At 68.4% G+C, this 115,343-nt stretch carries 104 protein-coding genes and 1 tRNA gene (1 of these 105 cut by a window edge); 56 read left to right on the top strand and 49 right to left on the bottom strand.

From position 1 onward, the window contains the following. The 5 genes from IT779_RS10255 to IT779_RS10235 form a co-directional block, all read left to right on the top strand. Positions 1-155, top strand: the 3' portion of a protein-coding gene (locus IT779_RS10255; protein ID WP_196148990.1) for a hypothetical protein. The gene continues 583 nt to the left of window position 1, outside the view; only the last 155 of its 738 coding nucleotides appear in the window; its start codon lies beyond the left edge, outside the window; the stop codon is at positions 153-155. Continuing rightward, positions 152-919, top strand: coding sequence for a hypothetical protein (locus tag IT779_RS10250; protein ID WP_196148989.1), 768 nt, complete (start codon positions 152-154; stop codon positions 917-919). The genes IT779_RS10255 and IT779_RS10250 overlap by 4 nt, the downstream gene beginning before the upstream one ends. Positions 920-1,379: 460 nt before the next feature. Next, the gene (locus IT779_RS10245) at positions 1,380-1,583 is read left to right on the top strand and encodes a helix-turn-helix transcriptional regulator (protein ID WP_196148988.1); all 204 of its coding nucleotides are present in this window, start codon (positions 1,380-1,382) and stop codon (positions 1,581-1,583) included. Continuing rightward, positions 1,580-1,804, top strand: a complete 225-nt coding sequence (locus tag IT779_RS38470; protein WP_196148987.1) for a helix-turn-helix transcriptional regulator — start codon at positions 1,580-1,582, stop codon at positions 1,802-1,804. The genes IT779_RS10245 and IT779_RS38470 overlap by 4 nt, the downstream gene beginning before the upstream one ends. Then, positions 1,804-3,135 carry a site-specific integrase gene (locus tag IT779_RS10235; protein WP_196148986.1) on the top strand — a complete coding sequence of 444 codons (1,332 nt, stop codon included), beginning with the start codon at positions 1,804-1,806 and terminating at the stop codon, positions 3,133-3,135. The genes IT779_RS38470 and IT779_RS10235 overlap by 1 nt, the downstream gene beginning before the upstream one ends. 42 nt (positions 3,136-3,177) lie before the next feature. Here IT779_RS10235 and IT779_RS10230 read toward each other — a convergent pair. After that, positions 3,178-3,251: transfer RNA gene (locus tag IT779_RS10230), tRNA-Pro, on the bottom strand. A 471-nt stretch (positions 3,252-3,722) separates the two neighbouring features. On the opposite strand from IT779_RS10230, the gene IT779_RS10225 reads away from it, so the two are divergent. The 3 genes from IT779_RS10225 to IT779_RS10215 are packed head-to-tail and all read left to right on the top strand — an operon-like array spanning position 3,723 to position 6,855. After that, on the top strand, positions 3,723-5,426 hold the full coding sequence (locus tag IT779_RS10225; protein WP_196148985.1) for an acyl-CoA synthetase: 1,704 nt from the start codon (positions 3,723-3,725) through the stop codon (positions 5,424-5,426). A gap of 51 nt (positions 5,427-5,477) precedes the next feature. Then, entirely contained in the window at positions 5,478-6,233 is a 756-nt protein-coding gene (locus IT779_RS10220; RefSeq protein ID WP_196148984.1) for an enoyl-CoA hydratase/isomerase family protein, read from the top strand. A 13-nt stretch (positions 6,234-6,246) separates the two neighbouring features. Further along, the gene (locus tag IT779_RS10215; protein WP_196148983.1) at positions 6,247-6,855 is read left to right on the top strand and encodes a TetR/AcrR family transcriptional regulator; all 609 of its coding nucleotides are present in this window, start codon (positions 6,247-6,249) and stop codon (positions 6,853-6,855) included. 292 nt (positions 6,856-7,147) lie between these two features. Here IT779_RS10215 and IT779_RS10210 read toward each other — a convergent pair whose 3' ends face one another. The 3 genes from IT779_RS10210 to IT779_RS10200 form a co-directional block, all read right to left on the bottom strand. After that, positions 7,148-8,200 carry an NADPH:quinone oxidoreductase family protein gene (locus IT779_RS10210; protein ID WP_196148982.1) on the bottom strand — a complete coding sequence of 351 codons (1,053 nt, stop codon included), beginning with the start codon at positions 8,198-8,200 and terminating at the stop codon, positions 7,148-7,150. 96 nt (positions 8,201-8,296) lie between these two features. Beyond that, on the bottom strand, positions 8,297-9,052 hold the full coding sequence (locus IT779_RS10205; protein WP_196148981.1) for an enoyl-CoA hydratase-related protein: 756 nt from the start codon (positions 9,050-9,052) through the stop codon (positions 8,297-8,299). Further along, positions 9,049-9,558 carry a PPOX class F420-dependent oxidoreductase gene (locus IT779_RS10200; protein ID WP_196148980.1) on the bottom strand — a complete coding sequence of 170 codons (510 nt, stop codon included), beginning with the start codon at positions 9,556-9,558 and terminating at the stop codon, positions 9,049-9,051. Before IT779_RS10200 ends, IT779_RS10205 begins: the two co-directional genes overlap by 4 nt. Before the next feature lie 644 nt (positions 9,559-10,202). Here IT779_RS10200 and IT779_RS10195 point away from each other — a divergent pair. Continuing rightward, positions 10,203-11,384, top strand: coding sequence for a DUF4185 domain-containing protein (locus tag IT779_RS10195; RefSeq protein ID WP_196148979.1), 1,182 nt, complete (start codon positions 10,203-10,205; stop codon positions 11,382-11,384). Positions 11,385-11,514: 130 nt separating this feature from the next. Here the strand turns inward: IT779_RS10195 and IT779_RS10190 are convergent, their stop codons facing one another. Next, a complete protein-coding gene (locus tag IT779_RS10190) occupies positions 11,515-12,363 on the bottom strand; it encodes an LLM class flavin-dependent oxidoreductase (RefSeq protein ID WP_196148978.1) in 849 nt (282 codons plus the stop codon). A gap of 275 nt (positions 12,364-12,638) precedes the next feature. After that, positions 12,639-13,220, bottom strand: a complete 582-nt coding sequence (locus IT779_RS10185) for a TetR/AcrR family transcriptional regulator (RefSeq protein ID WP_196148977.1) — start codon at positions 13,218-13,220, stop codon at positions 12,639-12,641. Positions 13,221-13,303: 83 nt separating this feature from the next. Between IT779_RS10185 and IT779_RS10180 the strand changes: the two genes are divergently transcribed. Continuing rightward, the gene (locus IT779_RS10180; protein ID WP_196148976.1) at positions 13,304-14,311 is read left to right on the top strand and encodes an aldo/keto reductase; all 1,008 of its coding nucleotides are present in this window, start codon (positions 13,304-13,306) and stop codon (positions 14,309-14,311) included. 30 nt (positions 14,312-14,341) lie between these two features. Here IT779_RS10180 and asnB read toward each other — a convergent pair whose 3' ends face one another. The 3 genes from asnB to IT779_RS10165 all read right to left on the bottom strand — a co-directional run bounded on the left by asnB (position 14,342) and on the right by IT779_RS10165 (position 18,882). Continuing rightward, a complete protein-coding gene (gene asnB / locus IT779_RS10175; RefSeq protein WP_196148975.1) occupies positions 14,342-16,186 on the bottom strand; it encodes an asparagine synthase (glutamine-hydrolyzing) in 1,845 nt (614 codons plus the stop codon). A 498-nt stretch (positions 16,187-16,684) separates the two neighbouring features. Then, positions 16,685-17,461, bottom strand: coding sequence for a FadR/GntR family transcriptional regulator (locus IT779_RS10170; RefSeq protein ID WP_332838734.1), 777 nt, complete (start codon positions 17,459-17,461; stop codon positions 16,685-16,687). A 191-nt stretch (positions 17,462-17,652) separates the two neighbouring features. Further along, complete coding sequence (locus tag IT779_RS10165; protein WP_196148974.1) at positions 17,653-18,882, bottom strand: cytochrome P450; 1,230 nt, start codon at positions 18,880-18,882, stop codon at positions 17,653-17,655. Between the two features lie 230 nt (positions 18,883-19,112). Between IT779_RS10165 and IT779_RS10160 the strand changes: the two genes are divergently transcribed. The 14 genes from IT779_RS10160 (at position 19,113) to IT779_RS10095 (ending at position 34,018) form a co-directional block, all read left to right on the top strand. Further along, positions 19,113-20,228 carry an ABC transporter substrate-binding protein gene (locus tag IT779_RS10160; protein WP_196148973.1) on the top strand — a complete coding sequence of 372 codons (1,116 nt, stop codon included), beginning with the start codon at positions 19,113-19,115 and terminating at the stop codon, positions 20,226-20,228. After that, positions 20,225-21,277, top strand: a complete 1,053-nt coding sequence (locus tag IT779_RS10155) for a dihydrodipicolinate synthase (protein WP_196148972.1) — start codon at positions 20,225-20,227, stop codon at positions 21,275-21,277. Before IT779_RS10160 ends, IT779_RS10155 begins: the two co-directional genes overlap by 4 nt. Before the next feature lie 13 nt (positions 21,278-21,290). Beyond that, positions 21,291-22,073 carry an SDR family NAD(P)-dependent oxidoreductase gene (locus IT779_RS10150; RefSeq protein WP_196148971.1) on the top strand — a complete coding sequence of 261 codons (783 nt, stop codon included), beginning with the start codon at positions 21,291-21,293 and terminating at the stop codon, positions 22,071-22,073. A gap of 87 nt (positions 22,074-22,160) precedes the next feature. Next, on the top strand, positions 22,161-23,360 hold the full coding sequence (locus IT779_RS10145) for a cytochrome P450 (RefSeq protein ID WP_196148970.1): 1,200 nt from the start codon (positions 22,161-22,163) through the stop codon (positions 23,358-23,360). Between the two features lie 396 nt (positions 23,361-23,756). Beyond that, positions 23,757-24,521, top strand: coding sequence for an MlaE family ABC transporter permease (locus IT779_RS10140; protein WP_196148969.1), 765 nt, complete (start codon positions 23,757-23,759; stop codon positions 24,519-24,521). Position 24,522: 1 nt separating this feature from the next. Further along, a complete protein-coding gene (locus IT779_RS10135) occupies positions 24,523-25,374 on the top strand; it encodes an MlaE family ABC transporter permease (RefSeq protein ID WP_196148968.1) in 852 nt (283 codons plus the stop codon). 33 nt (positions 25,375-25,407) lie between these two features. Then, positions 25,408-26,577, top strand: a complete 1,170-nt coding sequence (locus IT779_RS10130; RefSeq protein ID WP_196148967.1) for an MCE family protein — start codon at positions 25,408-25,410, stop codon at positions 26,575-26,577. After that, positions 26,574-27,608 (top strand): MCE family protein, encoded by a 1,035-nt coding sequence (locus IT779_RS10125; RefSeq protein ID WP_196149168.1) that lies wholly within the window; start codon positions 26,574-26,576, stop codon positions 27,606-27,608. The genes IT779_RS10130 and IT779_RS10125 overlap by 4 nt, the downstream gene beginning before the upstream one ends. Next, positions 27,601-28,662: an MCE family protein gene (locus IT779_RS10120; protein ID WP_196148966.1), complete on the top strand. Its 1,062-nt coding sequence runs from the start codon at positions 27,601-27,603 to the stop codon at positions 28,660-28,662. The genes IT779_RS10125 and IT779_RS10120 overlap by 8 nt, the downstream gene beginning before the upstream one ends. Continuing rightward, the gene (locus tag IT779_RS10115; RefSeq protein ID WP_196148965.1) at positions 28,659-29,915 is read left to right on the top strand and encodes an MCE family protein; all 1,257 of its coding nucleotides are present in this window, start codon (positions 28,659-28,661) and stop codon (positions 29,913-29,915) included. The genes IT779_RS10120 and IT779_RS10115 overlap by 4 nt, the downstream gene beginning before the upstream one ends. Then, entirely contained in the window at positions 29,912-31,165 is a 1,254-nt protein-coding gene (locus IT779_RS10110; RefSeq protein ID WP_196148964.1) for an MCE family protein, read from the top strand. The genes IT779_RS10115 and IT779_RS10110 overlap by 4 nt, the downstream gene beginning before the upstream one ends. After that, positions 31,162-32,574, top strand: coding sequence for an MCE family protein (locus IT779_RS10105; RefSeq protein ID WP_196148963.1), 1,413 nt, complete (start codon positions 31,162-31,164; stop codon positions 32,572-32,574). The genes IT779_RS10110 and IT779_RS10105 overlap by 4 nt, the downstream gene beginning before the upstream one ends. Continuing rightward, complete coding sequence (locus IT779_RS37125) at positions 32,571-33,533, top strand: hypothetical protein (RefSeq protein WP_198428340.1); 963 nt, start codon at positions 32,571-32,573, stop codon at positions 33,531-33,533. The genes IT779_RS10105 and IT779_RS37125 overlap by 4 nt, the downstream gene beginning before the upstream one ends. Next, the gene (locus IT779_RS10095; protein ID WP_196148962.1) at positions 33,530-34,018 is read left to right on the top strand and encodes a h domain protein; all 489 of its coding nucleotides are present in this window, start codon (positions 33,530-33,532) and stop codon (positions 34,016-34,018) included. Before IT779_RS37125 ends, IT779_RS10095 begins: the two co-directional genes overlap by 4 nt. A 24-nt stretch (positions 34,019-34,042) precedes the next feature. Here IT779_RS10095 and IT779_RS10090 read toward each other — a convergent pair whose 3' ends face one another. From IT779_RS10090 to IT779_RS38465, 3 genes are all read right to left on the bottom strand, one after another. Next, positions 34,043-35,311: a hypothetical protein gene (locus IT779_RS10090; protein ID WP_196148961.1), complete on the bottom strand. Its 1,269-nt coding sequence runs from the start codon at positions 35,309-35,311 to the stop codon at positions 34,043-34,045. After that, positions 35,308-36,501 carry a coiled-coil domain-containing protein gene (locus tag IT779_RS10085; protein WP_196148960.1) on the bottom strand — a complete coding sequence of 398 codons (1,194 nt, stop codon included), beginning with the start codon at positions 36,499-36,501 and terminating at the stop codon, positions 35,308-35,310. The genes IT779_RS10090 and IT779_RS10085 overlap by 4 nt, the downstream gene beginning before the upstream one ends. Positions 36,502-36,680: 179 nt before the next feature. After that, positions 36,681-37,265 (bottom strand): TetR/AcrR family transcriptional regulator, encoded by a 585-nt coding sequence (locus tag IT779_RS38465; protein WP_196148959.1) that lies wholly within the window; start codon positions 37,263-37,265, stop codon positions 36,681-36,683. A 124-nt stretch (positions 37,266-37,389) separates the two neighbouring features. On the opposite strand from IT779_RS38465, the gene IT779_RS10075 reads away from it, so the two are divergent. Next, complete coding sequence (locus tag IT779_RS10075) at positions 37,390-37,818, top strand: VOC family protein (protein WP_196148958.1); 429 nt, start codon at positions 37,390-37,392, stop codon at positions 37,816-37,818. A gap of 146 nt (positions 37,819-37,964) precedes the next feature. Here the strand turns inward: IT779_RS10075 and IT779_RS10070 are convergent, their stop codons facing one another. Further along, positions 37,965-38,363 (bottom strand): winged helix-turn-helix transcriptional regulator, encoded by a 399-nt coding sequence (locus tag IT779_RS10070; protein ID WP_196148957.1) that lies wholly within the window; start codon positions 38,361-38,363, stop codon positions 37,965-37,967. Positions 38,364-38,427: 64 nt separating this feature from the next. Here IT779_RS10070 and IT779_RS10065 point away from each other — a divergent pair, with 64 nt between their 5' ends. The 4 genes from IT779_RS10065 (at position 38,428) to IT779_RS10050 (ending at position 42,840) form a co-directional block, all read left to right on the top strand. After that, the gene (locus tag IT779_RS10065) at positions 38,428-39,267 is read left to right on the top strand and encodes an SDR family oxidoreductase (protein ID WP_196148956.1); all 840 of its coding nucleotides are present in this window, start codon (positions 38,428-38,430) and stop codon (positions 39,265-39,267) included. 457 nt (positions 39,268-39,724) lie between these two features. Beyond that, on the top strand, positions 39,725-39,883 hold the full coding sequence (locus IT779_RS10060; protein ID WP_196148955.1) for a hypothetical protein: 159 nt from the start codon (positions 39,725-39,727) through the stop codon (positions 39,881-39,883). Between the two features lie 10 nt (positions 39,884-39,893). Next, positions 39,894-41,198, top strand: coding sequence for a hypothetical protein (locus IT779_RS10055; protein WP_196148954.1), 1,305 nt, complete (start codon positions 39,894-39,896; stop codon positions 41,196-41,198). 1 nt (position 41,199) lies between these two features. After that, a complete protein-coding gene (locus IT779_RS10050) occupies positions 41,200-42,840 on the top strand; it encodes a Dyp-type peroxidase (protein WP_196148953.1) in 1,641 nt (546 codons plus the stop codon). A 25-nt stretch (positions 42,841-42,865) separates the two neighbouring features. On the opposite strand, the gene IT779_RS10045 is transcribed toward IT779_RS10050, so the two are convergent. Further along, complete coding sequence (locus IT779_RS10045) at positions 42,866-43,681, bottom strand: SDR family NAD(P)-dependent oxidoreductase (RefSeq protein ID WP_196148952.1); 816 nt, start codon at positions 43,679-43,681, stop codon at positions 42,866-42,868. A 280-nt stretch (positions 43,682-43,961) separates the two neighbouring features. Between IT779_RS10045 and IT779_RS10040 the strand changes: the two genes are divergently transcribed. From IT779_RS10040 to IT779_RS09995, 10 genes are all read left to right on the top strand, one after another. Continuing rightward, a complete protein-coding gene (locus IT779_RS10040; protein WP_196148951.1) occupies positions 43,962-46,943 on the top strand; it encodes a toll/interleukin-1 receptor domain-containing protein in 2,982 nt (993 codons plus the stop codon). 18 nt (positions 46,944-46,961) lie between these two features. Further along, positions 46,962-47,519 (top strand): hypothetical protein, encoded by a 558-nt coding sequence (locus IT779_RS10035; protein WP_196148950.1) that lies wholly within the window; start codon positions 46,962-46,964, stop codon positions 47,517-47,519. Between the two features lie 16 nt (positions 47,520-47,535). After that, complete coding sequence (locus IT779_RS10030; protein ID WP_196148949.1) at positions 47,536-48,069, top strand: RipA family octameric membrane protein; 534 nt, start codon at positions 47,536-47,538, stop codon at positions 48,067-48,069. 457 nt (positions 48,070-48,526) lie between these two features. Further along, entirely contained in the window at positions 48,527-48,805 is a 279-nt protein-coding gene (locus IT779_RS38735; protein ID WP_196148948.1) for a hypothetical protein, read from the top strand. After that, positions 48,702-49,991, top strand: coding sequence for an FxsB family cyclophane-forming radical SAM/SPASM peptide maturase (locus IT779_RS10020; RefSeq protein WP_332838747.1), 1,290 nt, complete (start codon positions 48,702-48,704; stop codon positions 49,989-49,991). Before IT779_RS38735 ends, IT779_RS10020 begins: the two co-directional genes overlap by 104 nt. 5 nt (positions 49,992-49,996) lie before the next feature. Then, complete coding sequence (locus IT779_RS10015) at positions 49,997-52,804, top strand: aKG-HExxH-type peptide beta-hydroxylase (protein WP_196148946.1); 2,808 nt, start codon at positions 49,997-49,999, stop codon at positions 52,802-52,804. A gap of 70 nt (positions 52,805-52,874) precedes the next feature. Then, complete coding sequence (locus IT779_RS10010; RefSeq protein ID WP_196148945.1) at positions 52,875-53,450, top strand: TetR/AcrR family transcriptional regulator; 576 nt, start codon at positions 52,875-52,877, stop codon at positions 53,448-53,450. Positions 53,451-53,533: 83 nt separating this feature from the next. Further along, positions 53,534-54,013, top strand: coding sequence for an SRPBCC domain-containing protein (locus IT779_RS10005; RefSeq protein ID WP_196148944.1), 480 nt, complete (start codon positions 53,534-53,536; stop codon positions 54,011-54,013). Further along, a complete protein-coding gene (locus tag IT779_RS10000) occupies positions 54,010-55,080 on the top strand; it encodes a saccharopine dehydrogenase family protein (RefSeq protein ID WP_196148943.1) in 1,071 nt (356 codons plus the stop codon). Before IT779_RS10005 ends, IT779_RS10000 begins: the two co-directional genes overlap by 4 nt. 121 nt (positions 55,081-55,201) lie before the next feature. After that, positions 55,202-55,618: a hypothetical protein gene (locus tag IT779_RS09995; RefSeq protein WP_196148942.1), complete on the top strand. Its 417-nt coding sequence runs from the start codon at positions 55,202-55,204 to the stop codon at positions 55,616-55,618. Positions 55,619-55,682: 64 nt separating this feature from the next. On the opposite strand, the gene IT779_RS09990 is transcribed toward IT779_RS09995, so the two are convergent. From IT779_RS09990 to IT779_RS09975, 4 genes are all read right to left on the bottom strand, one after another. Then, positions 55,683-56,114: a pyridoxamine 5'-phosphate oxidase family protein gene (locus IT779_RS09990; protein WP_196148941.1), complete on the bottom strand. Its 432-nt coding sequence runs from the start codon at positions 56,112-56,114 to the stop codon at positions 55,683-55,685. A gap of 131 nt (positions 56,115-56,245) precedes the next feature. Next, a complete protein-coding gene (locus tag IT779_RS09985) occupies positions 56,246-56,776 on the bottom strand; it encodes a hypothetical protein (protein ID WP_196148940.1) in 531 nt (176 codons plus the stop codon). Next, positions 56,773-57,651: an AAA family ATPase gene (locus tag IT779_RS09980; RefSeq protein WP_196148939.1), complete on the bottom strand. Its 879-nt coding sequence runs from the start codon at positions 57,649-57,651 to the stop codon at positions 56,773-56,775. Before IT779_RS09980 ends, IT779_RS09985 begins: the two co-directional genes overlap by 4 nt. Beyond that, positions 57,648-58,073, bottom strand: coding sequence for a hypothetical protein (locus IT779_RS09975; protein ID WP_196148938.1), 426 nt, complete (start codon positions 58,071-58,073; stop codon positions 57,648-57,650). Before IT779_RS09975 ends, IT779_RS09980 begins: the two co-directional genes overlap by 4 nt. Before the next feature lie 465 nt (positions 58,074-58,538). Here IT779_RS09975 and IT779_RS09970 point away from each other — a divergent pair, with 465 nt between their 5' ends. Then, complete coding sequence (locus IT779_RS09970) at positions 58,539-59,375, top strand: oxidoreductase (RefSeq protein ID WP_196148937.1); 837 nt, start codon at positions 58,539-58,541, stop codon at positions 59,373-59,375. A 97-nt stretch (positions 59,376-59,472) separates the two neighbouring features. Continuing rightward, entirely contained in the window at positions 59,473-60,495 is a 1,023-nt protein-coding gene (locus IT779_RS09965) for an AraC family transcriptional regulator (RefSeq protein ID WP_196148936.1), read from the top strand. Positions 60,496-60,509: 14 nt separating this feature from the next. On the opposite strand, the gene IT779_RS09960 is transcribed toward IT779_RS09965, so the two are convergent. From IT779_RS09960 to IT779_RS09910, 11 genes are read right to left on the bottom strand one after another with little or no spacing between them, the layout of a single operon-like run. Continuing rightward, positions 60,510-61,160, bottom strand: a complete 651-nt coding sequence (locus IT779_RS09960; RefSeq protein ID WP_196148935.1) for a hypothetical protein — start codon at positions 61,158-61,160, stop codon at positions 60,510-60,512. Between the two features lie 31 nt (positions 61,161-61,191). Next, complete coding sequence (locus tag IT779_RS09955) at positions 61,192-62,469, bottom strand: MlaD family protein (protein ID WP_196148934.1); 1,278 nt, start codon at positions 62,467-62,469, stop codon at positions 61,192-61,194. After that, on the bottom strand, positions 62,466-63,629 hold the full coding sequence (locus IT779_RS09950; protein ID WP_196148933.1) for an MlaD family protein: 1,164 nt from the start codon (positions 63,627-63,629) through the stop codon (positions 62,466-62,468). Before IT779_RS09950 ends, IT779_RS09955 begins: the two co-directional genes overlap by 4 nt. Beyond that, positions 63,626-64,738, bottom strand: coding sequence for an MCE family protein (locus IT779_RS09945; protein ID WP_232541586.1), 1,113 nt, complete (start codon positions 64,736-64,738; stop codon positions 63,626-63,628). The genes IT779_RS09950 and IT779_RS09945 overlap by 4 nt, the downstream gene beginning before the upstream one ends. Further along, entirely contained in the window at positions 64,735-65,778 is a 1,044-nt protein-coding gene (locus IT779_RS09940; protein WP_196148932.1) for an MCE family protein, read from the bottom strand. Before IT779_RS09940 ends, IT779_RS09945 begins: the two co-directional genes overlap by 4 nt. 8 nt (positions 65,779-65,786) lie before the next feature. After that, entirely contained in the window at positions 65,787-66,824 is a 1,038-nt protein-coding gene (locus IT779_RS09935; protein WP_196148931.1) for an MCE family protein, read from the bottom strand. Further along, positions 66,821-68,065: an MlaD family protein gene (locus IT779_RS09930; protein WP_196148930.1), complete on the bottom strand. Its 1,245-nt coding sequence runs from the start codon at positions 68,063-68,065 to the stop codon at positions 66,821-66,823. Before IT779_RS09930 ends, IT779_RS09935 begins: the two co-directional genes overlap by 4 nt. Before the next feature lie 4 nt (positions 68,066-68,069). Further along, on the bottom strand, positions 68,070-68,933 hold the full coding sequence (locus IT779_RS09925; protein ID WP_196148929.1) for an ABC transporter permease: 864 nt from the start codon (positions 68,931-68,933) through the stop codon (positions 68,070-68,072). After that, complete coding sequence (locus tag IT779_RS09920) at positions 68,933-69,808, bottom strand: MlaE family ABC transporter permease (RefSeq protein WP_408637742.1); 876 nt, start codon at positions 69,806-69,808, stop codon at positions 68,933-68,935. The genes IT779_RS09925 and IT779_RS09920 overlap by 1 nt, the downstream gene beginning before the upstream one ends. Then, a complete protein-coding gene (locus IT779_RS09915; RefSeq protein ID WP_196148927.1) occupies positions 69,805-71,079 on the bottom strand; it encodes a cytochrome P450 in 1,275 nt (424 codons plus the stop codon). Before IT779_RS09915 ends, IT779_RS09920 begins: the two co-directional genes overlap by 4 nt. Before the next feature lie 38 nt (positions 71,080-71,117). Next, positions 71,118-71,954, bottom strand: coding sequence for a mycofactocin-coupled SDR family oxidoreductase (locus IT779_RS09910; RefSeq protein ID WP_196148926.1), 837 nt, complete (start codon positions 71,952-71,954; stop codon positions 71,118-71,120). Between the two features lie 261 nt (positions 71,955-72,215). On the opposite strand from IT779_RS09910, the gene IT779_RS09905 reads away from it, so the two are divergent. From IT779_RS09905 to IT779_RS09885, 5 genes are all read left to right on the top strand, one after another. Beyond that, a complete protein-coding gene (locus IT779_RS09905; RefSeq protein ID WP_196149165.1) occupies positions 72,216-73,427 on the top strand; it encodes a CaiB/BaiF CoA transferase family protein in 1,212 nt (403 codons plus the stop codon). A gap of 88 nt (positions 73,428-73,515) precedes the next feature. Next, positions 73,516-74,718: a thiolase family protein gene (locus IT779_RS09900; RefSeq protein ID WP_196148925.1), complete on the top strand. Its 1,203-nt coding sequence runs from the start codon at positions 73,516-73,518 to the stop codon at positions 74,716-74,718. 13 nt (positions 74,719-74,731) lie between these two features. Next, complete coding sequence (locus IT779_RS09895; RefSeq protein ID WP_232541585.1) at positions 74,732-76,249, top strand: aldehyde dehydrogenase family protein; 1,518 nt, start codon at positions 74,732-74,734, stop codon at positions 76,247-76,249. 28 nt (positions 76,250-76,277) lie between these two features. Continuing rightward, positions 76,278-76,733 carry a nitroreductase family deazaflavin-dependent oxidoreductase gene (locus tag IT779_RS09890; protein WP_196148924.1) on the top strand — a complete coding sequence of 152 codons (456 nt, stop codon included), beginning with the start codon at positions 76,278-76,280 and terminating at the stop codon, positions 76,731-76,733. A gap of 97 nt (positions 76,734-76,830) precedes the next feature. Further along, entirely contained in the window at positions 76,831-77,244 is a 414-nt protein-coding gene (locus tag IT779_RS09885; protein WP_408637741.1) for a cupin domain-containing protein, read from the top strand. A gap of 2 nt (positions 77,245-77,246) precedes the next feature. On the opposite strand, the gene IT779_RS09880 is transcribed toward IT779_RS09885, so the two are convergent. The 10 genes from IT779_RS09880 to IT779_RS09835 all read right to left on the bottom strand — a co-directional run bounded on the left by IT779_RS09880 (position 77,247) and on the right by IT779_RS09835 (position 92,572). Further along, positions 77,247-77,648, bottom strand: coding sequence for a DUF4231 domain-containing protein (locus tag IT779_RS09880; RefSeq protein ID WP_196148923.1), 402 nt, complete (start codon positions 77,646-77,648; stop codon positions 77,247-77,249). Further along, positions 77,645-78,130: a lecithin retinol acyltransferase family protein gene (locus tag IT779_RS09875; protein ID WP_196148922.1), complete on the bottom strand. Its 486-nt coding sequence runs from the start codon at positions 78,128-78,130 to the stop codon at positions 77,645-77,647. Before IT779_RS09875 ends, IT779_RS09880 begins: the two co-directional genes overlap by 4 nt. Before the next feature lie 150 nt (positions 78,131-78,280). Continuing rightward, complete coding sequence (locus IT779_RS09870) at positions 78,281-79,483, bottom strand: SEFIR domain-containing protein (protein ID WP_196148921.1); 1,203 nt, start codon at positions 79,481-79,483, stop codon at positions 78,281-78,283. 485 nt (positions 79,484-79,968) lie between these two features. Beyond that, the gene (locus tag IT779_RS09865; protein ID WP_196148920.1) at positions 79,969-83,271 is read right to left on the bottom strand and encodes a CHAT domain-containing protein; all 3,303 of its coding nucleotides are present in this window, start codon (positions 83,269-83,271) and stop codon (positions 79,969-79,971) included. Between the two features lie 102 nt (positions 83,272-83,373). Beyond that, positions 83,374-83,871, bottom strand: coding sequence for a hypothetical protein (locus IT779_RS09860; RefSeq protein WP_196148919.1), 498 nt, complete (start codon positions 83,869-83,871; stop codon positions 83,374-83,376). Beyond that, positions 83,868-84,371, bottom strand: a complete 504-nt coding sequence (locus IT779_RS09855) for a hypothetical protein (protein WP_196148918.1) — start codon at positions 84,369-84,371, stop codon at positions 83,868-83,870. Before IT779_RS09855 ends, IT779_RS09860 begins: the two co-directional genes overlap by 4 nt. After that, positions 84,368-85,342, bottom strand: coding sequence for a Mov34/MPN/PAD-1 family protein (locus tag IT779_RS09850; RefSeq protein ID WP_196148917.1), 975 nt, complete (start codon positions 85,340-85,342; stop codon positions 84,368-84,370). Before IT779_RS09850 ends, IT779_RS09855 begins: the two co-directional genes overlap by 4 nt. Further along, positions 85,339-86,595 carry a HesA/MoeB/ThiF family protein gene (locus IT779_RS09845; RefSeq protein ID WP_196148916.1) on the bottom strand — a complete coding sequence of 419 codons (1,257 nt, stop codon included), beginning with the start codon at positions 86,593-86,595 and terminating at the stop codon, positions 85,339-85,341. The genes IT779_RS09850 and IT779_RS09845 overlap by 4 nt, the downstream gene beginning before the upstream one ends. Continuing rightward, the gene (locus tag IT779_RS09840) at positions 86,592-86,777 is read right to left on the bottom strand and encodes a hypothetical protein (protein ID WP_196148915.1); all 186 of its coding nucleotides are present in this window, start codon (positions 86,775-86,777) and stop codon (positions 86,592-86,594) included. The genes IT779_RS09845 and IT779_RS09840 overlap by 4 nt, the downstream gene beginning before the upstream one ends. A gap of 182 nt (positions 86,778-86,959) precedes the next feature. Next, a complete protein-coding gene (locus tag IT779_RS09835) occupies positions 86,960-92,572 on the bottom strand; it encodes an NB-ARC domain-containing protein (RefSeq protein WP_196148914.1) in 5,613 nt (1,870 codons plus the stop codon). A 275-nt stretch (positions 92,573-92,847) separates the two neighbouring features. On the opposite strand from IT779_RS09835, the gene IT779_RS09830 reads away from it, so the two are divergent. Genes IT779_RS09830 through IT779_RS09805 form a run of 6 tightly spaced genes read left to right on the top strand, consistent with a single transcriptional unit; the run spans position 92,848 to position 101,535 of the window. Continuing rightward, a complete protein-coding gene (locus tag IT779_RS09830) occupies positions 92,848-95,211 on the top strand; it encodes a dynamin family protein (protein ID WP_196148913.1) in 2,364 nt (787 codons plus the stop codon). Further along, the gene (locus IT779_RS09825) at positions 95,208-96,254 is read left to right on the top strand and encodes a hypothetical protein (RefSeq protein WP_196148912.1); all 1,047 of its coding nucleotides are present in this window, start codon (positions 95,208-95,210) and stop codon (positions 96,252-96,254) included. The genes IT779_RS09830 and IT779_RS09825 overlap by 4 nt, the downstream gene beginning before the upstream one ends. Then, positions 96,241-97,287 carry a hypothetical protein gene (locus tag IT779_RS09820; RefSeq protein WP_196148911.1) on the top strand — a complete coding sequence of 349 codons (1,047 nt, stop codon included), beginning with the start codon at positions 96,241-96,243 and terminating at the stop codon, positions 97,285-97,287. Before IT779_RS09825 ends, IT779_RS09820 begins: the two co-directional genes overlap by 14 nt. Beyond that, the gene (locus IT779_RS09815) at positions 97,287-98,258 is read left to right on the top strand and encodes a hypothetical protein (protein WP_196148910.1); all 972 of its coding nucleotides are present in this window, start codon (positions 97,287-97,289) and stop codon (positions 98,256-98,258) included. Before IT779_RS09820 ends, IT779_RS09815 begins: the two co-directional genes overlap by 1 nt. Beyond that, the gene (locus IT779_RS09810) at positions 98,255-100,180 is read left to right on the top strand and encodes a hypothetical protein (RefSeq protein WP_196148909.1); all 1,926 of its coding nucleotides are present in this window, start codon (positions 98,255-98,257) and stop codon (positions 100,178-100,180) included. Before IT779_RS09815 ends, IT779_RS09810 begins: the two co-directional genes overlap by 4 nt. Continuing rightward, positions 100,177-101,535 (top strand): hypothetical protein, encoded by a 1,359-nt coding sequence (locus IT779_RS09805; RefSeq protein ID WP_196148908.1) that lies wholly within the window; start codon positions 100,177-100,179, stop codon positions 101,533-101,535. The genes IT779_RS09810 and IT779_RS09805 overlap by 4 nt, the downstream gene beginning before the upstream one ends. On the opposite strand, the gene IT779_RS09800 is transcribed toward IT779_RS09805, so the two are convergent. Next, positions 101,504-103,069, bottom strand: coding sequence for an MFS transporter (locus IT779_RS09800; protein ID WP_198428339.1), 1,566 nt, complete (start codon positions 103,067-103,069; stop codon positions 101,504-101,506). The two genes, IT779_RS09805 and IT779_RS09800, sit on opposite strands and share 32 nt — an antisense overlap. Positions 103,070-103,196: 127 nt before the next feature. Between IT779_RS09800 and IT779_RS09795 the strand changes: the two genes are divergently transcribed. Beyond that, positions 103,197-103,688, top strand: a complete 492-nt coding sequence (locus IT779_RS09795) for a MarR family winged helix-turn-helix transcriptional regulator (protein WP_196148906.1) — start codon at positions 103,197-103,199, stop codon at positions 103,686-103,688. Positions 103,689-103,700: 12 nt separating this feature from the next. Here IT779_RS09795 and IT779_RS09790 read toward each other — a convergent pair whose 3' ends face one another. Both IT779_RS09790 and IT779_RS09785 read right to left on the bottom strand, forming a co-directional pair. Beyond that, positions 103,701-104,366: a DUF305 domain-containing protein gene (locus IT779_RS09790; protein WP_196148905.1), complete on the bottom strand. Its 666-nt coding sequence runs from the start codon at positions 104,364-104,366 to the stop codon at positions 103,701-103,703. Beyond that, positions 104,363-105,937 carry an LVIVD repeat-containing protein gene (locus tag IT779_RS09785; protein WP_196148904.1) on the bottom strand — a complete coding sequence of 525 codons (1,575 nt, stop codon included), beginning with the start codon at positions 105,935-105,937 and terminating at the stop codon, positions 104,363-104,365. The genes IT779_RS09790 and IT779_RS09785 overlap by 4 nt, the downstream gene beginning before the upstream one ends. A 427-nt stretch (positions 105,938-106,364) precedes the next feature. On the opposite strand from IT779_RS09785, the gene IT779_RS09780 reads away from it, so the two are divergent. Beyond that, positions 106,365-106,925, top strand: coding sequence for a helix-turn-helix domain-containing protein (locus tag IT779_RS09780; RefSeq protein ID WP_332838733.1), 561 nt, complete (start codon positions 106,365-106,367; stop codon positions 106,923-106,925). 17 nt (positions 106,926-106,942) lie between these two features. On the opposite strand, the gene IT779_RS09775 is transcribed toward IT779_RS09780, so the two are convergent. From IT779_RS09775 to IT779_RS09750, 6 genes are all read right to left on the bottom strand, one after another. Beyond that, positions 106,943-107,323 (bottom strand): hypothetical protein, encoded by a 381-nt coding sequence (locus IT779_RS09775; protein ID WP_196148903.1) that lies wholly within the window; start codon positions 107,321-107,323, stop codon positions 106,943-106,945. Positions 107,324-107,562: 239 nt separating this feature from the next. Further along, entirely contained in the window at positions 107,563-108,225 is a 663-nt protein-coding gene (locus tag IT779_RS09770) for a TetR/AcrR family transcriptional regulator (protein ID WP_196148902.1), read from the bottom strand. Positions 108,226-108,385: 160 nt separating this feature from the next. Then, positions 108,386-109,246, bottom strand: coding sequence for an acyl-CoA thioesterase (locus IT779_RS09765; RefSeq protein WP_196148901.1), 861 nt, complete (start codon positions 109,244-109,246; stop codon positions 108,386-108,388). A gap of 33 nt (positions 109,247-109,279) precedes the next feature. Then, positions 109,280-109,789 carry a twin-arginine translocation pathway signal gene (locus IT779_RS09760; protein ID WP_196148900.1) on the bottom strand — a complete coding sequence of 170 codons (510 nt, stop codon included), beginning with the start codon at positions 109,787-109,789 and terminating at the stop codon, positions 109,280-109,282. Beyond that, the gene (locus IT779_RS39045) at positions 109,786-110,964 is read right to left on the bottom strand and encodes a hypothetical protein (RefSeq protein WP_196148899.1); all 1,179 of its coding nucleotides are present in this window, start codon (positions 110,962-110,964) and stop codon (positions 109,786-109,788) included. Before IT779_RS39045 ends, IT779_RS09760 begins: the two co-directional genes overlap by 4 nt. Positions 110,965-111,269: 305 nt before the next feature. Then, complete coding sequence (locus IT779_RS09750) at positions 111,270-112,247, bottom strand: enoyl-CoA hydratase/isomerase family protein (RefSeq protein WP_196148898.1); 978 nt, start codon at positions 112,245-112,247, stop codon at positions 111,270-111,272. Between the two features lie 207 nt (positions 112,248-112,454). Here IT779_RS09750 and IT779_RS09745 point away from each other — a divergent pair, with 207 nt between their 5' ends. Together IT779_RS09745 and IT779_RS09740 are read left to right on the top strand one after the other, a co-directional pair. Beyond that, entirely contained in the window at positions 112,455-113,969 is a 1,515-nt protein-coding gene (locus IT779_RS09745; RefSeq protein WP_196148897.1) for a class I adenylate-forming enzyme family protein, read from the top strand. Positions 113,970-113,993: 24 nt separating this feature from the next. Further along, positions 113,994-114,293 (top strand): hypothetical protein, encoded by a 300-nt coding sequence (locus IT779_RS09740; protein WP_196148896.1) that lies wholly within the window; start codon positions 113,994-113,996, stop codon positions 114,291-114,293. Between the two features lie 79 nt (positions 114,294-114,372). On the opposite strand, the gene IT779_RS09735 is transcribed toward IT779_RS09740, so the two are convergent. Then, complete coding sequence (locus IT779_RS09735) at positions 114,373-115,197, bottom strand: acyl-CoA thioesterase (RefSeq protein ID WP_196148895.1); 825 nt, start codon at positions 115,195-115,197, stop codon at positions 114,373-114,375. Positions 115,198-115,343 lie beyond the last annotated feature (146 nt).

The following is a 115,343-nucleotide window of genomic DNA, read 5'->3' as shown; positions in this document are numbered from 1 at the left end:
GTTGGTGGGGCGCGGACCAGGACCGAAGCGGCCCGGAGTCGCGGATGCGGGAATTGATGAGCTGGGTGCCTTCCTCGGAGTCGCGGTCAGCGCTGGGGGATCACTGGTACAGCAATGCCTTGGCGGTTGTCCGTGATGAGGGGTTGGAGCGGTGAGCGTTCGTCTGACTCCTCGGGACTTCACGGCGTTGGCGGTGCTGTCCGAGCATTACGGGGCGCCGCTGGATTTGGTGGCCGAGATGCATGGGGTGAGTAGGCGTTCGGCGTATCGGATGGCTCAGCGGTGGCGTGAAGCGGTGATGATCGGGCCGTTGTTGCAGCCGGTGCCCGGTCCGGCGTGGGTGGTCCCGACCGCCACGACCGCCGAGGGGTTCCTCGGGTTCACCGCTCGGCATTGGGTGCCTACGCCGAAGATGCTCGATCACGTGACCACGGTGTTGCGGGTTCGGTTGGCGCTTGTCGGGTTGGATTCCGAGCGATGGATTTCGGAGCGGACGCTACGTCACGAAGTCGGCCCGACCAAGCTCGGGACCGCGCGTCCGCACATCCACGACGGCCGCTATATCGACGCGGAGGGCCGCTGGTGGGCGGTGGAAGTCGAGTTGTCTCCGAAGACCGCGCACGCCACGGCAAGGGCGTCGGTCGCGGCGGCCCACCGCGCGGCCTCGGTCGCCGGGTGTCACGGGCTGGTCTACTACTGCCGAGGCGAGCGGGTGAAAGACATCATCCGGGAAGCCGCCAAGGGGCTGGACCTGTCCGGTACGGTCGCCCGTCTCGATGATCTGGACAGACTGCTGGCGAACCCGCTCGTTGGTCCGCAGGCGCAGCCACCGCTACGGCTGGTCGTCGGCGGACCCCCGGCAGCAAACCAGCGGACCGCGCGGAAAAACGACCGTGGACAGCCGCGCGACAAGCCCTAGACAGCTGTGCGCCCGACTGGACAGCACCGTCCAGCGGCCTGCCGATCGGGCGCCCACCGGAGTCCTATCCGGGCATCGGATTCACCGCCTGGCGACAGCGCGGCCACACCGCCGAACCGCTCGGGCGACAGCAGGCGACACCACGGTGGACACCAGCGACAGCGCGGTAGACACCAGGCGACAAGCCTGGACACCGCGCCTGAACAGGCGAAATGAATTTCTCTGTGACGGGTATCGCGTCTTATACGCCGTCGCCGCAGCAAAGTCTAGAAGGCGACACCGACTAGACACCTGGCGACAGGACTAGACGCCGGGGTGGACACCAGGCGACAGGACTAGACACCCCCTGTCGCCTGGCGACGGTCACCCAGCGACACCCTGCGACACCCTGTCGCCCTCTCTTGTATCGATCGCGCCGACTCCGCGGCGCATACTTCACTAGAACCGAGGACTGTTAACGATGAGCAATACCGAGAATTTCTTGCAAGCCGCCGACCTGGAGCAGCTGACGGGCATCCCCGCCGCGACGTGGCGGTACTGGGCGCACAAGGGCACCGGTCCGGCGAGCTTCAAGCTCGGGCGCCGACGCGTCTACCGTGAGAGCGTCATTCACGCCTGGATCGCCGAGCAGGAGGCCCAGAGCGGCAAGGCGGGCCAGCTGTGAGCGCCGAGGAGTTCGTTCCGGAATTCGAGCCGTCGCGGTGGTACACCACCGAGGAAGTAGCCGCGGCTTTGAAGGTCGACGCGTCGAGCCTGCGTCGATGGCGGACCGCGCGCCCGCCCCAGGGACCGGCGTTCGTGTCCTTCTCCGAACGCTGCATCCGCTACAGCGGCGCCGACGTGCTCGCGTTCATCGCCAGCCGCCGAATAGATCCGGCCGCGTGATGAACGAACGCGTGGACCTGATCCCACTCGGCGCCAAGGTCACCGGCTATGTCGAGCAGCGCGGGAAAGCGGGCCAGTACCGTGCTCGGGTGCGTTGGACCGATCCGGCGACCAAAGAGCGCGAGTCGAAATCGGAGTCCTTCGCCAGCGAGGAGGAAGCGCGAGACTGGATCGACCGCATCCGGAAAGCTGCGGAACGCGGCGTCGACCCGAAAACCGCTTCCGCAACACTCGCCGAATACGGTGCAGCACATTGGGATTCCGCGATGCGTGGTGTGGAGCCGAAAACACTGGACCCGTATCGGGCCGGGTGGAGGCTGCGCGTGGTGCCGACGTTGGGCCACCTGCCGGTCACGATGCTGACCACCGGTCTCGCCGACCGCGCGGTGACGAAGTGGATCACGCAGGGGTGCGGACCCTCGACCATCAAGAACACCTTGGCCGTTCTCGCGCGGGTGCTCGAGCAGGCGGTACGAGACGAGGTGATCGACCGCAATCGGGTCAAGGTGAAAGGCTGGCAGCGGGAGTTCGGCCGAGACGAGGACGGGATAGACGACCCGCGCGCGTTGGCGCTGCCGGACTGGGCCACCCTCGAAACGCTCGCCGCGGAACTGGTCGCCGCGTCGGCCGGGGAGTATCAGGGTTGGGGTGACGCGGTGATGTTCGAAGCCTGCACCGCGACCCGCATCGGTGAAGTGTCGGGATGCCGCGTCCGCGACATCGACACCGACCTGTGGCTGTGGACGCTGCGGCGCCAGACCACGCCAGGGCCGGGAGGGATGCTCGATAAACGCACGAAAGGCAAACGGGCACGGACTGTTCCGCTCATCGCCGAAATCCGGCCGATCGTCCTCGGGCGGATCAACGCCGCGCGCGCCCGCGTCAACCGCGCGATGCCCGACGTCACGGCCGAGGAGCGCGAACAGGCGTTGCAGGACGCACGGCTGTTCGTTGGCCCGCGCGGCGGACGACTCGCTTCCGGAGTCCTGCGCGACGCGACGCACTGGGACGACGTAGTCGCCCGGTTGGGGTACGAGCATCTGCGCCGTCACGATCTACGCCACACCGGACTCACCTGGTTCGCCGACGCGGGCGTTCCGCTGCATCGCCTCCAGCAGATCGCCGGACACACCGATCCGCGGATCACCCAGCGGTATCTACACCCCGACATCAAGGGCCTGCAGAACGATGGACAGCTGCTGTCGCGGTTCCTCGCGGCACCGAACAGCGGGCCGCAGATCCCCGAAGAACTGGCCCGCATCGGACCGGACCAACGACCGAAAACCGCCAGTGGCCCCAGATTGGCCCCAAAACTCCGGGTGGTCGAATAACACGAATCCCCTCCGACGCTGGTCGGAGGGGATTTCTGTCTGTCGGGCTGACAGGATTTGAACCTGCGACCACTTGACCCCCAGTCAAGTGCGCTACCAAACTGCGCCACAGCCCGTTTGCGGCCCGCTCGGCGGGTGCTTGACGAGATTACCCCACGACCCCCCTCTGGAACCAAATCGGGAGTTCCGGTTCGTTGGCCGATCGGTCGTGATGCGTCCGTTTCGTCTCACGAGGTCCGATCGATCGTCGGCTGTTGGATCGCGTCCGAGCATCGCTGGGTGATTGGGGACCAGTTGTCGAACTGCTTCGATTGGTGGACCTTCCGCGTCCGGCTGTCTTGGCGCACTTGCCTTCCGTGTAGTACGGCGAAGGTGTGGTCGGCGGCGAAATCTCCAGGTTCACGGCTCGATATCGATGTCCTCGGCGTGGCAGCCGGACATCCCCTGCGGTCGTTCGACCGCTGGTATCGGACGGGTAGACGCTCTTGCTTTCTGTTCGGAAAGGAAGTTATTGTCAAGCATCCCGTATTGCTTACAGTTCGCCTGTTCAGGCTCGTGCTGGTCCTGCCAGGATCAAGGAGGATCCCATGTCCCACTCGGTGTGTGAGTCCGCGTCGTCGCAACCGCCGGTGCCGGGGTTCACGCTGGTCGAGGCTGCTGCGGCCACCGCGTCGGCGGTCCCGGACCGGGAGTTGATCATCCAGGGTGACCGGCGGGTGACCTACGCGCAGATCGCGGATCGGTCCCGGCGACTGGCCGCGTACCTGCGCACGCGGGGGCTCGGCGCCCATGTCGAGCGCTCGGAGTTGGCGGGGCACGAGGTCGGGCAGGATCTGCTCGGTATCTATGCCTACAACGGCAACGAGTACCTCGAGGGCATACTCGGCGGCCTCGCGGCGCGTGTGGCGCCGTTCAACATCAACTATCGCTATGTCGAGAACGAATTGCGGTACCTGTTGGCCGACGCGGGCGCGACCGCTCTGCTCTACCATTCGGCGTTCGCGCCGCGGGTGGCGCGGGTGTCGCGCGAGTTGCCGCAGCTGCGGGTGTTGATCCAGATCGCGGACGATTCGGGTAACGAATTGCTGCCGGGCGCGGTCGATTACGAGGATGCCATCGCCTCGGTGTCCGGGGCGGAGGATCTGCCCGAGCCGTCGGCGGACGACCTGCTCGTGCTCTATACCGGCGGAACCACCGGTATGCCCAAAGCCGTGTTGTGGCGTCAGCACGATGTTTTCATGGCGGCCTGCGGTGGACGCAACGCGATCAGCGGGCAGGAGGTGGCGCTGTCCTATGAATCTCTCGGGGCGCGGTCGGCGTCGTATCCGGGTGTGAAGATCATGATTCTGCCGCCGCTCATCCACGGCGCGGCGCAGTGGGCGACGCTGTCGGCGTTGAGTTTGGGGCAGACGGTCGTGTTCTCCGGGGTCATCGATCACCTCGACGCCGACGATGTGGTGCGCACCATCGAGCGCGAGCGGGTGGCGGTGTTGGTGGTCGTCGGTGACGCGATGGCGCGTCCGCTGCTGGACGCGATCGCCGCAACGAGGGCGGACGTGTCGTCGTTGGTGACTCTCGCGTCCGGTGGGGCGACGATGAGTCCGCAGGTCAAACAGCGGTGGATCGAGGCGGTGCCGGGGCTGATCGTGCTCGACGCCGTCGCGTCCTCGGAGACCGGGGTGGTGTTGAATCACATGTCGACAGCGGCGGCGGTGTCGACCGGAACGTTCACCGCGGGGCCGACGACCGCGGTCGTGGCGGAAGATCTCGGGGGCGTGCTCGCCGCGGGGCACGACGGGATCGGTTGGCTCGCGGTGCGCGGCAACACGCCGCTGGGCTACAAGGGGGACGCGGCCAAGACCGCGGCGACGTTCCCGGTGATCGACGGCACGCGGTACGCGGTGCCCGGTGATCGCGCGCGCCTGCTCGCCGACGGTACCGTCGAGTTGCTGGGGCGGGACGCGGTCACCATCAACTCCGGTGGGGAGAAGATCTTCGCCGAGGAGGTCGAACTCGCCATCTCGTCCCATCCGGCGGTGTCGGATGTCCTTGTGGTCGGTCGTCCGAGCGATCGGTGGGGGCAGGAGGTCGTCGCGATCGTCGAGCTCGTGGAACCGGATGCGGTTCGTGCCGCCGATCTGCTCGCACACGCGGCGGAATCGATTGCCGGATACAAACTTCCGAAAGCGGTGGTGATCTGCTCCGAGATCGTGCGCAGCCCGGCGGGTAAGGCCGACTACCGCTGGGCGCGTGCACAGGCCGTCGCGGACTCTCGAACCGAACTGCGATGACGGGGGAAGTGGGGGGCAGGTCGAATCGAACAGCAGGAGAAGGCAACACAGATGACAGTCCAGATCAGCGATACCGGCAAGATCCGCACGCTGGCGCTCAATCGCCCGGAAAGGCTGAACGCCTTCGATATTCGACTCGTCGCCGATCTCGGCGTGGCACTTCGAAATTCGGCCGAGGATGCGGATGTCTCCGTCGTCGTGCTCACGGGGACAGGGCGGGCGTTCAGTTCCGGGGCCGACCTGAAGGAGGTCGCCGAGCGCGTCGCCCATCCGGTGTCACCTCGCGAGGCGAAGAGTGCGGCATTCGTCGAACTCATCGACACGCTGGCCGAATTCCCGAAGCCGCTGATCATGGCGGTCAACGGCCTCGGTGTCGGATTCGGCATGACGATTCTCGGTTTCGCCGACCTGGTGTTCATGTCGAGCGAAGCCCGTTTGAAGTGCCCTTTCACCGCCATCGGGGCGCCGCCGGAAGCCGCGTCCAGCTATCTGCTCCCCATGCTGCTCGGGAGGCAGAACGCGGCTTGGGCGTTGTTGTCCTCGGAATGGATCTCCGCCGCGGAGGCACGCGAGATCGGCCTGGTCTGGAAGGTCTGCGAACCGGCCGACCTGCTCGCGACAGCCCACAGGCACGCCGAGATCCTGGCCGACAAACCTCAGCAGATCCTCGGCACCGTCAAACGCCTGTTGAACGCACCCCATCGCGAGCAGATCGCCGCGGCCGCCGCCCGCGAGAACCAAGCCATGGCCGAGCTGCTCGGGACCGGCGCCAATGCCGAAGCTCTGACAGCCTTCCTGCGGCGTTGAGCCGAGCAGACCGATGAAACAGACAACTCCGCGGCGGTCTCAGCGGGAACGTCGAGCCGAGAGCGAGCAGAAGCTCCTGGCGGCCACCGCGCAGTTGATCGTCGAACGCGGCATGTCGGAGTTGTCGCTGACGGCGATCGGACAGCGCGCGGGTTGCAGCCATGCTCTGGTCAACCATCTGTTCGGCACCAAAGCGGCGATGATCGAACGGCTCAACGACACCGTCGACGAGATGTACAGAGCTCACATACCGGCCGCGATCGAAGGCAAGGTCGGGGTCGACGCGATCGTCGCGCTCGCCGAGGCGTATCTCACCCTGGTGACGAGTGACGATCCGATGGCCCGCGTCCACGTCGTATTGTGGGCGCAGGCGGTTGCCGGGGCGGCCGATATCCGCGATTCCCGCATCGAATGGGACCGGCATTTCCGGCAAGGAATGAGCGAGGTCATCGCGCGCGCGACGGGCAGGTCGAGCGTCGACAGCTACTGTCGGTCGAGCGCGCTGGTGATCGTCGGCCTACTTCGCGGCGTCGCCATGCAGCACCTTCTAGACCCCGATATCGGCTCGCCCGCAACGGCTTTCGATCGCGTTCGGGACGCGATCCGGGGAATAGTGGGGTGACACCGCGCCTGCTCGGATCCACGGCCTGCGCTCGGGTCGACCCGACGATACCGGGTAGGGCGATGTGCCGCGCGCGCCGTCGGCGAGCGGTGATTCCGCGATCGCTCGCCCGATTCCGCCTGCGGCGCAGGTGACCACCGCCACGCGCCCCGACTCCGATCGGTCACCGGAACTCGCACGCGCGGAGACGGTTCCGCTGTTCGTCGTCACCGCTGCCTGATGAACAGGCGTTGGACCACCTGCGCGGTCGTCACGAGATGGGTTTGCAGGCAGTCGGATACCGCCGCGGCTTTCATCGGCTCCGGCTGTTCTCGACCGTGACGACGACTTTGCCGATCGCGCGTCGCTCGTGGACGACGCGCATCGCGTCCGCGGTTCGCTCCAACGGGAATCGAGCGCCGACCAGGGGACGCACGGAACCTTCCTCGTACCACCGGGACAACTGCGCGAAGTCCGCGGCGCCCGCTTCGGGATCCTTGATCACCGAAGCCCCGAAGGCGACGCCGATCAACGAAATGCTCTTGAGAATCGTCTGATTGAGTCGGACGACCGGGATGCCGCCACCGGCGAAGCCGATCACCAGATAGCGTCCGTCCCACGCCAGACAGCGCAGCGGTTCCCGGATGTCCTCGCCGCCGACGGGGTCGAACACCAGGTCCACGCCGCGTCCGCCGGTCGCGTCCCGCACCGATTCCGACAGCGAACTCGTCGTCCGGTGGTCGATGACGACATCGGCGCCGAGTTCGCGCGCCGCGGCGCATTTCGCCTCGCCGCCCGCGACCGCGACGACCGTCGCCCCCGCGGCCTTCGCGATCTGCACCGCCGCCGAACCGCAACCGCCGGTCGCGCCGAGCACCAGCACCGATTCGCCTGCGCGCAGTCCGCCGCGGCGCACCAGTCCGTGATAAGAGGTGCCGTAGGTCATCAGGAATGCCGAGCCCTCGTCGAACGACATGGCTTCGGGGATGCGATATACGGGCATCGCGTTCGAGACGACGACATCGGAGGCGAACGCGCCGAAACCGTTGAGCGCCAGGACTCGATCGCCGCCCCGGAAGCCGGTCACCGCCGCGCCGATCTCGGTCACGATCCCGGCGGACTCGCTGCCGGGCACGAACGGGAGATCGGGGCGGAAGTGATACTGGCCGCGCACCATCAGACAGTCGGGAAAGTTCACCGACGCGGCGCGCACCGAGATCCGGATATCGCGGTCGCCGACCGGCGGCACCGGCCAGTCGGCGATCTCGATGCCGTCCTCTCCGGTGAGCTCGACACATACCGCCGCCCGAGTCGTGCGGTCCGCACCGAGCTCCTCGGCTCGGTGCGCGCTGTCGATACCTGCCACGTCGGCGACCTTAACACGCAACTTGGACAGTCATATGTACATTTGTCCAAACAATTGTTCATAGCGTGCGGGTGTTGCCGGATATCGTTCTCTCCGCTACTTTCCGGTCCACCGCGCTCGACGTTTCTCGAAAAACGCGGCGATGCCTTCGATGAGATCCTGTGAACGCAGCAGGGCGGCGTGTATGTCATCGGATAAACGCCAGAGCTGGGTCTCGTCGGCGGTGATCGCCGCGTTGGCGACCCGCAGTGATCCGCGTACGGCCAGCGGGGCGTTCTCGCAGATCTTCTCGGCGAGATCGATCGCGGCGGTGAGCGCTTCTCCCGGTTCTGTGAGTCGGTTCACCAAGCCGAGGCGTTCGGCGCGCGGCGCATCGAGTTCACCCGCCGTCAGCAACATCTCACGTGCCACATTGGGCGGCAGGTGGCGAGTGATCCGGAAGGCGCCGCCGAAGTCGGCCATGAGACCGCGCTTGGGCTCGGGCAGTCCGAAGCGGGCATCGGTGGCGGCGACCACCAGATCACAGCACAGCACCAGCTCCATGCCGCCGCCGAGGGCCAAGCCTTCCACGGCGGCGATGAGCGGCTTGTTGCGGGCGCGGGTGATGATGCCCGCGATGCCGCCGCGCGGAGTGGGCAGACCGGGCCCCGCGGCCAGGTCCGCGCCCGCGCTGAAGCATCGGGTGCCGCCGGTGAGAATCGCGCACCACTGCTCGGGGTCGTCTTCGAAGTCGTTGAGCGCCCGGTCGAGCCCGTCGGTGATCGTCGCATCGATGGCATTGCGCTTGGCCTCGCGGCGCAGGGTGATGACGGTGACCCTGCCGCGCTTGTCGACCTCGACGGCCTCGGTCATCGGCCGACGAACTCGGCCGTCGTGCCGGTGAGCGGCATCGGATCCCATCCGAGCTTGCGGTGATCCCAGGAACGGGTGCGCGTCGGGTCGATGCGCACCACGATACGTTTGTTCATCATGTACTCGACCGCCGGGCGCATCTCCTCGGTGTAGGGCGCCTGGTAGCGCTCGAAGACGCTGATCGCGGCCTGCCAGTACTCGGGATCGTCGAGGTCGTCGATGATGGTCGCGGTGCCTTCGATGGACACGCCGCGCAGCTGGTCGTAGGTGAGTCCGGCCTCGACGGAGCAGGTGACGCGCGGATCGCGGCGCAGATTGACCGCCTTCTGCGATTTGGCCTTGGTCTCGAAGTAGATCTTGCCGTCGATGAGGCCGTACCACATGGCGACCAGATGCGGTGTGCCGTCGGCGCCGATGGTCGCCAGGGTGGCGGTGCGCTCGTGGCGTAGGAACTCGTCGACTTCGCCGTCGGACATGACGATCGTCGCGCGTTGATTCGCGGCCATGGGTGTGCCTTTCTTTCCGGTGCCTGTGTCACGCGGGAGTGGCACAGTCGTGATCGAGAGTCTGGCAGATCGCGGATCCGTATCAGCTCCGAGTCGGGATCTTCGGAGGTCGGCGGAGCGCACGGCATCACGATTCTCGATTGTCGTTGTAACGCTGCGGTTGTGCGGGGAGATACGCGGGTGGGGGAGGTCGAGATCCTTCGGCGTCGGGGCCCGACAGTGGAATGAACCACAAACTTTCAGGGGGGACGATATGCCTGGACGGGGCGGTATTCTGAATTCGGGGGGCGAGGTGTCAGGTGTTCTCGGGGGAGCTCATCGGCGTCGTAGAGGAGCCTTTTCGGTGGTCCTTGCAGATCGTGGGAATATGGCCCGTGCGGCCGTGAACGATTCCCGCGTGCCGCTGAATGATGGGGTGTTTCCCTTCTATCACTGATTCTGTGTGCCGACATATTCGAGAGTGGTCGGCGTAATCGCATCGCCGCTCGGCTCGTCGTGTGAATGAACCCGTTATGCGCGGGGAGATTCATCTGCACGGCGCAACCGTCGGTCTGTGCTGTCACGGAATCCAGTTACCACATGTCAAGCGCTCGGGTTCACCGCGAACCCGGGGATTTCTTCGTGGATAGGAAAGGGGCCGAACCATGCCCAAAATCAAGAACTTGAATCCTTCGGTGATCGGGCGGATCGGTGGCAGCGACCTCGCTGTTCCGTTCCGGATGCCCGACGGCCGGATCGGCTACCTCTGGGGCGACACCTTCGACGGAACCGTTGCTGCGGTGGGCAGCGGGACGGATTGGCGCTCGCCGGTCCTCACCATCGCCGACGACACCCCGGTCGGCACGCCGATCGTCTTCGTGTCCTCGCCCGGCAACGGGAAGCAGCTCTGGAGTTACCCGCACGACAACGGCGAGTTCACCACGATCCTGCCCACCGACGCCGTCAGTGTGGGCAACCGCATCTATCTCTGGGTCATGGTGACCAACGGCCTCGGCAACGAGATCCGTTGCGAGATGTGGTATTCCGATGATCTGGGGCAGCACTGGTATATCGCGCTCGGCACGCACCAACTACCCGACGGATCGCCGCGCTGGTCCACCGGCTACTCCGGTGGTCGCCGCACGATGGTCACCTGGGAACGGGGAGGTGACGGCTACATCTACATCATCGGCACCGGCGGACTGGCACGTGACAAGAACGCCTCGATGTGGCGCGTCGCCGAAACCACCACCGCGATCGAGGATCCGTACGCCTGGGACGCCTGGCAGTTCCGCGACGGCTCGTGGCGGTGGGGCAAGGGCGACGCCGACGAGATCCTGCCCGCCGGCACGCGATTGGGTGAGATCTGCCTGCGGCGTATCCAGAACCACTGGGTCTTCTCCGGATTCGACGCAGGCGCGTATCAGGCGTTCGTTCGGGTCGGCTACGGTCCGATCGAATACATCGACTGGCATACCGCGCCGCAGACCAACCCGGTGCGCGGCGCGGAACAGGGGTCAGGGACCTACGACATCCAGGAGCGTTTGTACGGCTGCTACGTACATCCGTCTTCGAGATTCGAGAACGCCGACGGGTCGACGGGCACGTTCGCGATGATCGTGTCCACTTGGGCGCTGTCGGGTAATCCGTACCGTGCCATGCAGTATCGAATCCCGACGCCCGCGGCCCTCGGTCCGGTGTCGACACCGGGAGCGGCTGTCCGCAAGGCCGTGAATCCGCTCGCCACGGCCAAGTCGCGCGCCTCCGCGCCCGCGACGACAGCAATCCGCGGCGGGGCCCACGGTGCTGTGCGCCGCGTTCGACCGGACGGTTCGCGACCGGACTGATCGGGAGTCGGCGATCAGGACCGGCCGCATGCCGCCGGTCCTGATCGGGACGCGCCCGCGAATACCGCGCACCGGATGGAATTCATCCGGTGCGCCGTGTCGAGCGATCTGCTGGGATCGCCCGCGGTGTTCAGAGCACGGCGTCGGCGAAGCGGTCGACCTGATCGGGGTCGGCGCCGTAGCAGTACAGGATGACCTCGTCTGCGCCGAGGTTCTCGAATTGCTCGATGGCGGAGCGGATCTGGTCGGCTGTGGTGAGCATGCCCGCGGCCATCTGATCGGCGCGGCCGCTGAACTCGTAGTAGTCGAGGATGGCGGTGCGGGCCTGGTCGATCAGTGGGCGGGGGCCGAGAGCGGCGTTGAGTTGGGCGACGATGCGTGGTGCGCCGGGCCTGCCGTGGTCGGTCCAGGAGCGTCGGGCGAGGTCGAAGAGGGGTTCCGCCCAGGAGGGTGCGGCGGCGGCGAGGAAACCGCCGCCCCAGCGCCCGACGCGGTCGATGGCGGCGGGTCGGAATCCGCCGAAAAGCAGTGCGGGACCGTTGGTTTCGATGCAGGTGGGGCCGATGGGGCCACAGGTCTCGCTGAACGGTTCGCCCGCCCACAGACGCCGCATGAGGGTGAGCTGTTCATCGAGGCGGCGGCCGCGGGTGCGGATGTCGGTGCGGGCGGCCTCGTGGTCGTCGTCGCGACCGCCGACGCCGAGGCCGAGGGTGAAGCGCCCGCCGGACATGCGGTCGAGGGTGGCGGCTTGTTTGGCGAGTAGCGCCGGATCACGCAGGGGTGCGATCAGCACCTCGGTCTGCAAGCGGATGCGGCTGGTCGTCCCGGCGAGCACGGCGAGGGTGACCAGCGGTTCGGGGTTGTCGTAGACGAGGCGGTCGAGCAGGCCGAGTGTCGAGAACCCGGCGCTTTCGGCGCGACGGGCCCACTCGGGCAGTGTGGCGGGATCGGCGATGGGAAGTCCGAGGCCGATATGCATGGCATCCTCCGGTGGCGATGGGCGTGTTTCATCGAGCCGCCCACTCCTCACCTCGTCGAATGAGGCGGGGCTCCCACACTGCGGCAGTACTTCCGGGGAGCGCCGATCGGATCGCCACCACTATAGGCGTGTCCCGTTCGAGGTGGTATGTCACCCCGCTGCTGTCGCACCCGACAGGCGTACCCGCGCAATCCGAGTCGGACCTCGGGTCGCATCGCTGCTGACGGTGACCTCGGCGCCGAGAAACGTCCACGACTCGCGGAACTGCCGGGTCGTCAGGTGTCGGGAATCTCGCGTGGCCTTAGCCCCGCGAAGGTATTGGCTATCGCGCGGTAGCGGCGGGGCATGTCCCAGCTGTAGTGCTCGGCGGCGGCGCTCAAACCGTAGAGGGCCATCAGGAGGTCCGACAGCTCGATGTCCGCTCGTACGGCGCCGCGCGCTTGCTCGGCCGCCAGCAGCTGGGAAAGCACCGCTCGTAGATCTGCGGCGAGGGCTTCCAGTGCCGCGGGCTTATCCGCGTCCGGTGCGGCGTCTGTCGCTCCGAGGTGCTTCTTCACGGTGGCCTCGGCCACGATCCAGTCCACGACCTGGAACAGGGCATCCGGTGCATCGGTATGGACGGCAAGGGTTCGCGCCCTTTCGATCAACCGTCGCATGCGTTCGGCGACGATCGCATCGACGAGATCGTTCTTGGTCGGGAAATGCCGGTACACGGTGCCGACCCCGACGCCCGCGGCGCGCGCCACCTCCTCGATGGGCGCATCGACACCGTGCGCCGTGAAAACCGATTCGGCCACCTCCAGTACTCGGGCGCGGTTGCGCCTGGCATCGGCGCGCAGCGCTCGCTCGCCCGTCACGAGGACGATCCGTTGACAAACGGAATCCACATTCCGTATTTTCTAAGCGGAACCATGATTCCGATTCTAGCGGGGAAGGTGCCATGCACTACACGACACTGGGCGAATCCGGACTGAAGGTCTCACCTATCAGCCTGGGCGCCATGAACTTCGGAGACTCGGCCTACTTCGCCTGCTGCGACCGGACCGAAGCCGGGCGCATCATCGATCGATTCCTGGCCGCCGGACACAACCTGATCGACACCGCCGACGCCTATACCGGCGGCGAGTCCGAGCAGATCATCGGCGCCGCCCTGCGCGGCCGCCGTGACCGGGTGGTGGTGTCGACGAAAGCGTTTCTGCCACAAGGAGACGGCCCGAATCAGCGGGGTTTGTCGCGGGCGCATCTGACCCACGCGCTCGAGGCGAGTCTGCGCCGGTTGGACACCGACTACATCGACATCTACTACTGCCACCAATGGGATCCGGACACCCCGATCGAGGAGACCATGGCGACCCTGGACGGTTTCGTCCGATCGGGAAAGGTTCGCTACCTTGGCTGCTCCAACTTCACCGCCGCGCAGATCATCGAATCGCAATGGGCCGCACACCGTGTCGCAGGCGCCGCGTTCACCGCGCTGCAGGCGCAGTACTCGCTGGTCGCGCGCACGATCGAAGCCGAGATACTCCCGACCTGCCGCCGTCACGGTGTGGGTGTCACGGCGTGGAGCCCGCTGGGGTCGGGCGTGCTCACCGGCCGCTACCGTGGCACGGGCGTGGACGGCGCGAGCCGACTCGGTCGGTTGCTGGCCTCGCCCGCGCCGATGGCCCAACGCTGGGCCTGCGATCTGCTCAGCGACCGCAACCTCGCCATCGCCGCCGAAGTGGCCGGTGTCGCGGCCGAATTGAATACCACCGCCGTCGCCGTCGCATTGGCGTGGGTAGCCGGTCGGCCGGAGATCACCTCGACCCTGATCGGTCCTCGCACCATCGAGCAACTCGACGAGAATCTCGCCGGGATCCAGTTGCCGCCGGAAATCGCCGAGCGTCTCGATGTGCTGTCCGCGCCCACCAACGAACCGGTCAACGGAATGTTCACCGGAGCGGCGTGATCGGTGCGCAGTGCCCGTGGCGGGCCGGGCTCAGTTCAGGACGAGGCGGGGTTCGTAGAGGTCGAGCCAGGTGTGCAGGTCGATCACGAGGTCGAGTCCGAAGCGGGTGTGCGCCTGCATGGTTGTCGGGTCCTCGTTCACGACCTGTTGCATCCAGGAGCGGTCCAGTAGTGCCCACAGCTGCGAATCATGTTCGGCCAGAATCTCTTTGCCGAGCTGCTGGAGATCGGCGGCGTATCCAGGGTCCTGGGTGGACGGGTACGGGCTCTTCACCCGCTGCGCCACCGACCGGGGCAGCACGTGTGCGGCGGCGTGGCGCAGCAGGCTCTTCTCCCGACCGTCGAAGGTCTTGAGCGACCATGGCGTGTTGTAGACGTATTCCACCAACCGGTGATCGCAGAACGGCACCCTGACCTCGAGGCCGACGGCCATGGACATGCGGTCCTTGCGGTCGAGCAGATTTCGCACGAATCGGGTGAGGTGCAGGTGGCAGACCGTGCGCATGCGGTGTTCGACCTCGGACTCGTCGTCGAGGTGGTCCACCTCGGCGCATGCCGTGGCGTACTGATCGGCGATGTAGGCGGGCAGGTCGAGGGCGTCCCGCAGGCCGGGTTCGATGACCTGCCAACGGTTCTCGCTCGTCAACGCGAAGTTCGACGCCAGCCACGGGAAGGTGTGTTCCCGCAGTGCGACCTCGTCGTGGAACCAGCGGTATCCGCCGAACACCTCGTCGGCGGACTCACCCGACAGCGCGACGGTCGACTGCTCGCGTATCGCTTTGAACAGCAGATACAGCGAGGTGTCCATATCGCCGAGACCCGCGGGGATATCGCGAGAGGCCACCACGGCGCGGCGCGCCGAGAGATCGGACAGGTCGGCCGGATTCAGCACGACATCGCTGTGCGCGCTGCCCACATGCGCTGCGACATCGCGCACGAACGGGGAATCCGGGGTGTCGCGCATCTCGTCGGGGACGAAATTCTGTTCCTGGTCGACGAAATCGACCGAGAACGTGCGCACCCGTTCGCCCTGCTCGCGCAGCCGCGCCGCCGCAAGACCGGTGATGGCGCTGGAATCCAGTCCGCCCGAGAGCAATACGCAGCGCGGTACATCGGAGATCAACTGCCGGTCGACGATGTCGGTGAGCAGGTCGCGGACCTTCGCGACGGTGACATCGCGGCTGTCGGTGTGCTCGACCGCCTCCAGTCGCCAGTAGGTGCGCTCCCGGATCCCGTCGCGGTCCACCGTGACCAGGGTGCCGGGCAGTACCTCGCTCATCCCCTTCCACAGCGACCAGTGCGGCGCCTTCGTCGTCGCGAAAAGCTCACGCAGGCTGTCGGTTTCGACGGTTCGGTCGGCCAGGGGATTGGCCAGTATCGCCTTCGGTTCCGACCCGAAGAGCACGCCGTCGCGGGTGGGGTAGTAGTACAACGGTTTGATCCCCATCCGGTCGCGGATGAGCACCAACTTCTCATCGCGTTGATCCCAGATGGCCAGCGCGTACATGCCGTTGAGATGGTCGACGACACCCTCGCCCCATTGCAGATAGCCGTGCAACACCACCTCGGTATCGCTGTCGGTGCGGAAGGTGTGGCCGCGCGCCTCCAGTTGGGCGCGTAGTTCCTGGAAGTTGTAGGTCTCGCCGGAATAGACCAGACCGATGTCGCCGTTGGGCGTGGCGAAGCTCATCGGCTGGGCGCCGCCGGGAAGGTCGATGATGGCGAGCCGCCGGTGTCCGAGGCCCGCGTGGCCGCGCACGAAGGTGCCGACCCCGTCGGGTCCGCGACAGGCCATGGTGTCGGTCATCGCGTCGAGAACTGTTTGCTGTCGGGTCATTTCGGTGTCGAAGGACACCCAGCCCGTGATACCGCACATCTCAGGCTCCGATTGTTAGTTAGCGAACGTAATATAACGTATTTCCGTTGTAACACAGGTTCGGCGAGCGACGCCAGCGCGCCGCCGGATTCGCGGATTCCGTGAACGGTCGGGTCGGGCGGCCGTTCGCGTGGATCGCGGCGAGACCGGTATGCGGATCATCGATCGCGGGTTGCGGGAGCGCGGTCTGCGGGGGTGCTGTCGGCGTAGGGTGTGAGTGGAGCGTCGTCGTCCGGCGGGCTTTCGACGTGGCTTCCTCGTCGGTCGGAATGTGGCGGCTTGCGTCAGACCTTCCCTACTGGCCGGTAGCATCCTCCATGCTACCGGCTGGAAATAGAGTTGCCTGCTGTTTCCGTGAACTGTTCCCGGTGCGTTGTGCGTCGGATTGCGCGGGTGGTCGAGTGCCGCGGGGGTCGTAGGTCGCCGCCGAAGTCGGGTCGACGGTCGCGGCCGAGAGGCTCGCGATGGAGTCCGGTGTCGAACGCGGTGGCCGCCGTCTCAGCGGTGGCGATTGGGGTCGATGACGGTTGCGCCGTGGTCCCCCAGCAGCGACCGGCGCAGTCGGGCCATGTGGTTGTTCCAGTGGTTCTGGGCGCCGTCGCCGTCTCCGGCGGCTATGAGTTCCACGAGGCGTTCGTGGGAGCGGATCGTGCGTCGGCGGGCGGTGGCCGGTTCGTCGCTGGTGCGGGTGAGTACGTCGGCGATGGTTCGCGCGATCACTTCGTTGAGCATTTCGCACACGAGGATCAGGGTCTGATTGCCCGCGAGGAGAATGAGTTCGCTGTGGAAGCGGATCATGGCGTTGGTGCAGGCTGTCGGGTCCTCGATGGTGCGTTTCTGTTCGAGGATGATGTCGCGGAGCTGATTGGCCGCTCGCTGGTGCCCGCGTGAGGTGGCGACCATGCGGGCCGCGGCGGGTTCGATGACGGCGCTGGCTTCGAAGACGTCGGCCAGTGCGACGCTGCGCGACTGTAGTACCAGCGCCGCGGCGCGTGCGGTGGTGCGTTGGCCCGGTCTGCGGACGATCACTCCGCCGAGAGCGCCGCGCACGATGGAGACCAGGCCGTCGGCCTCGAGGATGCGCAGGGCCTCGCGCATCGACGGGCGGGACACGTCGAAGCGTTCGCGCAGGCCCGCCTCGGTGCCGAGGAGATCGCCCTCGTTCAGGTCTCCGGTGACGATGAGCGCTCTGAGCTGCTGGGCGACCTGCATCGGTTTGCCGGTCGAGGGCGCTTCGGTGGCGAGCGGGCCGTCGGCCGGTGGGTGCTTGTCCACGTTTCTCCCTCTGTCGATCGAATCCGGCGCGGCCGGTTCCGGTGGCGGACCCGATTGGCGGACGGTCGCCGCGTGAATGCCGCGGTGGCCGCCGCAATGATCTGATCATTGCAGCGGTCATCGCCCGGTCACCGTTCGGGTTCGCTCTGGAAGAGGGCGCAAGCCCGTTGTTCGCCGCCGCGTGGGCGGGCTCAGCTCATGGAGTAGCGAATCGGCAGATGCTTCAGACCGCCGACGAAGGTCGTCTCGATCAGTTCGGGCGTGCCGTCGAAGTCGATGGTCCGCAGGCGGGGCAGCAGTTCGGTGAAGAAGGTGCTGATCTCCATGCGGGCCAGCGCGGCGCCGAGGCAGAAATGGACTCCGAAGCCGAAGGCGACGTGTTTGTTCGGCTCGCGGCGGACGTCGAAGCGGAAGGGGTTCTCGAAGACTTCCTCGTCACGGTTGGCCGAGACGTAGGACAGCAGGACCGCCTCGCCTTCCGCGATGGGAATTCCCCTGATCGAGGTGTCCTGGCTCGCGGTGCGCATGAAGGCTTTGACCGGGGTGACCCAGCGGATGATTTCCTCGGTGGCGCGCGGCATGAGGTCGGGTTCGGCTCGCAGCGCGCGGAGTTGATCGGGATTCTCGATCAGTGCTCGCAGGCCGCCGGAGATGGTGCTGCTCGTGGTGTCGTGCCCGGCGGTGGCAATGATCAGGTAGTACGACATGGTGTCGACGTCGGAGAGTGGTTCGCCGTCGATCCTCGCGTTGGCGATCGCCGACGCGAGGTCGTCGGTGGGGTTTTCGCGTCGGGCGGCCGTGAGGCGTTGGAAGTAGGCGAACATCTCCAGCAGCGAATTCGTTTTCTCCTCCGGCGTGACGCCGCGCTGGTATTCGCTGTCGTCGCCGCCGAGAAGTTCCTGGGTAAGGCTCAGCATCATCGGATAATCGCTTTCCGGTATGCCGAGCAGCGACATGATCACATACAGCGGGTAGTGCACCGCGATCTCGGAGACGAAATCGCAGGCGCCGCCCGCCGCCCGCATGTCGTCGACATAGCGTGTCGCCAGTCCGCGCACCCGGATTCCGAGTGCGCGCAGCGCTTTGGGGCTGAACCAGTCCGCGGCGATCGCTCGAACCAGGCGGTGCTGTGGGTCGTCCATGTGGATCAGGGTCCGCACGTCGGCGGCGCCGGGGGAGTCGTCGTCGGGGATGAGAACGGGCCTCGGCCAGTTGGTGAACAAGCGATTGGCGCGTTCGACCGCGAGTACGTCGGTGTGTTTGGTGACGGCCCAGAACGGCCGATACGGGGGATGGTCGACGAAGGAGACGGGGGCGTCGGCGCGCAGCCGGGTCAGGGCGGTGTGCAGGCTGTCCTCGTCGGTGTAGGAGGACGGTCTGGCTAGCGCTCTCGCGGCATCGTCGATGATGGGACCGCTCATGAACGTACCTTCTTGCGATTCAAAGAGCTATAGATATCGGTGCGATCGTACGCGCGGAGCGACGTTCACGAACTCGTTTCCGAAGGTCTGGACGTGGGTGTGCCGCTGAGGTACCTTCCTCGTTGGCTCTCAATTGTCAGATGTTTCCGGCCCGGTACCGCATGGTCGGAAGCTGATCCGTTCGAAGACGGTGCGATGTCCGAGATCACCACGTGCGTAGGAGGTGCGGCATGGTCGAGGTGACGCCCGCCCGGATCGGGCTGCTGATCGACTATCTCGACGCCGACGGCGGATACGACGAGAACGTCCTGCCGACCTTGCAGCTGGTCGCCGACGACTTCCTCGCCCAGGGCGTGCTCGAACGTCCGGTGGAGTTCGTGGTCCGCGCGGTGCAGGGCCTGCCGAACGGATCGTTCCGGCCGGTGCGCGACGCCTTCCACGAACTGGTCGCCGAGGACGCCCTGGTGATCTTCGGGCCGTGGGTCTCGGAGAACGGTGTGGCGCTGCGCCGGTATGTCGAGGACGCGGCGCAGGTGCCGATCATCACGATGGCCGCCTCCGAATCCATGCTTGGGCAGTGGGTGTTCGGGCTGCCCGCGGGGTCGATGGAGGAGGAACCGCTCATCATGGCGACCGTGGCGGCGCTGGACGGCTGCCGCACGGCGGGACTGGTCTACGAGGACTCGCTCATCGGACACGAGTACCTGCGCACCACGCGCGTCGCCTGCCAGGTCGCGGGTCTGTCCATCACCGCGGAGATTCCCATTCCCCAGGTCGAGGCCGACAAGCGGGCCGCGATCGCGACGCTGGCCGCAGACCGGCCCGACGCGCTCGTGCACGTCGGATTCGGACTCGGCATACCGGGCATGAACGCCGCGCTCGACGCCGTTGGGTGGAATCCGCGCCGCTACACCACGACGGCCTTCGAATTCGCGGCCACCAGCGACTGGTGGCGTGCGCAGTTCGCAGGCTGGGTGGGGCTCGACCAGTACGACGAGCGCAACACGGTCGGGCAGCACTTCCTCGACCGGTTCGAACAGCGCCACGGACGCAGGCCCGCCTATTTCTTCCCGCTGTACTGCTACGACGTCGCCCGACTGATGATGACCGCGTTGGCGACGGCGCGTCCGTTGACCGGCGTCGGGGTCAAGGAGTCGCTGGAGCGGATCAAGATGCTTCCGGCGGCCAGCGGTGCGCCGGGAACGCGGATGCGGTTCGGGAAGTTCATTCGCCACGGCTGGGTCGGCAGCGAATTCCTGGTGGCGCGCCGCGTCCTGCCCGACGGCAGTCGCTCCGTGCTGCACGCGACGATCGAGGGGCTGATCCCCGAACAGGCCACATCATGACCACCCGTGTCGTCCAATGGGCGACCGGTCCCGTCGGCGGCGCCGCGCTGCGCGAGATCATCGACCGCCCTGAACTCGAGCTGGTCGGCGTATTCGCCTACAGCGCGGCCAAATTCGGTGTCGACGCGGGCGCCTTGGTCGACCGTCCCGCCACCGGGGTTTCGGTCACCGGGGATCGGTCCGAAATCCTGGATCTGGCAGCGGATGTCGTCGTGCACGCGGCGAGCAAAGCCTACGGCGACGGCAATACCGACGATATCGTGGCACTGCTCGAATCCGGCAAGTCGGTGATCACGACGACTTCCTACAACCATCTGCCCACCTTCGGACCGCAGGCGTGTGCACGGATCACCCGTGCCTGCCGTGCCGCGGGCGTGCGATTCCACGCCGCGGGTGAACATCCCGGATTCGTCTTCGAACGTCTGGCGGCGAGCCTGACCACGTTGTCGCAGCGGGTCGATCGCATCACCGTGCAGGAGTTCGTCGACTGCTCCGGCATCTCCGAACGCCGAATGCTCGTGGATCTCATGGGAATGGGCAAGCATCCCGACGAGATCACGGTCGAGTCGCCGATGTTCCGTGCGGTGTCGGCGCAGTACGAACAGGCGCTGGCCGCCACCGCCGACGTACTCGGCCTGACTGTCGACGCGGTCGTCCCGAGTATCGAGACCGAGACCCGGGCCGAGGATGTGAGTGTGGCGTGCGGCAGACTGCCCGCGGGCACCGTGGTAGGCCAGAAGCTGACGTGGACGGCGTTGCGTCGCGGCGAACCGGTGCTGGTGGCGGAAGAGTTCTGGTCGGCGACCGGACCCGGGCCCGACTGGCCCGCCGCGCGGCCGGGCGAGTTCCTGGTGCGCGTGCGGGTCGACGGAGCGCCGCGCCTGAATCTGGACTTGAGCATCGGCAACGAACCCGTCGCGGGCCTGAGCTGTTCGGCCGGGCAGATGGCGGTCGCCATGACCGCGGTACGGGCGATACCCGATGTCCTGCGAGCGCCGCCCGGCGTGGTGGTGGCGCCCGTGTTCGGAGCCTATCGATGGCGCGATTAGAAGGTGGCGGTTCATGACCATTCGACAACCGGAGGAATTGTTCGACCTGACCGGACGGGTCGCCGTTGTCACCGGCTCGACCCGGGGATTGGGGCGGGCCATGGTCGACGGCTTCTCGCGCGCGGGCGCGTCCGTGGTCGTCTGCGGCCGCACCAAGGAGCCGTGTGATGCCGTGGCCGCCGAAATACGCGCTGCCGGAGGCAAAGCCGTCGGGATCGCGTGCCATGTCGGTGACTGGGACGCGGTTCCCGGATTCGTCGACGCCGTTGTGCAGGAATACGGCCGGGTCGACGTGCTGGTGAACAACGCGGGCATCAATCCGATGGTGCTCGGCCTCAACGATGTCACGTTGCCGTTGTGGCGAAAGATCCTGAGCGTCAATGTCGAAGGGGCGCTGCGCATGAGCCAGTGCCTGGCGCCGGTGATGCGGGACGGCGGCGGTGGCAGCATCGTCAATATCGGCTCCATGGAGGGCTATTTCTCCTCCAACCCCATGTCGGCGGTCTACAGCGCGTCGAAGGCGGCGCTGCGCAGTCTCACCGTGTCGATGGCGAATCTGTGGGCGCCGTGGTCGGTCCGGGTCAATATGCTCAGCCCGGGGCCGTTCGCGACCGAGATGCTGGTCGCCGCGGAGCGAAATTATCCGGGTTCGGTGGCGATGCTGGCCGCGCAGAACCCGCAGAACCGGGTCGCCGATCTGTCCGAAATCGTAGGGCCCACACTGTATCTGGCGAGCGACGCGTCCTCGTTCGTCACCGGCGACGACATCACCGTCGGCGGCGGAATGCGCAAGTAGCGACCGGTCCGGCCGCCTTCCGCGCCGGAGACGACCCGGTCCGCGCCCGAACCGGTGATCAACCAATTCCTTTGTGAGGCGACGACAGTGCGAGAATCAGTGGACGCGGACGTGTACTACGACCCGTACGACACCGCCATCGACGACGATCCCTATCCGGTGTGGAAGCGGCTGCGCGACGAGGCGCCGCTGTACTACAACGAGAAACACGACTTCTACGCGCTGAGCCGCTTCGACGACGTCGTCGCGGGCATCCAGGACTGGAACACCTTCCGGTCCGGGCGCGGAACAATCATGGAGGTCATCACCAGCGGGATGGAGATTCCGTCCGGACTCGTCCTCTTCGAGGATCCGCCGGTGCACGACATGCACCGCAAGATCATGTCGCGGGTGTTCACCCCGCGCCGGATCGCCGCGATCGAGCCGCTGGCCCGGAAATTCACCGTCGAGGCGCTGGACCCGCTGATCGGTTCGGGCGGATTCGACGTCGTGGCCGATCTCGGGGCGTGGATGCCGATGCGCACCATCGGCGCCCTGCTCGGCATTCCCGAACAGGATCAGGCGACCATCCGCGACAGCACCGACAAGGCATTGGCCGTGCGTGACGGCGCCCGCCGCGAGCGCACCGGAAAAGCCTACGTGCCACCGCATCTGGGGATGATCGCCGACTACGTGGACTGGCGCGCCGAGAATCCGTCCGACGACCTGATGAGCGATCTGATCAACGCCGAGGTGGTCGAACCGGACGGGACCCGACGCAGGCTCGACCGGGGCGAGATCTTGACCTACATCAACACCATCATGGGCGCGGGCAGCGAGACGACCACGAGGCTCATCGGATTCACCGGTCAACTGCTGTCGGATCATCCGGAACAACGGCGCGAGATCGTCGCGGACCTGTCGCTCGTTCCGGCCGCGATCGAGGAAGTGCTGCGCTACGAGGCGCCATCGCCGGTGCAGGCGAGATACGTCGCGGCCGATACGCGCCACCACGGGCGGACGGTCCCCGAGGGCGCGGTGCTGCTGCTGATCAATGGTTCGGCCAATCGCGACGAGCGCCGCTACCCCGATCCCGATCGTTTCGACATCCATCGCCGCGACACCCACCTGAGTTTCGGTTTCGGCCTGCACTTCTGCCTCGGCGCCGCACTGGCGAGGCTGGAGGGCAGGGTCGCGCTCGAGGAGATCCTGCGGCGCTGGCCGGACTGGGAAGTCGACTACGCCAAGGCCGTTCGCGGACATACGAGCAGCGTGCGCGGCTGGGCGAAACTCCCGGTCACGACGTAGCGGCAGGCCGGGGGAGAGGCGGCTCGGAGTGTGCTGCCGCCCTATGGTTTCGATCACGGTTCCCGGCCGCCGGTGATGCTGAGCGAGTGCTCAGCATCACCGCTGTTTGCTCGTCCTCGTTGCCGACGGCCGCGCAGTCGGCTACATTGCTTACTGTAAGTCCAACTGTAGTTATCAGGGTCAAGCCTTGGCATGCGGCGGCGGGCGGGATGTCGGGGGCATCGTGGTCGGTGCGCACCAGCCGTGTGCGTTCGGAAATCTACTGTTCACAAGTGTATTTCGGTATCGGTAGAGGTCGTGTGATCGAAACGGGATCCGTGCCCGGTGAAGCGGGTGCGGTGGCGGAGGGTCTGATGCCGTGAGTGGTGAGCGTCGGTCGAGCGAGGAGCCTCGAGCATGAACGATGCCCTTGCTGTGCCGTTGCGCGCGGTCGGAGGGTTCTTCGAACTCTGCGCGGATGTCGCTCGTTCGTCGTTGCGGCGGCCGTTCCAGTGGCAGGAGTTCGTCGAGCAGTCCTGGTTCATCGCGCGGGTGTCGATCACGCCGACGCTGCTGGTCGCGATCCCGTTCACGGTCCTGGTCAGCTTCACCCTGAACATCCTGTTGCGGGAACTCGGCGCGGCCGACCTGAGCGGGGCGGGCGCCGCTTTCGGCGCGATCACGCAGGTCGGTCCGATCGTCACGGTGCTGGTCGTGGCGGGCGCGGGGGCGACGGCGATCTGCGCGGACCTCGGTGCGCGCACCATCCGCGAGGAGATCGACGCCATGCGCGTGCTCGGCATCGACCCGGTGCAGCGGTTGGTGGTGCCGAGGGTGCTCGCGTCGATGTTCGTGGCCTCGATGTTGAACGGGCTGGTCTGCACCATCGGCATCGTCGGCGGATTCCTGTTCTCGGTGTACGTGCAGGACGTGAATCCCGGTGCGTTCGTCAACGGGATCACGTTGCTCACCCACCTGCCCGAGGTGGTCATCTCCGAGGTGAAAGCCGCGATGTTCGGGCTCATCGCCGGTCTGGTCGCCTGCTATCTGGGCCTGAACGTCAGGGGCGGTCCCAAAAGTGTCGGGGATGCGGTCAATCAGACCGTCGTGTTCGCGTTCATGGCGCTGTTCGTGGTGAACGTGGTGGTCACCGCGGTCGGCATCGGGTTCACGGTGAAGTGACATGGCCTACACCATCGAGTCCAGGTTCCCGCGCACCGTGCGCCGCGCGCGCCGCGCGACGTCCACGTTCGACGCTCTCGGCCGCCAGGCCGTCTTCTACGCGCAGGCTCTCGCGTCGTTGCCGCGCGCGCTGCTGCACTATCGCCGGGAGACCGTTCGGCTGATCGCCGAGATCAGCATGGGCACAGGGGCGTTGGCGCTGATCGGCGGCACCGTCGTGATCGTCGGATTCCTCACCCTGTTCACCGGCGGCACCATCGCGGTGCAGGGATACACCTCGCTGGGCAATATCGGCATCGAGGCGCTGACCGGATTCTTCGCCGCCTTCATCAATGTCCGCATCGCCGCGCCGGTGATCTCCGGAATCGGACTCGCGGCCACGATCGGGGCCGGTTCGACCGCGCAGCTCGGGGCGATGCGGGTGGCCGAGGAGATCGACGCGCTGGAATCCATGGGTATCCGCCCACTGCCGTATCTGGTCGGAACCAGGGTGCTGGCCGGGATGATCACGATCGTTCCGCTCTACGCGCTCGCGGTCATCGCGTCGTTCCTGGCCAGCCGGTTCGCCACCGTGGTGATCTTCGGGCAGTCGGCGGGCGTCTACGACCACTATTTCGACACCTTCCTCATCCCGACCGACCTGCTCTGGTCCTTCGCGCAGGCGCTGGTGATGGCCGCCGCGGTCATGCTGATCCACACCTACTACGGCTTCTACGCCGCGGGCGGTCCGGTGGGAGTGGGGGTCGCGGTCGGCAATGCCGTGCGGGCCTCCCTGGTCGCCGTGGTTTCGGTGACACTGCTGATCTCGCTGGCCGTCTACGGCACCTCCGGCAACTTCCACCTCTCCGGGTAAGTGACAATGATGCGATTCAGACGATCGGGCGGGATGGCGAGCAGCGGGCTCGGGCTGAGGTTGGCCGGTCTCGGCTTGGTCATCGTGCTGGCCGCGGTGGTGACGATCGCGTTGACGATGTTCGCGGGCGGGTTCACCAGGTCCGAGACCGTCCTGGTCGAGTCGCCGCGCAGCGGCCTCGTGCTCGACCCGGACGCGAAGGTGCGGTTCCGCGGCGTCGAGATCGGCCGGGTCGCCGAGGTGATCCAGCGCTCCGGCGGTGCGACGCTGCGCCTCGAGATCGATCCCGACGAACTGCGGTTCGTCTCGGCCGATGCGCGCGTCGATATCCGCTCCACCACGGTGTTCGGCGCCAAGTACGTCAATTTCGTAGCGCCGGCGGGACTTCCGGCGCGCGCGCTGCGCCCGGACGCGCGGATCACCGCCGACCGGGTGACCGTCGAGTTCAACACCCTGTTCCAGCGTCTGAGCGATCTGCTCGCGATCATCGAACCGGAGAAGTTGAACGCGATCCTGTCCGCGCTCGGGACCGCTGTCGACGGGCGCGGCGAGAAGATCGGCGGCCTGCTCACCGGCGCGGATTCCTTTCTGCGCGAGATCAACCCGTCGCTTCCGGCCCTGCGCGCCGATCTCGACAAGTCCGCTCGGGTCGCGGAGTTGTACGCCGACACCGCCGGGGACCTGATGGCGACGGTGTCCAATGTGACGGCGACCGGGCGGACGGTGGTCGAGGAGCGTTCGAGTCTCGATGAATTGCTGGTGAATGTGATAGGTGTGGCCGATACCACCTCTACGGTGTTGCGGGACAACGAGAATCAACTGGTGACGGCGCTGGAACTGCTGCGGCCGACAACGGGTCTGCTGGCCGATTACGCCCCGGTTCTGTACTGCCTGATCACCGGGATCGGTAATTCCATGCCCGCGGCCGAGGCAGTCTTCGGCGGCGGACAGGAAGCGGTGGCGCTCAGCGCCAGCTTCATGCCGGGAACCGAGCGCTACACCGCGCCCAACGACCTGCCCAAGGTGAACGCCACCGGCGGCCCGCACTGCGGCGGGATCCTGGAACGCGTGCCGGGCAGCAACGCCGACTATCTCGTGGTCGACACCAGCGAGGGCACACCGTATGTTCCGTCGACGACGTTGACCTTCAACGCTCCGCCGGTGTTCAAGATCCTCTTCGCCGGACTGCCGGGGGTGGGATAGCCGTGCGCGTCGCGACATCGGTAAAACTGGCGGTCTTCGCCGTGGTGATGGCGTTGATCTTCGCCGGTCTCGTCGTGGTTTTCGGTCAGGTGCGTTTCTCGGCCGAGAACGGTTACAAGGCGGTGTTCACCAGTTCGTCGGGAATGCTGCCCGGTGCGAAGGTGCGCATCGCGGGCGTTCCGGTCGGGTCGGTCACCTCCGTCGAGGTCGGCGCCGACTACCTCGCCCACGTCGAATTCCAGGTCGACCGCGAATACCCGCTGTTCACCAGCACCCGGGCCGCGATCCGCTACGAGAACCTCGTCGGTGACCGGTATCTGGAGTTGCTCGAGGGTCCCGGCGAGGCGAAGACACTGCCCGACGGCGGCGCCATCGCCGAGGAGCAGACCGCTCCCGCGTTGGATCTGGATATGCTGCTCGGCGGGTTCAAACCCCTGCTGCGCGGCCTCGATCCCGGTCAGGTGAACGACCTGACCGAGGCGTTGGTGCGAATCTTCCAAGGTCAAGGCGGGAATCTGGTGTCGCTGTTGGACAGCGGCGGTTCTTTCGCGCAGACCCTGGCCGATCGAGACGCGTTGATCGGCAGTGTGATCGACAACCTGAACTCGGCGCTGGCCGTCATCGACGAGCGCGGCGATCAGTTCACCACGACCATCACCGAATTGCGCAGGCTGGTATCGGGATTGGCGGCCGACCGCGACCCGATCGGTGCGGCGATACCGCGGATCGCGGGCGCCACCGGCGATCTCACCGCTCTGCTGGCGCAGTCCAGACCGGATCTGCGCGCCACGATCGAGCAGACCGACCGAGTCGGCGGCCTGTTGACCGAGGGCAGCGACACGGTGCAGTGGGTATTGGACCGACTGCCCGCGACCTATCGCAACCTGATCAGGATCGGTTCCTACGGTTCCTTCCTGAACATGTACATCTGCTCGGTGGTGTTCCTGGTCGACGGGCCGAACGGGGTGCCGACCGAGATCGCGATTCCCGGCACCCAGACGACGGGAAGGTGCGCGCCCACCCATGAGTGAGAAACGATCCTCCGCGATGACCATCGGCGTCGTCGGCATCGTCCTCGCGGTGACGGTGTCGTTGTCGGCGCTGCAACTGGACCGGTTGCCGTTCCTGCGCTCGGGAGCGAGTTTCACCGCCTACTTCGGCGACGCGGGCGGGTTGGTGCCCGGCGACGCCGTCCAGGTCGCCGGGGTGCGCTCGGGGCGGGTCGAGTCCGTCGAGCTCTCGGGCGCGAAGGTGCTCGTGCGGTTCACCTTGAAGGAATCGATCGTGTTGGGCGACAAGACTTCCGCCGCGATCAAGACCAATACGGTGCTCGGGCGCAAGTCGGTCGAGGTGTATCCGTCGGGGTCGGGCGCGCTGCGGCGCGACGACCCGATTCCGTTGGAGCGCACCAACTCTCCGTACTCGCTCAATCAGGCGTTGAGCGATCTCGGCGGCACCATCCAAGGTCTCGACACCGACCGACTCGACCAGACCCTGGACGAACTGTCGGCGACCTTCGCCGACACCTCGCCCGCGGTGCGCACCGCGTTGGACGGGGTCACGGCGCTCTCGCGCACCGTCAACATCCGCGACGAAGCGCTGCTCCAACTGTTGACACGGGCGCGCAACGTCACCGGGATCCTCGCCGAGCAGTCCTCCCAGATCACCGCGCTGCTCTCGGACGGAAACGAACTGCTCGGCGAACTCGAGTCGCGGCGGGCGGCGCTGGGGCAGATGATCGTGAACCTGAACGCATTGGCCCAGCAGTTGTCGGGGGTGATAGCCGACAACGAGGCGCAGCTGGCTCCCGCCTTGGAGAAGCTCAATTCCGTTCTCGCGCAACTGGAACGTAACCGGAACAACATCACCGAGGCGCTGGCCGGACTCGGCCCGTATGCCGCCGCGCTCGGCGAACAGGTCGGCAGCGGGCCCTATTTCCAGGCGTACGTGTCCAACGCGAACAGTCCGCTGCTGCACGTCCTGGTCGACGCCCTCGCCTGGCCGCAGAACCTCCCGGAATCCCTGCGCGCCTACTTCACGCCACCTCCCTCCATCGGTCCGGGTGTTCAGGAGCCGCCACGATGAAGCTGTCGAACGCTGTGCGCAGACCACCGCGCTGGGTCCTGGTGCTGGCGGGGGTCGTGATCGTCGCCGCTGTGGCGGTTCCGGTCTGGAACCGGGTGTCCACCCTCGGCGCGACCACCATCGCCGCCGAGTTCCCCGCCACCACCGCGCTGTATCCCGGCGACGAGGTCCGGGTACTCGGTGTCCGGGTCGGGCGGATCGACGCGATCGAACCCGGCGTCGATCGGGTCAGGGTCGCGATGACCATCGACCGCGGCGTCGACATCCCCGCCGACGCCCGCGCGGTGATCGTCGCGCCATCGCTGGTTGCGGCCCGGTTCATCCAGCTCGCCCCCGCGTACACCGGCGGGCCGAGGATGCGCGACGGCGCCACGATCGGGCTCGACCGCACCGCCATCCCGGTCGAATGGGACGACATCAAGGCCGAATTGGCCAAATTGTCCACCGCGCTCGGTCCGGTGGGCCAGGACAGCCAGGGCTCGTTCGCTCGTTTCGTCGACACCGTCTCCGACAACCTCGACGGCAACGGCGAGCGACTGCGCGAAACCATCCGCGCGCTTTCGGCCACCCTGACGACCGTGTCCGACGGGCGCGCCGACCTGTTCGGCACCATCCGCAACCTCCAGCAGTTCGTCGAGGTGCTGTCCAGCAGCAACGAACAGATCGTCCAGTTCGGCGGACGACTCGCCTCGGTCTCCTCGGTGTTGGCGGGCGTGCGATCCGATCTCGGCGCGGGACTGGACAATCTCGACAGCGCGATCACCGATGTGCAGCGCTTCCTGGACAGCAGCGATACCCAGCTCACCGAAGGCGTGCAGCGGCTCGCGCAGGTCACCCAGATCGTGGCCGACAACCGCACCGCCCTCGAACGCGTACTGCACGCGGCCCCGACCGGCCTCGCCAACTTCTACACGATCTACAAACCCGCGCAGGGCAGTCTGGCGGGCGCGGTGGTGCTGAACAACACGGCGAACCCGTTCGCGTTCCTGTGCGGATCGGTCCAAGCGGTGCAGACCGCCAACTCCGACCGCAGCGCCGATCTGTGCAGGCAGTATCTGGCTCCGGTGGTCGATTCGCTGGCGATGAACTACCTGCCGATCATGACGAATCCGGCCAGCGGCGTGCAGGCGTTGCCAAGTCAGCTGGAATTCAGTCCGCCGTCCCTCGCCGACCGGGTACCCGCCGCCCCGGTCACCGCGAGCGGCATCCCCGATGGGCTCGTCGGGCTGGCTGTGCCGGGAGGTGTGCGATGAGCGGAATCTTCGGTCGGCGGCCGCGCGGGTTGGCCGCTGTGGCGCTCGGCTGTGTCCTGCTGACGGGAGTGTCGGGATGCGAGTGGGACGGATTGAACTCGTTGCCGATGCCGGGCACCGAGGGCACCGGCGACGGCGCGTGGCAGGTGCGCATCCAGATGCCGAATGTGACCACGCTGACCAGGAATTCGCCGGTCCGGGTGGATGACGTCGCGGTGGGCACGGTCTCCGACATCGAAGTCGAAGGCTGGCACGCGCTGGTCACCGTCTCGCTGAATCCGGGGGTCGAGCTGCCCGCGAACGCGGTCGCCCGGATCGGGCAGACGAGTCTGCTCGGCAGCAACCATGTCGAACTTGCCGCACCCACCGATGCCACGGCGGCGGGGCGGCTGCGCGACGGTGACCTCATACCGCTGGCCCGCGCCGGGGTGTATCCGACCACCGAACAGGTCCTGTCCTCGCTCTCGGTCGTGCTGACCGGAGGCGGCATCACCCAGCTCGAGGACATCACCCGGGAATTGAGTGCCGCGCTGAGCGGCAACGAGGACCAGATCCGCGATCTGCTGCCGCGACTGAACGAGCTTCTGGTCACCCTGCGAGACCAGACCGGCAGCATCATCGCGGCGATGAACGGCATCGACAGACTCGGCGCGCAGATCGCGGACCGACGCCAGATCCTGGCCGACGCGCTCGACGAACTGCCCGAGGCGCTGACGCTACTGGCCGATCGCCGCGAGACGATCACCACCGCGATCACCGCTCTCGGCAGTCTCGGCGAGGTCGTCGAACGGATCGTCGCCAACGGCGGGGACAACCTGAAAGCCAACCTGCGCAGCCTGGTTCCCGTACTCAGGAACCTCGGCGACACCGGCGGCAACCTCACCGAATCGATGAAGATGCTGCTCACCTTCCCCTTCCCGATGAAGAACCTGGACCATGCCGTCAAAGGCGACTACATGAATCTGGCGGTCAACGTCGACCTCACCGGCAAGCGGCTCGACACCAACTTCCTCACCGGCACCCCGCTGGGCGGACGTTTCGGCGGAATCGAAGGCGTCCTCGGCACTTTCGCGCCCGACACCGCGGGGCAGGGCGGCAATCCGGCAACCGGCCCGCTGCAACCTCCCGGCACGCCGTCACCGACCGTTCCCGGCCTGCCGTCCATCCCGGGCCTGCCCGCGATTCCCGGCCTGACCGTGCCGTTGCCCGGCCGGAACCCCACCGCGCCGCAGGATGGGGCGCCGCGATGAAACTCACCCGATTCGTCCGCATCCAGCTCACCATCTTCGCCATCCTGACCGTGATCGGTCTGGTCGTCATGGGCGGCACCTACATGAAGGTGCCCGCCATGTTCGGCATCGGCCGCTACGACATCACCGTCCACCTCGCCGCGACCGGAGGGCTCTACGAGACCGCGAACGTCGCCTATCGCGGCACCAATATCGGTGTGGTGAAACAGGTTCGACTCACCGGCGAAGGCGTCGAGGCGTTGGCCTCCATCGACAGCGACTATCGGGTCCCGGCGGATTCGCACGCCTGGGTGCGCAGCGTCTCCGCGGTCGGCGAACAGTATCTCGACCTGGTGCCCCCCGAGAACAGCAGCGGCAAACCCCTGCGCGACGGCGACGTGATCCCGATGCAGCGCACCGGGCTGCCCCAGGACGTCGGCGCACTGCTCGACCAAGCCGACCTGCTGCTCGCCGACATCGCCGACGCCCGACTGCGACAGGTGCTCGACGAGGCATTCCGGGCGTTCAACGGATCCGGTCTGGAACTGCAACAGCTCATCGATTCCGCGGCGCTGCTGGTCCAGGAGGCCAACGCGGGCGCGGCACCGACGAAGAAGCTGTTGGATCAGCTGGGTCCGCTGCTCGACACCCAGACCCGATCCGACGCCGCCATCCGCTCCTGGACCCGCGACCTCGCCGCCACGACCGCGGAACTGCGCGCCCACGATCCCGCGCTGCGCGGCATACTGCACCACGGTCCGGCCACGATGCAGCAGGTGAGCGCGCTGTTCGCCGAACTGCAGCCGACGCTGCCGATCCTGCTGCGCAACCTGGTCAGCGTCGGGCAGGTCGCCCTCACCTACCACGCGGGCATCGAACAGGTTCTGGTGCTGTATCCGCCGCTGGTGGCAGCCCTGATGACCGTCATCCGTGGGCCGCTGAAATACGGCGCCGCCGTCGACTTCGTGGCGACCTTCGGCGATCCGCCCGCGTGCACGACCGGGTTCCTGCCGCCGAGCCAATGGCGTGACCCCAGCGACCTCGGACCGGTCGACACGCCGGACGGGCTGTACTGCAAGATCCCGCAGGAAGCGCCCGAAGCGGTGCGCGGCATCCGCAACACCCCCTGTATGGAAGTGCCGGGAGTGCGCGCGCCGACACCGGAGATGTGTCGCACCGGATACGTTCCGATCGGCCCGAACACCCCACCCGTCGGGCGGACCCAGCCCGCCGGATCCGATTCGCAACAGACGCCCGCGGCGCCCGCGAGCTACGGCGTCGGGCCCGCCGCCGCCCGCGCCTACGATCCGGCCACCGGCACGTACACCGGTCCGGACGGGCGCGCCTACCGATTGGCCGACATCGCCCCCGGCGGTTCGGGAACCGTGCCAGCCACATGGCAAGCAATGCTCCAGGAGCAGCAACGATGACAACCAGCACCGGAAAAGTCCGTTCCTCGCGTCGACGTGTGGTTCGATCACCCGGCCCGCCGACGCGCGCGGGTGCGACCGAGCGGGTCGGCGGTGGGCCGAACAACCACGGTGATCGAGGGGCTGCGGTCGAGAAGGACCACGTCGACGCGACTTCGGGTCCGGAGGTGGAATCCCTGATCTCCGGGGGTGAGCAGGCGACCTCGACGGACGATGCCGCGCACAGCGAGCACGTCGCGCGCATCGAACAGGCCGAGCACGTCGAGGAGGCCGCGCGCACCAGTGAGGCCGCGCGCACCAGTGAGGCCGCGCGCAGCGGTGAGTCCGCGCGCACCGAGCACGCCGCGCGCACCGAACAGGCTGAGCAGGCCGTGCGCACGGAAAAGGGCGTGCGAACCGAACAGAGCGCAGTTGTGACCGAGACCGCCGCGGACGCGGATGTCTACGAGGGCGGCGCGAGTCCTCGGCGGCGCTGGACCGTCGCCCGCATCGTGGCCGCGACACTGTTGCTCGCGCTGGTCGTAGCCGCGATCGCGTCCACGGTCGCGTTGCATTCGATATCCGAGGGCAATGACGCACGCGAACAGCGGCGCACCGAATACCTCCAGACCGCGCGTCAAGCCGTGCTCAATCTGACCACGATCCGTGCGGACTCCGCCCAGGCCGACATCGACCGAATCCTCGCGGGCGCCTCCGGAGAATTCCGAAGCGAGTTCGACGGGCGTATCGATCCCTTCCGCGAGGTCGTCCGACAGGCGCGCGTCGTCTCCACCGGCGAGGTCATCGAAGCCGCGCTCGAAGACGACGACGACCGAACGGCCCACGTGCTCGTCGCGGCGAAACAGACCGTCACCAACGCGGGCCAACAGGAACCGCAGCAACGCTACTACCGTTTCCGCGTCACCGTGACCGGCGGCGAGCACGGCCCGACCGTTTCGAAAGTGGAGTTCGTGGCATGACACGTACACGCACGCGTATCGTCGCGGCTATCGCCATCGCGGTGGCGCTCGTCGCCGTGGCGGTCACGGCGGTCAACGGGTACCGCTACTTCGAGCAGCGCGCAGACGAGCGCACCCGCGCCGACGCGGTGAGCACGGCCGAACGCACCGTCACCGCCATGTTCAGTTACGACCACACCACCGTGGACACCGAATTGCCCAGAGCCGCGGATCAACTCACCGGAGACTTCCGTGCGGACTACCTCCGACTCATCCGCGAGGCGATCGTTCCGGGGGCCAAGGAGAAGAAGCTGACGGTCAGGGCCACCGTAGAAGCGGGTGGCATCGTCTCCGACGAGAACTCACACGCGGTGGTGCTGCTCTTCCTCAACCAGGTGACCACCAGCGGCGACAACGCGCAGGGCGCCACCACCGGAAGTCGGGTCAGAGTCGGTCTGGACCGCAACGACGACCGCTGGTTGGTGTCCGGGGTGACACCGATCTGAGGTTTCGCTTCGAAGGGGGGCAGGCTAGAGCGTTGTCGGGTCCATACGCGGCGGCGGGGCGGAGTCGGCGTGCGGGTCGGTCAACAGGTCCGCGATGGTGATCGCCTCGGGCAGGGTCCATGTCGCTGCTTCGTCGGCCAGTAGTTGTTCCCACGAGGGCGCCCCGGCCCGTGCGCGTGCGGCGGCATCGGAGCGGGCTTTCAGCGCGAGCATTCCGGTCCGCATGAGTACGGGCACGTCGAGATGCCTGGCGGCGACCACGGTTTCACCGGCGATGGCGGCCGCGGCGGTCTTCGACAGGCTGATCGCTCCGGCCGCGGCGTGGGCGGCGAGCAGCATCTCGGTGCGTTTGGCCGTCGTGGCGGTCGACAGGCGCGGGGTGCCGGTGGAGCGGTAGGCGTCGAGGTGGGTGTGGGTTCGGATGACGATTTCGGTGGCGAGCATGCCGAGACCGGGAGTCAGTACTCCGGAGCGCAGATTCAGTCCGTCGCCGGAGTTCGTTCCGGCGTAGGCGTCGTGGGCGAACTTTCGCAAGTCGGCGTTCGGCATCTCGTAGAGAAGTGTCCAGCCCGGCAGCGGAAGGCTCATCGGGGTGACGAAGTCGGCGGCCCAGTGCTTCAGCAGCAGCGCGACCGCGAGATGGGGCTCGCGGACTTGCGCGAACGGCAGGCCGGAGCGAGTCCGGGTCACCTGTTCGATCACCTGTCGTCCGTCTTCCCACCATGTGCCTTCGAAGGTGCCCGTGCGAATCTGTTTCAGGGCGGCGAAGAATCGACCGATATCGTGGCCAGCGGACCGGACACGATGTGCCGGACCGCCGAATTTCGGGCCGGTGTAGTCGATCGGGAGTCGGGCGGTCTGCTTCTCCCACCGGCGCAGCAGATCGCTGTTCTTCAACAAGGACAGGCCGCCGAGCACCGCGGCGTCCACGTGGTTGTCGTAGAGGTTGCCGAGTGCGCCGATGAGGCCGGAGACGCCGACGACCACCAGGTCGCCACGTTCCCATGGAAGCCGTTGGGTCGCACGCCATTCATCGAGCCGCGCCAGTGCGATCGGGTCGAGGATGTCGGCCCATTCTGGCTCGCCCCAACCCAGGTCCTCGCGAAGCCGCCGATGGTGCGCGGTGAGTTCGGCATGGGTGAGCTCCGTCGGAGTGCTCGTTATGCGCTGTGCTGCGGCATGATCGATCGGTGTGTCCGAAAGCGCTGCCGCGGTGATGGATTCGATGGCGTCCAGGTCGCGCGTAAGTGCGTCCAGATTGCCGATGTGGTCGTCGCCGATCCCGGTGCTCACGCCGCGTCCTCGAGATCGTCGGCGAGGACGGCGACGCCCTGGGCGACGGTCTCGACGGTCTTCTTCTCGGTTTCGAGCTCATCCAGCTCGGCGAGCAATGCCTGCAGTTCATCGTTTTCGGGTCCCGTGACGCGCTCCTTGAGCCGGTCGGCGACGCCGCGGAAGCGTGCGACGCGATCCTCGGCCGCGAGCCGCCGACCTCGCTCGGCATCCACCTCCGCCTGCTTGGTCTCCAGCTGCGCCCGAAGGTTCTCGATTCGCTCCGCGAGAGTCACCACCGTCTTGCCGAGGTTCGTGACCCGCTCGCGAAGACCGACGATGACGGCCTTCGCCGCCTCCTCGTTGCCGTCGACATCGCGAAGCACGAGTTGGGTCACGACGTGCAGACGGATGGCGTCGGCCGCGATGCGAGCCGCCGTGAACCCGGAAGCCTTGCCCGCGAGCGTGAAAGCCCCCGCACCCGCCGCGCCGCCCAACCCGGTGATGATCGCGGCGCCACCGGCCATCCCGAGGCCGCCCGCGGCGATGGAACCGCCGCCGATCGCGGCGAGACCCGCGGAAGTGGCGACCGCGCCCGAATAGCCGAGAACCAGTGCACCGTACGCGCCCGCGATCGCCGGTGCGGCGAGACCGCCGGTCAGTACCCCGAGTCCGAGGCCCGCACCGGCCAGGAGCGCGTATTTGGTCCAGTTACTCGCCTTCGACAGCTTCTTGATCGCGTCCTTGTACGCGGCTTCCACGGCATGCAGGTCTTCGGGGTGCAGCTGGTCCATCGAAGCATGAGCGGCGACAAGAGCTTCGGCGCGCACAGCCTTCTCCCATTTGCCCGCTACCCACGGCTCGAAGCCGTACAGGTCGATGAGCAGAAGCAGCGCCCGTGACCGTCTCGTCACGACCGAGGAGATCTGCGGCACAGCGGATTCGAGCGCTTCGAGATTCGGGGACTCGCCATCGGCGGCGATCCGCTGAACCACCTCGGCGACGGCGGGGGACCAGTCGCCTCGATCTCGCTGCCCGATGGCCGCAACCGCGTTGACGCGGAAGGTGTTACGCATCTCCCGCTTGGACGCGAGATATTTGCCCTTCGACGCGGCGATGTCGCGCTGCATCATCCGGTACTGCCACGCCGTGAGAACGAAGTCCTCATCGGGAGAGAGTTCGAGCTTCTTCTGCACTTGCACCGCGTCCATGTGCGTGACATTAGCGACAAGTCCCGACAGGAGATGGTGATTCGCGGCGAAGGGGTCAACGACGGATCGAGTCGGGGTCGCTGTGCGCACTCGGCGTACGGGCAGCGCTCACCTCGCCCGCAGCGCTGCGCTCTACGTTCGTCCTCTGCGAATATTGTTGCACCGCAATCGAAATAGTCCTAAATTCCGGTGGCGGTGGACTGTATGGCTCGCCCGTACACGGCGATCACGCAGGAGTGGTCGTAGTCGCGGAGCGTCTCGTCGGAGATGCTGAGCGCTTGTAGGAGACCGCCGATCTGCGCGGCGATCAGGCGGGCGCGCAGCACCGGATCGGGGCCGGGCAGGCGGTCTTTCAGTTGGTCGATGAACGACTGCTCGACGACCTCGTTGAGCTTGGATCGCACGGCGGCGCTGTCCGACGCGCGAACCAATGCGGTGTGCATTCCGAGCATCTCGTCGGAAGCGTGGCTCAGCAGGAACTCCACCAGGCGTGTGCCGAGGGTTGCCAGTGGACCGGCCAGGACGTCGTTCCAGAACCCTCGGTTGGGGACGGTTCGGAGGAAGAGTTCTTCCTTTGAGCCGAAGTGGCGGATCACCAGCGCCGGATCGACGCCCGCGTCGTTGGCGATGGCGCGCACCGAGGTCGGCGTGTAGCCGTGTCGGCGGAATCGTTCGGTCGCGCAACGCAGGATCGTGTCGGCGGTCGACGACGGACGCGGCGAGCGCGCGCGGGCGGGAACCGCGCCGTCCTGTGATCGGGGCATCGTCCACTCTCATCGCGATCGAACCGGGGGCAACGCCACGATAGCCGGAGTCGGTCAACGCTGTTGACTTCTGGGTGTCAACGCTGTTGACTTCTGTGCGGAGCCGACCGACGGAAGGACGCCCATGACCGCAGGGGAGACCGCCGCCGGGGCTCGGCTGCATCACATCGTGTTCGCGGTGCACCCGCTCGCGCTGGCGGAGGCGGCCCGGATGTTCACCGAATTGGGTTTCGTATTCAGCGATTTCGAGTTGGACGATCTCGGCCTGCGGGTGCTGCTCGACTGGGATCGCGGCATCGAACTGGTGAGTCCGATGCCCGGCGAAACCGGCGACGGCAGCGCGGTCGCCGAATTCCTCGCAAGTCGGGGCCCAGGCGTGTTCTCGGTGGTGATCCGCGTACCCGACGCCCCCGATGCCGAAGAACTCGCGAAACGGTACGGCGCGGAGATTCGATACCGTCAGCACCGCGAAGGCGAGGGCTACGCTCTCGACGAGGTCGAACTTTCGGTGCGGGGACTACCGCTGACCTTTCTGTCCACCGACCTGCCCTGACGCGCGGGGGTGACCCGGCCGATCCGGCCGAGCTACACCGATCGGTGATTCGGAGTTCAGGTCGTGTGGGGACCTATGTGTCGTTCGGGGCGAGGAGTGCGGCGAGTTCTTCGCGGGTGCTGCTCGGCGGACGAGGCTGTACCGGTCTATTCGCGGTCTTGATCGTGGCGGTGCTGCGCCTGCACCACGTCGGGGACGTGCCGGTAGATCCAATCCAGGAATGGATGCAGTGATTCGGTGAGGCCGTGGCCGAGTTCGGTGAGGTCGTAGCTGACTCGGGGCGGGGTCGTCGGCTCGACGGTGCGTGCGACCAGACCGTCTCGCACGAGCATGCGCAAGGTCTGCGACAGCATCTTCTCGCTGATTCCGTCGATCAGTCTGTGCAACTCGGCGAAGCGCAATGGTCCTCGGGTCAGCGCGGTCAGGATGAGCATGGCCCAGCGGCTGGTGATGTGGTCGAGTACTTCGCGCACGGGGCAATCGCTGTTGAATGTGTCACTTGCATCCTGCCAGACGCGGTGCTTGGCCTGGGAGCTTGCTGTCATGTCCGGAGCTTACCCGGGGGTATGTCCATACCGGTGGTAAGTCCGTGCCTCTACGGTGTTCGGCATGACGACGGTTGTTTTCGGAGCGAGTGGAAATGTCGGAAAATATGTTGCGGCGGGGTTGGATTCGGCGGGTGTGCGGGTCCGTAGGACGAGTCGGGATCCCGGTGCGGCGGGGTTCCCGTCCGGCGTCGAGGTAGTGGCCGCGGATCTGGAACGGCCCGAGACTGTTTCGGCCGCGCTCGAGGGTGCGCGCCGAGTGTTCCTCTACGCCAAGCCCGATGGGATCGAAGGGTTCGTCGCGGCGGCCGAGTCGGCGGGGGTGCGGCAGGTGGTGTTGCTCTCGTCCGCGGCCGTCGTGATGGGCGATGCCGCGCTGAGCCCGATCGGGGTCGCGCATGCCGTCGTCGAGTCCGCCATCCAGAAGTCCGGTATGGACTGGACATTCATTCGGCCTGGCATGTTCGCGACGAACGCGCTGTGGTGGTGGCAGAAGTCGATCCGGGAGGAAGGCGTCGTCCGGTTGCCGTATCCCGATGCGCTGACCACGCCGGTCCACGAGAAGGATCTGGCGGCGCTCGCGGTCGCCGCGCTGACCGAGCCGGGGCACGAAGGACGTGCGTATTCGGTCACCGGCCCCGAGGCGTTGACCCTGCGGCAGCAGGTGCGTCATATCGGCGAGGCCGTCGACCGCGATATCGCGGTCGATTCGACCACCGTCGACCAGGCCCGCGCGGAACTCCTGAAAACCTTGCCGCCCTTCGCTGTCGACGGCATCCTGGCGGGCTGGAAAGCCGGTATCGGCGTACCGGCGCCGGTACCGACCGGTGTCGCCGAGATCATCGGAAGGCCCGCGCACACGTTCGCGCAGTGGGCCATTGATCACGCTTCCGACTTCCGTTGATCTGCGACAAGTTCGGATACGCGACCGCGCTGCCGGTCGCGACGGGCGCGTCGAAGCGATCGCCGTTGCAGCCGCGTCCAGCGGTCCGGTCGTGAATCGGGACCGGTCTTTATTATTTCGACCAACATCGAGTACGGCACGGTGAAATACACGATTTGCAGTGTTCCGCTCGGGTGAGTTCGACTACAACGACCGGCATCGCGCATTCATCTCGGAGTTGGAAGAATTCTCTCGCAGTGCGGACTCCGGTTGCGGATCTCGCGCCGAATAGTGGTAGGTACCGGATTTCCGGTAAAGCGCGGTGTGGAGCACTCTACGGTGACATTCGTGTCGTTCGAGTGGTGTGCGAAAGAGATCAAAAGGTCTGGACGCGGGTGGCGTCGAACTCTAATATTGGTGCGGCTGTGGACGATATCCGAGTTCGGCGTTCCACCGACATCCGCGGGGGGAGCGCGTAATGGCAATGGTTCGGATATCGGCGGTATTCATGGATGCGGCCGATCTGCGGACACTCGGAGACCAGGCCGTCGAATGCGGCGACCACGTCTTCGACTCCGAGGACACCGTGGACTCCGAACCAGCCGACCTCGGCTCACCACTCCGCCCACAACCCTGAAAGGGATGCGATGTCACGCTACGGCGCCCCCGGGAACATCGATGATTTCGCGCACGGCGCCGATCCCGCCGCGCTCGCCGACGGTTGGCACAAGACGGTCAGCGGGTGGGTAGGCGCCAGGGCCGCCGATTCGGCCGCGTTCTTCGACGCGCTCGACAGCGCGGGTGACGTGGTGCCGATCGCGTGGGACGGATTCCCGCTCGCGCTGCGATCGTGGTTCGCCACCGCCCCCGATCCGGAACTGGCTCGGCAGCGATCGGCGGAGACCCTCGCCGAATGGCGGCCGGGGGGACGCGCCCCTCGGGCGGTGCGCGGGGGCATGCTCGGCGAACCGCTCACGCTGTTCCGGCGCCAGCAGGACGAGTACTGCGAATGGTTCACCCACCGCGACGACGCGGGCAGGATCACCCGCGTCGATTTCTCCTGTGAGGGGCCCGAGTACTGGACCCACATCGCCACCGACCCCGAGTTGTGTCTGCGGCTGTATCGCGAACACGTCGACGCGAATGTGGAACTGTCCGAACTGTTCTGGGACCACGACGTCGCGATCAGCATCGACGGGCGGTGGCGTATCTGGGCCCGTGCCGGGGACTACAACGTCCTCAATCGCTGGACGACGACAGACGGCATCATGCACCTGACCCACTCGGCCAACACCCTCGAGGCCGAGATCAACCTCGCCGCCGACGCCACGGTACTGCGCGCGGTCGACGGCGTGATCGTCGACGATCCGGGCACGCTGATCTGCTGTTCGGGTTTCGGCGGCGCCTCCCGATCCAGCGATCCGCTGATCGGGTTCGCGGTCAACCGCGCGGTGTCGGCGGGCAAACGGGTCGGCCTGGCCGATCCGGTCGGCCTGTATATCTCCGCACTCAACACCGGAGCGTTCACCGACGGTGACGGCGATCCTGTCGACGCGTGGCGAGTCGTGCGCGGCGACGCGAGCGAGCAGCGCATCCTGCGAGCCACGTTCACCCCGCCTCCCGGCTCGGAAGTGCTGGTGGGCGGTGTCCCACTCGAGTTCGGCGGTCATATCACCGACCATATCCAGATGGCGCTCTACGGTGTGGTCGAAACCAATCCGGCGGGTGTCCCGGAGGCCGCCGGATGCGTCGCCGCGTGCTGCGCCGATCCCGACCGGCCCGCGTTCCGAATCGTCGTCGGCCCGAAGGATTCCTGCTCGGCCATCGACTGGGAACTGCTCGGCCCGGTCAGCCCCTCCGACGCGCGCGGCCCTGGTCTCGCCGCGGCGGAGATCGATATCGTCGACACCACTCCCGTGACCGAATCCGCGATCATTTCCCGACACCGCTGATATGACGACTCCGCTGTTCGAACCGGACTCCGATCTGGTGACCGGGCCGTCGGTGCCTGGCGCGCCCACCGAGCCGGTCCTCGACGTCGACGATATCCAGGGCGCTGTGCTGCCCGGATTCGGAACCACCTGCCAACATGTCGTGGCACTGCGGTTTCCGGACGCGGACACCCTGCGGAAGTGGCTACGGGCTCCGCACGTGCGAGTCTCGACTCTGGCGGAGGTGCTGGCGCAGCGCAACAAGCGCCGCTGCGCCGCACGGGCGGGGGAGCAGCGGCCGCCGACTCCGGTCATGCGATGCCTCGCGCTGTCCATCGACGGGCTGCGGATGCTGAGCGCGGAAGCCGATCGGGTGACGGATCCGGCCTTCAAGGCGGGCATGGCATTTCGCTCGACCCTGCTCGGCGACCCGCAGGACGAGCACACCGACGGGCACCGCTCGACGTGGCGTTTCGGCGGAACACCGGCGACCACACCGCATGTCGTCGCCGTTCTCGCCGCCGAACGGGACCTCGACCTCGACGAGGCGGTCGGGAAACTCCTCGACGCTTCGGGCTCCGCGACCGTGCTGTTCCAGCAGCGCGGTCGGGTATTGCCCGGTGAGACCGAACATTTCGGCTTTCGGGACGGGGTTTCGCAGGTCGGGGTCAGGGGCAGGCTGTCCGATGCCGAGCGGCACTACCTGACTCGGCGTTGGCTGGATCCGGCGCTGCCGCCGGCGCGTACGCACGCGCGTCCCGGGCAGCCGCTGGTGTGGCCGGGGCAGTTCGTGTTCGGATATCCGGGGTCGCATCCGCACGATCCACTCGTGCCGGGTCCGGTCGTGTCCGGGGGACCGGCGTGGACGAAGAACGGGTCACTTCTGGCCTTTCGGCGACTCCGTCAGGACGTGGAGACTTTTCGTGCCTTCCTGACCGCGGAGTCCGCGGCCTTGCGCGCCCAGCCCGGATTCGCCGACGTCGATACCGAGCGGCTCGCCGCCGCACTGGTCGGTCGATGGCCCGACGGCAGCGCGCTGGTGCGCAACCCGCAGCGGGCGGACCCGGTGGACGCGACGGATATGTTGTGCACCAACGCATTCGGATTCGCACGTGCGACGCCGGAGGCGCGGGTGTGCGCGGACCCGATGGTCGCGCGCGAACCGTTGGCGCTGGCACCCGCGGGGGAACTGCGCACCGTCCGGGGCGCTCCGGCCGACGCCGACGGACTCGCCTGCCCCGCGTTCGCCCACATCCGCAAGGTGAATCCTCGCGACCTCGGCACCGACAAGGGCGGTGCGGCGGAGACATTGGCGATGCAGATGCTGCGCCGCGGCATCACCTGGGGCGAGGCCCATGTCGAAGGGGAAGCGCCGCAGGCGCGGGATCGTGGGTTGCTGTTCATGTCCTATCAGACCTCGCTGGTGCGGCAGTTCGAGTTGATGTCGACCACGTGGATGAACAAACGCAATGCCCCCGAGGGCAATTCGGGCCATGACCTGCTGCTCGGACAGACCGGCGACGGACAGCCCCGGGTGGCCGAATTGACCAGAGGCGACCACAGTCGGACGATCACGGTCGCCGATCGGTGGGTGATCCCGACCGGCGGCGGCTACTTCTTCGCACCATCCAGATCCGCGCTCGAGCAGTTCGCTTCGGGATAGGCCGCGGTGGCGGAGGTGTGCGAGATCAGTCGGTGGGTCCCATCGCCTTGGCGGCGAGTTTGGTGGTGAGCCGTACCAAGGCGTTGCGCGGTATGGGGTAGAGCACGCGCAAGCCGCGCCGCATTCTCTTGTGCGCCAGGCGGGTCGGTCCCTTGGTCAGGTGGGCGAAGGCTTCGGCGACGACCTCGTCTACGGTGGCGGCTCCCGGCGCCGGGTCGTCCGGGCCCGCGAGACCGCGCTCGTGGCGGAGTCTGCGCAGGGCGGGAGTGTCGGTCTCGCCGAGGATCAGTCCGAGAACGTCGACGCCGTGCGGTTTCAGCTCGGTCCACAGCGATTCGGCGAACACCATGTCGAATGCCTTCGACGCGGTGTAGACCGCCATATTCGGCGCTCCCACGAATCCGGCGCCGGAGCCGAACAGCACGATCGCCCCGCGGCCGCGCTCGACCATGGGCTCGGCGAGTCGGTGGCACAACCGCATCGGCACCGCGCAGTTGCGATCCAGCATCGCCTCGGCTGTCGCCAACGACGATTTCAGGAAGGGTTCGTAGTTGGGGTCCGCGCCCGCGCAGTAGACCAGGAAGCCGATCTCGAGCCCCTCGACCGCCGCCGTGATCGTCGTGGCGGCATCGGGAGTGGCGAGATCAATTGCCAGGGTTCGTGTCCGCACACCGTGACGCCGCTGGATGTCGGCGGCTACTCGTTCCAGAACCTCGTGTCGGCGAGCCAGCAGGACGACGTTCAGTCCCCGTTCGGCGAGCGCTTCGGCGAACCGCGAACCCACCCCTTCCGATGCTCCGGCGACCAACGCCCACGGACCGTACCGTTCGACGAAACTCATCGTGCCCCGCCGACGACGAGTTGCTTCCGCTTGCGGGTCGAAGCCATCGAAAACCTCGTTCTCTACTTTGCGAACAGGATTACTGATTCTTGACTACACCTTCGGGTGCGCGGTGCGGGATACTTTCGCCCAAATTTTCCCGACAGGGAACAAATGGCCGAAAATCTCTGTCCCCGGAATCGGGTAGTGGGCTACGCGCGATTTCCCGCCGCATCGGGGGCAGTCTCGGATGATCCCGGTTCCGTCCGCACGGGCGTCCGTTCTGGGCAGGGAGAGGAGCATGTCCGCACATGTCGAGGCACCGAAGTCAACGGGGCGGGGACAGCGCGGGCCGTTCGAATACGACGCCTTCCTCTCCTATTCCCACGCCGACCGTCCGGTCGCGGCGGGCATACAGAAGGGGCTGCATCGCATCGGCCGCCGCGTCGGGCGCTTGCACGCGCTGCGCGTGTTCCGCGATGCCACCGACCTGACCGCGAGTCCGGATCTGTGGGGCAGGGTCACCGCGGCGATGGACCGCGCCAGGTACATGATCGTCGTGCTGTCCCCGCGGTCGGTCGGGTCCGAATGGGTCGACCGGGAGGTCGCCTACTGGCTGGAGCGCCGCGGCGCGGGCATGCTGCTGTTCGTGGTCGCGGGCGGGCGGCTGCGATGGGACGAGGCATCGGCCCGGTTCGACCCCGAACTGTCCGATGTGGCGCTGCCCGCGTTGACGAGGCCGGGCGCCCTGCCCACCGAGCCGTTCTATGTCGATGTCCGAGACGACGCGCCGTGGGACCCGGCGGCGGCGCTGTTCCGGGAGAAGGTCACCGATCTGGCCGCGCCGATCCACGGCAAGGACAAGTACACGCTCGCGAGCGAGGACATGCGCGAACTGCGCCGGTTCCGGCGGCTGCGGCGCGCGGCCGTCGCCGGTCTGGTCGTGCTCACGATCGTGGCGCTCGCCGCCGCCGGGGTCGCGCTGGTGCAACGACGCGAGGCGATCCATCAGCGCGACACCGCGGTGGCTCATCGATTGGCCGCCGAGTCCGAGGCCATGCTGAGCGGGGCGAGAGCGCGTGACGACGAGCGGGCGATCCTGGAGGCGCTCGCGTCGCAGCGGTTGGCGCGTGCCGATTCCGGGGTGCTGATCCGGACGCTGGGAAAGCTGGCCCAGACGACCAGGATCATCCGGGTGGGCGAACCGTCCATCTCCGGCTTGACGATCCGGTCCGAGGGCGGGATCGATATCCGGAAATTCGCCGCGGCCTGGAGTGTGGCGATCAGCCCGGACGGTCGTCGTCTCGTGACGGGTGGCGCTCAGCTCAGGATGTGGGACGCCGACACGGGGCGGCCGATCGGGGAACCGTTCCGCACCTCGCTTCCCGCGACGGCCGTGGCGTTCAGTCCCGACGGACGCCGCATCCTCACCGGCGGACCGGTGATGCGGCTGTGGGATACGCAGTCGCACAATATGATCGGCGAGTTCACCGGGTACGAGGGCATCGTCTACGGCGTGGCGTTCAGCGTGGACGGCGCGACCGTCGTTTCCGGCGGTTCGGACGGGACGGTGCGGCTCTGGGACACCGCGACCGGGCGGCAGCTCGGCGCGCCGATGACCGGACACGCCTCGGCGGTCGAAACGGTGGCGTTCGGCCCGGACGGCCGTCGCGTCGTATCGGGCGGAAGCGACAAATCGGTGCGCATGTGGGATGTCGTAGAGCACGCCCCGATCGGCCCGCCCGTCGACATCGGCGAGGCGGTGGCCTCGGTGGCGTTCGGTGTGGACAATCGGCACGTCGCGATCGCCGACCAGAGCGGCCGTGTCCGGCTGCTCGACGCGGATTCCGGGGTGGCCGGGGATCCGTTGTTCGACGGTGGCGAGCACACGGGACATGTGGTCGCGTTCAGTCCCGACGGGCGTCGGCTCGCCGCCGCGGGCATCGATGCCACCATCCGGCTGTGGGATACGGAATCGGGTGCGCCGATCGGGTCGCTGGCCGGTCACACCGGCTGGGTGCGTGGCCTCGCGTTCGGCCGCGACGGCCGACTGGTCTCCAGCAGCCTCGACGGGACCGTCCGGGTCTGGCAGGTCGAAGGGAGTCCCACAGGCGGACAACGGATCACCGGACCCGCCGAGACCGACGGCGCGCCGATTCCGCGCAGCGTGGCGTTCCTGCCCGACAGCCACCGAATGGTCGCGGGCTATCGCGATGGCACGCTTCGCATGTTCGAGACCGACACCGGGCGGCCGATCGGCGGGCCGATGCTCGGCCACACGGGTCCGGTCCCGGTCGCGGTCGTCAGCGCCGACGGGCGCCGGATCGCGTCCGGCGGCGACGACCGGACCGTCATCGTCCGTGACACGGAATCCGGTGCGCCGATCCGCACGCTCACCGGGCACGGTTCGGGGATTCGCGAGCTCGTCTTCAGCCCGGACGGGCGCCGGATCGTTTCCGAGAGCGCAGACGACGAGATCCGGCTGTGGGACACCGAAAGCGGCGCCGCGATCGGCGCGCCGCTGCGCGGGTTCCATGGCGAGATCTGGAAACTGGCGTTCAGCCCCGACGGCGGTGTTCTCGCGGGCGGCGGCTCCGACGCGATCGTCCACCTGTGGGATACCACGACCGGCGCGCACATCGCAGGCCTGAGCGGGCACGAATCGCGCGTGGGTTCGGTCGCGTTCAGCCCGGACGGTGGTCACATCATTTCGATGAGCTCCTACTCGCTGCGCATATGGGATGCGGCGACCCACGAGCTCGTGAGCGCTCCGACCACCGGACCCGACGTTTCGGGCAGTCTCGCGGTGAGCGGCCGAGGGGACTCCGTGGTGGTCGGCGGCGCGAACGCGCTGCGCCGCTGGACGGTGCCAACGGGCGAGCCGATCGGTGCGCCGATGCTCGGGCACCGGGGCGTCATCGGCGGTGTCGCGCTGAGCGCCGACGACCGGATCCTGATCTCCGGCAGCATGGATCGCACCCTGCGATTCTGGGACGCGTCGATCGGCGCACCGATCGGCGACCCGCTCGGCAACGGCCACGACGACGTCGCCCGTGTCGCGCTCAGCGCCGACGACCGACGGATTCTGTCGCTCGACATCGGGGCGGACGACACCGTCAGCGCCTGGTTGTGGCCTGGCCCGTCGTCCTGGCGAGACGATCTGTGCGCGAAGGTGTCGCGGAATATGAGCCACCGGGAGTGGCGTGAATGGATCTCGCCGGACATCGGCTACGTCGCGGTCTGCCCACAACTGCCGGTACCACCCGATAGCTCGAGTCCATAGACGAGTCGAGGAATCATCATGGTCGAAAGGAACTCGACAGGTCGAGCCCGCCTCGGCGTCGCGTCGGTGATCGTCGCGGTCGCCATCGGCGGCTGCGGCGGCGATCCGCCCGCGGTCGGCCTCGACGAATACGTCAGGGCCGAATGCGAGATCTCGATGCGATACCAGGGGCGAATGCAGGATCTGACCCGCCGGATGCTGGAGACGACCGGTCCCGCCGCGCAGACCGGCCTCGCCGACATCGCCTCGGACATGTCGGCGCTGTTCTACGGACTGGCCGACGAGACCGAAGCGCTCGGCAATGCGCCCAACGGTGAGAATGCGCTCGATTCGCGGGAATCCCTGACCGAAACTCGCCGGACGGCACAGGAACTGGCCGACAGCGCGACGCGGATCCGTGCGGCAGGCTCGGAGGGGGAGCAGACCGCGGCATTCGAGAACTTCCAGCAGGTACTCGTCACAGCGGGCAGGCGCGGGGCGGAAATGCAGGCGAAATCGGCCCCGACCCCGGAGCTGGATCGGGCTCGCCGGGCCGTACCCGGCTGTGCCGACGCGATGAACACCCCGACGCTATGAGACGAGGAGGTGGACGGTGAGCGGGAACGACACATCGACCGAGCTGAGCATCCGGCTGTGGAACGACGCACCGAAAGAGCCTGGGGCCGAATGCCATACCGTCGGCTATGAGCACGCCGTTCTCGAACAGTATCGTCTGTGCGTCGAGATGGCCGATCGGGTGAGCGCGCGCCGCGGTCTGGCGAATTCCTTCTTCCTGACGCTGAATACCGGAATCATCACCGTCGTGGTCGCTCTCGGCAGGACCCCGCCGCCCGCCACCACGCAATGGTTGGCGATCCCGCTGGTGGCGCTGCTCGGCCAGTGTTTCGCCTGGTACTACCTGGTGCGCAGCTATCGGCTGCTGAACTGCGCGAAATACCAGGTCGTCGGCGCACTCGAAGAACGACTGCCAGCCTCCCCGTTCTGGCGAGCCGAATGGTGGGCGCTGGGGGAGGGCAAGGACCGCAAACGCTACTGGCCGCTGTCCCACATCGAGCAGTGGACGCCCGTCTTGTTCGCGCTCGCCTACATCGCGGGATTCCTCGCGACGATCGTCACGACCCCGTAGCAATGAGCTACAGCCGCCGCACAAAGTGTTCATCGGAGGCCGCGCAGGTCTCGGCGCCTCGAGTTGGGCCACGCTGTCACGCAATGAATTCAGAATCGAGGAGAGTCGAGGTAGCGAAGCGGGCGACCGAACGTGCCGACCGCGGTTCTCCATGAACGCGTTCAGGGGCGGGATGGAATGCGAGACCTCTTGACGTCGGTTCATGACGATAAAAGGTTCAGATGTCGCAGGTTTCATCGATGCAACTTGTCGGTCACCACTGCCGATGAGTTGAAAGTTGTTGTCGGTGCCGGGGGCGTGGCGTTGCGATGGATGCGCTGTTCGGTGCTGTCGAATCGGAAAACCATCGATCTCTGTCGCAGGCTCGCGTCCGGGTATACGATTGTCGTGCGACGGCGGAGTGTAGTTGCGCCACAGAACAAGTCGCGCCATCCGATGAAGACAGGGGGGTAGCGTCGTGGATGAATCGCCGGACGCCCCGGAATCGGCCGAAGAGTTCTCACTCGTTGTTCCGCCGAACGGATACGATCTGGATCTCGATTCGATCGAAGGCTTGGCGGATACCGCGCTGGGGATGGTTCTGGAGGAGCTGTACTGGACCGGTCGCGACATCACCGCGAACGGATCCACCCTTGGGCAGATCTTCAGTAGTTTCAGCAGCTTCAGTAGTTTCAGTTCACACAGCAGGCACAGTTCGTTCAGCTCCTTCAGTTCGCACAGTTCCTGGTCGAGATAAATTGCTGCCCGCGTACTCTTCCGCCGCGCAATCCTCGACCAGCACACCGTTCCGTTCTTTCATCTGCAAAATCGCTTCTCGATGCAATCTGGATTGCGATTACTGCTACGTGTACAACCATGCCGACCAGAGTTGGCGGAATCAGCCGCAGCGGATGTCGCTCCGTACGGCGGCTCAGCTCGGCCGCAGGATGAACGAGCACGCCCTCGCCCACGGCCTGCGCGAGGTGGACTTCGTGATGCACGGCGGCGAGCCGCTGCTCATGGGGGTCGACTACCTGCGGCGGCTCTGCGACGTGGTCATCGAGAACACGCCGGATGTCACGGTGCGATGGAACGGCCAAACCAACGGAACCCTGTATACCGACGAGGTATTCGAATTCTGCCGTGAATACGATCTCGTCTTCGGTCTGAGTATCGATGGCTTCGGGAGCGCGAACGATCGTCACCGTCTCGACCATGCGGGACGCTCTTCCCATCGCGCCGCCGAGCGCGCGCTCGAGCTACTCAGCAGCGACGAGGGCAGGGCGCTGTGGGGTGGAATTCTCGCGGTCATCGACCTGGACAACGACCCGCTCGAACTGTACGACTACTTCGCCGCGTATCAGCCGTCCTCCATAGACTTCCTCTTTCCCCTCGCGCACCACGACCTCCGCCCACCGGGAAAGCGCGACACCCTGACGACCACCCCGTACGCCGACTGGTTGCTCCGCGTCTTCGATCGCTGGTATCACCAACGCCCCCAACGTATCCGAATTCGCAGATTTCGCGATATCATCGCGCTGTACCTCGGCGCGATCAACTCCTCCGAGGAGTGGGGCCTGCAGCCCGTGGACTTCATCGTGGTCGAGACCAATGGCGAAATCCAGGCCGTCGACACGCTGAAGATCACCTATCACGGCGCGTGCCAACTGGGTCTGGACATCTTCGCCAACAGCTTCGACGATGCGCTCGCCTCGCCGAAAGTCGCGGCCAGGCAGGAGAGCTGGCGGCAACTCGGTGCAACCTGTCGGAAATGCCCGGTCGTCGGCGTCTGCGGGGGCGGGTACTTTCCGCAGCGCTACTCGCGCGCCAACGGCTTCGGGAATACCTCCGTCTATTGCGCCGACCTCGCGAAGTTGATCACCGAGATCACCGCCGCCGTTGCCGCGGACCTCCGTCCGCGCCTGCCTGACACCGGAGTGTGACGGCCATGCCATCTTCGATCCGTTTCGATGCCGGGACGGTCGCGGATCTCGCCCTCCCGGTCGCTCCGGACCGCGACTGCGTCGAAGCGCTGTTCACCGCGAGCTATCACCGTAACCTGTTGGGACTGCGTCGGTTACGGGACTTCCTCGTGGTCGAGGCGGCGCCGTGGGTGGCGAAGTCCGATTTCGACACCGCGTTCGAGGTGCTTCGGCGGCAGCCCGCGGCGATTCAACGCACCGTCCTCGCCCATCCCAGCGCGTGCTTCTGGACCGATGTGGCCTACGGGCTGATCGCCAGGGGCGCACACGAGCGTTTCCCGGATATGCATTTCACCGAACACCTCGCGGCGTTCGCCCGCTTCGCCGCCGCGGCGGTGCTGTTGTCCGGTCGCGGCACCGTGACCTGCACGGCGCGCACCGATGTGCGGGGGCGGGTCAGCCTGCCGGGGGCGGGTGTGGTGGTCGAGGTCGCCGGGGCGGTCCCGTGCGGTCGGGTCGAGTTGATCGTGCGGGACGGCGTGATCTCGGCGGGTTCGGGCGTAGCGGTCCGCGTCCTCTCGGTCGCGCGGCTGCCCAATGGCGTCGAACTCAACAGTCTCGACCACGATCTGCGGCTCGGCGGGCGCATCGACTACCTCTTCGAGGATCTGACCGAGGCCGCCACTCGTCGGTGGACCGACATCTTGGCCGGATGCTGGAGCAGGATCACCGCGCTGTCACCCGCGCTCGGTTCGGAGATGACGCTCGGAATCCGGGCGCTCGTCCCGGTCACCTCGCCGGATCGGCGTCTGCATCTGAGCGGCAGTTTCCACGAGGCACCCGGAATGGTGACCATATCGTTGGGGACCGAGTGGCAGATCACGGAGGCCCTGGTCCACGAACACGGCCACCAGAAGCTCAACGCCCTCATGAATCTGGATCCGCTGGTGGTCGGTCCGACGACCGAGGCCATGTACTACTCGCCCTGGCGAGACGACGCCCGCCCGCTCACGGGCGTACTGCACGCCGTATATACCTTCACGGCCGTCCTCGGCTTCTACCAGTTGATGCCCGATGATCTGAACGGCGAGGACGGCCCAGGACTCGGCCGCGCCTACCGCATCGGCCGTCAAGTGGAAGCCGGAATCGCCGAACTGCGGGACAACGCCACATTGTCGCCGTTCGGCAGTGCGCTCGTCGATGCTCTCGAACGGCAATGCGAACATCATCGCGCGGCGATACCCGCGCCGCCGTCGAGCGTCAAGACGCACGAGGACGACGTGCTGCGCGAGCATCGCGAGCGCTGGCGCGATTCGCACCCGTATCTCGGCTCACCCGGACCGGGAACGGCCACGGCTGCGCGCAACGGCGACGGGACCGATCAGACCATCTTGTTCGCGCTCGGCCTGCCGGGTGACTGGTCTCCGGATCCGCTACTCACCGACTGGTATCCGGGCGACGTGATACTCGACCGCGTCCGCCTTTTCGAGAGCGAGCGGCGACTGGAGGAATTGTCGAAAGTACTCGCCGCACGCGACACCCTGACCTTGGTCGGCGCACTCGCGGCCGGGCATTCGGCCTACGTGGTCGGCGACTACACCGAAGCCGCGTCGCGGTATGCCGAATGCGTGCGGCACGCGCCCACGAGCCCGTACCTCTGGCAGTGTTTCGCCTTCGCTCTGCGCCACCGAGGACATTACGACGACGCCCTCTATCTGCTCACCCATATCGACGACTTCATCCGACACCGGAATGCCCCGGACGACCTGCGCGGTGCGATCGAACGTGAGCGGCGGTCGCGATCGTGGGCGTTGCGACCGCGTCCTTCCGCGGCGGCCGCCGATCCGGCTCCGCTCTGCCTGCCCCGCGGCATGACCGCCGCCGCCACCGCGCAGGTACTCGCGAGCAAGTACCGCCACTTCGTCGCGGCGACTCAGGGCGGTGCGCAACTGCCCGCACTCATCGCGGTCGCCGCCGGACTGAAACCGGCCATGGACGTGTGGATTCCCTACGAGGGTTGGCCCGCCTTCGAGAAGATGATCGAGGATCTGCCGCTCGAATACTACGTGGACGCGTACTTCGACCGTGATTCCGACGAATTGCGCAAGGTGCCGCCGGAACAGCTCACCACCACGAGGGCGGGCTTCTCCGCGATACAGCGGCCGGGAACCGAAGCGCACGTCTTCCTGGCGCGGGACTCGATCCGCCTCGACGAGGTCGTCGGCACCGGGTGGTATCCGCTCGCCGTCAACGGGCACATCGTGAACAAGCACCGCGCCGATCACGACAAGTTCGGCGACACACTCGGATATCCCCGCTGCTGTCAGGAGTTCTTCCGACAACGCAACAACTGGCACAACGACAACACCTACTTCGCCGCGCTGCGCAATACCGGCGGGCGGCCGTCGGTCCTGTGCAACCCGTTTCTCCGGCACACCCTTTTCGGCCTGATCTCCTATATGCCCTGCTCCTACGACTGCGCGCGGACCGCCGGATACGCCGAAACGCTGCTGCGACTGGTCACCGATGAGCTTCCGGAGTATGCGCGGGCGATGACCGCAGTCCTGTCCCAGCCGATCCTCTGCGTGTCCGAATTGAAGATGTACCGGTTCGACAACGCCGAGGCGGACCGAAACGGCCTGTGCTACACGGGCGTCGAAACCCTCTATCCCATCGAGGCCGTTGACCCGTTGCTGCGCATGCTGGAACAAGGTAATCGCTGCGAGCTCGACGGCACCGTCGTGCGGATCGATGAGGTCGGCTGTTATCCGACTCGCGGCGACAAGCACGGACCGGAGTATCCCTTCCTGATCGGGTTCGCCGAACAGCCCTGATATCCGGCCCGTTGTGCGGTCGGGAACGCCCTGCTTGGACAATCTGACATTCTGTGCAAAGATTGTCAGCATGTCGGAAGAGGGGAGGATCGAGCAGATCCTGGACGCGGCCTACGTGTGCTTCACCCGGCACGGGGTGCGGCGCACGACGATGGACGACATCGCGCGGGAGGCGGGGATGTCCCGTCCGGCGGTCTACCAGTACGTGCGGGGCAAGGATGATGCCTATCGCCGCCTCGGCGCCCGGCTGTTGGACGCCTCGTCGGCGCGCGCCCGCGCCGCGGCGGTCGTCCCGGGCGGTATGGCCGAGCGGTTGGTCGGCATCCTCGACGCGAAACTCGAGATGGTTCTCGGGCTGTGGCGCGACAGCCCCGCGCACGCGGCCGAACTGCTCGGGCCCGATGCCCGCCTGCTGGCCGACCTGATCGGCGACTACGACGTCGCGATGCGAAACCTGCTCGCGGCCACGGTGACCGCGGCTCGTCCCGAGGCGGACGGGCCGGAGCTGGCCGAACTCCTGTTGGCTTTCGCGCGCGGTCTGGAAGCCGACCTGTCCGATCCCGATGTGCCCCGGCGGCTGCTGCGCCGCGGTGTCGCGCTGCTCATCGCGGGAGCCGATCGGGACGGTCCCGAGCGGTCGTCCTGATCGCGCAGGCCGAACTCACGACAACCTCATCATTCACCGAAGGCGGGAGCCGCGCGCTCCTGTCCGCGCTCGAAGGACTCTCGATGAACAACACGACCGACCGATGGCCTCCGGGGCTCACACCGCCCGAATGTGCTGTCCACGCCCGCAACGAGATCTTCACGACCGTGGCCGCCGAGGAGCTGTGGCCGGTGCTCGTCGCGGCGACCGCTTGGCCCACTTGGTATTCCAACTCCCGCGCCGTCGTCGTTCCCGGCGGCCGGGATCTTTCCGACGGTGTGACATTCCGGTGGACGACCTTCGGGCTCAGGGTGTCCAGCACGGTGCGGGAATTCGTGCCCGCGCGTCGGTTGGCTTGGGATGGAGCGGCTTTGGGGTCGACGGGTTACCACCGTTGGGAGCTCACGCCGACCGAGGACGGCGGTTGTCACGTCGTGACCGAAGAGGTCCAGCGCGGGACGGCGGCGCGGCTGTTGGCGCCCGCCATGCGGCGCGGCCTGCATCGGCAGCATCAGCGTTGGCTCGAAGCTCTGGTGGAGACGGCTGTGCGGAGGTCGGCGTGACCACGGCGCTGATCTACGGGGCCACCGGATACATCGGTCGGCTGTGCGCGGACGAGGCGGTCTCGGCTGGGCTGAGTCCCGTCCTGGCCGGACGCGACGCGCGCGAGGTCGCCGCCATGGGCGAGCGAATGTCGTTGCCGAGTCGGGTTTTCGGCCTGGATGATCCCGCCGCCGTCGAAGCGGGTCTCGCCGATGTCGACGTGGTGCTGAACTGTGCCGGTCCCTTTCACGCGACCGCGCCGCGTTTGATTCGTGCCTGCCTGGCGACCGGGACCCACTACCTGGATCTGGCCGGGGAGGTCCCCGAGTTCCAGCAGTGCGAGACCTATCACGAGCAGGCCGTGCGGGCGGGCGTCATGCTGTTGCCCGGCGCGGGATTCGGCGTCGTGCCCACCGACTGCCTCGCCGTGCACGTACACCGCGGCCTGCCCGACGCGACGCACCTCGAACTCGCGTTCCACACGGTCGGCGGACTGTCGCGCGGGACCGCGGCGACCCTGCTCCGCGATCTCGCCCACGAAGGTGTGCGCCGCGCGGGTGGTGAGCTGATTCCCCAACGCGCCGCCGCCCGCAGGCTCACCGTCGATTTCGGGCAGGGACCGAAAACCGCGGTCACCAACCCGTGGCGCGCCGATCTGTGCACCGCGGGCCACTCGACCGGCATCCCCGACATCGACACCTACGCGGTACTTCCCGGCCCGGTGGCCACCCTCATGCGCCTCGCGCCCCGCCTGCCCTTCGTGTTCGACTCCGCGGCCTGGCACGCCACCATGAACGCGCTCATCCGCAGACTGCCCGCCGGCCCAACCCCCGAGCAACTTGCCGAAGGATCCAGCTACGCGTGGGCGCGTGCGAGCACCCCCGACGGCCGGACCGCCACGGCCACTCTGAGCGGACCGGAAGCCTACGACTTCACCGCGCGCGCCGCCCGCTTGCTCCTGCAACGCGTCTCGAATGGGCAGGCCACCCCCGGATTCCAGACGCCTGCCACGGCATACGGCCCCGACCTCGTCCTCGACATCGCCGACGTCCGACGAACCGACATCGACCAGTCGACCACCGCGTGAACGTTCGGCGGTCATGAGGGTGCGTAATCATTTTCAGAGGACTGAAAGAATCTGGTAAGTGCTGTGCCGCAGGCTATTTCAAGCACCGGCATCGGTTACCACCCAGAACAACGGAGGCATCATGTCCGCCCTTCTGCACACCCTTCGCAAAGCGGCCTTCGCCATGGCGGCGATCGCGGCGGCCTTCTTCGTCGTCACCGCGGGCGCGGGCGCGGCGAACGCCAGCGGGGTCTACGCCGAGATCAAGTTCGCGCCCGGCACCGACCACGGCACCGTCGGCGGCTACATCAACCGCGGCTACACCGACGTCTGGGTGCTCGATGCCCGCGCGGGGCAACTGATGACCGTCGAGGTCATCTCGCACTACACCGCCGCACCGGGCACCGCGCTCGTCGAGATGACCGATCCGTACGGCAGGCCGTATCCCACCGACACCCCCGTGAGCCAGTTCCAGCTTCCGGCCACGGGCACCTACCACCTGACTGTCATGTCGAAGTGGAACGACGCCTCGTACACGATGAACGTCCGAATCGTCTGATCCTCACGGTAGTGAACCGCGTCGAGGGGCTCGGTCCCTCGACGCGGACCGCTGTCTTCGTCCGTCAGAGGTCGCCCGAGTAGTCCTGGGAGATCCAGCGGTCGGGGCGGATGGTGAACAGTACGGAGGTATTGCCGTCCATGCCCTCGGCGAAGGCGCGACCTCCATCCGGGCCGAGGTAGCGGGTGGCGATGCTCACCCGTGCGTCCAGGGGAGCGGGTGTCGCGGCATCGACGACGGTGCCCTCGACGATCACGTACTGGTACGGCAGTTCTTCGCGCTGCACCGTGACGGTCACCGCCCCGGCCTCCCTGATGAGCCGCGCCTTGCGGCGCGCGCTACCGGTATTGATCCTGATGTCGCCGCCCGGGGTGTAGTCGTACCAGATCGGCACGGCCACCGGCGGGCGACCGTCGTTCGCGGCCACGGACAACACGGCGACGTGTGTGCCCGCGAGAAATTCCTGACGCTCGGCCTCTGTGAAGGGTTTCGGCATGCGCCTTCGAACGCCACGGCCGACGGTGCTATTCCCGACGGGGCACCACGTCGACGCTCGCGCACGCCGCGCACGCCGCGCACGCCGCGCACGCACCGCTCGACCGCACGGCGGCCGAAACCGGTTGACCGTCACCATGCCTCGGCGATGGAGATGTTGACTTCCTCCAGGTCGAGCAGTTGCATGTTGTCGCGGCGGACCGGTGCGTTCCGCCAGTCCGGCACACCGCCTCGGTAGAGGTAGCCCGCCTCCGTGCAACGCTTGCGGTGCAATTCGGCGTCGGTGCGGATCTCGGTGGTGAACAGTACCCAGTGCTGGGGTGTCTGCCCGGACTCGCGGGCCTTGCCGCCGAAGCGGTGTCCGAGAGTGCGGATCTCCGGGGCCGCCCCGGACTCCCATCCGGGCAGGTCGGTGTTGATGACGGGGCTGATGGCGGCGAAGTCGTCGTGGCGCGGCCAGTCGATCTCCACGGCGACCTCGAGCACCCGCTTGCCCGCTTCGAGCAGGTACACGCCCACCTTCTCGATCCACCGCCGTGCCACCACGTCGAGGACTTTCGTCCGGTCGGCTTCGGGTAGTCCGGCGTACTGCAGGAAGATGTCGAACTGGTCGACGACGGCTTCGGTTCGGGTGCGGGTCGCGGCGTAGGCGTAGGTTCTCATTCGATCACCTGACTGAGAGTCGGAGTTGGAGCGAGGTAGGTCGGGGTGAGGTAGGCGCGGTTGGCGGCCTGGTGCTGCTCGTGCAGCGTGGCGGCGGCCTGTTCGACGGCGATGGGGTCGAGTCCGCGCCGCATCGCCGCCTGTAGGTGCCCGCGGAAGCGGTCGCCCTCCCCGGAGATCAGGGCGAGGTCATCGGCCAGCCGTTGGATGACGGTCGCCGCGCCGGAGCGGACCAGCGTGGAGCGCAGCTCGGCGAAGAACGAAACCGGGTGCAGCGGATAACTGGCCAGCAGACTCCCGACGATATTCGGCTCGACGAGTCCGACCAGGATCGCGGCGACCACCGATCGGCGCTCCTCACCGGTGGGTGACCAGTGCAGCACCGTCATGCGACCCGGCCGCCGCAGCGGCGGATACAGTTTGCCGAAATCGTTGCCGGTCACGAAGATCGGCACGCGCTCGATCCGCCCGACCCGTTCGATGTCGCAGGGCCGATCGGCCAGGTGCATCAGCTGCGCGAGTACCTGCTGGTGATTCACCGTGCCGGTGTTGTTCTCCCATTCGCCGACGGTGGTGTCGATATCGTCGATGACGAGGCAGGTCGGCCGTTTGGCGCGGATCTCCCTCGCGGCGTCGACGTATGCGGCGAGCAGGTCCTTGCCCGGTGCGCCCGCCCGCTCGCTCTCGAAGTCCGCCGCGCTGATCGACACCGTCCGCACCGCGAGACCGTCGAGGATCTTGCGCAGCTGGAAGGTCTTCCCCTCACCGGGTGGCCCGAAGATGCCCATGACCACCGGGTGTACCGACAGATTCACCAGGCTCAGCACCAGGTGTTCGCGGACCGCCGCGGCGAAACGCTCGGAAACCACGGTCATCGCCCGGTCTCCCTGCCGCTGCGCAGGTTCGCGATCTCCTCGTCGAGCTGGTAGAAGATGCTCGCCCGCGCGTCCGAGCGGATATGCGCCTGGGCGACCGGAGGGTGTATTTCTGCCTCGAGTCTGCTGATCTCGAGTTCCAGGTTCAGCAGGGCGGCGTGCACGTCCGGGGTGTTCGGCGTCGGCACGAAGCAGATCTCGCGGCGGCTGATCTCGAGCCCGTCGGTCCGCGCCAGGACCCGCGCCGTCAAATGCCGCAGCTCGACGAGTGTCGCCCGGTCCTGGGCCTGCAACTCCTTGATCTCGGCCAAGTCGGTCAGCACCGAACGGATCGACGCCGAGGTGTCGCCCCGATTGAGGAAGCGGTCGGTGAGGACGGTCGACACGCCCTGCACCGCCACGATCGCAAGCTCGGCCAGCACGGTATCCCCTTTCGCGCGGCGCTCCACGGGCGAATCCGGCGGAGCTTCGCGGTGAGCTTCGACCGAACCGGTCGAATGAATTGAAATGGGATGCCGCGCAATCCTTTCGATTCCCGTCGATCGCTCACCACGAATGTGGTTGTCGGATTGCGCGACAACGAGAAAGAACTTACGACGTGACCGAAAATCCGTCTGTCTCTCGAATGATCGACATCGTAGAAGACGACCGGTGGTTTCGCGCCGCTGCCTGTTTCTCGGGACCGGGGGTGTGCGGTGGTCGGCGAGAAGTTGGCGCGTCCTGCGAGCGGAGTGGCGCGTCGCGCTAGTGATCGGGCGGGTCGACGTTCGTAATGTGGTGGTCGCCGGTTCGGGAGCGACTTCCGCCCGACCGCGGCCCAGTTCTTCCGATGCGACATCGAGCGCGAATGGTGTTCGGGCGCAACCGATCAGACAGGAAATGTGACTATGTCGACGATCAGAGTGGCTTTGGTGACCGGCGCTTCCTCCGGTATCGGTGAATCCACCGCCATAGCGCTGCGGGAGGCGGGATTCACCGTCTATGCCGCCGCCCGGCGCGTCGAGCGGATGGCGCCGCTGGCCGAGTCCGGCATACGCCCGATTTCGATGGATGTCACCGTCGACGCGTCCATGCGGGAGGGTGTCGAGAAGATTCTCGCGGAGACCGGAAGGATCGATGTCCTGGTCAACAATGCGGGCTACGGTTCATACGGTGCACTCGAGGACGTGCCGATGGATGAGGCGCGCGCGCAGTTCGACGTCAATGTCTTCGGTGCGGCGCGCCTGACGCAATTGGTGCTGCCCGCCATGCGTGCGCAGCGGTTCGGGAAAATCGTCAATGTCACCTCGATGGGCGGCAAGATCGCGACGCCGCTCGGTGCGTGGTATCACGCCACCAAATTCGCGCTGGAGGCGCTCAGTGATTGTCTGCGGATGGAGGTCGCGCGGTTCGGTATCGACGTGATCGTCATCGAACCGGGCGGCATCCGCACCGAATGGCCGCGGATCGCCGCCGACAAGGTGCGCGCGGTCTCCGGCACAGGGCCCTACGCGCCGCAGGGCAACGCGATCGCGGATTGGTTGACCGCGGAGTCGACCGACAAGCGTTCCTCCCCGCCGGAATTGATCGGCAAGACCATCGGGAAGGCCGTCACCGCCCGACGCCCGCGCACCCGGTACGCGGTCGGGTACGGCGCCAAACCGCTGATCTTCCTGCACGGCGCCCTACCCGACCGCACCTTCGACGCGGTGATCCAGCGCGCCGCCGGAATTCCCAAGGGCTGAAAGCGATTTTCGGTGTGACTCGCGGAGGCGTCGCGAGCGGGCGCCGCCCGAATAGAATCACGCTGACCCGTACGAACCCATTCGAGAGGATCGCGGCATGACCGGTGAGCGATTCTCCGTCGACCCGGCGGTGAAGGCTTTCATCCACGATCTGCGGCTTTCACCGGCCACGGTGCTGCGAAGGGCGCGCCTGCCCGAGGGAATGTTCGGCAGCGCCCCCGTCGCGCTGACCCCGGCGGAGTACTACCGGCTGTGGTCGGCCCTTGAAGCCGAGGCCGGTGACCGCAACCTCGCCGTCGAGGTCGGCAAGGCGCTGTCGGTCGAGATATTCAGCCCACCGATCCTGGCCGCGCTGTGCAGCCCGGATCTAGCTCTCGCGGCGCGCCGTATCGCCGAGTTCAAACCCCTGATCGGCCCGCTGCGTATCGGCGTGGCGAGCGACGCGGCGGGGCTCACCGTCACCTGCCACTGGCCCGACGGGCCGCGTCCGCCCGATGTGCTGACCATGTCCGAACTGGTCTTCTGGGTTGCGCTGGCCCGCATCGGCACCCGCAGGCACATCCGCCCCACCGGCGTGGTGGTTCCCGTGCCGCCCATCGACCGACACGAACTCGAACACTATTTCGGCGCGCCCGTCATCGCCGGGAACACCTACGCCGTCCGGTTCTCCCGCGCCGACGCCGACCGCGTCTTCCTCACCGAGAATGAACAGATGTGGCGTTTCTTCGCCCCGGAACTGCGCCGCAGGCTGTCCGACCTCGAGGCGAGCGCCTCGGTGACCGACCGGGTGCGCGCCGCGCTCACCGAAATGCTGCCCGCGGGAGACAGTTCCATGACAACGGTCACCAACCGGCTCGCCGTCAGCCAACGAACCCTGCAACGACAACTGCGCGACGAAGGGACCACCTACAAGGACGTCCTCGCCGACACCCGCCGCACCCTCGCCACCCACTACCTCGACCGCGCCGATCTCAGCCCCGCCGAAATCGCCTACCTGCTCGGATACGACGACACCAACTCCTTCTACCGCGCGTTCCGCACCTGGACCGGCACCACGCCCCGAACCATGCGCACTTCCGTAGGCACGGCCGATGTCGTCGCAGGCGGCGATCCGCCATGAACCGCTTTCGACACCTACGCGACGTCGACCTTCTCGGCCAGCCAGCGGTCACCGACCTTGCGCATCGTGATCGCCAGCCTGCTGCGGTCGGTCCCGGGTTCGGGCGCGGAGGTGTTGCTGATCTCGGCGTCGACGAACAGCAGGACGACCACGCGATCCTCGGACGCGGACCGGACGCCGCTGTCGACGACGTGGCCGACGCTCTTGGAGCGGGCTTGCAGCAGCAGCGGTTTCAGCTGGTCGGAGGACCGGGTGTACATGTCGGCGAATTCGCCGGTTGCGCCGTCGCGGATGGCCGCGAAGCTCTCGTCGATGCGGTCCGCGTCGATCGTGGTGAGGGCGACGGCGTAGTGCCGCGCGGCGGCCGCCGCTTCGGTGGTGGCGCGGTCGACTTCGTTGTGGTTGCGGTCTTTCCAGCCGAATACGACCGCGGCCACGGTGGTGAGGATCAGCAGGGCCGCAGGCAGGACACGGGTCAGGGCGAGACGAAGCAGTAACCCGCGTCGGTCGGGCGCCGGTGTGGAAGGCGAACCGGTTGCGATGGAGTCGGATTCGTTCTCGGTGGTCGTGTCCGCGTCATCCGAGGGTACGTTTTTCGGTGCGTCGGTCTCCGAAATCGTTTCCGGCTCGGTCTTCTCGGTCGTGGTCGGCGTCGACTGCGTCATGGCGGTCCCTCGGTCGGCGAACGGTGGGGTGTCAGTTGAATTTCGGGGTTTCCAAGGTGGCGTGGACACCGCCGTAGGGGGTGGGAATGGTGTAGGGGCCGGTCGGGGTCGGGTCCGCGGTGGCGAGCGGGTCGGCGCCGGGCGGCGGGGTCGCGGTGTTGTCGCCGGGCGGGCGCGGTGCGTTGGCGGCGCCGCGAATCAGCACGGACGGATCGGGATTCGCGCAGTGGGCGTTGAGGTACGGCTCCGGGAAGTCGGGGATGATGCCGGGCTGCCTCGGCAGGTTGTAGTCGCAGGAGTACTTCGGGTAGATGCTCGCCAGCGCCCAGATGCCGCCGTCGTGGAAGGTCGAGGTGATGGCGTCGAGGGTGGAGCCGCCGCGCTGCTGCGGCCAGAAGAATTCCTGGAGCGCCGGAATATGCAGGTAGAGCATCTGTGAGGTGGTGGTGAGGTTGCCGAGCAGTTGGACCATCGTGGGGGAGTTCTGCGCGATGATGGCGTCCATGGTGGTGAGCGCGCCGGGGGCGAGGTCGACCATCTGCTCGAAGCCGCCGGTCTTCGCGTTCACCCCGCGCATGGTGGCAGCCAGGTCACCCGCGGTGTCGTGTAGCGCTTGTCCGTTCTCGCCGATCAGGCCGAGCAGCACCTTGCTGTTGTGCAGTAGCGAAACAGTCTGCGGGAGTACGGAATCGAGCGTCGAGATCAGGAAGGTGCCGCCGTCCACTATCGCGGCGAGCTTTTCCGGTCCGTCCGAGCTGACCCCGAGTTCTCGTTCCACGGCGCGGATCTTGTCCGGATCGACCTGGGCCAAGGTGCCGCTCAGATCGCCGAGCATGGTGGCGAGGGTCGTCGGGGTCGAGGTTCGGTCGAGGGGGACCACCGAACCGTCCGCGAGGTAGGGGCCGTCGTCGGTGGTCGGCGCGAAGTCGAGGTATTGCTCCCCGGCGGCGGACAGTGACGCGACCCGCACCGGTCCCGACCCCGGAATGCTGGTGCGCTCATCGATGTTCGCGACCGCGACGACGGTGTTGTCGACGATGTCGAGGGCGGCTACCGTCCCGATCTTGACCCCGTGCAGGGTGACGTCCTGTCCGGGCAGCAGCCCGCCGGACTGGGCGAGTTCGACTCGCACGGTGTATTTCCCTCGAAGCGGGTTGACGTCGAGGGTGCCGAGCAGAAGATAGCTCGTACCGGAGAGGAATATCACCAGCAGGCCGACGAAGGACGCGACCACCCGGTGCGCGCGGACGGCGCCGATGCCGTCGACCAGCAGGCGCGCGGGTCGTTCGAGGAAAGCGCGGCCCCTCATCGGGCGGGTCCGTCGTTCGGAACCGGCGCTGGGGCAACGGGTACCGGACCGGGAGCGGTGAGCCGTTGGCGTAGGCGGTCGAGGTTGTATTGCAGCGAGCCGACGAAATTCACCCAGTCGATCGCCTCGGGAAGGCGGGCGCCCGCGTCGCCGGGGTAGCCGGGTTGGGGCGCGGGGCCGAGCACGATCCGGGCGATGTCGGCGTCGAGGTGCGGTGAGGACGCGTCGGTGATCTTCAGCAGGGCGGGCAGCTGACCGAGTAGCCCGTCGAGGTTGGCTTCCGGATTGATCGCGGCGGCGTTGAGGTTCGCGGCCATCATGTTGATCGAGGCGCTGAGGCTGTGGTCGTTGGTGCCCTGGACGGACGGGAATCGGCTCAGTTGCCGGGTGATGGCGTCGATGCGGGCGACCAGGTCGATGACCGTCGGGGTGTTGTCGCCCAAGACCGCGAGTGCGGGCGCGGCGGCGTCGATCGCTTCGGTTATCGAGGTCTGCCGTTCGGCGACTGTCGCGCTCAGGTCGGCGGCCGCGGCGAGTACGCCCTGGATCCGGTCGGAGCGGTCCGCGAGGTCGGCCAGCAGTTGCCTGGTCTGCTCGATCAGGGTGGCCAGGCGGTCGCCGCGACCGCCGACGTCCTCGCCGACCGCGTTGACCAGGGTGGTGAGGTTCTTCAACGCGCCACCGCTGACCAGCAGCGCGGCCCGGCTGAGCACCTGTTCCACGGTGGCCGCCGCGGAGGTCGACTCCAGCGGGATGGCATCACCGTCGCGCAGGCTCCCCGCCGCGGGATCGGGGTGCGCGGGTGGGGCGACCGCGACGAAGACGTCGCCCATCGGTGTCGCCGACCGGAGTTCGGCGGTGGTTCCGCCGGGCAGCGCCACTTCGGAGCGGATGCGCAGGGTGACGACGGCGGTGTAGTCGCGGGTGGTCATGTCCTCGACCTGACCGACGTCGGCGCCGTTGAGTTTCACCTTCGCCTTGGCGGGGAGGTTCAACGCGTTGGCGAAGGTGGCGGTCACGGTGTAGCTGTCGCCGTCGATGCCGGGGGCGGGCAGGGGAAGGCTCTCGAGTGTGGTCGCGCAGGCCGTCAGCGGGACGGTGGTCGCGGCGACCAGGACGAACCTACGCCAGTTCCGGAACGATGTCGTGCGCGTGGTCATTTGTCCATCTCCGCCATGATCTCGAGCATTCGGACGATGCCGAAGTCGGGTCCGAGGTCGCGCATGGTGCCGGTGGCGCATCCGAGTTCCTTCAAGCCGAGCAGGTTGCAGACCTCCTTGACCATCTGGCCGTCCAGCAGCATCCGGTTCAGGTCGACCGACGCCCGGATCGCGCCGATGTCCCGGTCGATGGCGTTGTAGACGTTGTCGGCCGCCAAGGGGAACACGTCGAAGAATTCGGCGAGATTGTCGTTGTAGTCGGCCATGGTCGTGGTCAGGGTGCCCGCGTTGGCGGTCAGAGCCGCGATCCTGTCCTTGTTGCGCGCCATGAGGTCGGCGGTGGCGACCAGGATGTCGCGGAGTTTCGCGCCGGTGTCGCCGGTGCCGAGGTTCTGGTCGGCGAGCAGGTCGGTGAGTCGATGGACCCCGGAGGCGAAGTCGCGCAACGTCTGTTCGTTGTCCGCGGCCACGGTGGTGAGCGCGTCGAGGTCGGTGACGACCCCGGTGACGGCGTCGCGGGTGGCCGCGCCGTCGTCGCCGCCGACGCGCAGGGCCTGCGACAGCTTGTCGAGGGCCTCGCGCATCAGATCGCCGTTGCCCTCGGTGGCCGCGGCGCCGATATCCATCAGGTTCGCGATCGGACCGCCGCCCGCGCCGTCGCCGGACAGCGATATCGCCAGTCGGTCCGACATGGCGAGCAGGCTGTCGAATTCGACCGGGTTCTTGGTGTGGGCGCGGTCGAGGACGGCGTTGTCGGGCAGGGTCGGGCCGCCACGATAGACCGGCGCCAGTTCGATGTGGCGGTCGGTGAGCACCGAATTCGAGATCAGCACCGCTTGGACGTCGGCGGGCAGCCGCACCGGAGCATCCACCCGCAGCACCACTTCGACGCCGGAACCGCGCGGTGTGATGCGGGCGACCTTGCCGACGTGCATGCCGAGCACCGCCACCGCATTGCCCTCGTAGAGACCGTTGGCGTTCTCGAACTGCGCGGTGATGGTGCGCCCGCCCGACAGCCCGCCGCCCGAGCAGCCCGCGAGCGCCACCGCCGTCACGGTGACGAAGGCCAGTTTCGTGAGGCGTTCCGCGCGGCGGCGCATGCTCGTCATTCGCAGTCCTTCAGGTACGGGGGTCGGTCGAGTTGCTCGGCGCGGCCGCTGAGCGCGCACATGAAACTGTCGAGGAACAGCCCGTCGGGGAGATTGGCGACCATTTCCTGTCCGGTGCCGGTGGCGTTGGCGAACAGCCGCCACGGCACGGGCAGGATCTGCAGGGTGTTGCGCATCAGATCGTCGTTGTGGGCGATCATCGTGGTCATGGTCTCCAGGTCGGTCAGCAGTTTCGCGATATCGTCCTGGTCGCCGACGGCGATCGGCTCGAGTTGTCGGACCAGGCTGGTGGTGGCGGCCAGCATGCGTTCGATCGCGGCGCGATTGGCGCTGATCTGTTGCAGCACGGATCGGCCGCGGTCGACCAGGACGCCGAGATCGGCCTGCTGGTCGCGGATCACGGTGGTCACCTGGGAGGTGGCCGTGAGCAGTTGGCCGATCTGGTCGCGCCGGGACGCGATGACCGTCGACAGGTTTCGCACATTGGCCAGCAGGTCGGGCACCAGGGTGGGCGAACCCCGCAACTGCTGGGACAGCGTGTCCATGGACCGGGCGATCTTGTCGGCGTCGACCTGCCCGAACGTCGTGGTGGCCTGTTGCAGCGCGGTTTCGAGGTCGTAGGGAACTTCGGTGCGCGACAGCGGTATTCGTCCGCCGTCCAGGCGTCCGGTCCCGGCGGGCCGCAGTTCGACGTAGCGGGAGCCGAGCAGGGTGGTCAATTTGATGGCGGCTCCGGTCCGTTCGCCCAGCGGCACCGAATCATCGATCTTCATGGTGACCGCGACGTGATCGCCGTCGAGTTCGGTGGCGGTGACGGTGCCGACCGGTATGCCGGCGAGGGTGACCGGATCACCGGGCCCGAGCCCGGCCACTTGAGCGAAATCGGCGGTGTACGTGGCTTTCCCGAGGTGCAGCGAGTGGATGAACACCGCGCCGCCGACCAGCGTCGCCAGCACGGTCACCGCCGCGACGCCGATGCGCAGCGTGCGATCGATACCGGTGAGCGCACGCGGAACACGGACCGAGGAACGATTCGGCATGAAAGACCTCACCTGCAGATCGCGGAGTTCTCGGGTGCGCCGCCCGGCGTCGCCGCGCCGACCAGCTGCTCGAGCAGCGAATCACCGCCGGGGATGACACTGGCCTCGACATTGCAGGCGTAGGCGTTGACGTAGGCGCCGTCGTCGGCGATCCTCGCCATGCCCTTGAGCAGCAGCGGGACATTGAAGCCCAGGTAGGCGAATTTGCCCTTGTTGTCCAGGAAGTGCTGGACGAAGCCGGGTCGGCGGGTGATGAACGCGCTCAGTTCGGGCGCCGAGCCGCGCACCACCTGAGCCGCTCGGTCCAGCACCGTCGAGATGTCGCCGACCTGCCGCAGCACGATATCGCGCTGCTGGTCGAGACCTTCGAAGATCTTGCGGGTCTGGGCGATGGTGGTCTGGAGATTGTCGCCTTGGCGCGCCAGATCCGCGACGACCTTGCCGAGATTGTCGATCACGGCGCCGAGGACCTCGTCCGGCCCCGCGAATGATTCGGCGAGCGCGGAGGTCTGGGCGATCAACGCGGTGATCGAGCCGTTGTCGCCTTGCAGGCCGCGGATGAGCGCTTCGGTCACATTGTCGACCTGCTCGGGTTCGAGCAAGCCGAACAGCGGCTCGAATCCGTTGAGCAGATTCGACAGGTCGAACGACGGCTCGGTGTGCTCGAGCGGGATCAGCGATCCGGGGCGCAGCACGGACGGGTCGTGGAACTCGCCGAGCGACAGGCCGAGATAGCGCTGCCCGATGACGTTCTGGTAGACGATCGAGGCGACGGTGTTGCCGTAGATCCGCTGTTCGTCGCGTACCGCGAAGGTCACCTTCGCGCGGGTCCCGGCCAATTCGATGTCGTCGACCCGGCCCACCCTGACCCCGGCGACCCGCACGTCGTCACCGGTCTGTAGTCCGGACACATCGGTGAACACCGCCGAATACCGGTCAACGTCGCCGCGCACGCCGCGCTCCAGCGTCACGAACACCGTCCACGTGGTCAGTATCGAGACGACCAGGAAGGCGATCAGGCCGAGTAGGGATCGTCGGTAACTCATCGGCTCGCTTCCCGATCCGTCGCGCCGTCGCGGACCAGCGGCCCGATCAGCAAGTCGGACAATGTATTCGACTGCCCGCCGAGCAGTTCGGTGATTCGTTGCCGCTGCTCGGGTCCGCCCGCGATGTCGGCGGCGGGCCGGGCGAGCACACTCGGACCGTCGATCGGCGCGGTGCGGCAGCTCGGGCCTTCCAGCGTCCCGTACCTCGGGCAGTCCGCGCGGGTGTATTCCTTGTGCGGGGTGAGTTCGAGGATGACCCGCGCCAGCGAGTTCTGTGTTCGCGTGTCGAAGGATTCGCCGAATTTGTCGGTCATATGCGTCTGCGAGGTACCGATCTGCACGGCGCTCGCGGTGCCGTGGGCGAGTACGTCCAGCGTCGGGCCGAGCTTGGACGTGATGTCGAGCATGGTGTCGCCGCGCCGTTCCAGCGCGCCGCCGAGGGTGGTCGTGGTGTGCACGCCGCCGGTGAGCAGTGCTGTGAGCTGTTCGCGTTTCTCGGCGACCGCGCGCATCGGGACCACCGCGCTGTGCAGTCCGTCGAGCAGGTCGGGGGCCGATGACTGGAGTTCGGTGATCGCGGTGGCCAGGGTGTCGAGGGTGGATGCGGTGCCGTCGGGGGTGGTGGCGGCGTGCAGTTCGGTGACGATCCGGCGCAATTGGCCCGCCGCGCGCATCGCGGCGTCGCCGCGGCCGCTGGTGGCCTGTTCCACGGTGGTCAGGATGCCGACGGTGGGATCGGAGCCGGGGCGTCCCGCGGCCGCGGCGATCTGTTCGAGTGCGTCGAGGGAGGTCTGTAGCCGAACGGTGGCCAGGCTGCGGTCTTCCGGTATCCGGGCGCCTGCGCGCAATGCCGGGCCCGGTCCGTTGTCGACCAGTTGCACCGAAGGGACGGCGAAGACATTGCTCGGGACCACCCGCGCGGTCACCGTCCCCGGGATCGCGTCGACGAATTCTTTTCGCAGCGCGAGCCGGACGCGGTTCGGGGACTGCGCGGCGGCCGCAGCCACGCCCGTGACCCGGCCGACCAGGATGCCGTGATATTTGACATCGGAGTTGTCCGGCAGGCCGTCGCCGACGTTCACCAGTTCCGCGGTGACCTCGACGGGACGGTCGAAGTGGCCCTGCGCCCGTGCGAGCAGCGCCGCGACCACCGCCGTGACGACGACGAGGAAGACCAGCCCGCGGGCGAGCAGTCGGGCGTCGGAGACGTGTTTCCCGTCGGATTCGAAGGCGATCGGCATCGCGTCACCCACTGATTCTCGAGGTGGACGCCACACCCCACAGCGCCATGGTCAGCAACAGGTTCACGCAGATCATCACGGTGATGGCGGCGCGCATCGCCCGGCCCGCCGCGATGCCGACACCTTGGGGGCCGCCGGTGGCGTAGTAGCCGTAGTAGCACTGGATGGTGGTCGTGATGACAACGAACACAACGGCTTTCAGCAGCGAGTAGACAATGTCGGCACTGTTCAGCACCAGCGCGAAATAGTGTTCGTAGGTGCCGAACGCCTGCCCGCCCGCGATGCCGACGAACAATTCGATGGCCAGGTAGTCCACCGCGAGGCCCGCCAGATAGAGCGGGATCATCGCGACCACCGAGGCCAGCAGGCGGGTGGTGACCAGGTACGGGATCGGCCGGATGGCGATCGAATCGAGTGCGTCGATCTCCTCCGATATCCGCATCGACCCCAGTTGGGCGGTGAACCGGCAACCGGCTTGGGCCGCGAAGGCGATGGACGCCATGATCGGGGCGAGTTCGCGGGTGGCGGCGGTGGCGGCGACCATGCCGGTCGCGGGCGCCATGCCGAGCACCTTCAGTGCGCTGTAGCCCTCGATCCCGACGATGCCGCCCGCGGCCGCACCGAGTACCAGGATGACGCCCGCCGTGCCGCCCCCGACGACCAATGACCCGTTGCCCCAAGTGATATCGGAAAGAATCCGGAAGCATTCGCGGCTGTGGTGCCGCAGCGCGACTGGCACGGACGTCGCGGCGCGGACGAAGAAGCTGACCATGTGGCCGAGCCGGGCGACGACGCCCGCGGGCGCGGTGACCACGACCGCGAGCGGCTCCACCGCGCGCACCGGCAACGGTCGGTATCTGGTCGCCATCAGAGCGTCGTCCTGGGGAAGAGGATGGTGTACATCTCGGTGAAGCCGACATCGACGAGCATCAGCAGGATGATCGAGGCGACCACCGCGGCGTTGACCGCGTTCGCGACGCCGCCGGGACCGCCGCGTGCGCTGAGCCCCTTCTCGCAGGCGACGACCGCGACGATGGTCCCGAACACCGCGGACTTGACCATCGCCAGGTACAGGTCGCCGGTCGTGGCGAAGGACGAGAAGGTCGCGAGAAAGCTTCCCGGCGTGCCGTTCTGGACGTAGACGTTGAACAGGTAGCCCGCCAGGAAGCCGATGAAGCAGCTCAGTCCGGTCAATCCCATCGCCACCAGGACGCAGGCGGCCAGGCGCGGCACGACCAGTCGGCGCAGCGCCGAGACGCCCATCACCTCCATGGCGTCGATCTCCTCGCGTATGGTTCGGGCGCCGAGGTCCGAGCACACGGCCGAGCCAACCGCCGCGGCGAGCAACATGGCGGTGACCAGCGGCGCGGACTGGCGGATCACCGCGAGTCCGCTCGCCGCGCCCGCCAGCGACGTCGCGCCCACCTGTCCGGCCAGCAGCCCGAACTGGATCGACAGCGTGGCACTGATCGGCAGCGCGACGGCGACCGTCGGCACATAGGAGGTCTTGACCATGAAACTCGCCTGCCGGACGAACTCGCCGACCGGGAATCGTCCGGTGGCGACATCGGTGCACAGATACCGGATCGCCGCGCCGCCGAGCACCACTTGACCACCGACGGTGCGCAGCGACGCCACCGGGTGGCGGCGCAGGTAACCCTTTGTCCAGTCGGTGATTTCGTCGACGGCGGTGGATTCGCGGCCCGCGGGCTCGGTGGTCATACGGGCCTGCTCCGGTGTCACTCGTCGGCCGCGGGGGTGTAGCGCAGGTGCAGGTCGGACAGGCCGCGCAGGATATAGGTGGGTTCGTAGGTGTAGCGGCGCATGCCGCGCGGGCCGTGGTGTTGTTCGTCGGCGGTGATGTCGAGCATCCTGGTGAGGATTCGTTCCAGGGATATCCGGGCTTCCACGCGGGCCAGCGGTGCGCCGGGGCAGGAGTGCACGCCGCGGGAGAACGCGATCTGGTCGCGGACGTTCTCGCGGTCCACACGGAATTCGTGCGGATCGGTGAAACGCTTCGGGTCGCGATTGATGGCGCCGGGCGAGACCATGACGATGGTGCCGGCGGGTAGGTCGACTCCGCCGAGGGAGGTCGATCTGCGGACCAGCCGGAAGCTCGCCTTGACCGGGCTCTCGGTGCGCAGCGTCTCCTCGATGAAGGTCGGGATGAGGCTGCGGTCCTCGCGCAGCCGCGGCTGGAGTTCGGGATTGTCGACGAGGATCTGCAGGGCCGAGGAGAGCAGTTTCGCGGTGGTCTCCTGGCCCGCGCCGAACAGGAACGTCGCGGTGCGCACCACCTCGGTGACCTCGGGGGTGGCGCCGTCGGGGAATTTCGCGCTCGCGAGTTCGGTGAGCACGTCCTCGCGCGGTTCGCGCCTGCGCGCCTCGATGTAGGAGCTGAATTTCTCGTCCAGGAAGGCCAGCGGATTGATGGCCGCGCCCTGACCCTCGATATTGCCCATCAGGTGCGGTTTCGCGAGCACTTCGCGGAATTCGTCGTGGTCGTCGCGGGGGACGCCGAGCAGATCGGCGATCGCCAACAGGGAGAACGGTTTCGCGTAGGCGCCGAGGAATTCGCACTGCCCGTTCGCCAGGAATTCGTCGAGCTGACGATCGGCGAGCTGCCACAGGAAGTCCTGGTTCTCCTTGAGCCGCTTGGCCGTCAGCAGGCGGGTCAGCAGTGACCGCGAGCGGGTGTGGCGCGGCGGGTCCTGCACCACCATGTGCTCGTGCAGGGGCATCCGGGTGCGGTGCGCGTCGAGCTGGGCGTCGATGTCGTCGCCGGTCGGGGTGAACGGCAGCGGTGGGAACGGTCCGCCCGCGGCGATGCAGCTGGAATAGGTGTCGGTGTCCCGGAAGACTTCCTGCGCTTCGGCATAAGCGGTCACCGCCATGACCCCGTGGTGCGGTTCGCGCACGACCGGGCCCTTGGCCCGCAGGTGATCGAAGTACGGGTAGGGGTCGGGGACGAACGACGGGTCGGTGAAGAAGTCGAGGTCATCGAAGCTGGTCAAGGTGGCGCCTTATTCGTCGTGGGGAGAGGGGTTTTCGCCTATTTCAGGCAGCTGCCGCCGTCGACCGGCAGCGGAACGCCGGTCATATAGCGGGACTCGTCGGAGGCGAGGAACAGGACGGCGTTGCTGATGTCCTCGGCCTCGACCCACGGGATCGGCAGCACGTGGAACATGCGGCAGATGGGTTCGAGGTCGGCGGGGCCGGGGTTTTCCAGGTCGGGTCGGAAGGTGGTGTAGGTCGACTCGTTCATCAGCATCGGGGTGTTCACGTGGGTGGGATGTATGGAGTTCACGCGGATGCTGTGCGGCCCGAGTTCGACCGCGAGGGTGCGCATGAGCCCGACCACGCCGTGTTTGGCGCTGACGTAGTGCCCGACCCGCTGATAGGCCTTCAGCCCGCCCACCGAACTGGTCAGCACGATCGAGCCGCCGCGTTCGCCCGCCTTGATGTGGCCGATGCCCGCTTTGACGGTCTTCCAGACGCCGGTCAGGTTGACGTCGATGGTGTCCTGCCAGCGTTGTTCGTCCATCTCGTCGAGCGGTGCGCCGGGGGTGCCGATGCCCGCGTTGGCGACGATGATGTCGAGTCGCCCGAGCTGCTCGACGCCGCCGTCCACCGCGGCGGCGAGGCTCGCGTAGTCGCGCACGTCGACCTGCGCGGTGACGACCCGGCGGCCGAAGCCTTTGATCATCTCGGCCGTCTCGGCGAGGTCGTCGGGGGTCGATGTCGGTTCGGGCATGCCGTCGATCGGCGCGCAGATGTCGATCGCGATGATGTCGGCGCCCTCGCGCGCCAGGTGCACCGCGTGACTGCGGCCTTGACCGCGGGCCGCGCCGGTCACGAACGCGACTTTGTCTGCTACTCGGCCTGACATGACTGTTCCTCTTTTCGGTGTCGGGACGGCGCCGCTCGGAGACGTCTGTCCCAGGGGGACAACGGCTTCCGTGGTCGATGGGCGGTGCCGTCCGGCCTGCCGGAGTGGGCGGGCGACCGAGCGGCGCTACGGCCGCCGGGCGCGACTCCGGGCGATACTCCCGGGGGAGAACGGCGATTCGAATATTGAAGAGTGACACTATCGCTATTCGTAGAATCTGACTATGGTTCTGGGTGATTTCCTGATCCGAGGAGGTATGTGTTGGACGGCGAGGCGTTCGACGGCCTGCGCGTGGTCGAACTGGCGCAGTGGGTCTTCGTGCCGGTGGCCGGTGCGTTGTTGGCGGACTGGGGCGCGGACGTGATCCGCGTCGAACGTCCCGACGGCGATCCGTATCGCGCCCTGGCCACCCAGGGCATCGGTACGGACAGTTCGGGAGTGAATCTGTCGGTGGCCATGGCGAATCGGGGCAAGCGGTCGGTCGCGATCGATCTCGGCACCGAGCGGGGGCGGGGACTGCTCGAGGAGTTGCTGCGGACCGCGGACGTGTTCCTGACGAACTTCAGGCCGGGGGCGCTGCGTCGACTCGGCCTCGACGCGGACGAACTGACGCGGCGTTTCCCGGCGCTGATCTACGCGCGCGGACACGGCTACGGTGTGCGCGGACCCGATGCCGACAGCCCCGGTTACGACTCGTCGGCATTTTTCGCGCGCGGCGGCGTCGCGCATGTGCTCACCCCGCCGGAACGGGACTACCCGATCGCCCAGCGCGGCGCGATGGGCGATCGCAACGGCGCGATGGCGCTGGCGTTCGGCATCGCGGCGGCTCTGCTGCGTCGCGAGCGCACCGGCGTCGGCGGCGTCGTCGATGTCTCACTGCTCGCGGGCGCGATGTGGATGCTGACCTCGGATGTGCTCGCGGCGCTCGCGGGCGGCACGCCGCGGGCGGCATCGGGGCGCGGCGGGGCGGTCAATCCGCTCGTCGGCGCCTACCGGACCAAGGACGGCCGCCACATTCAGCTGGTCTTCCTGCAGCCCGACCGCTACTGGTCGCCGTTCTGTCGCCTGCTCGGGCGCGAGGATCTGCTCGCGAATCCGCGCTTCGCGGATATGGCCGCCCGTCGCGAGAACCTCTCCGCCTGCGTGGCGGAACTGGAGAAGGAATTCGCCGGGCGAACTTTCGAGGAATGGAAGGCGCTGCTGAGCCATCTCGACGCGCCGTGGGCGCCGGTGCAGGCGGTGGAGGAATTGCTCGACGACCCCCAGGTGCTCGCCAACGACTACATCGGCGCGGTCGGCTCCGAGGGTGGCGCGTCGTATTCGCTGCCGACCGGACCCGTGCAATTGGACGAGCGCCCACCCACCTTGCGGCGGGCGCCCGAACACGGTGAACACACCGAGGACGTGCTGCTCCAGCTCGGGTATTCGTGGGACGAGATCGCCGACCTGAAGGACAGCGGGGTGGTGCCGTGAACGAGGTCGATTCGTCTGTGCGGCAAGATGATTCGTGGCCGCTCGGGTACGGTTGTCGGGCCGGGTCCGCTGTCGATCCGGTGCGATCGTGACGCGGCGTCCCGGTGTGGGCGGGCGGGTCGCGATCGTCGGATACGCGCACAGCGTCGCCACCCGGCGCGCCGATCGTCCGCTGGGCGCGGTGGCCGTCGACGTCGCGCGGGCGGCCATCGCGGACGCGGGACTGACCGCCGCCGATATCGACGGATTCGTCACCTCGGCGCTGTTCCCGACGGCGGGGGCGCACGCCGTGCGCGACGGTGTGAGCACGGTATCGGCGGCTTGGCTGGCCCAGCGGGTCGCGACCGCGCCGCGCTATGTCGCCGGATTCCAGGGCATCGGCCAGCTTCCCGGCGCGGTCGCGTTGGCGGCGAACGCGATCGCCGCGGGCGCGGCGGATTACGTGCTGGTGCACCGCGCGCTGCACAATCCGGTCGGCGGCTATCACGACAACCCGGCGAACACCGTGTCGGGGGAGCAGCAGTGGACCGTCCCGCAGGGGTTCGGTGGACCGCTGCCGATGATCGCGCTGCCCTACAACGAATACCTCCAGCGCTACCAGGCCGACCCGGACACGATGGCGAGCGTCGTGGTCGAGGCGCGCAAGAACGGCGCGCGCAACCCGTGGTCGTACTGGCACGACCGACCGTTGACCCGCGCCGAGTACCTGGCCGCGCCGATGGTGAGCGATCCGGTGCGCAGACTGGACTGCGACATTCCGGTCGACGGCGTCGCGGCGTTCGTGTTCACCTCCGCCGAGCGCGCCCGCGACCTGCCGCATCCTCCGGTGTACGTGGCGGGCTACGCGGGCAGCGGACCCGTGCCCGCGCGGCTTCCGCTGCACTGGCCACTGGACGACATCATGGCGGGCGGCCTCGACCTGGCCGAGCGGTTGTGGGAGTCGGCGGGGGTGCGCGGACCGGGCGAGATAGATCTGGCGCAGGTTTACGACGGATTCTCGCCGTTCGTCTACTTCTGGCTCGAGGCGCTCGGCTTCTGCCCGGTCGGCGAGGCGCACCGGCTGGTCGCCGACGGCGGCATCGACAGCGACGTGCCGGGCGCCATGGCGGTGCTGTCCGGCGGCGGAGCCCTCGGCAACGGGCGCATGCACGGCATCCCGCAGATGCTGGAGTGCTATCTGCGACTGTCCGGGCGGGCGGGGGCGCGCGGGGGGAGCGCGTCGGTCGCGCTGGCCTGCCACTCCTCGCCGCACTACGGCGGCGCGGTCGTCTACAGCAGCGAAAAGTATTGAACGAGAACAAGGTATGACATCCGACGAGACAGGCCGCGACGCGACCGGAAGGCAGGGGCGAATGCCGACGATGATCGATGAGCGCCGATCGTATGTGGCGGGCGACTGGGTGGACGGCGAGGAGATCCTCGCCGTGGAGAACCCCGCCGACGAATCGCGAGTGGCCGAGATCGCGGCGACGCCGCTCGCGGAGATCGAACGCGCGATCCGACAAGCGCGGCGCTGCTTCGATTCCGGGGTGTGGGCCGATGCGCCGCCGTCCGAGCGGATCGTGGCGATCCACGCCTTCCTCGATCACATCGAGGCCGCGCGCGCGGCGCTGGTCGCGACCATGGTGGCCGAGGCCGGGCAGCCGACGATGTTCGCCGAACGCTCGCAATTCCTCGGCGGACTGGCCATCGCGCGCGCGACGATCGACCTGTATTCCTCGATGCCGCACGAGGAATACAACCCGGTCCCGCTGGACGAGGCGACCAGGGGTCGGGTCGCGGTGAGCATCCGCCGGTTCGAGCCCGTCGGCGTGGTGTCGGCGATCACGCCGTACAACGCGGCGCTGATCATGGCGCTGCAGAAGATCGTGCCCGCGCTGCTCGCGGGTAATTCCGTGGTGCTGCGGCCGAGTCCGTCGACGCCGATCTCCTCGCTGCTGCTCGGCGCCGCCGCCGAGGCCGCCGGACTGCCGCGCGGCGTGTTCAGCGTCGTGGTCGAGGCCGGGGCGGCGGGCGCGGAACTGCTCACCACCCACCCCGAGGTGGATATGGTCTCGTTCACCGGTTCGACCGGCGTCGGGGCGCGGATCCTGGCGCAGGCGGCGCCGACGGTGAAGCGGGTGGCGCTGGAACTCGGCGGCAAATCGGCGCAGATCTATCTCGACGACGCCGTCACCCATGTCGCGGCGGGCGCCGCGGCCGTCATCGCGGGCACCGCGGGACAGGCGTGCGTCGCGGCGACCAGGATGCTGGTGCCGAACGAGCGCAAAGACGAAGTGCTGGAGATGGTTTCGAAGACCTACGCGGCCATGCGGGTCGGCGCTCCCACCGAACCCGGCACCACGATCGGGCCGGTGATCAGTGCCGACGCGCGAGCGCGGTGCGAACGGTTCGTCGCGCTGGCCGTCGACGAGGGCGCGGTCGTGGTGCGGGGCGGCGGACGGCCCGTCGGATTCGACCGCGGCTACTACTTCGAACCGACCGTGCTCGATGCGCCCGACAACGCGAATCCGGCCGCGCGAGAGGAGATCTTCGGCCCGGTGCTGACCGTCCTCGGCTACCGGGACATCGATGACGCGGTCGCCATCGCCAACGACAGCCGATACGGGCTCTCGGCGCAGGTGTACAGTGCCGATCCCGCCGCGGGCACGGCGATCGCCCGGCGGCTTCGCACCGGCGCGGTCAACGTGAACACCGCGTTGTTCAGCGCGTACGCGCCCAGCGGCGGCTACAAGCACAGCGGGATCGGACGCGAGCGCGGGACCGACGGGATCCGCGCCTTCCAGGAAGTCAAACATCTGGTCGTCGGCGAACTCCGATGACCGCTCCCCGAAAGAAGGAGAGCCGACCATGCCGTCCGCCCCGAACGGTGGTGAGCCCGCGGGCTATCGGCCACCCGACCTCACACTCCGCGGCGCCGAACACGTCCGGCGGTATCTCGAAACCGACGGCGAGGTCGGATACGAGTGGAACGGCGTGCCCATCCTGTTGCTCACCAGCACAGGTCGCAAGACGGCACGGCCGAGGACCTCGGCGCTGATCTACGGCACCGACGGCTCGGATTACCTGGTCGTGGCCTCGGCGGGCGGCGCCGACCGGCATCCGGCGTGGTACCTGAACCTGCTGGCGAATCCCGTGGCGGTCGTGCAGGTCAAGGCGCGGCGCATTCCGGTGACCGCGCACACGGCCGCGCCGGAGGAGCGAGAGCGGTTGTGGCGCATCGTCAACGACTACTGGCCCAACTACGAGGTCTACCAGTCGCGCACCGATCGCCCGATCCCGGTCGTCGCGCTGCGCCCGGAGTGAGGGCCGGTGCTCTCGCGCCGCGCGAGAGCTTCGCCGCACTCGGGTGTGAACTTCGAAACCTCATGAGATCCGGACCGACGCACAGAAAAGGACGACCGTGCCGCATTCACGACTCGAAGACCTCCCCGCGGGCGGCGGTGGCCGCTGGCCCGCCTCCGCGAGCGGCTTCCGTTCCGCCCACTGGGGCGATATGGAAATCGGCTACACCACCACGGCGGGACCGCGCGACTGCACCGAACTCTACAAGGTGGCGGGCCTGCCCGGCGGCGTCTGCCCGTGCCCGCACTACGGCTACATCTTCTCCGGCACCATCCGCGCCACCTACCCGGGCGCCGACATGCCGGACGAATCCGCCGTCGCGGGCGAGGCGTACTTCTTCCCCGCCGGACACATCCTCATCTACGAGGAGGCCACCGCGGCACTGGAACTCAACCCGGCCTTCGCCCTGACCCAGTGCATGGACGCGATCGAGCGCGTCGCCCGAAAGCTGGGGGCCGAACCGGGGCGGTGACTTCAGAAGATGTTCGTGTCGCGGTGGGATTGTCGTAGCCGGGCGAGTTCGCGGCGGACGGTGTCGCGGTCGCCGTCCTGGGCGTAGGAGATCGCCAGGTCGGCCAGGCTGTCACGGGAGGTCATGAATCCCCGCCATTTCTGTAGCGGCTTCAGCCAGGTGTCGAAGGCGGCGAGGATCGCCACGAGTACCGAAAGCAGCGGGACCCAACGCAATATCCATTCGCCCGCGCCGCCGTGCAGATTGTTGCCCGCCGCGACCGTCGCGCTCGCCACGATCAGCACGGTTCTGGACACGTAGTAGGTGACGCCGTAGTTGAAGGTGCCGATCTTCCAGCGGCGCAACTCCCGCGTGATCTCACGGTCGAGCAGTTGATCGGCGGTTTCGGGGCTCGGTGTGTTCATCGGCGCTGCCCGTGGTCCGAATCCGGGGCACGGTTCGACAGTCGGCGGATCACGATGTCGATCGCCAGTCCGGCGGCGGTGAGCAGCAGGTAGGTTCGGGCTCCGCCGCGCATTCCGCGTTGGAAGTCGGCGACCTGCTCGCTCATCGACTCGCCCGTCTTGCACATGGTCGCGAAATGTTCGCAGTTGTGGGCGAACAGGTTGTAGCGGGGATAGGCGCCGCGCTGCTTCCCGTCGCGGTCGAAGAATTCCAGTAGCGCCTCCGCTCGCCGACAGGTCTCCTCGGCCGGGAGCACGGGGGTGTCGTAGCGGACGGTGATCAGCGAAGATCGTCCGCGCACCTGATCCAGCGCGACGCGGCGGATCATCTTGCCGAGCGCGCGGCCCGAACGGAATTCGATGACGGTGCCGTCGCCCATGTCGATCGCGTGGTGTTCGACGCCGAGCAGGCGATGGAATTTGATGTGGTCACCCTTGGTCACTGTGCGATGCTTTCGGTTGTCGCGTGATCGATCCCGGTGTCGTGTCCCGCGCTCGGTTCGATCGATTCGCCCCCGAAATTAGTGTCCGCGGCTAGCTCCGACCTTGCCGCGACCTTGCGATGCGACCCGGCGACTGCGCGGAATCCGCAGCTATGCCGTGGGCAGTTCGAGGATGGTGTCGCGGCGGCGGGGGCGGGGATGGCGGATGCGGGCGGTGAGTACGCGGATGAGGTCCTCGGCGCCCGCGACGTCGAGCGAGTCGATCGTGTAGTGGTCGGCGGACAGCGGCTGTAGGAATACGGGGATCTCGGCGATCGAGTGGCCGGGCAGCACGACCGGCAGCAGTCGTGTCGTCCATTCGCGGCGGTCGGTGTGCAGCAGTTCCTTGACGATCGCTATCTCCGACTGCAATCCGCGGTTGCGGTGACTGTCGATCTTTCCGTCGCCGACTTCGCGGCACAGTGGCGAGGCGATGACGATGACGAAGTCGGCGCTGGTCAACTCCCCGATCGCCCAGTTGTACCAGTCGCGGCGTCGGTCGACGTCCCAGCGGTCGAGGTGCACGTCGAGTCCGACGTCGCGCACCAGGAACTCCGCGAAGCGCAGGACGGCCTCGAGGTGGTCGGAGTCGTCCCAGGCGTAGGAGATGAAGATGCGCGGGTCGTGGGGTTTCGTCGCGGGAGCGACCGCGCTCGGTGGCGCCGAGGGTGTGTCGGGCGCGGGTTCGGGCAGTGGCACGGTGAGCTGCACGGGCTTTCGGCCGGGCTGGTAGAACAGCGCCTCCTCGACCGGGACGTCGAAGCGGGCCGACACCTCGACGCGCAACGGTGTGCGCCGCCGGGGGACCACGAGGGTGAGCCACGCGGTGTACGCGCCGGGGCTCACGCCGTCGGGCAGCCGCGAGGAGTGCCGCCAACGCACCTCGGCGCCGCCGACGCCGAACAGGTGCACCGAGGGATGGGTCGCCGGCAGGTGTATGGCCTGACCGGCGACGAGGTCGAGATGGTCGTCGAGGTCGAAGGATCTCGGCTGCTCGGCCGTCGTCACCAGCCGGGGAATCGCGTCGACCACCGTGATCGGCGCGTCCTCGAACTCGAAGCCGATCTCGAACCAGGACAGCGGCACCGCGTCCGGTTCCAGCACGAGTTCGTAGTTGATCTTCACCAGGAACGCGGCGGAGTCCTCGCCGGTGGTGTGGCCGCGCACCGGATGCATCTTCCAGTTGCGCAGCCGCACGCAGCCGACGCCGACGCCGCCGGTGTCCGCATCGGCGCCTCGGTGGCCGCCGTCGTCGACGTACAGCGATACTTCGGCGGGGTTTTCGATCTCGATCGGTTCTTCGATGGTCGGCATGCTGTGTCTTTCTGCGGCGCCTTCGGCGCCGCGGGTTCGCGGCCCTTGATGTCTCGCGTCCCAGCGGTCGATACTTGCTCCTTCGTCGCATTGTCTCGACCGCTGGGACGCGAGACGGCCGCGAACCGTCGCTCGTCGGGCTCGCTCCCGGCGGGGCTGGGTGGGTGGGATGTTGCGGGGTTGGTTTGACGGCTGGGGCGTGGGGCGGTCGTGAAGCGTCGTTCGTCGGGCTCGTTCTCGGCGGGGCTGGGTGGGTGGGATGTTGCGGGGTTGGTTTGACGGCTGGGGCGTGGGGCGGTCGTGAAGCGTCGTTCGTCGGGCTCGCTCCCGGCGGGCTGGGTAGGTGGGGATGTTGCGGGATTGGTTTGACGGCTGGGGCCGTGGGACGGCCGTGAACCGTGCTTGGTTGCGTTGGCCGCGAACCGTGCTTGTTGCGTCGGCCGTGAACCTTGCATTTGCGTTGGCCGTGAAGCGGTGCTGGTGTACTAGGTATCGGTGGGGGTGGAGGGGGGTCCGTGGTGTTGGTGTGCGGCCCACCACAGTGGGCGGGTCCGCGACCGGTCGCGTAGCCATCGGGTGGCGGCGTCCAGTGCGGTCGCGGCGCGCGTCGGGTCGGGGGCGCGGGATCCGCCGTCGGTGAGCTCGCGGTAGAAGCGCGTGGCGATGTGGTGCGCCGAACTGTCCTGGATCGGCCACAGGGTGCCGACCACCCGGCGGTAGCCCGCTTCGGTGAGCGCGGCGGCCAGATGCACGCATTCGTCGGCGAGGGCGGCGCTGGTCCGGGTGGTGCTGCACGCGGACAGGTAGGCCAGTTCCGCGCCGGACAGTTCGAGCGCGCGCACCGCCGAGACCGTCAGGAGCCCGGATTCGTGGTCGGACAACGCGAATCCGCTCGCCGACGGGTCGTCGAGGCGGGTCAGGGCGTGGCAGGCGAAATGGGCGACGGCGTGGCCGGGCAGTCGGTCCGCGACCCCGTCGCGGGTGGCCTCGTCGTCCTCGACCAGATCGAGCGCGGGGAGCAGGCGCGCGAGTTCGTCGCATTCCCGCCGCGCCGACGGAAGTTCGCGCAGGCCGGTGGCTTTCGGCATCGCGACGGCGACGGCCGAGGTGGTGTCGGCGGAGCGCCTGCGGCAGGCGAGGGCGTGGGTGCGCAGACTCGCGGTGTAGGAAGACACCGCGCGGTCGAGCACGGTCGCGTCGGTCTCGTGGTAACCGGCGGCGTGCAGCGGCAGCGAGGTGAGCGCGCCCACCGGACACCACACGATGCGCCGATCTCGGCGATCGGGGGCAGCGGTCGCGAAGCCGAGCGCGCGCAGCACGGGTTCGGCGGCACTGTCCCACAGCCACTCCAGCAGTTCGGTCGCGCGGCGCTGGCCGAGCGCGCGCTCGGCGAGGGCACCGGATTCCTGGGCGCGCACCGCCCACCCGAGATCGTCGACGCGGGCGCGTACAGTGGCGTCGTCGAGGCCGGGTAACGCGAGGAAGCGCACCGGCGTGGTCGCCCCGGGTGTGACGAGCAGCGCGCCGCCGCCGTCGCGGTGGCAGTACGGCATGACGATCGGGTCGCCCGGGCAGCCCGCGAGCAGGTCGTCGATGGCGGGTGGGCGCAGGAATCGCTCGAATCCTGGGAGTGCGCGGATCTCGGCGAGGGTTTCCGCCCACTGCCGGTCGACGGCGCGGCGCGCCTGCCCGATGCCGCCGGGGCCGTAGTGCGGGCCGTCGGCACGGTCGAGGGCGGCGCGGTGTCGCCGGATCGTCGTCAGGCGGTCGGCCAGAGCGGGTGCGGCCGTGTGCAATTCGTCGAAGCTTCGGTCCTCGAGCGATTCGGCGAGCAGCAGCCCTCGGGTCTGTTCGAGGAGTTCGACGGCGCGCGCGGGGCGACCCGCGGCGACCGCGGCGGCGGCGACCTCGGCCGCCAGTCCCGCGTACCGGCTCAATCCGTGTTCCCGGTCCCGGCGTTCGAAGGTGCGCGGCGCGGTGCGTGGGAGCAGGTCGACGGCCGCAGTCAAAGCCGTCAGCGCGGCGTCCGGGCTTGCCGCCCATCGTGATTCGACCGCCGCCAAGCGACGAAGGGCGATTACGCGCTCGGGTATGGCGGCCGACTCCGACCCTCCCACTTCGGTCGAGATCGCGCGCAATTCGGGGAGGACCGAGGAGTCCTCGGGCAGTCGCGATTCGAGCGCCATGGCGAGTTGGTTCAGGTATTCCGCGCGGTCGGAGTGATCGCGTGGTCTCGCGTGGGCGGCGAGTCGATGCAGCCGCAACGCTTCGTCGCCGTCGCCGTCGCCGTCGCCGTCGCCGTCGCCGTCGCCGTCGCCGTCGCCGTCGCGGTCACGGACTCGGTCGCGGTCGTGGTGGCGGTCGCGGTCGTGGTCGTGGTCGTGGTGGCGGTCGCGGTCGGGGTCGTTGTCGTGGTGGCCGTCGCGGTCGGGGTCGTTGTCGTGGTGGCCGTCGCCGTCGCGGTCGTTGTCGTGGTGGCCGTTGCGGTCGTGGTGGCTGTCGGGGTCGTGGTCGACGGCGGGGTGGCCGTCGCGGTCGACGTGGTCGCGGTCGGCGTCGACGGTGGCACGGGTCAGGCACTCGAGCGCGCGGGCGAGGTGGGACTGATGCCGGGGATGATCCGGGCTGTCCTCGGGCGCGGCGGCGAGGGCGGCCCGACCGACAGCGATCGCCTCGCGCAGGGCTTCGAGGTCTCCGGTCAGCTCGAAGGACAGGCGCAGCGCGATGCCGAGATCACCGGCGCACCTGGCGAAGCCGAGATTGTCGACGGGCATCGCGGCCACGGCCGCCCGGCACGCGGCGATCCCATCGGCGAGGAGTTCGGGATCGGCGCCGGTTTCGAACAGCTCGCACAGGGTGGTGCCGAGCGATCGCCACAGCTCGGCGCCGGGGTCGGCGGGCATCGCCGCGACGGCGCCGCGCGCGGCCGCGACGGCCTCGCGCAGGAGTGTGCGTTCACCGGTGTACCGGTGCGCGGTGATGAGCAGATCGGCGAGCAGCGACAGCGATCCCGGCCGCTGCCACGCCGATTCGGGCAATCCGTAGGCGGAACTCCGGGCGAATTCGAGCGCCTCGTCGAGGATTTCCGGCCGCCCGTTGACCATGAACTGACCCTGCAAGGCCATGCACAGCGCTTCGACGTCGATCAGCCACGGCTCGGAGCCGATGTCGCCGAGCTCGACCGCCGCGCGGCAGGTGGGCACGGCCTCCTCGATCATGGCCGTGTCGCCGGTCCGGACGAAGGACACGAGCAGGATCAGTCCGAGCGCGGACAGCGTGGTGCGCCGGTCCGCGCTGCCCACCGGAGCTTCGGCCACCGCCGCGCGGGCGGCCGCGAGCATCGTCTCGGTGTCCGGACCCGCGATGTCCACCGCGACGCCGTGCCGCCGCGACCACCACACCAGCGCGTTCATCGCCAGTGCCAGGCCGGTCAGGTAGTCCCCCTTGCGGACGTCGCGCGGCCCGAGTCGGGCCACCGCCCGCTCGGCCACCGTCACCGATTCGCGCAGCGCCGCGATCTCGCCCGTCGCGTGGAATATCAGGTTCAGCGAGACGCCGAGCGAGTTGAGGTAGGCGGGCAGATACGGGTCGTCCTCGGCGAGCGCCGCGCAGGCCGCGCGGTTCACCTCGGCGGATTCGCGCAGCGCGGCGGTGTCGTTGGTGCACTCGAACCATTGGCGCAGCAACAGCGCGAGCTGTCCGAGCGCGACCGAGCGCAGCGGGTGGTCGTCGGGGGTGGTCGCGACGGCTTCGCGCGCGTCCCGGATCAGCGGTGGGAGAGTGGTCATGCGGTCCACGGTGTCGGCCTCGTTCGGATGTGGCGCGGTGATTCGAGCGCAGCTGGGCCGCGGGCGCCCGCCTCGGAGACGGCGAGCGCCCGCGAGATGCCGTCAGCTGCAGGACAACTCGGCGGTGCCGCCGTACAGTGCGCTGGCGGTCGCGCCGAACTTCTGGTTGTTGACCACGGCGCCGTATCCGGCGCCGCTGGCGACATAGGATTGCGCCTTCGCAGGCTTCGCGCCGAGATCGATCTTGCCCTCCAGTTCCACGAAGCTGCTGCTCGCGCCGATCACCGACGAGCCGTGCGCCGAGAAGCGGAGGGTGTCGCCGCTGACGGTGTACTTCCCGTGCAGCGGATAGATGTCGTCGCGGACATCGGTGGTGGTGTAGGAGAAGGTGCCGTCACTGTCGAAGGACCAGCGTCCGTTGGCGAAGCGATTGCGGTTGCCGCTCTCCCACTGCGGCTTTCCCTCCTTCTGCTCGAATTCCACGACCTTGGTGACGTGGCAGCTCTTCGGCGCTTCCGCGTGGCTCGGCGCGGCGGTGGTCACCAGCGCCGCGATCAGAGAAACGCCGAGGAGAACCTTCGGCAGTACCGTCGTCGTCATATTCCTTCTCCTTCGTGTGGCCGCCCGGTCGGCCGGGCGGGGTGAGCACCCGGCCACGGAATGCGGCGCAGGTAGGTTTCGATGGGTTCGCCGGTGCGCAGGTGGGTTTCGTAGGCTTCCAACCAGATCCGACCCTTGAGGGCGACCAGGTACAGGGTGTTGCTCGGCACCCAGCGGGCCGGGTGGCAGTGTGATATCCGGGTCGCGTCGTCGAGCGCGGCCAGCGTGTGCATGGTCCGGTCGGGTTCGGTCAGCGGCCTGCCGTCGTGGTCGCGCAGCGGCGCCGGTCGCGGCACCACCATGGCGGGGCAGGTGGCCGGATAGGTCGCCGGAATATCGAGGCGCAGTGCGTAACTGGCGCCCGAGTTGGCCGCGATCTCGCCTTGCACGTGGGTGCGGTCCGGATCGGTCGGGTCGTGCCATTCCAGCTGGGGGAAGTAGCGCGCGAGGATGGTTCGTTCGGTGTCGAGCCGGATCTGCTGCGCCGCACTCCAGTTCATCGTGCTTCCCCCTCGTCGTCGGTTCGTTCGTGGCGCGCCGACCGGCGCCCCATGAGCGTCGACAGGCTGTCGAAGATCGCGGCGGGATCCTCGCCCCCGGCCTCGACTTGTTCGACGCGGTGGTCCTCGCGCCAGAGGATCCTGGCCGGTGAATGCGGGAAGTCCGAGGGGAATACGAGGCTCGCGCGGGCGCGGTCGGCGCGGACGCGGTAGGTGAGTTCGCCGGTGTCGGTGTCGAGGACCATCGTGCAGCCGTCGAATGCGGCGCGGCACGCGGTGTCGATGGCACGCAGGAATGCCTGCCCGCGGGCGGTCGCGTACCAGCCGCTGCCCGCGGGCAGGGGGGTCGGACCCGCTTCGGCCCGTGCCGCGCGCGGGACGTGCCAGCGCCGCAGCGGCCGGTGCGCGCCGCAGATCAGGCGACTGCGCCGCGCGGCGGTCGCGGTCGGCGACTCGCCGGGCAGCACCGCCCACCGGCCGGTCCGGTAGTCGGCCGCGCCGCGTTCGAACAGGAAGGCGCCGACTCGCACGGTGCTGTCCTGTGTTCGCCCGTGGGCGACCGGCACGGCGTCGCCTTCGTCGTGGGTGGTCGCGATCAGCAGCAGGAATCGCGTGAAACCGGTGTGCTCGAACACGTTTCGTGCGGTGCGCGCGTCACCGTCGCTCGGGGCGCCAGGGCCGAGCGCGTGATGGGAATGCCAGTCGCCGATGTGTTGCAGCCCGTAGCGTCGGCCGACGAAATGGCCGCGCTCGAGCACGAATGTCCGGTCCTGGAAGAAGGCGGTGGTCTCGCGGCGCGCGCCCGGCCCTGGGCCGAGCACCAGGTGCGCGGCGGGCGACCCGCTGTGGGTCCAGAATCCGAAGAGTGTCCCGCCGGTTTCGGTGGCGGGGGATTCGAGCACCCACCCGGCGAGATGGTCCAGCTCGCGCTGGTGGATGAGCACCGTGAAGTCGCGGTCGGATCGAGTCATCGTGCGCCGCCGAAGAATCCGGTGGTGCGCGCGGAACTCGCCCCGCAGGCAGCGCAGTCGTGGCGGCGCTCGAGTTCGGCTCCGTACCAGCGCAGAATCGACGGCTTGTCGTAGGAGAATCCCATCCTTTGCCAGCCTTCGTACATGCCTTCCCTCCGATTGGCCCAGACGTAGAAGTCCGAGAGCAGGTCCTCGTCGAGCGCTTCCAGATGCCCGCCACCGCCGCGCGACAGTTCGAGGAGTGCGAGTTTGGTGATCAGCTGCGCGATCGGCGCGATGTCGGAGGCCAGCCCGACCTGCACGCACGCGCGGTCGGCGTCGGTCGCGTAGGCGGGCGAGACTTCCGCTGCCTCGGCGGAATTCGAGTATTCGCGAGGCCGGGACACGAGGAATCGCTCGGTGTAGACGCAGGCAAGGCACGGGCCGACGCCGGGCCGCACCCGGACGACGTCCCCGCCGACCGCCGCGGTGAGCACCCTGCCGTAGAGGGCGGTGATCGACAGGTCGAGGCCGACCTGATTCACCACGAATCGGCTCGCGTCGCTGTCGGTGGCGCCGATGACGAGGTCGACGCCTTCCAGCGCCCGGCTCAGCGCCGCGGAGTCGCGCACGACATCGATATCGTGGACCGCGACGTCGACGGCGGGATTCTTGCCGCGCAGCAGGTCGGCGACGGCCGCGCCCTTGCGCCTGCCGAGGTCGCCGAATCCGCAGGCGTGGCGGGAGATGTTGCCGATCTCGAGCCGGTCGCGGTCGACGAGTACGAGTCGCCCGACACCGGCCTGGGCCAGTGCGACGGCGATCGTCGACCCGCCGCTGCCGATCCCGACCACCGCCGCCGATTTCGCGGCCAGGACCGTGGATTCGAGCAGCCCGGACGATCGCGCGGCGGACTCGCCGCGCATCGGGACCGGTGTCACGTCGGCGGGAATCCAGTTGTCGCCCTGCGCGATATAGGCTTTCGCGATCGGCTCGGAGTCCCGCTCCCGCAGGACGACCAGGATGTCGGTGTCCGCGCGCAGGTCCTGATCGCCGCCCGCGGTGTCGATCAGGCCGCGCACGACGATGGTCGCGCGCCGCGGCGAACCGGCGGAGTGGATGTTCGGGCCGTCGGCGGCGGATACGTGGAACACCTCGCCGCCGTCGAGTTCCCGAGCGGCGGCGGGCACGCGGATCTCCGCCTCGCGGCCCCGCGCCCGCAGCAGCTCCTCGATCTGTTCGCGGTAGACGAACACCCTGGGGCGCGCGCTCACCGCGGCCTCGGCGTCGTGAAATAGCCGTCCTCGGCGGTCTGATCGGCGATGATCGCGTCGGCGCCGGGATGTTCCGCGGCGATGAGCCTGCCGGTCGCCGGGTCGAAGAACAGGTGCCGGTCCGCCGCCCGGTGTCCGCGCGCCTGGTCGCTCAGGAACCGTTCCACCTCGGCGTCACTCATCGCGGTCTCCCGTGTTCGCGACGGAGCGGTTGCCTGCGTCCATCACATCCACCTCGCTTCCCTGCGTCGGCGTCGTGCCGACACGGGGAACTAGACCACCCGGTGGTCCGCTGCCGCGGCGTCGCTGGAATTTTCTGGAAACACCGGGAGCCAGGCGATTCGGAGCGCGGGCGAGCCCGAAATCAGGGGGCGCCGTCCAGCCTGCGCAGCACGCGCGCGCGGTCGTCGTCGCGGCGCACCCTGGTGAATCCGATCAGGGCCAGCTGCCAGTGATGCCGCGCCAGCGCGTGATCGCCGCCCGCGTACGCGGTCTCGCCGAGGCCATCGTTCGCGCGGGCCTGCTCGTAGACGCTGCCCGCGTGCCGCGCCGCGGCGGCGGCCGCGGTGAATGCCGTTCGCGCACCGTCGATATCGCCGAGGCGCAGGCGGGCGGTGCCGGTGTAGAGGTGCGCGGTCGCGGTGTCGACGGTGAGTTCGAGCATCGCGAACATGTGCAGCGCCTCCTCGAGTTTCGGTATCGCGTCCGCGTAGCGGTGCAGCGCGATCTCGAGGCGCGCGGTGTCACGCAGCAGGATCGCGTGGTGGCGCGGCGAATCGCCGTCGGCGATGAAGCGCAGGGCGGCGGTGCTGTCGCGCAGCGCGCGCTCCAGGTCGCCGCGCTGCTCGTGGACCCAGGCGCGGTGCGCCACGGTGATGTGTTCGCCGTGGCGGTCGCCGGTGGCGCGGTAGATCGCGAGCGCCTGCCGATACATCCCCTCGGCCGCGTCGATATCGCCGGACACCAGCAGCGCGAGTCCGAGATTGTTGCGGGTGACCGCCTCGGCACGCGAAACCCGCGCCCGCAGTGTGGATGCCAGCGCGAGCCGGTGGGTGTGCAGCCACGGGTCGAGCGCGTCGACGATGAAGCAGAACTCGCGCAGGGCGAAGGCGAGTTGCCAGCAGCGCTCGTCGAGGCCGGACTCGTGCGCGCGGCGCAGCACGGCGACCATGTTGTCGAGTTCGGCCGACATGCGCGCCATCGCCTCGTCGTAGGTGAGCTTGCGCTGGGCGCCCGTCCGTTCGGGGTGCATCCCCACGCGATGCCGGTACGGGGTCAGTGCGCGATCCACGGCGTCGGCGAGGCCGAGATGGTGGTCGACCGAGCGCAGGATCGCCGCGTCGCGACGCTCGGCGTCCACCGTTCGCGCGGCCAGCCCCCTGGCGAATTCGCCGACGAGGTCGTGGAACCGGTAGCGGCCCGCGACCTGGGTCTGCTCGATCAGATGCGCGTCGGCCAGCGCGCGCAGCGCGGTCCGCGCGGCGTGCCGGTCGGACGCGGTGAGCGCCGCGACCGTCTCGTGGTCGAAATCGGGGCCGTCGTGCAGTCCGAGCATGGTGAAACTCGACGCGGCGGGTTCGGTGAGGTGGCGCACGGACGCGGCGAACACCGAGGCGAGATTCCGTTCGTGGTCGTCGAATACGGCGAGGTCGGCGCGTTCGCCCGCGCCGAGCAGTTCGTGCGGCGCCGCCGGATCCTCGCGCAACCGCGATGCCGCGATCCGCAGCGCCAACGGCAGGCCGCCGCAGCGGTGGGCGAGCGCGGTGAGCTCGGATTCGTCGATTCCTGTTGTGCCCGCCATCAATTCGCGCAGCAGCGCCACGGAGGTGTCGGACGGCAGCGGACGGACGCGGACCCGGACGGCGTCCTCGAGGCCGCTGAGCGTGCTGCGGCTGGTGACCACCACCCGGCATGCCCCCGCGCCGGGCAGCAGCGACAGCACATGGGCGGTGTCGGCGGCGTTGTCGAGTACCAGCAGCATGTGCCGTTCGCGCAGCACCTCCCGCAGCAGACCGGACCGGTCGTCGGAGTGCGCCGGAATCGCGGAGGACGGCACCCCGAGCCGGTGCAGCAGGCGGGTGAGCGCCTCGGCGGTGGTGACCGGCTTCGCCGCGAAGCCGTGCAGGTCGAAATAGAGCGCCCCGTCGGGGAATTCCGGCCCGAGGCGGTACGCGCTGCGAATCGCCAACGCGGTCTTGCCGACTCCGCCGGGGCCGCACACTACGCAGACGCCGCGCGCCGGATCGCGCAACGCCGTCGCCACGGCCTCGAGTTCGGCCTCGCGTCCCAGCAGGACCGCGGTGTCCCTGGGAAGGTCGCTGACCGGTCGGCCGCCGTTGGCCGAGGGGATCGGCGTCGCGGCCGTGTCGGCCTGCTTGGCGATGTCGACCGCGTCGCGCAGATCGTGTAGCCGGCCCATGGTCCTGCCCTCGATGCCGAGTTCGAACATCATCCGGTCGAAGACCTCGGTGCGCGGCAGGGTGGTGCCCTTGAGGTAGGCGTACAGGCTCGCGGTGGAGATGCCGAGGCGGCGCGCCAGTTCGGTGCGCTTGGGGCTGTTGCCCGTTCGGCGCTCGGCCGCGGCGATGGCCTGGCGCAGCGTGCGGACGAATTCCGCGCGCAGCATCTCGGCCTTGTCGCCGTCGCGACCCACGCCGGGCCGCCCGCGTCGGCCGTTGTCCTCGGGCGCGTCCTCGGCGGCGTCGGGTCGCTTCGGGTCGGCGGTGTCGACGAGGTCGATCGCCGCGATCAGCGCCACGAAGCCGTGCTCTTCGGCTGTGGCGCGCGCTTGCTGCAACAGGCGCCTCGGATGTCCGTCCGGTGCGTCGCCTGCGGCGAGCAGCACGCGGGCGTGTTGATAGCGGTGCCACGCCAATTGCGCGGGCTCGCGGCCGACCACGCGCGCGCTGTCGGCCAGGTGCCGCAACGCCGCGTCATTGTCGCCGGTGATCAACGCCAGCCAGGTGCGGGCGCGCCCGACCGGTCCGAGCAGGACGGTCGGCCAGCCGCTGAGCACGACTTCGCTCGCGTGCGGCGCCAGCGCCGCATCGGTCAGGCGGGCGAGTTCGAGCAGGTCGGCGGTGTCGACCGCACCGCGGTGCAGGGTGGCGAGGGTCTCGGCGATCAACATGAGCACCGTGACCGACCAGCCGTGCGGTGGCAGTGCGGCGAGCCCGTCGGTGCGGGTGGTGAGGACGCGCAGGGCGTCCATGGCCGCCGCGGTCCGGCCGGTCTCCGCGCTCGCCAGCGCGCCCGCGGCCACCCAGATCGGGAAGAATTCGCGATCGGCGAGCATCTCGCCGACGCCCTCGTCGGCGAGCCGGTGCATCGCGCCCTGTTCGCGGCGCAGCCAGAACAGCTGCCCGAGCCGGGTCTGGCGCAGTGAATCCAGCGGTGCGCGGCCGTTGGCGCGGGTCAGGAAGTCCGCCGCGTCGCCGAGCAGTCGCCGCTCGGCCTTGTCGAGCCGACCCGACCACAAGTCGGCCATGGTGTCCAGGGTCATGACCAGCCACGGCATGATCCCGTGCGGATGCGCCTCGACGTGTTCGCGGAATCGGGTGTGGGTGATCGCGGCGTGCGTGAGCTCGCCGACGCGCAGTTGATCGATGACGGTCGCGATCAGCGCCTCGCCGCGGAAATGCTGGGACTCGCCGCGCTCGGCCGCCGCGCTCAGCCTGCGGCTCAGCGCGCGGATCTCGTCGGGCGACGCGAAATCGTAGAGTGCCCACCGGCATTCGGTGAGAACGTCGCACACCGCTTCGGCGGGGTCGTCGGGGCGCAGCATCTCGATGAGCGAACGGGCCAGGCGAATACCGCCGCTGTGGTCGGCGGCATCCGGCGACAGCGCCATCGATGATTTGTGCGCAATATGCGCGTTGACCTGCATCCAGAGCAGACGGTGCGCGGGGTCGCGGGTGATGGTCGGTTGCAGCGCGTGCTTGGCGAGGTCGAGTCGGCGCAGCAACTGATCGTCGGTGCGGCCCGGATTCGACCAGCGCCGCGCCGACCGGATCGTGGCTGTCGCGATCCTGGTCACCGAGGTGCCCGCCTCGATCACCGCCTGCTCGTAGGCGGCCGCCGCCGCGGTCATGTCCGCGCGGTCGTGGGCGACGTCGCCGCGCACCAGCGTCAGTTCGAATCGGCGGACCTCGTCGCGGGTGAGGCCGAGAGCCTGGTCGACCCAGTTCAGTGCGGTCTCGCCGTCGCCGGTGGCGCGGGCGTCGCGGGCGGCCACGAGTAGCGCCTCGGCGATGGTCTCGTCGGGCAGTTCGTTTCGCGCGGCGGCCGCGTGCTCGGCGAGGCGGCGCGGCGTGGCGGCGGGGTGGCCCGGAGTGTCCGAGAGCCGGTGGAAGGCGCGCCGGTGCAGCCGCCGGGCGAGGTCCGGGGTCGTCGCCAGCTCGGCCACCGCCTTGTCGATGTGCTCGCCGGAGACGAATCGTGGTGCGCCGTTGCGGTTCTCGATCACGCTCGCGCGGATCGCGGCCGCCTGCGCGGTGTCGGCGTCGGCGGCGGCGAGGTCGGCCACGGCGGCGACCACCGCCGGATCGACGCGCCCCTCGACCGCGGTGATGGCGGCGGCCGCGAGCCAGTGCCGCGCCGCCGGGGTCGACTTCGGCGCGCCCGCCCCCGGCGTCGCGGGCGCCGAGGTGGCGGATACGGCGCGCGTGACGGGGAACGCACCGAGGATCACGACGCCGACCGGCCGGTTCTGCAACCGCTCGGCGAACCGGTCCAGCAACCCGCGCAACACCGCACCCGGCGGCGTCGACGTCTCGATGACGATCAACACCGGTCCGCGCACCGCGACCGCCGTCGCGACCGTGGCGCTGTCGCGCGCACGGGCACGCACCCGCTCGGCGACATCCCCCGCACGGTCCTCGGTCGAATCGAGTAGCGCGTTCGCGGCGTCGCGGATGGTGTCCGAGTGCAGCGACGTGATGTGGTCGCGCAGGGCGGCCACGACGAGGTCGGTCGACAGCACGCGCCAGGTCTCGAAGTCGTTCTCGGCATCGGCGCGCACGACCAGGCAGCGGATGCCCGCCTTCGTCGCGGCGTCGCGCACCGCGGCGACGTCGTACTCGTCGGGGCGAAGGACGGTGAAACTCGCGCTCGACGACGGCAGTGCCGCGATCCCTTCGATGCCGGGGGCCGCCGACTCGGCGGGTGCGCGGGCCGCGCGCAGCTGGTAGGCGCCGCCCGCCTCGTGTGCCTGGATCAGCATGTCGGCGCCGACGGTGAACGGGTCGTAGCCTCGAGATGCCCTGCGCCGCTCCACCATCGCGGTGGCTTCGGCGCGGTGCCCGGTGCTCAGCGCGCCGAGCACCCGCGACAGCCAGATGCTGTCGATGTGCTCGGCCTCGGCGCGCGGCGCGGACTCGGTGTCGAGCCACTGCAACGGGTCGGCGGCGCCGGTCAGCAGCGCGCAGGTGCCCCACAGGTCGAGCAGGTCACGCAGATCCTGCCGCATTTCGTCGGCGGTGGCCGCGCAGATGTCGGGCGGGGTCCACCGGCCGACGCCGAACGGGTCGCCGCGCCACAGCGGGGCGGTCGCGCCGAGCAGGTCGGCCGCGGCGAAGACCTGGTGCGAGCGCAGCAGCCACCCGGCCGAGCGGACCGCCGTGCGGAACTGGAAACGGTCGACGACCGAGGCGATTTCGAGCTGCTCGCCGCGGCTCGGGGACGAATCGGCCGGGGCGAGTACGTAACCGGACCCGTGCCGCTGCGCGATGGTGAGCCCGCCCGGTGCGAGCCGCTCGCGCAGCTTCGAGATGACCGCGTACAGATTCGGTTTGGATTCCGGCGCCCGATTCCGGTGCGGCCACAACGCCTCGACGAGAGTCTCGGTGTCGACGGGATGTCCCGGCGCGACAGCGGTCAGCACCGCGAGGGTCTGCGCCTGCTGCGGACGCAGGTCGACCGGCTTGCCGTGGATCAGCAACCGGACAGGACCGAGGACGAGTATCTGTGTCGCGGTCATCGCAATAGTCGTGCTCCCCCGTGCAATTCGATGTCGATCCGGTCTGCGACCCCGCCGCGCCGAGCGGTGCCGCAAGCGACTAGCTCACGCCAAGGCCGAGGCTAGCTACCGATCGTAACTTCTGAAGCGGATCGATAGAACCGACGCGAAGCTGGAAGAAGAACAAATGGAATTCTTGGTACGCGGTGCACTCGCCACCGGCGGTCGGCCGCCGTCGCCTCGGCGCGTTGTGCTCGCCGAATCACGGTACCGGCCCGAGTATTCGGGAGCCCGACATGTCTGATCGCGGCGAGATCGGCAAGCGGATCGACGCCGCGCTGCTCGGCCGTCGTTCGCGGCGTTCGCAGGTGGTGGCGCTGTGCGATTCGATCGATGATCTCGAACGTCGCTTCGCCGACCTGGCGGACGCGGTCGACCGGATCGTCGGCGCGACCGTCGACGGCGATATCGCCGCGGCCTCGCGCGAGGGGATACGGCAGTTGTTCTTCGACGGGGAATTCGGCAGGGGGTACGTGCGCGCGGTATCCGCCGATCTCGCGGAACTGCGGCGCCGGGCCGAGGTGATCCGCCGCCGGGTGGAGCGCGAGACGGTGAACCTCGGCGTGGTCGGCATGACCAAGGCGGGCAAGAGCACCCTGCTGCGCGCCGTCACCGGACTCGACACCTCGGTCATCCCTTCCTCGAAGGATCTCCCGACCACGGCCGCGCTGAGCCGCATCGTGCACGGGTCGGGCGCGCCGGAAGCGGTGCTGCGCCTGCACACCTGGGAGTCCTTCCGCGACGGCTACCTCCAGCCGCTGCACGATTCCGCGAAGCTCGGGAACGCGCCGCGCACCGTCGAGGAGTTCGCCGCCCGCCGGTATCCGGCGCCGGAGAGCCTCACCGACGCCGAGATCGATACCCAGAGCTATCTCTGGAAGGTGCACGAGGCGCAGGAATCGCTGCCGAGCTATCGCGACCTGCTCACCCACCGGGGTGAGATGACCGTCCTGATCCGGGAACTGCTGCCCTACGTCGCCTATCCGACAACCGCGGACGCACACCGCAACCGCCCCTACCACGCGGTGCGCGAGGTGGTGATCACCACCAAGTTCCCCGAGATCAACGACGCCAGAATCGGTTTGGTCGACCTGCCCGGCGCGGGCGAGGCCGGCCTCGACGTGGCCCGGCATTTCGTCGCCAGACTGCACAACGACGTCGATCTGATGCTGATGGTCAAATTCCCGGACGACAACAGCAGTTTCATGACCACCGACGACCACAAGGTGGTGAATCTCGCCGAGGGGGCCCGCAGCGGCGTCGCTCTCGCCGACTTCTTCGCCGTGGTGCTCAATCGCAAGCACCACCCGCAGGACCGGGATGCCGCCGATCGGGACCGGCAGCAGGACGAGGCGTATGCCGGTCTGCGTAAGGCGCTGGAGCATCGTAATATTCGAATCTTCCGGGTGAACGCGCAGGATCCCGCCCAGGTGCGTGCCGAGCTGGTGCTCCCGCTGCTCGACCACCTCGCCGCCGACCTGGCGGCCATGGATCACGCGGCCATGGGCGCGGTGCTCGCCTTCGCGCGCGAGGTCGCGGGCCGGATCGAGCGTTACGCCGCGGCGCTGACCGAGCGGGCGCGGGACGCGGGCCGCCTGCTCGACACCGAACGCTTCCAGATCGTCGAGGCGGTCGACGAATTGCGCATCGACCTCGGCAACGACCTGCTCGCCCTGGTGCAGCGCTACGAGGCCGAAGTGCAACGCGGCGAACCCGATCCGGTGATGCGCGCCGCCATCGCGGACGGGGTGCGCCAGGTCAAGGAGTGGCTGCCGGGTTGGCTGGCCAACGAGGCCGCCAGGGGCAAGGAGGTCGACCCGCTGAGCAATCCCGAGCGCGACTACCGCACCGCCCGGCACCGGATCAGCGAAGCGTTCCATCCCGTCGGCGCCTCACTGCGGCTCTCGACGGCGCCGCTGTACCGCGACATCGCCGCCCGGTTGCGGACGCACCTGTCCGAACACCTCGTCGGCGATCCCGACACGCCGGACACCCTGGCGAATCTCGAACGGGTGGCCGCCGACAACGGTGCGCCGAAGCTGGCGGCCGCGCTCGCGGAACTGCGCACCCTCGACACCGGCTACGGCAATGTCGTGCTGCGGGTCGGCAGGCCGATCATCCGCGGCATCGGATTCGACGCGGAGTCGCCCGAGGAGGACGACGCCCGAAGCGAGGCGGAAAGCCGAGAGGAGTTGGCCCGCAGAATGTTCACACCCGACGCCGCGCCCGCCGCACCGGTCGCGGGCCGGTCGGCGCCGCGGGCGCGCACGATCCCCGGCGACGCCACGCAACTGCGCGAGCAACTGCGCGCGAGCATCGAATATGCGCTCACCACACTGGAGAAGCGGCTGACCGAGGAGGCGCGCGGTCTCCGTTCGGTGCTGTATCACGCTGCGGATCTGTTCGTGGACAAGGTGATCCGAACCAACCGGATCGAGGCCGAATACCGGGAACTGTGCACGCCGCACCGGGTGGCCATCTGGCCCGAACTGTTCGGCGGCGGCGCCGTGCGGCTGGAGGAGACGCTGGCGCGCATCCGCGACGACGCCGAAGCGCTGCGGCGCGACGCGATCCGGCTCACCACGGAGGCGGCGCTGTGAACGGCGGACGTGATATCCCCAAGCTCACCGTCACCATGCTCGGCACCGGCGGGTCGGGCAAGACGAGCTTCCTGATGGGCATGTACGGGGCGATGGCCAACGGGGTCGACGGCTACTTCGTGCACACCCCCGTGCGCGCCGACCACATCGATCTGCTCGGCGCCTGGCGCAAGCTGCTCGACTCGGGCAGCTACCCGCTGCCCAACGACATGAAGGGACTCAAATTCTACGAATTCGTCCTCGACCTGGGGTTCAGCGGGACGATCATGGAGGTCGACTGGCTCGACTACCGCGGCGGCGCGCTCAGTGACCGGAACCAGGCCGCCGACACCGCCGCACTCGAGGAGCGGCTCGCCCAGTCCGACAGCATCTACATCGTGCTCGACGGGGCCAAACTCGGCGCCTGGATGTCGGCCAAGATGGACGGTGACGCCGACCGGCCCGCCGCGCTGCAGGAAGATCTCGGCACCGGCACCATCAACGGCTACATCATGCGGGCCGTGCACGCCCGGCGACAGCTCGGCAGGCCGCTCCCGTCGCTGGTCGTGCTGATCACCAAGGAGGATCTGCTCGTCGCGGCCACGCGACTCTCGCGCGCGGGCGCCTTGCAGGCGGTGGAGGCGCAACTGCGCACGCTGCTTCGGGTCGCGTTCGCGCCGGATACGAGAGCGCTGGTGAATCCGACCACCCTGGACGCGGTGGGTGGTCAGGACGGCATGGACCGCAGCTTCAAAGCGCCGTTCATCTTCACCTTCACCGAGTACCTGCGCAGCGCGATCGCCGCCGAACACCAGTTCCTCGAGGCGGCGACCGCGCAGCGGCAGCGCAACGCGGACGAGATCCGGCTGTTGGAGACGCGCCTGCGCGGGCTCTTCCGTCCGGGGCGCAAGGGCGAACTCTCCGCCGAACAGCGCCAGATCGTCGCGAAAGCCGAACTTCACAAGGCGAATCTGGAAGCCATGCGTACGCAGGCGGCCACCTTGGAGGCCGAACTCGCAGGCCTGCGGATCTACGACAGCGGTGAGCCACGTGGCGCCTGGTGAGCAGGCCGGGTGGCTGCCCGTGGTGTGGGGCAGAACCCGGCGCGCCGACACCTGGTGGCGGGTGCTGCCCGCCGCGCTCGACAGCGAGGGCTGGATCGGCGAGGCGGTCTACGCGGTCTTCGCGGGCGGGCGCGATCTCGAACGGCCCCGGTTCACGCTGTGCCGCTCGCGCGGCTGGTGGCTTACCGGAGTCGCCTGCGCGGCAGCCGATCTCGATTCCGAGATGCACACCGACGAGAACGGCAGGCCCCTGTTCACATTCGTCGGCTGGCTGCACACCCTCGATCAGCCCGCGGCGCTGCCGACCCTCGACCAGTGGGAGCGCCATCGCGTCGAGTGGGCACGCGGCACCTACGCCCGGTGGTGCGGGATGGATTGGGAAGCATTGCCTTCCGATGTGAGCTTGCCGCACGAGTCGGTCGCGGAGCCGGTCGGCTGGTCGTCGAACGCGCCCGCGCTCGACGGCGCGGTGCTGCGCTACCGGCCCGGTCGCGCCGAACTTCGCCCGGACTCCGAGCGATACACGCTGTGGCAGGCGGGAACCCGCTCGCGCGAACCGTTCCTGCTCGTCGTCGGCTGGTCGGCACGGCAGTCGCTGAAGGCTCCGCACTGCACGCACGCCACCGTCGCGGATCTGAGCGCGACGGTGATCGTGCAAGCGCAAGTCGACGGTCTGGATCTCGATGCGGACGACCGGCCTTCGGCCGACACCGCCGCCGTGGTCCCGTTCCGCCCGCCCGCGCCGTCCCCGCCCGCACCCGCTTCGTCCACACCTGTGCCGACCCCGCCCGCACCGGCGTCGACCGCGAGGCAGCGCAACCGGTGGCTCGGTCTGATCCCCGGCACGGCATCGGCCCGCGACCTGGAACAGCTGGAACAGGAACTGACGGAACTGCGCGAGCAGTACGCGGACTGCCGACGGGAGATAGCGATGCTGCGCGACCGGCTCGAACGCGGCGAGCGCGACCTCGCCGCGCTGCGGGCGCGGGTGGACGGCGCCGACCCGGATCCCACGTCCGGCGGTACCGGATGATGACGATCGAAATGGCTGCGGCGCCGCATATCTGGGATCCGCCGGTAGCGGCCGCGATGCTCGGGCCGCGCGGGTCGGGGAAGACCACCTTCCTCGTGGCGGCGCAGGCGGCGTTCGGGGCGCGCGGCGGCGGGCCGACGCTGCGCGCCGAGCGGCCCGCCGACCACGCCCGGCTCCGATCGGCCTGGGCGGAACTCGGTCGTGCCGCCACCTATCCGCCGCCCGATACCGCCCCGTCGGATCACTCGATACTGCTCGGCCTCCCCGACGGGACCGACATTCCCGCCCGCGTCGACGACCACCGTGGCGCCCTGCTGGACGAGCCGGGGGAGTCGATGCAGGCCGAGATCCTCACCGCCTGCCTAGCGCAGGCCGAGATCGTGCTGGTGACGGTGGACGGTGCGGTACTCGCCGCGTGGTCCCCGGCGGCGGGCGCCGCGCGGATCGTGGGCGATCTGCGCCTGAGTGTCATCACCGGACTGGTGCTGCGCGCCACGGCGATGCGCCGCGCGCAGGGCCTGCGTCCGCCGCTGCTCGCGCTGATCGTGACCAAGGCCGATTCGGTGGCGGGCAGCGCGCACACGCCGATGGCATCGATGCCACGGCTCGCGCCCATCGCCTTCGGCGCTGACGTGACCACGCTGGTGTGTCGGGTCTCGGCCGTGCCCGCTCCCGGCGGCGCGCTCGTGGCCGGAACCCACCTCGCTCCGTTCGCGTTCGCCGCGCTGGTCCGGTTGGGCAGGCGGCGAACCGAACTCGCGGCCCGGCTCGGCCGGGCATTGCAACCGGGGACCGCGCGGCCCGGGTCCGCCGCCGTGACCATAGCCATGCAGCGCGAACTCGTCGAGATCCGCGGCGCCGTCGGACAACTCGTCGGACTGCTCGACGACTGCGGCGTCTATCGCGACGGAAAGCCGATCGCGGCCGCGGATCTCGCGGGCGGCCGCGAGATCGAAAGGAGAATCCCATGACCGGACAGCAGGCCGTCACGCGGTGCCGCGACGCGACCGGCAACCTGCGCGAGTACTCGTTCGTGACGGGGGACGAGGTCTCGTCGGGGGCGCTGGCCGCGCGGCTGCTCTTCGACGAGCACCGCCGCGTGTACCTGGGCAAGTACGTCCCGAGCCTGCACCGCAGCCCCGAACTGCTCGCTCTGTTGGACAACGAGATCCGCGCGCTCACCCGGTTCGCCCTCGTGTTCGGGGCGCAGCGGTACCCGCGGTGGCTGCCGCGCCTGGTCGGATACGACGTCAGCGTGCCGGAACCGTTCGTGATCCTCACCGCGCCGCCCGGCGAGGCCGCCGCCGCGATGGTGCGCGAACTGGACAGCGGAGCGCGGCAACGGATGTGGACCGGCATGCTGCGCGCCGTGCAGTGCACGGCCGCCGCGGGGGTGGTGCACAACAATGTGGGGCTGTCCAGCCTGTGGTGGGACGGCGATTGCGCGACGCTGTGCGATTTCGAGTATTCGCACCTGTCCCGCGTCGGCGACACCGGTGGCGACATCCGTGCCGCCGGGCTGGTCATCGCGGCGTCGGCGGGCGTCGACTCGGCCACACCTGAAGTACGGAAACTGCTGTGGCACAGTGAAACCGGAGGCGAGCACCGCCGTACCGCCACCGACATGCTCGCCGACCTCGGTGTGCACGGCGATATCGCCCATCGCGACCCCGAACTCGACCTGCTGCCCGGTCGGGAACTGTTCGACAGGATTCGCGTGGACAAGCACCGCGGCGCGAAGGTCGACGCGAAAGCCGATCGCCGCGCCCGGATCCGGTCCATTCTGCGATCCGGCCGGGCCGACGGTTCGGGCACGCCCGCGACGCCGACGGTCACCTGTCCGTACTGCTGGGACACCGTGCTCTGGGAGGACGACGGCCAGGTCTGGCTGTTCCGCGACGACCAGCGCGACCCGGCGCAGATCGACGTGACCGCGCTGGCGCCCGCCAAGCAGGCCGATCTGCGCAGGCGCGGATTCCGCCCGTGCCCCAACCCCTCCGACGATGTCGGCGCGCACTTCCTGCCCGCCACCTACGGCTCCTACGCCGACCCGCTGCCGATCGCCATGATCGGCGCACCGGAATCCGGCAAGACCCATCTGCTCGCGGCCATGGTGCAGGCCGTGCACGCGGGCGGCCTCGCGCCCTACGGGCTGAGCGTGCAGAGCCTCGACCTGCGTCGCCACACCAGATTTCGCGGACAGCAGATCGAGCGGCTGGAATCCGGCGCGGCGCTGGACAGTACCGACCCCGGCGCGCGCGGCTATGTGGAGATGCTGGTGCTGCGCCGGATTCACGACGGCGCGGCCAGGGTCGTCACCCTGTTCGACATCGCGGGGGAGGACCTGCGCAACGCCGACGACCGAGGCAGCGGCCCGAGCCGCTTCCTGATCGGCGGCCCCGCCCTGCTTTTCACCCACGCCGTCGAAGATCCGCCCGCGACCGGCGGATTCGCGACCGAGAGCGAGAACCGGGCCTTCCAGGTCGCGCTCGCCAAGATCAGGGCGGTGTCGCGGTCCAAGGACCTGCCCGCGGCGCTGGCGCTGACCAAGGCCGACCGGCTGCGCTACGTCCCGCCGGTGGACCGCTGGCTGAACCGGCCGCCGAGCGGGCGTACCGACGCCGAGGCGATGCTGGCCGAGAGCCGCGACATCTACGCCTACCTGCACGCGCGCGGCGCGACCGCCGCGCTCACGCCCGTCCAGGAGTTCACCAGGTTCACGCTGCACGCGGTCTCCGCCAGCGGCGGGGACGCGAATGTCGATGCCGCCCGCCGGATCCAGGTCTTCCCGCGCGGATTCCAGCCGATGCGGGTATTGGAACCGCTGGTCGCCATCCTGGCGATGGCGGGCGTCATCGACGGTCCCGAAGCGGCGAAAGTGGGCAGACCGTGAGCATCCTGCATCAGATCGGCTTCGGCCCGCGCCCCGGCCGCGGCGTCGGGGTGCTCGCCGACTCGCTCGGCGACCCGGTGGCCGTCGCCCGGTACGAGGCGGCGCTCGAACGACACCTTCGGCTCAAGCAGTACGGCACCACCGCGCCGCCGCCGACCGCGCTGTCCTTCTTCCGGTTCGGTCCTGGCGAGTCCGCGGTGTTGCACCGCAGCACCGCGTCGGGCGCGATGGGGCGCAACCACTCCCACGCGCTGATCGGCGATCTTCCGGTGTCCATCGCGGTGGGCATCGGCGCCGGTCCGTGGTCGTTCCATACGCCCACGTACCTGCCCCTCGCGGACGCCGACGAGGTGCTGCGCGCCGCCGCCGACCGACTCCCCGATGTGCGACGAGCCGCCATCGCCGAACTCGGCCTCTGCGCCGAAGTCCTGGCCGCCCTGCTGTCGGACCCCGCCGCGCCGCTCAGCGTCGTCGGCTGCCCGGAACCGGTGAAACTGCCCGTGCTCTTGGCACTGCACGAAGCCGCGGGCTCCTACCTCGCGGACAACGGCGTCGAACGCGCCTGGACCTTCTCCACCTACGAGATCGAGCACAGCGGTCGGGCACCGCACACCCCGGAGATCATCTTCCTGCCCGGTCCGCCGGAGGGCGATCCGATGGTGGCCGCCAGGACGATCGTCGACCTGCGGGAGACGGGACGGGCCGATGCGCACCACGCCAGGACGGCTCGGCAACTGCTCGACGAGTGGGCCGGGGGAGGTGTGTCGCACCGACCGGAGCCCCCCTCCCCGCGGGTGACCGTGGCGCCGCCGCCGACTCCCGTGCCGCCGACTCCCGTGCCGCCGACTCCCGCGCCGGTGCTCCCGACCCGGAAGCCATCGGCCCCGCTGCCCACCCGCTCACGATCGAATACTCCTTCGCCGGTGGGGAATACGCGGTCCCAGCGCCTGTTGATCGGTGCGGCGGCAGGTCTCGCCCTGATCGTCGTCGCCGCCGTCGTGGTGCTGCGTTCCGCGCCCGAACCACGACCGCCGACCTCGGCCACGTCCCCGGTGGCCACGACTGCTGCCACGTCCTCGGCCGACACGACCGCCGACGCGGACGAATTCGTCTTCGATGTCGGCTCCATCGCACCGCGCGGTGCTCTGATCGTGCCGCTGCACCCCGCGAACGGCACAGGTATCCACCGACGCTTGGAAGGCTGCGGCCACGACCGGGACAAGGTGGTGTGGCACTGTTCGCTGCCGCCTGGAGCGTCCGCTCTCGTCGGGGTATTGCTCGAGGGTGTCGACCCGGAACAGCAGGAGTTCGCCGCGGGGGATTTCAGCGTCCTACTCCAGGTGGAGCGGAAGTGAATGCCGCCACCGGGGCGGTCGGGTATGTCCCGCCTCCGACGACGTCGTCGGAGGCGGAGTCCGGACCGGGATCCGGTACCGAAGGCCCGGGGCGGTCGGCCGGGATGGTCGCGGACAGCGCCGCGCCGAGAGCCGCCACCGCGCAGCCGAGGAGCAGACCGATGCGGAATCCGTTCTCGGTGGGCACGAGATGCCCGTTGGCGGTGACGCTCAGCTGGGCGAGCACCGCGCCGACCACGGCGGCCGAGATGGAGGTGCCGACCGCACGCATCAAGGTGTTGAAGCTGTTGGCGGCGGCGGTTTCGGAGTGCGGGACGGCGCCCATGATGAGGGCGGGCATGGCGCCGTAGGCGAAACCGACGCCGATGTTGATGAGGACGGTCACGGCGAGCAGCCCCCAGGTGCTGCCCATGAGCGGCATCGAGGACGCGTAGCCCGCGGCGATGACGACGCAGCCGACGCCGAGGGTCACCTTGGGGCCGCGCGCGGCGGACAGTCGGGCGCCGAAGGGAGATATCACCATCATGGTGAGTCCGGCGGGCGCCATCCACAGGCCCATGGCGAGCATGGACTGGCCGAGTCCGTAGCCGGTGGACTTCGGCAGCTGGAGCAGTTGCGGGATGATCAGCGACTGCGCGTACATGGCCATGGCAACGACCACGGAGGTGGCGTTGGTCAGCAGGACCCTGGGGCGTGCGGTGACGCGCAGGTCGACCAGCGGGTGGGTGCGGCGCAGTTCCCAGCGGCCCCAGACCAGGGCGGTGGCCACGGCGGCGGCGAAGAGCCCGAGGATGGTCGCGCTGGTCCAGCCCCAGGTCGCGCCCTTGGAGACGGCGAGCAGCAGGCAGACCAGTGCGACGCCGAGTCCGAGGGCGCCGAGCGCGTCGAAGCGGCCCGCCGGTCCGTCGGCGGGGACGACGGGCAGTGTCAGGTACATGAGGACGCCCACGGCGGCGGCCAGGACCGCGGAACCCCAGAACAGCACGCGCCAGTCGCTGTTCTCGACGACGGCGGCGGCGATGGGCAGGCCGAGCGCGCCGCCGATGCCGAGTGAGGCGCTGATGAGCGCGATGGCCGAGCCGAGTCTTTCCGGCGGGACCAGGTCGCGAATCGCGCTGATGCCCAAGGGAATGATGCCGACGCCCATGCCTTGCAGGCCGCGTCCGATGATCATCGGCAGTACCGAGCTCGCGAGGGCGCAGACGACGGAGCCGAGCACCAGCGGCACGATCGAGGCGAGCAGGATCGGCCGCTTGCCGTACATGTCGCCGAGGCGGCCCGCGACGGGGGTGACGACGGCGCCGACGAGCAGGGTCGCGGTGACCACCCAGGTGGTGGTGGAGGCGGTGCTGTGCAAGAGGTCGGGCAATTGACCGAGCAGGGGCACGACCAGTGTCTGCATCAGCGCGGCGACGATGCCCGCCGATGCCAGCACGGCGAGTACCACATTTGGCCGAACGGTGGGGCTTTGGCTGCGCACGAACCTCTCCTCGCGACGGTGACCGACAATGTGCACCCTACATGCGATATGCATTATGCACACAATATGTGTGATGCATACTGCATGTCGACGCGGCGCGTATCGACGCTGCACAGCGCGTGGTATATGTGGTGGCGAGCAGCCGTGCGCGAGGGCTTGCGACGCGGTGGAAGGGACCGAAATGGACAAGGCCGTCGACTCGATCGAGTTCGAGACCATGCTGTTCGGCCGATACAGCCTGGCCACGCGCAAGCGCACCGAACGCGTTCTCGACCGCAGCGTCTACATCCTGCTGTCCCGACTGCACATGGAAGGGCCGATGACCATCGCCCAACTCGGCGAAGCGCTCGGACTCGACGATTCCACGGTCAACCGGCAGACGGCGGCCACGGTCCGAAGCGGTCTGCTGAAACGGATTCCGGACCCGCACGGCGGCATGGCGCGAAAGTTCCGGGTCACCGCGGAGGGTGAGCGACAGTTGGAAAGCCAACGCGCGCAGAACGTCGGGCACCTCGACGGCATCCTGACCGAATGGGACCCGGAGGACGTCGCCGTGTTCGCGGCCTATCTCGCGCGGTTCAACACCGACATCGAGCGATACCACGGCAGGCCGTGGCCGCGCCCCGCCGAATCGCAGGCCGCCGCCAGGATCGGACGCGCCGAGTCGAGGTGAGGCGGCGGCGCCTCAGCGCGGGGCGTCGGCGGGCACGCGCTGGGTCAGCAGCAGGCCGAGCAGCCCGGCCTCGCGGGTCTGGGTGTCGAACATGTCCCGCGCCGCCTGCTTCACGATGCCGCTCGCGAGCAGGCGATCGGCGGTCTGCGCCATCTGGATTCCGCCCGCGTGGTGCCGGTGCATCAACCGGAGGAACCTGACCTCCGCGTCCACGCCGCGTGCGGCCGCCAGCGCGTCGAGTTCGTCCATGGTCGCCATGCCGGGCATGGTCGCGGCCGCAGTCGGCGCGGCGGTGGCCGTTGTCGCGCCGGAGTGCTCGTGGGCGTGCGGTCGCTCCTCGTGCATCCACGCCATCGGCTGCGGATTGATGGTGACCGCGTGCGCCATTCGCAGCCAGCCGAGCATCATGCCGAGTTCGGTGCGCTGGGAGTCGGCGATCTGCTGGGCCAGCGCGCGCACCGTCGGGTCCGCCGCGCCGTCCAGGCGCTGCGCCATCAGCAGCGCCTGACCGTGGTGGGCGACCATGTCCTGGGTGAACCCGATCTCGAGTTCGCTCATGAGCGCGGGCTCGGGATGCTCCTCGGCGATCACCAGCGGCCGCATGGCCGCGCCGATCACCAGCAGCAGGACCGCGAGCCCGGCGAACGCGGCGTACCTGATCCAGTGCGCGCGGGTCATGAGCCGATCGTCGAGTGCTGGTCGGCGGGCGGGGTGTAGACCGAGGGCGAGAGACGAAGGGCGAGGAATCCGTTGTCGGCGCAGGTGGTCCACAATTCGTTGCCGCGCCAGTCCGGCGCCGAGAAGCACCAGTCGGTGGACATGTCGCCGCCCGCGAGCATTCCGGTCCGCGGGCTCAGCGCCTGCGAGAAGTCGAACTGTCCCTGCAGCATGGTCTGGATCAGGGTCGGCGCGGCCAGGACGGGCGGGCCGATGAGCGAGGCGAGTGCGTGCGGGGAGTTGGTGAGCGAGAAGTTCTCCCCGGTGCGCGCGGGCGGGTTGAAGTAGGCGATCTCGCGGATGGAGCGAGGATCGGAGACATCGAAGACGCGGATGCCCGATGAGGTCCAGCCACAGGCCAGCGCGGTGGGATCGACGGGACGGTCGGCGGCGCAGTAGTGGGCGTCGTAGCCGAACAGCGAGCCGCCCGATGCCGAGGCCAGTGCGACGTCCTGGTTGTCGGGCAGGTTGATCTCGAGTTTGATCGTGTTGGTCAGACGCGGGTGGGCGCCGTCGGTGACGTCGAAGATCTTCACTCCGCCCGCGCCCGCCTCCTGCACGGAGAACACGTAGGGCACGCCGTCGTAGGTGACCGGGATCTGGTGCTGGGTGGCCCAGCCGTCGAGCCACGTGGTGTGTGAGAGTTCGCGCACCTGCGGATTCGGGTCGCGGCGCTGCACGGCGGAGATGTCGAGGACCACCATGCCGCCGAAGTTGTTGGCCAGGTACATGGTGTTGCCGTCGGGGGATATGCCGAATCCGTGCATGGACAGTCCGGGCAGGCCGTACCAGATCACTCTGGGGGCGGTCGGATCGGTGAGGTCGACCGCGCTGACGAGTCCGGGGGAGGTGCCCGAACTCCAGTAGGTGTTGCCGTCGGGGGAGAACCCGCCTTCGTGCGCGGTGATGGGCAGCGGCATGGCGAGATTCGTGCCGGGTCCGGGATTGAGCAGGCGCGGGTGCGCGCAGTCGGAGATGTCGTAGACCGAGAGCAGGCCCGCGCCGGTCAGCAGCGGCGCGCCCGCGCCGACGAGCAGGCGTCGTTTCTCGTTGACCTTCAAGCTCTCCCAGGTGCCCGCGAGCATGGCGGGTTCGTTCAGCACCGCCGTGCGGACCGGGGCGGTGGGGTCGGAGACGTCGAGGACCTGCACGCCTTGGGCCTCGCCGAGCAGATTGCCGGGGAAGAAGGTGCCGACGTAGGCGCAGTGGTCGAAGGTGGTCGAGGTGATCCCGCCGCCGAGTCCGGGGTAGTTGCCGAGCATCCGCATATTGCAGCTGTAGCCCTGCGCGCTGCGGCGGCTGTCCCGATCGGCGGCCGGAACGTCGCCCTGCAGGCCGGTTTCGGGGCCGGCGGCCGGATCGGAGTCGGGTCCGCAGGCCGCGCGTCCGACGGCGACCGAACTCAGCGCGGTGATCTCACGGACGACGCCAGGATCGGGCTGGGCGGACAGGATCCCGGTCGGCAGGAGTAGAGCGGCGGCCGCGACGAGTACCGCGAGGCGCCCGGTGCGGGAGAAATGCAGAGATCTCATGGATGCCCCTCGACGGTGAGGGCGCGCCTTTCGGGTCGGAGATACCAGTCGCTGTGTCTATTTGCGGCGACTTCGTCGCCGCGGGTTCGCGGCCCTTTGGGTCTCGCGTCCCAGCGGTCGATACTTGCTCCTTCGTCGCATTGTCTCGACCGCTGGGACGCGAGACGGCCGCGAACCGTTGTTGTTGCGGCGTTCGGGGATGCTTTGGCCTTTGATGCCGTGCGTGCATCTGGAATCCGCGCCGATGCAGGGGGCGCCACCGGGTCGCGGCAGCGGACCGCCATTTACCGGACTGTTATGTCCGGTAGTGGGGGTTAGTGTGCTCCAGGACACACCGATCGTCAAGGGCGATGTGCGCGATGGTGTTGACGCACAGGGCGGGACACCGTGTCTTGTGACCGGACCCAAATGCGGTAACGTCGTTCTCGTGACAGCTTCAGGCCGAGCGAATCGCGGTCCCAAAGCCGCGGCGGGCAATCGCGCCGCGCTCATTCGCGCGGCGCGGGAAGTGTTCGCCGAGAACGGGTTCGAGGTGGCGCTGAGCTCCATCGCGCGCGCCGCGGGCGTCGGCCAGGGTGTGCTCTACCGGCATTTCCCGACCAGGGAGAGCTTGGCGCTAGCGGTCTTCGAGGAGAACATCGTCGAGGTCGAGACGGTGGCCGGGGATACCGGAAGTACCGTTGACGACGTGCTGGCGGTGATCGTCGACCAGCTCACCACGTCGGCGGCGTTCATCGCGATGTTCGATCCCACCGGCACCGACGATCCGCGCCTGCTCGAGGTGTCGCTGCGGCTGATCACCCTGCTCGGGCGCAAACTCGAGGATCCGAGGCAGCGCGGCGCCATCCGTCCCGATGTCACCGCCTCCGACGTGCTCATCGCCGTGGCGATGCTGGCCGCGGTCATGGTCAAGACGGACGTGCAGTCCAAACGGCGGGTCGCCGCGCAGGCGTGGGCGCTGTTGGAGCGCGGGCTCACCTGTAGCTGAGGTGGCGAGCGCGTGGTTCAGAGACGGGCGTCGGCGGGCGCGCTCGGGGCGGGGATGTCGACGCGCATGCGCTGCTGGGTGCTGACCTGTACGGCGCCGTGCCAGCCGCACGGCAGTCCGCAGGACGGGTGGACGGCGGTCTCGACGCGGCCGTTGTCGAAGCGGCGCACCGTCGCGGTGGCCTGCGCGGGATAGCCGCACTGGGGGCATTTCTCGAAGTAGTCGAGTACGTCGCTGACGCTGACGCTGGCGGATTCATCCGCCCGGTGCGGCTGTGCCTGCGGTGTCGTGCGACGTGCGGAATCGTCTGTGCGCGTGAGCATCCGGGGCGTCCATCCGGAGACGTGGGCGCGCGCGGGCGGCGGCGGGAAGCGGTTGGCGTCGGTGTGATCGGGCATGGCGGTTCTGCCTCGCTGCATCGCGGATTCGACTCGGAAAAGTCCTTACTGACTCATGATAAGCGCATTCTCCGTATTGGCGAATGAGATTCTCATGAGAATCCGGCATTCCGCACATGCCTCGAGGGAGGCTCGTCACGCGCGGAATCCCCCTACCGGATAAGAATGTCCGGTCAATAGACATTTTGCGCCGCGACGGCCGGTCCGTCAAGGCGAAACGCCGTCGCGGTCAACGTTTTCTACTGCTTCTGCTTGCCTGCGAATCCCAGTGAGCAGAAGTCCCAGACCTCGTCGGCGGTGATCGGATTCGGCGTCTCGTCGTCCTCGGCGCCGGTGGACTGGGCGGTGAACATGACGGTCTGCATCACCATCGCGGCCATCCGGCGCGTATTGATGTTGGGACGCAGTTTGCCGTCGGCCTCGGTCTCGACGAGCAGCTCGGTGAGCAGGGCGAGCAGCGGCGCGTGCGCGATCTTCACCTGGGCCGGGTGCGTGACGAGCAGCTGCGGCGCGAAGTCGGTGAACAGCGGGCGCTGCGCGGTGGGATCGGGGCGGCACAGTTCGAACAGCAGGCGGACCGCGACCTCGAGCCGGTCGAAGGGGTCGTTCTGGCCCGCGGCGGCGGCGCGGATCTGTTCGGCCGCGCGACTGAGCGCGTCTTCGAACAGGGCGAGCAGCAGTTCGTGCTTGCCGTCGAATTGCAGGTAGAAGCTGCGCAGCGACTGCTTGGACCGGTCGACCACCTCTTGGACGGTGAAGTCGGTCGTGCCCTTCTCGGTGATGATCGCCTGAGCGGCATCGAGGAACCGCTGAACCCGTTGCTCGGCGCGGAGTTTCGCCGTTCTGATGGACCTCTCGACCGCGCGCTGCTTCCAGGCTGGTTCTTCACTGGCGCTGGTCACGAGGCTACCGACCCGCCGTCGCGTGACCCGCTGTCATGTGGAGAGAACATGATTGTACTGTACCGGAGAACACCCCATCTCCCGCGCCCCGGCGGCGCGGAGTGTTGCCGTTCCGGAGATTCCTGCTTTCTCATTCTGAGAACTATATTCTCAATCCGGCTCACGATGGGCGGAAGCGCAATAAACCCTCCTGCGCGAACGAGGCGACCAGGGTGCCGTCCTCGGTCAACACATCGCCGCGCGCGAAGCATCGGCCGTGCGCCAGCAGCGGGCTGTGGTGGCGCAGCAGCAGCCATTCGTCGGTGCGCAGCGCGCGGTGGAACCACAGCGAATGGCTGGTGGTGGCCGCGGTGAAAGCCGCCGGGTTGTCGTTCTGGCTGATGCCCTCCACCGGCCGCAGCGCCGTGCCGATCGGACTCAGGTCGCTCGCGTAGGCGACCAGTGCGGCATGTACGTCGGCCTCGGGTTCCGGTGTGCGCATCCATAATTCGTAATCCGGCGGACTCGCCTGCGTGGCGTCGAGATCCTCGGTCGAGCGGGTCTCCCACGGCATCAGCGCGATCGGCCTACGGAATTCCGGGCCGGGCAACTCGGGCATCGCGACCGGCGCCTGGAGTTCGCGTCCCGGTTCAGGAGCGTGCATCGAGACCGTGGCCGTGGCGATCACGTCGCGCTTCTGGCGCGCGGTGATGGTCAGCGCCGCGTAGGTGCGACCCTCCTGCTGGCGCTGGGCGATGTAGTAGACCGGCGTGTCGCTCTTGCCCTCGTTGGCGAACAGGACGTGCAGGGATTTCACCACCTTGCCCGGGCAGGCGCGGCCCGCGGCCATCACGAACTGGCCGAGCAGTTGCCCGCCGAAGAGCCGGTAGTGTTCGATCCGCTGATTCGGCGCCTCGAAGACGGTCATGGTGCTGCGCCGGGTGGTTTGTTGCTTCCCGGCCTGCGGCCCGCCCGTGGCGGGGCTCGTCGGCCGCAGGCGCAGGTCGAGGCAGCTGAGCAGATCGCTCCAGAGATCGGGCATGACTAAGTGTAGGCTAACTTCGCTTGCGGATCGTCACACCGGATCGAAGGCCGAGATCCGCCAGTCCCCGTCCACATCGGTCAGCGTCACCCGCACGCTGCTCGCCGTCACCGCCGGATCGGGCTTGTCCTTGCTCACCGTGGTCTGGTTGATGAACACCAGCACGATCGCCGAATCCTCGCGCAGATCCGCCACCGCCGCGCGCACCACGGCCGCGGTCGTCCGCACCGACTTCTCCTTCGCCGCGGGCGCCACGATCTGCTGGGTGAACTGCGAATAGTAGGCGAGGAAATCGCCGGTGAGGCGTTCCTTCGCTGAGGTGAAATCACGGTCGAGGGTGTCGGGCGCATAGGACAGCAGCGCGACGGTGCCATCGGTGGCGGCCGACACCGCCGCACGCGACGCCGCGTCGTCGAGCGCCCGGTCAGGCTGATACTGCCGGACGAACACGGTCGCCGCACCGGCCACCGCGACCGCGGTGACCAGCGCGAGTACCACCAGACCTGGATGCGCCCGCAGGCGACGGAGCAGTTGTGCGATCACGGGACGAACTCCACCTTCGACATCTTGATCTGGTCGCCGACGCGCGTCACGGTCACGCTCAGCCGCCAGGCGCGCGGTTCCTGTTTGGCCCCGGCCGAATTGGTGACCTGCGAGGTCGCCGCGACGAGCACCACGGCGCTGTCGTCGGTCATCGACTCGATCCCCGCGACGTTGACCGTGCCCTCGGTCGCCACCTGCGACTGCTTGATCACATTCGTGAAATCCTGGGCGCGGCCGTTGAAATCCTCGCGGAAGGATCCGGTGGAGTTGTCGAGGACGCGCTGCACGTCCTCGGGCGCGCGATTGAAGTCCAGCGTCGTCAGCGCCACCACGCCCTGGCGCGCCGCGGCGGTGAATTCGGCCGCCCTGCGATCCTTCTCGGCGAGCTGATGGTGGTTCAACGCCGAATACGCGCAGAATCCGGCGCAGGCGAGGATGACGACGACGGCGGTCAGGACCGCGATCGCGCGCGCCCTGCCGGTGCGGCGGATGCTCGCGACGAGGCGGGCGCGCCGGGACGCGGGGGATTCGGCCTCGTCGGCGTCGGACTCGGGCGCGTCCTTCACGAGGACCACCGTTCCGTCCCGCGATTCGTCGTCCCCGCTCGGCGCGGTGTCTGTGGCGTCGGATGACGGGTCGGCGGTATCCGGCGTCACCGCGGATGCCGTCGTCTTCGCGCCCGCTGTGTTCTTCGCGCCCGCTGTGTTCTTCGCGCCCGCTGTGTTCTTCGCGCCCGCGGCGGTCTTCGCGCCGGTCGTGGCGTCGGAGCCGGTTTCGCTCGCCGAACCGGACGAGCCGTTGTCGGAACCGGTCGCCGCCGTGTCGGCGCCCGCGCCTTCGGCGATCGCCCCTGCGGCAGCATCGGCGGTCGTGTCCGCGACAGTAGCGGACCTGCCCGCCGCGTCGCCGGTCGTGTTCTCGGCGTCGGCGGCCGTATCCGCGACGGTGGCGGTCGTGCTCGCGTCGGCGGCGGTGTTCGCACCTGCGGCGTTCGTGCTCGCGGCACGTCTGCGTAATCGGGCGGCGCGGGCTCGGGCGCGGGCCGCCGCGGCCTCCGCTTCGGCGGCGGCCGCTTCGGCTTCGGCCTCCTCCAACGCGAGAGTCAGTGTGGCCGAATCGGATTCGGCCGGTGGTGCTCCCGAAGGGTCGAGAGCGTCATCGGTGAGATGCTTCATCGTCGAGTCCCTCGACGTCGTGACGGATCGCGGAGTCCGGTCTCTGTGTTCGCACGGGTCCGCGGCTGGGTCCGTCGTGTCGGCATTGACGAGAATCACATTATCATAGAGCGCGAACGCCGTTTTTGTGAGCCGTCGAAATCTCCGCTCGAAAAGCATCTCTGCCAGCGAGAATGCTATTTGCGGCACTCCCTCGGAGTATTCCGAGTCTAACCGGGATCAATGGGTCTGGTCGAGAAGATCCGACATTCACTTCGCGGACATGGTGTCCGAGATCGGATGTCCGGAACGAGAATTCGACGGGTTCACGCGCCGATCTCGTCGACCAGCCCCCATGCCAGCGCGGTCGTGGCGGTGACGGTGCGTCCGCTCATGATCAGGAAGGCGGTGCGCCACCGGCCCATCCGCCGGGTGACGCTCACCGTGCCGCCCGCGCCGGGAATGAGGCCGAGGCCGAGTTCGGGCAGGGCGAAGGCGGTGTCCGGGTGCGCGCGCACCCAGCCGAAGAACGCGGCCATCTCCAGCCCGCTGCCGAGCACCCGGCCGTGCACCTGGGCGCGGCAGTCGCGGCCGAGGCGGCGGGTCATGGCGTCGATCGCCAGCGCCGGGCTGTACCGGGTGCGCGCCAGGTGCGAATGCGCGGGATCGGTGAACCCGCCGAATTCGGCCAGGTCGCCGCCGCTGCAGAAGGAGCCGCCCGCGCCCGAGAGCCGGATGGCGCGCACTGTCGGGTCGAGGCGCGCCACGGTCAGCGCCTCGAGCAGCGCCACACGGGTGCGGTTGTCGAAGGCGTTGTGCCGGTGCGGGCGGTTGAACCGCAGCTCGAGGGTGTCCTCGACGCGGGAGAGCAGCACCGCGTCCCCGGACTCCGCCGCGATCGAGACCGGGCCGCGTTCGGCGAGCCAACGCGCGAACTCCGGCCCTGCCTGCAGGGTCGAATACGCCAGCGACTCGGTGACCAGCCCCGCGCGGGTGGCGGCGTGGGCGGCGTTCGCGCGCAGCACGTCGTCGCAGACGGCGGCGGAGATCGGGGAGTGGCCGCACACCCGTTCCAGGTCGGCGATCGCGGCGTCGACGGAATCGACGGTCACTACGCGGCGGTCGGCGGATTCGGCCTCCGACAAGGTCAGCGTGGCGTGTTCGAGCCAGTGCGCCGCGCGCTGGTCGGCGAGTTCGGCCGCGGTGGCGACGGCGATCACCGGTCCTGGCGCCGTGGTTTCGATATCGCCCTCGGCGAGGCCGCCGTCGTGCGGTGACGCCGTCACCTCGAGTATTCGAATCACGCGCCGTCCGGCCCTTTCCGCGGGGTGATCCGAAGGGGTTCGCACCTCGCTGTACTGGCACGATATCGAATCCGCAGCGGCGTCGGTCAGCCGGTCTCAGCGAGTGCATATGTTATTCTCCGGAGAAGAGAATGCCAATATCATCGAATCGGCGTCGCCGGGCGGTCCGACCCGGCGACGGCGAAGTGCGCGTTGAGAGGCGAGTGCATGAGCATTTCGTTGTTGCTTGACATGGCGGCGTCGAGCGCCCCCGACCGCGTCGCGGTCGTCTCCGACGACGTGCGGTGGACCGCGGGGGAACTGAACACACTGACCGAGGGCGGTGCGGGCGTCATCCAGGCATCCGGCGCGCGCACGGTCGCCTACGTCGGCACCGGCGGCGCGCTGCTGCCGCTGCTGATCTTCTCGGCGGCGCGCGCGGGCGTGCCGTTCGCCCCGCTGAACTACCGCCTCAGCGGGCCCAAACTGCGCGAGCTGATCGACCGCCTCGAGGATCCGCTGCTGATCTGCGACGCCGACTACGTGGACAGCACCGGCGGATTCGACGGCAAGCTGCTGCGTTCGGAGGATTTCGTCGCCGCCGCCGCGACGGCCGACCCGGTGTCGCTGATGCCGGATCCGGAGGAGGTGGCCATCCTGCTGTTCACCTCGGGAACCACCTCGGCGCCCAAGGCCGTCGAACTCTCGCACAACAACCTGGTCAGCTACATCACCGGCACGGTCGACTTCGAATCCGCCGCGCCCGACGACGTCGCGCTGATCTGCGTGCCGCCCTACCACGTGGCGGGCGTCGGCGCCGCCCTGTCGAATCTGTACGCGGGCCGCAAGATGGTGTACCTGCGCAATTTCGACGCCGCGCGGTGGATCCGGCTGGTCGCGCAGGAGCGCGTGACCACCGCGACGGTGGTGCCGACCATGCTCGACCGCATCGTCACCGAACTGCGCGACACCGGAACCACGCTGCCGACCCTGCGCAACCTGGCCTACGGCGGATCCAAGGTGCCGCTGCCGCTGGTGCGCACCGCGCTCGACCTGCTGCCCGAGGTCGGCTTCGTGAACGCCTACGGCCTCACCGAAACCAGTTCCACCATCGCGGTGCTCGGCCCCGATGACCATCGCGCCGCGCGCGCCTCCGCCGATCCGGCCGTGGTCCGGCGGCTCGGTTCGGTCGGGCGGCCGGTACCGGGCATCGAGGTGCAGATCCGCGACGAACAGGGCCGGGAGGTGGAACCCGACGAGCCGGGTGAGCTGTTCGTGCGCGGCGCGCAGGTCTCGGGCAAGTACTCCGGTATCGGCTCGGTGCTCGACGCCGACGGGTGGTTCCCCACCCGCGACGTCGCGGTGCTCGACGCGGAGGGCTACCTGTTCATCGGCGGCCGCTCCGACGACACCATCATCCGCGGCGGCGAGAACATCGCCCCCGCCGAGATCGAGGACGTCCTCGTCGAGCATCCCGCGGTGCGCGAGGTCGCGGTGGTCGGCGTCGAGGATCCGAGCTGGGGGCAGATCATCGTCGCGGTGGTGGTGCCCGAGCCCGGCGTCGAACCCGATGTCGAGGCGCTGCGCGCGCACGTGCGCGGCAGCCTGCGCGGTTCGCGGACGCCGGACCGCGTGGTGTTCCGCGCGGAACTGCCGGTCACGCCGACCGGAAAAGTGTTGCGGCGCGTACTCGTCGACGAACTCGCCCTCGATGCCGCCGTCGGCGGCGCGGCGGGCCAGTAGCCGCCGTCCCAGGAAAGGAAGATCATGATCAAGAACGGTTCCCGGATGCGCAGCCAGGTCTGCGACACCGAGGTCATCGTCGTGAAGGCCACCGAGAGCCTGGACGACCTGCGCGCGGGCGGTGTCCCCATGGTGCCGATCGACGCGCAGAAGTCCGGTGGCGCTCCGGAATCCGATTTCGCCGAAGGCAATGTCATGGGCAAGCGCTACGTCGACGACAGCGGCGCCGAGGTGCTGGTCACCAAGGCCGGTGCGGGCACGCTGAGCGTCGGCGCCACGAAACTGGCGCTCAAGGAGGCCAAGCCGCTGCCCGCGAGCGACTGATCCGCTCCGCGAAGGGGATTCGCGCACATCGGGTCCGGCCGCCGAACGCGGCCGGACCCGACTTGTGCGAGCGGGGATTTCAGGACGGGAAGCGCACGAGCGCTTCCTGCGCGAACGAGGCGACGAGTTCGCCTTCCTCGGTGAGCATGTCGCCGCGCCCGAACGCGCGACCGTGCGCGAGGATCGGGCTGTGCTGGCGCATCAGCAGCCAGTGGTCGGTGCGGATCGGCCGGTGGAACCACAGGGTGTGCGAGGTGACGGCCGACAGGAACGCTTTGCCGTTGTCGACGTGGCTCACCCCGGCCAGCGGCCGCAGCGCGGTGCCGATGAGGGTGAGGTCGGTGGCGTAGGCGGCCACCGACGGCGCGAGGTTCTCCGCCACCTCGGGCGTGCGCATCCAGAAGGAGTACTCGGGCGGCCCCGCGTCGTAGCTGTCGAGGTCGGCTTCGGCGCGGACCTCCCAGGGCAGCAGACCGAATTCGCGGGCCGTGGCCTGCGCGGGGGAGTCGGCGATCTTCTCCACGCTCTGCCGGTCCTCGCCCGCTTCGGGGGCGTGGGTGGAGGCCACCGCGGCGGCGACGGTGTTGGCGCCCTGTGTCGCGGTGATGGCGAGGGTGGCGAAGGACCGGCCCTCGTGGCGGCGCACGACCTCGTAGCGGACCGGCTGATCGGAACGGCCTTCCTTGGGGAAGACGGTGTGCAGCGATTTGATCGCCTTGTCCGGGCAGGCGAGGCGGGCGGCGACGAGAAGCTGCCCCAGAATCTGTCCGCCGAAGATACGGTGGTACTCGAGCTTCTGATTGAGCCCCTCGTAGACCAGGGTGTCTTCGGGTCGGTTGTCGCCCTCGTCGGTGATTTCACGCAGGTCGAGGCAGGCGAGTAGGTCGCTCCACATATCGGACATGAACTCAGTGTAAGTCAAACTCTCTGTAAAAGAGAGTGTCATTCTCGTCGGCCGTGTGACGCGTGCGACCCTCGGGACGCGAAGACCGCTGCGGCGCGACCCGCTTTACCGGCGAGCCGCAGCCGGCGGGGGTGGTGGGCAGTGTA

Origin of the sequence: Nocardia bovistercoris, from assembly GCF_015674855.1 — a bacterium.
GTDB classification, from domain to species: Bacteria; Actinomycetota; Actinomycetes; order Mycobacteriales; family Mycobacteriaceae; genus Nocardia; species Nocardia bovistercoris.
Note: the sequence above shows the minus strand (reverse complement) of the source record. Positions and strands in the feature narration are given on the sequence as shown.

Coding starts and splice junctions, on each gene's coding strand:
- IT779_RS10245 (WP_196148988.1), top strand. CDS start 1,380: ATGAGCAATACCGAGAATTTCTTGCAAGCCGCCGACCTGGAGCAGCTG.
- IT779_RS10235 (WP_196148986.1), top strand. CDS start 1,804: ATGAACGAACGCGTGGACCTGATCCCACTCGGCGCCAAGGTCACCGGC.
- IT779_RS10225 (WP_196148985.1), top strand. CDS start 3,723: ATGTCCCACTCGGTGTGTGAGTCCGCGTCGTCGCAACCGCCGGTGCCG.
- IT779_RS10220 (WP_196148984.1), top strand. CDS start 5,478: ATGACAGTCCAGATCAGCGATACCGGCAAGATCCGCACGCTGGCGCTC.
- IT779_RS10215 (WP_196148983.1), top strand. CDS start 6,247: ATGAAACAGACAACTCCGCGGCGGTCTCAGCGGGAACGTCGAGCCGAG.
- IT779_RS10205 (WP_196148981.1), bottom strand. CDS start 9,052: ATGACCGAGGCCGTCGAGGTCGACAAGCGCGGCAGGGTCACCGTCATC.
- IT779_RS10200 (WP_196148980.1), bottom strand. CDS start 9,558: ATGGCCGCGAATCAACGCGCGACGATCGTCATGTCCGACGGCGAAGTC.
- IT779_RS10195 (WP_196148979.1), top strand. CDS start 10,203: ATGCCCAAAATCAAGAACTTGAATCCTTCGGTGATCGGGCGGATCGGT.
- IT779_RS10190 (WP_196148978.1), bottom strand. CDS start 12,363: ATGCATATCGGCCTCGGACTTCCCATCGCCGATCCCGCCACACTGCCC.
- IT779_RS10180 (WP_196148976.1), top strand. CDS start 13,304: ATGCACTACACGACACTGGGCGAATCCGGACTGAAGGTCTCACCTATC.
- asnB (WP_196148975.1), bottom strand. CDS start 16,186: ATGTGCGGTATCACGGGCTGGGTGTCCTTCGACACCGAAATGACCCGA.
- IT779_RS10165 (WP_196148974.1), bottom strand. CDS start 18,882: ATGAGCGGTCCCATCATCGACGATGCCGCGAGAGCGCTAGCCAGACCG.
- IT779_RS10160 (WP_196148973.1), top strand. CDS start 19,113: ATGGTCGAGGTGACGCCCGCCCGGATCGGGCTGCTGATCGACTATCTC.
- IT779_RS10155 (WP_196148972.1), top strand. CDS start 20,225: ATGACCACCCGTGTCGTCCAATGGGCGACCGGTCCCGTCGGCGGCGCC.
- IT779_RS10150 (WP_196148971.1), top strand. CDS start 21,291: ATGACCATTCGACAACCGGAGGAATTGTTCGACCTGACCGGACGGGTC.
- IT779_RS10140 (WP_196148969.1), top strand. CDS start 23,757: ATGAACGATGCCCTTGCTGTGCCGTTGCGCGCGGTCGGAGGGTTCTTC.
- IT779_RS10135 (WP_196148968.1), top strand. CDS start 24,523: ATGGCCTACACCATCGAGTCCAGGTTCCCGCGCACCGTGCGCCGCGCG.
- IT779_RS10130 (WP_196148967.1), top strand. CDS start 25,408: ATGGCGAGCAGCGGGCTCGGGCTGAGGTTGGCCGGTCTCGGCTTGGTC.
- IT779_RS10120 (WP_196148966.1), top strand. CDS start 27,601: ATGAGTGAGAAACGATCCTCCGCGATGACCATCGGCGTCGTCGGCATC.
- IT779_RS10115 (WP_196148965.1), top strand. CDS start 28,659: ATGAAGCTGTCGAACGCTGTGCGCAGACCACCGCGCTGGGTCCTGGTG.
- IT779_RS10110 (WP_196148964.1), top strand. CDS start 29,912: ATGAGCGGAATCTTCGGTCGGCGGCCGCGCGGGTTGGCCGCTGTGGCG.
- IT779_RS10105 (WP_196148963.1), top strand. CDS start 31,162: ATGAAACTCACCCGATTCGTCCGCATCCAGCTCACCATCTTCGCCATC.
- IT779_RS37125 (WP_198428340.1), top strand. CDS start 32,571: ATGACAACCAGCACCGGAAAAGTCCGTTCCTCGCGTCGACGTGTGGTT.
- IT779_RS10095 (WP_196148962.1), top strand. CDS start 33,530: ATGACACGTACACGCACGCGTATCGTCGCGGCTATCGCCATCGCGGTG.
- IT779_RS10085 (WP_196148960.1), bottom strand. CDS start 36,501: ATGGACGCGGTGCAAGTGCAGAAGAAGCTCGAACTCTCTCCCGATGAG.
- IT779_RS38465 (WP_196148959.1), bottom strand. CDS start 37,265: ATGCCCCGATCACAGGACGGCGCGGTTCCCGCCCGCGCGCGCTCGCCG.
- IT779_RS10075 (WP_196148958.1), top strand. CDS start 37,390: ATGACCGCAGGGGAGACCGCCGCCGGGGCTCGGCTGCATCACATCGTG.
- IT779_RS10070 (WP_196148957.1), bottom strand. CDS start 38,363: ATGACAGCAAGCTCCCAGGCCAAGCACCGCGTCTGGCAGGATGCAAGT.
- IT779_RS10065 (WP_196148956.1), top strand. CDS start 38,428: ATGACGACGGTTGTTTTCGGAGCGAGTGGAAATGTCGGAAAATATGTT.
- IT779_RS10060 (WP_196148955.1), top strand. CDS start 39,725: ATGGCAATGGTTCGGATATCGGCGGTATTCATGGATGCGGCCGATCTG.
- IT779_RS10055 (WP_196148954.1), top strand. CDS start 39,894: ATGTCACGCTACGGCGCCCCCGGGAACATCGATGATTTCGCGCACGGC.
- IT779_RS10050 (WP_196148953.1), top strand. CDS start 41,200: ATGACGACTCCGCTGTTCGAACCGGACTCCGATCTGGTGACCGGGCCG.
- IT779_RS10045 (WP_196148952.1), bottom strand. CDS start 43,681: ATGAGTTTCGTCGAACGGTACGGTCCGTGGGCGTTGGTCGCCGGAGCA.
- IT779_RS10040 (WP_196148951.1), top strand. CDS start 43,962: ATGTCCGCACATGTCGAGGCACCGAAGTCAACGGGGCGGGGACAGCGC.
- IT779_RS10035 (WP_196148950.1), top strand. CDS start 46,962: ATGGTCGAAAGGAACTCGACAGGTCGAGCCCGCCTCGGCGTCGCGTCG.
- IT779_RS10015 (WP_196148946.1), top strand. CDS start 49,997: ATGCCATCTTCGATCCGTTTCGATGCCGGGACGGTCGCGGATCTCGCC.
- IT779_RS10010 (WP_196148945.1), top strand. CDS start 52,875: ATGTCGGAAGAGGGGAGGATCGAGCAGATCCTGGACGCGGCCTACGTG.
- IT779_RS10005 (WP_196148944.1), top strand. CDS start 53,534: ATGAACAACACGACCGACCGATGGCCTCCGGGGCTCACACCGCCCGAA.
- IT779_RS09995 (WP_196148942.1), top strand. CDS start 55,202: ATGTCCGCCCTTCTGCACACCCTTCGCAAAGCGGCCTTCGCCATGGCG.
- IT779_RS09990 (WP_196148941.1), bottom strand. CDS start 56,114: ATGCCGAAACCCTTCACAGAGGCCGAGCGTCAGGAATTTCTCGCGGGC.
- IT779_RS09985 (WP_196148940.1), bottom strand. CDS start 56,776: ATGAGAACCTACGCCTACGCCGCGACCCGCACCCGAACCGAAGCCGTC.
- IT779_RS09980 (WP_196148939.1), bottom strand. CDS start 57,651: ATGACCGTGGTTTCCGAGCGTTTCGCCGCGGCGGTCCGCGAACACCTG.
- IT779_RS09970 (WP_196148937.1), top strand. CDS start 58,539: ATGTCGACGATCAGAGTGGCTTTGGTGACCGGCGCTTCCTCCGGTATC.
- IT779_RS09965 (WP_196148936.1), top strand. CDS start 59,473: ATGACCGGTGAGCGATTCTCCGTCGACCCGGCGGTGAAGGCTTTCATC.
- IT779_RS09960 (WP_196148935.1), bottom strand. CDS start 61,160: ATGACGCAGTCGACGCCGACCACGACCGAGAAGACCGAGCCGGAAACG.
- IT779_RS09955 (WP_196148934.1), bottom strand. CDS start 62,469: ATGAGGGGCCGCGCTTTCCTCGAACGACCCGCGCGCCTGCTGGTCGAC.
- IT779_RS09950 (WP_196148933.1), bottom strand. CDS start 63,629: ATGACCACGCGCACGACATCGTTCCGGAACTGGCGTAGGTTCGTCCTG.
- IT779_RS09945 (WP_232541586.1), bottom strand. CDS start 64,738: ATGACGAGCATGCGCCGCCGCGCGGAACGCCTCACGAAACTGGCCTTC.
- IT779_RS09940 (WP_196148932.1), bottom strand. CDS start 65,778: ATGCCGAATCGTTCCTCGGTCCGTGTTCCGCGTGCGCTCACCGGTATC.
- IT779_RS09935 (WP_196148931.1), bottom strand. CDS start 66,824: ATGAGTTACCGACGATCCCTACTCGGCCTGATCGCCTTCCTGGTCGTC.
- IT779_RS09930 (WP_196148930.1), bottom strand. CDS start 68,065: ATGCCGATCGCCTTCGAATCCGACGGGAAACACGTCTCCGACGCCCGA.
- IT779_RS09925 (WP_196148929.1), bottom strand. CDS start 68,933: ATGGCGACCAGATACCGACCGTTGCCGGTGCGCGCGGTGGAGCCGCTC.
- IT779_RS09910 (WP_196148926.1), bottom strand. CDS start 71,954: ATGTCAGGCCGAGTAGCAGACAAAGTCGCGTTCGTGACCGGCGCGGCC.
- IT779_RS09895 (WP_232541585.1), top strand. CDS start 74,732: ATGACATCCGACGAGACAGGCCGCGACGCGACCGGAAGGCAGGGGCGA.
- IT779_RS09890 (WP_196148924.1), top strand. CDS start 76,278: ATGCCGTCCGCCCCGAACGGTGGTGAGCCCGCGGGCTATCGGCCACCC.
- IT779_RS09880 (WP_196148923.1), bottom strand. CDS start 77,648: ATGAACACACCGAGCCCCGAAACCGCCGATCAACTGCTCGACCGTGAG.
- IT779_RS09870 (WP_196148921.1), bottom strand. CDS start 79,483: ATGCCGACCATCGAAGAACCGATCGAGATCGAAAACCCCGCCGAAGTA.
- IT779_RS09865 (WP_196148920.1), bottom strand. CDS start 83,271: ATGACCACTCTCCCACCGCTGATCCGGGACGCGCGCGAAGCCGTCGCG.
- IT779_RS09860 (WP_196148919.1), bottom strand. CDS start 83,871: ATGACGACGACGGTACTGCCGAAGGTTCTCCTCGGCGTTTCTCTGATC.
- IT779_RS09855 (WP_196148918.1), bottom strand. CDS start 84,371: ATGAACTGGAGTGCGGCGCAGCAGATCCGGCTCGACACCGAACGAACC.
- IT779_RS09850 (WP_196148917.1), bottom strand. CDS start 85,342: ATGACTCGATCCGACCGCGACTTCACGGTGCTCATCCACCAGCGCGAG.
- IT779_RS09840 (WP_196148915.1), bottom strand. CDS start 86,777: ATGAGTGACGCCGAGGTGGAACGGTTCCTGAGCGACCAGGCGCGCGGA.
- IT779_RS09835 (WP_196148914.1), bottom strand. CDS start 92,572: ATGACCGCGACACAGATACTCGTCCTCGGTCCTGTCCGGTTGCTGATC.
- IT779_RS09830 (WP_196148913.1), top strand. CDS start 92,848: ATGTCTGATCGCGGCGAGATCGGCAAGCGGATCGACGCCGCGCTGCTC.
- IT779_RS09815 (WP_196148910.1), top strand. CDS start 97,287: ATGACGATCGAAATGGCTGCGGCGCCGCATATCTGGGATCCGCCGGTA.
- IT779_RS09810 (WP_196148909.1), top strand. CDS start 98,255: ATGACCGGACAGCAGGCCGTCACGCGGTGCCGCGACGCGACCGGCAAC.
- IT779_RS09800 (WP_198428339.1), bottom strand. CDS start 103,069: ATGCATATCGCATGTAGGGTGCACATTGTCGGTCACCGTCGCGAGGAG.
- IT779_RS09795 (WP_196148906.1), top strand. CDS start 103,197: ATGGACAAGGCCGTCGACTCGATCGAGTTCGAGACCATGCTGTTCGGC.
- IT779_RS09790 (WP_196148905.1), bottom strand. CDS start 104,366: ATGACCCGCGCGCACTGGATCAGGTACGCCGCGTTCGCCGGGCTCGCG.
- IT779_RS09785 (WP_196148904.1), bottom strand. CDS start 105,937: ATGAGATCTCTGCATTTCTCCCGCACCGGGCGCCTCGCGGTACTCGTC.
- IT779_RS09775 (WP_196148903.1), bottom strand. CDS start 107,323: ATGCCCGATCACACCGACGCCAACCGCTTCCCGCCGCCGCCCGCGCGC.
- IT779_RS09765 (WP_196148901.1), bottom strand. CDS start 109,246: ATGCCCGATCTCTGGAGCGATCTGCTCAGCTGCCTCGACCTGCGCCTG.
- IT779_RS39045 (WP_196148899.1), bottom strand. CDS start 110,964: ATGAAGCATCTCACCGATGACGCTCTCGACCCTTCGGGAGCACCACCG.
- IT779_RS09745 (WP_196148897.1), top strand. CDS start 112,455: ATGAGCATTTCGTTGTTGCTTGACATGGCGGCGTCGAGCGCCCCCGAC.
- IT779_RS09740 (WP_196148896.1), top strand. CDS start 113,994: ATGATCAAGAACGGTTCCCGGATGCGCAGCCAGGTCTGCGACACCGAG.
- IT779_RS09735 (WP_196148895.1), bottom strand. CDS start 115,197: ATGTCCGATATGTGGAGCGACCTACTCGCCTGCCTCGACCTGCGTGAA.